Annotated in this window: 98 protein-coding genes and 3 tRNA genes (2 of these 101 only partly in view); 76 read left to right on the forward strand and 25 right to left on the reverse strand. The window is 67.6% G+C overall.

Features of this window, described 5'->3' with window-relative positions; all coding sequences use genetic code 11:
- The 10 genes from ABIC50_RS04980 to ABIC50_RS05025 all read left to right on the forward strand — a co-directional run.
- On the forward strand, positions 1-331 hold the final stretch of the coding sequence (locus ABIC50_RS04980) for a hypothetical protein (protein WP_354161997.1). It extends 437 nt beyond the left edge of the window; only the last 331 of its 768 coding nucleotides appear in the window; its start codon lies beyond the left edge, outside the window; the stop codon is at positions 329-331.
- Positions 328-858, forward strand: a complete 531-nt coding sequence (locus ABIC50_RS04985; RefSeq protein ID WP_011656738.1) for a hypothetical protein — start codon at positions 328-330, stop codon at positions 856-858. The genes ABIC50_RS04980 and ABIC50_RS04985 overlap by 4 nt, the downstream gene beginning before the upstream one ends.
- Positions 855-1,409, forward strand: a complete 555-nt coding sequence (locus ABIC50_RS04990; RefSeq protein ID WP_126227775.1) for a hypothetical protein — start codon at positions 855-857, stop codon at positions 1,407-1,409. The genes ABIC50_RS04985 and ABIC50_RS04990 overlap by 4 nt, the downstream gene beginning before the upstream one ends.
- Positions 1,406-1,885, forward strand: a complete 480-nt coding sequence (locus ABIC50_RS04995) for a hypothetical protein (RefSeq protein ID WP_354162000.1) — start codon at positions 1,406-1,408, stop codon at positions 1,883-1,885. Before ABIC50_RS04990 ends, ABIC50_RS04995 begins: the two co-directional genes overlap by 4 nt.
- Positions 1,886-1,916: 31 nt before the next feature.
- On the forward strand, positions 1,917-4,358 hold the full coding sequence (locus tag ABIC50_RS05000; protein ID WP_354162004.1) for a secretin GspD/PilQ domain-containing protein: 2,442 nt from the start codon (positions 1,917-1,919) through the stop codon (positions 4,356-4,358).
- Positions 4,355-4,837, forward strand: a complete 483-nt coding sequence (locus ABIC50_RS05005; RefSeq protein ID WP_175675312.1) for a type II secretion system protein — start codon at positions 4,355-4,357, stop codon at positions 4,835-4,837. The genes ABIC50_RS05000 and ABIC50_RS05005 overlap by 4 nt, the downstream gene beginning before the upstream one ends.
- Positions 4,812-5,207, forward strand: a complete 396-nt coding sequence (locus tag ABIC50_RS05010) for a type II secretion system protein (RefSeq protein ID WP_011656743.1) — start codon at positions 4,812-4,814, stop codon at positions 5,205-5,207. Before ABIC50_RS05005 ends, ABIC50_RS05010 begins: the two co-directional genes overlap by 26 nt.
- The gene (locus tag ABIC50_RS05015; RefSeq protein WP_354162007.1) at positions 5,194-5,733 is read left to right on the forward strand and encodes a type II secretion system protein; all 540 of its coding nucleotides are present in this window, start codon (positions 5,194-5,196) and stop codon (positions 5,731-5,733) included. Before ABIC50_RS05010 ends, ABIC50_RS05015 begins: the two co-directional genes overlap by 14 nt.
- Positions 5,734-5,746: 13 nt before the next feature.
- Positions 5,747-6,430 (forward strand): response regulator transcription factor, encoded by a 684-nt coding sequence (locus ABIC50_RS05020; protein ID WP_011656745.1) that lies wholly within the window; start codon positions 5,747-5,749, stop codon positions 6,428-6,430.
- A 438-nt stretch (positions 6,431-6,868) separates the two neighbouring features.
- Positions 6,869-7,420 carry a cytochrome b gene (locus tag ABIC50_RS05025; protein ID WP_126227780.1) on the forward strand — a complete coding sequence of 184 codons (552 nt, stop codon included), beginning with the start codon at positions 6,869-6,871 and terminating at the stop codon, positions 7,418-7,420.
- A gap of 205 nt (positions 7,421-7,625) precedes the next feature.
- Here the strand turns inward: ABIC50_RS05025 and ABIC50_RS05030 are convergent.
- Positions 7,626-7,712, reverse strand: a tRNA-Leu gene (locus ABIC50_RS05030).
- A gap of 250 nt (positions 7,713-7,962) precedes the next feature.
- On the opposite strand from ABIC50_RS05030, the gene rnr reads away from it, so the two are divergent.
- The 6 genes from rnr (at position 7,963) to ABIC50_RS05060 (ending at position 15,191) form a co-directional block, all read left to right on the forward strand.
- Positions 7,963-10,416, forward strand: coding sequence for a ribonuclease R (gene rnr / locus ABIC50_RS05035; RefSeq protein WP_105834305.1), 2,454 nt, complete (start codon positions 7,963-7,965; stop codon positions 10,414-10,416).
- 151 nt (positions 10,417-10,567) lie between these two features.
- Positions 10,568-11,311 carry a 23S rRNA (guanosine(2251)-2'-O)-methyltransferase RlmB gene (gene rlmB / locus ABIC50_RS05040; RefSeq protein ID WP_011656749.1) on the forward strand — a complete coding sequence of 248 codons (744 nt, stop codon included), beginning with the start codon at positions 10,568-10,570 and terminating at the stop codon, positions 11,309-11,311.
- Positions 11,312-11,437: 126 nt separating this feature from the next.
- Positions 11,438-12,307 (forward strand): N-acetylmuramoyl-L-alanine amidase, encoded by an 870-nt coding sequence (locus ABIC50_RS05045; RefSeq protein WP_354162010.1) that lies wholly within the window; start codon positions 11,438-11,440, stop codon positions 12,305-12,307.
- Positions 12,308-12,410: 103 nt separating this feature from the next.
- Positions 12,411-13,103, forward strand: a complete 693-nt coding sequence (gene rpiA, locus ABIC50_RS05050) for a ribose-5-phosphate isomerase RpiA (RefSeq protein ID WP_175675318.1) — start codon at positions 12,411-12,413, stop codon at positions 13,101-13,103.
- A 283-nt stretch (positions 13,104-13,386) separates the two neighbouring features.
- Entirely contained in the window at positions 13,387-14,103 is a 717-nt protein-coding gene (locus ABIC50_RS05055; RefSeq protein WP_006751033.1) for a FadR/GntR family transcriptional regulator, read from the forward strand.
- A 101-nt stretch (positions 14,104-14,204) separates the two neighbouring features.
- The gene (locus ABIC50_RS05060; protein ID WP_354162013.1) at positions 14,205-15,191 is read left to right on the forward strand and encodes a Gfo/Idh/MocA family protein; all 987 of its coding nucleotides are present in this window, start codon (positions 14,205-14,207) and stop codon (positions 15,189-15,191) included.
- A gap of 55 nt (positions 15,192-15,246) precedes the next feature.
- On the opposite strand, the gene ABIC50_RS05065 is transcribed toward ABIC50_RS05060, so the two are convergent.
- The 7 genes from ABIC50_RS05065 to ABIC50_RS05095 form a co-directional block, all read right to left on the reverse strand.
- Positions 15,247-15,939, reverse strand: a complete 693-nt coding sequence (locus ABIC50_RS05065) for an amino acid ABC transporter permease (RefSeq protein ID WP_006758016.1) — start codon at positions 15,937-15,939, stop codon at positions 15,247-15,249.
- A 122-nt stretch (positions 15,940-16,061) separates the two neighbouring features.
- Positions 16,062-16,856, reverse strand: coding sequence for a cystine ABC transporter substrate-binding protein (locus ABIC50_RS05070; protein WP_012363787.1), 795 nt, complete (start codon positions 16,854-16,856; stop codon positions 16,062-16,064).
- Positions 16,857-16,959: 103 nt separating this feature from the next.
- Positions 16,960-17,997, reverse strand: coding sequence for a quinone-dependent dihydroorotate dehydrogenase (locus tag ABIC50_RS05075; RefSeq protein WP_006751029.1), 1,038 nt, complete (start codon positions 17,995-17,997; stop codon positions 16,960-16,962).
- Positions 17,998-18,175: 178 nt separating this feature from the next.
- Positions 18,176-19,006, reverse strand: coding sequence for an arginyltransferase (locus ABIC50_RS05080; protein ID WP_175745486.1), 831 nt, complete (start codon positions 19,004-19,006; stop codon positions 18,176-18,178).
- 33 nt (positions 19,007-19,039) lie between these two features.
- Positions 19,040-19,804, reverse strand: a complete 765-nt coding sequence (aat, locus tag ABIC50_RS05085) for a leucyl/phenylalanyl-tRNA--protein transferase (protein WP_006751027.1) — start codon at positions 19,802-19,804, stop codon at positions 19,040-19,042.
- Between the two features lie 11 nt (positions 19,805-19,815).
- Positions 19,816-20,361: an NUDIX hydrolase gene (locus tag ABIC50_RS05090; RefSeq protein WP_006751026.1), complete on the reverse strand. Its 546-nt coding sequence runs from the start codon at positions 20,359-20,361 to the stop codon at positions 19,816-19,818.
- Positions 20,362-20,533: 172 nt separating this feature from the next.
- A tRNA-Met gene (locus ABIC50_RS05095) sits at positions 20,534-20,610 on the reverse strand.
- Between the two features lie 226 nt (positions 20,611-20,836).
- Here ABIC50_RS05095 and ABIC50_RS05100 point away from each other — a divergent pair.
- Genes ABIC50_RS05100 through ABIC50_RS05110 form a run of 3 tightly spaced genes read left to right on the forward strand, consistent with a single transcriptional unit; the run spans position 20,837 to position 22,868 of the window.
- The gene (locus tag ABIC50_RS05100; RefSeq protein ID WP_175731151.1) at positions 20,837-21,334 is read left to right on the forward strand and encodes a heme-degrading domain-containing protein; all 498 of its coding nucleotides are present in this window, start codon (positions 20,837-20,839) and stop codon (positions 21,332-21,334) included.
- A 3-nt stretch (positions 21,335-21,337) separates the two neighbouring features.
- Positions 21,338-21,676: a DMT family transporter gene (locus tag ABIC50_RS05105; protein WP_011656759.1), complete on the forward strand. Its 339-nt coding sequence runs from the start codon at positions 21,338-21,340 to the stop codon at positions 21,674-21,676.
- A gap of 31 nt (positions 21,677-21,707) precedes the next feature.
- A complete protein-coding gene (locus ABIC50_RS05110) occupies positions 21,708-22,868 on the forward strand; it encodes an enoyl-CoA hydratase/isomerase family protein (protein WP_354162016.1) in 1,161 nt (386 codons plus the stop codon).
- A 118-nt stretch (positions 22,869-22,986) separates the two neighbouring features.
- On the opposite strand, the gene ABIC50_RS05115 is transcribed toward ABIC50_RS05110, so the two are convergent.
- Positions 22,987-23,415 (reverse strand): hypothetical protein, encoded by a 429-nt coding sequence (locus tag ABIC50_RS05115; protein ID WP_012363791.1) that lies wholly within the window; start codon positions 23,413-23,415, stop codon positions 22,987-22,989.
- A gap of 341 nt (positions 23,416-23,756) precedes the next feature.
- Here ABIC50_RS05115 and ssuD point away from each other — a divergent pair, with 341 nt between their 5' ends.
- The 8 genes from ssuD (at position 23,757) to ABIC50_RS05155 (ending at position 28,869) form a co-directional block, all read left to right on the forward strand.
- The gene (ssuD, locus tag ABIC50_RS05120; protein ID WP_006751021.1) at positions 23,757-24,914 is read left to right on the forward strand and encodes an FMNH2-dependent alkanesulfonate monooxygenase; all 1,158 of its coding nucleotides are present in this window, start codon (positions 23,757-23,759) and stop codon (positions 24,912-24,914) included.
- A 14-nt stretch (positions 24,915-24,928) separates the two neighbouring features.
- Positions 24,929-25,741: an aliphatic sulfonate ABC transporter permease SsuC gene (ssuC, locus tag ABIC50_RS05125; RefSeq protein WP_006751020.1), complete on the forward strand. Its 813-nt coding sequence runs from the start codon at positions 24,929-24,931 to the stop codon at positions 25,739-25,741.
- The gene (locus tag ABIC50_RS05130; protein WP_354162019.1) at positions 25,738-26,697 is read left to right on the forward strand and encodes an ATP-binding cassette domain-containing protein; all 960 of its coding nucleotides are present in this window, start codon (positions 25,738-25,740) and stop codon (positions 26,695-26,697) included. The genes ssuC and ABIC50_RS05130 overlap by 4 nt, the downstream gene beginning before the upstream one ends.
- Positions 26,698-26,754: 57 nt before the next feature.
- Complete coding sequence (locus ABIC50_RS05135; protein WP_006400187.1) at positions 26,755-26,970, forward strand: TOBE domain-containing protein; 216 nt, start codon at positions 26,755-26,757, stop codon at positions 26,968-26,970.
- 140 nt (positions 26,971-27,110) lie between these two features.
- The gene (locus ABIC50_RS05140) at positions 27,111-27,308 is read left to right on the forward strand and encodes a hypothetical protein (protein ID WP_354162022.1); all 198 of its coding nucleotides are present in this window, start codon (positions 27,111-27,113) and stop codon (positions 27,306-27,308) included.
- 55 nt (positions 27,309-27,363) lie between these two features.
- Positions 27,364-27,618: a hypothetical protein gene (locus ABIC50_RS05145; protein WP_011656765.1), complete on the forward strand. Its 255-nt coding sequence runs from the start codon at positions 27,364-27,366 to the stop codon at positions 27,616-27,618.
- 125 nt (positions 27,619-27,743) lie between these two features.
- On the forward strand, positions 27,744-28,730 hold the full coding sequence (gene dusA / locus ABIC50_RS05150; protein WP_241244861.1) for a tRNA dihydrouridine(20/20a) synthase DusA: 987 nt from the start codon (positions 27,744-27,746) through the stop codon (positions 28,728-28,730).
- A gap of 63 nt (positions 28,731-28,793) precedes the next feature.
- Positions 28,794-28,869, forward strand: a tRNA-His gene (locus ABIC50_RS05155).
- Positions 28,870-29,148: 279 nt separating this feature from the next.
- Here the strand turns inward: ABIC50_RS05155 and ABIC50_RS05160 are convergent.
- Positions 29,149-30,183 (reverse strand): acyltransferase family protein, encoded by a 1,035-nt coding sequence (locus ABIC50_RS05160; RefSeq protein ID WP_354162025.1) that lies wholly within the window; start codon positions 30,181-30,183, stop codon positions 29,149-29,151.
- 283 nt (positions 30,184-30,466) lie between these two features.
- Positions 30,467-31,501 (reverse strand): class I SAM-dependent methyltransferase, encoded by a 1,035-nt coding sequence (locus ABIC50_RS05165; RefSeq protein WP_354162027.1) that lies wholly within the window; start codon positions 31,499-31,501, stop codon positions 30,467-30,469.
- Between the two features lie 467 nt (positions 31,502-31,968).
- Here ABIC50_RS05165 and ABIC50_RS05170 point away from each other — a divergent pair, with 467 nt between their 5' ends.
- Entirely contained in the window at positions 31,969-32,487 is a 519-nt protein-coding gene (locus tag ABIC50_RS05170) for a GNAT family N-acetyltransferase (protein WP_354162030.1), read from the forward strand.
- Positions 32,488-32,559: 72 nt separating this feature from the next.
- Here the strand turns inward: ABIC50_RS05170 and ABIC50_RS05175 are convergent, their stop codons facing one another.
- Positions 32,560-33,024 (reverse strand): plasmid fertility inhibition factor family protein, encoded by a 465-nt coding sequence (locus ABIC50_RS05175; protein ID WP_354162189.1) that lies wholly within the window; start codon positions 33,022-33,024, stop codon positions 32,560-32,562.
- 687 nt (positions 33,025-33,711) lie between these two features.
- Complete coding sequence (locus ABIC50_RS05180) at positions 33,712-34,455, reverse strand: DUF695 domain-containing protein (protein ID WP_354162032.1); 744 nt, start codon at positions 34,453-34,455, stop codon at positions 33,712-33,714.
- A 209-nt stretch (positions 34,456-34,664) separates the two neighbouring features.
- Here ABIC50_RS05180 and ABIC50_RS05185 point away from each other — a divergent pair, with 209 nt between their 5' ends.
- The 5 genes from ABIC50_RS05185 to ABIC50_RS05210 all read left to right on the forward strand — a co-directional run bounded on the left by ABIC50_RS05185 (position 34,665) and on the right by ABIC50_RS05210 (position 37,338).
- A complete protein-coding gene (locus tag ABIC50_RS05185; RefSeq protein ID WP_006751010.1) occupies positions 34,665-34,973 on the forward strand; it encodes a hypothetical protein in 309 nt (102 codons plus the stop codon).
- Positions 34,974-35,010: 37 nt separating this feature from the next.
- Positions 35,011-35,265 carry a hypothetical protein gene (locus tag ABIC50_RS05190; RefSeq protein WP_011656772.1) on the forward strand — a complete coding sequence of 85 codons (255 nt, stop codon included), beginning with the start codon at positions 35,011-35,013 and terminating at the stop codon, positions 35,263-35,265.
- Entirely contained in the window at positions 35,229-35,822 is a 594-nt protein-coding gene (locus ABIC50_RS05195; protein ID WP_354162035.1) for an aspartyl-tRNA synthetase, read from the forward strand. The genes ABIC50_RS05190 and ABIC50_RS05195 overlap by 37 nt, the downstream gene beginning before the upstream one ends.
- A gap of 163 nt (positions 35,823-35,985) precedes the next feature.
- Positions 35,986-36,459, forward strand: coding sequence for a VOC family protein (locus tag ABIC50_RS05200; RefSeq protein ID WP_105834331.1), 474 nt, complete (start codon positions 35,986-35,988; stop codon positions 36,457-36,459).
- 660 nt (positions 36,460-37,119) lie between these two features.
- Positions 37,120-37,338 (forward strand): hypothetical protein, encoded by a 219-nt coding sequence (locus ABIC50_RS05210; RefSeq protein ID WP_354162192.1) that lies wholly within the window; start codon positions 37,120-37,122, stop codon positions 37,336-37,338.
- Positions 37,339-37,509: 171 nt separating this feature from the next.
- On the opposite strand, the gene ABIC50_RS05215 is transcribed toward ABIC50_RS05210, so the two are convergent.
- Positions 37,510-38,133, reverse strand: coding sequence for a phospholipase D family nuclease (locus tag ABIC50_RS05215; RefSeq protein WP_041489924.1), 624 nt, complete (start codon positions 38,131-38,133; stop codon positions 37,510-37,512).
- Between the two features lie 502 nt (positions 38,134-38,635).
- Positions 38,636-39,118, reverse strand: coding sequence for a winged helix-turn-helix transcriptional regulator (locus ABIC50_RS05220; protein ID WP_011656778.1), 483 nt, complete (start codon positions 39,116-39,118; stop codon positions 38,636-38,638).
- A gap of 169 nt (positions 39,119-39,287) precedes the next feature.
- Between ABIC50_RS05220 and ABIC50_RS05225 the strand changes: the two genes are divergently transcribed.
- Together ABIC50_RS05225 and ABIC50_RS05230 are read left to right on the forward strand one after the other, a co-directional pair.
- Positions 39,288-39,725, forward strand: coding sequence for a PaaI family thioesterase (locus ABIC50_RS05225; RefSeq protein WP_354162039.1), 438 nt, complete (start codon positions 39,288-39,290; stop codon positions 39,723-39,725).
- 272 nt (positions 39,726-39,997) lie between these two features.
- Positions 39,998-41,050 carry an NADP(H)-dependent aldo-keto reductase gene (locus ABIC50_RS05230; protein WP_006751002.1) on the forward strand — a complete coding sequence of 351 codons (1,053 nt, stop codon included), beginning with the start codon at positions 39,998-40,000 and terminating at the stop codon, positions 41,048-41,050.
- Between the two features lie 84 nt (positions 41,051-41,134).
- Here the strand turns inward: ABIC50_RS05230 and ABIC50_RS05235 are convergent, their stop codons facing one another.
- Together ABIC50_RS05235 and ABIC50_RS05240 are read right to left on the reverse strand one after the other, a co-directional pair.
- On the reverse strand, positions 41,135-42,421 hold the full coding sequence (locus ABIC50_RS05235) for an MFS transporter (RefSeq protein WP_354162042.1): 1,287 nt from the start codon (positions 42,419-42,421) through the stop codon (positions 41,135-41,137).
- 35 nt (positions 42,422-42,456) lie between these two features.
- A complete protein-coding gene (locus tag ABIC50_RS05240) occupies positions 42,457-43,878 on the reverse strand; it encodes a M20 family metallopeptidase (protein WP_354162045.1) in 1,422 nt (473 codons plus the stop codon).
- 163 nt (positions 43,879-44,041) lie between these two features.
- Between ABIC50_RS05240 and ABIC50_RS05245 the strand changes: the two genes are divergently transcribed.
- From ABIC50_RS05245 to ABIC50_RS05260, 4 genes are all read left to right on the forward strand, one after another.
- Positions 44,042-44,998 carry a LysR substrate-binding domain-containing protein gene (locus ABIC50_RS05245; RefSeq protein ID WP_354162048.1) on the forward strand — a complete coding sequence of 319 codons (957 nt, stop codon included), beginning with the start codon at positions 44,042-44,044 and terminating at the stop codon, positions 44,996-44,998.
- A 64-nt stretch (positions 44,999-45,062) separates the two neighbouring features.
- Positions 45,063-46,190, forward strand: coding sequence for a tRNA 2-selenouridine(34) synthase MnmH (gene mnmH, locus ABIC50_RS05250; protein ID WP_354162050.1), 1,128 nt, complete (start codon positions 45,063-45,065; stop codon positions 46,188-46,190).
- Complete coding sequence (locus ABIC50_RS05255) at positions 46,187-47,245, forward strand: permease (protein ID WP_175735626.1); 1,059 nt, start codon at positions 46,187-46,189, stop codon at positions 47,243-47,245. Before mnmH ends, ABIC50_RS05255 begins: the two co-directional genes overlap by 4 nt.
- A 176-nt stretch (positions 47,246-47,421) precedes the next feature.
- The gene (locus tag ABIC50_RS05260; RefSeq protein ID WP_006754649.1) at positions 47,422-47,844 is read left to right on the forward strand and encodes a hypothetical protein; all 423 of its coding nucleotides are present in this window, start codon (positions 47,422-47,424) and stop codon (positions 47,842-47,844) included.
- Between the two features lie 59 nt (positions 47,845-47,903).
- Here the strand turns inward: ABIC50_RS05260 and ABIC50_RS05265 are convergent, their stop codons facing one another.
- Together ABIC50_RS05265 and nodI are read right to left on the reverse strand one after the other, a co-directional pair.
- The gene (locus tag ABIC50_RS05265; RefSeq protein WP_175665149.1) at positions 47,904-48,737 is read right to left on the reverse strand and encodes an ABC transporter permease; all 834 of its coding nucleotides are present in this window, start codon (positions 48,735-48,737) and stop codon (positions 47,904-47,906) included.
- A gap of 6 nt (positions 48,738-48,743) precedes the next feature.
- Positions 48,744-49,658, reverse strand: a complete 915-nt coding sequence (gene nodI / locus ABIC50_RS05270; RefSeq protein WP_012363817.1) for a nodulation factor ABC transporter ATP-binding protein NodI — start codon at positions 49,656-49,658, stop codon at positions 48,744-48,746.
- Positions 49,659-49,985: 327 nt separating this feature from the next.
- On the opposite strand from nodI, the gene ABIC50_RS05275 reads away from it, so the two are divergent.
- A complete protein-coding gene (locus tag ABIC50_RS05275; protein WP_011656788.1) occupies positions 49,986-50,483 on the forward strand; it encodes a universal stress protein in 498 nt (165 codons plus the stop codon).
- 101 nt (positions 50,484-50,584) lie between these two features.
- On the opposite strand, the gene ABIC50_RS05280 is transcribed toward ABIC50_RS05275, so the two are convergent.
- From ABIC50_RS05280 to lexA, 3 genes are read right to left on the reverse strand one after another with little or no spacing between them, the layout of a single operon-like run.
- Positions 50,585-51,301, reverse strand: coding sequence for a DUF2939 domain-containing protein (locus ABIC50_RS05280; RefSeq protein ID WP_354162053.1), 717 nt, complete (start codon positions 51,299-51,301; stop codon positions 50,585-50,587).
- A gap of 29 nt (positions 51,302-51,330) precedes the next feature.
- On the reverse strand, positions 51,331-51,669 hold the full coding sequence (locus ABIC50_RS05285; protein WP_006754654.1) for a hypothetical protein: 339 nt from the start codon (positions 51,667-51,669) through the stop codon (positions 51,331-51,333).
- 26 nt (positions 51,670-51,695) lie between these two features.
- Positions 51,696-52,343: a transcriptional repressor LexA gene (lexA, locus tag ABIC50_RS05290; RefSeq protein ID WP_006754655.1), complete on the reverse strand. Its 648-nt coding sequence runs from the start codon at positions 52,341-52,343 to the stop codon at positions 51,696-51,698.
- A 264-nt stretch (positions 52,344-52,607) separates the two neighbouring features.
- Here lexA and ABIC50_RS05300 point away from each other — a divergent pair, with 264 nt between their 5' ends.
- The 20 genes from ABIC50_RS05300 (at position 52,608) to ABIC50_RS05395 (ending at position 78,229) form a co-directional block, all read left to right on the forward strand.
- A complete protein-coding gene (locus tag ABIC50_RS05300) occupies positions 52,608-53,645 on the forward strand; it encodes a sulfate ABC transporter substrate-binding protein (protein WP_354162058.1) in 1,038 nt (345 codons plus the stop codon).
- 146 nt (positions 53,646-53,791) lie between these two features.
- Positions 53,792-54,691 carry a sulfate ABC transporter permease subunit CysT gene (cysT, locus tag ABIC50_RS05305; RefSeq protein ID WP_354162061.1) on the forward strand — a complete coding sequence of 300 codons (900 nt, stop codon included), beginning with the start codon at positions 53,792-53,794 and terminating at the stop codon, positions 54,689-54,691.
- Positions 54,688-55,635 (forward strand): sulfate ABC transporter permease subunit CysW, encoded by a 948-nt coding sequence (gene cysW / locus ABIC50_RS05310; protein ID WP_012363820.1) that lies wholly within the window; start codon positions 54,688-54,690, stop codon positions 55,633-55,635. Before cysT ends, cysW begins: the two co-directional genes overlap by 4 nt.
- Positions 55,636-55,648: 13 nt before the next feature.
- Positions 55,649-56,707, forward strand: coding sequence for a sulfate/molybdate ABC transporter ATP-binding protein (locus ABIC50_RS05315; RefSeq protein WP_011656793.1), 1,059 nt, complete (start codon positions 55,649-55,651; stop codon positions 56,705-56,707).
- A 79-nt stretch (positions 56,708-56,786) separates the two neighbouring features.
- Positions 56,787-57,713, forward strand: a complete 927-nt coding sequence (locus tag ABIC50_RS05320) for a CysB family HTH-type transcriptional regulator (RefSeq protein WP_006755334.1) — start codon at positions 56,787-56,789, stop codon at positions 57,711-57,713.
- A 212-nt stretch (positions 57,714-57,925) separates the two neighbouring features.
- On the forward strand, positions 57,926-58,162 hold the full coding sequence (locus ABIC50_RS05325) for a hypothetical protein (RefSeq protein ID WP_354162063.1): 237 nt from the start codon (positions 57,926-57,928) through the stop codon (positions 58,160-58,162).
- Positions 58,163-58,548: 386 nt separating this feature from the next.
- Positions 58,549-59,499 carry a sugar ABC transporter substrate-binding protein gene (locus tag ABIC50_RS05330; protein ID WP_011656795.1) on the forward strand — a complete coding sequence of 317 codons (951 nt, stop codon included), beginning with the start codon at positions 58,549-58,551 and terminating at the stop codon, positions 59,497-59,499.
- Positions 59,500-59,644: 145 nt separating this feature from the next.
- Entirely contained in the window at positions 59,645-61,258 is a 1,614-nt protein-coding gene (locus tag ABIC50_RS05335; RefSeq protein ID WP_354162066.1) for a sugar ABC transporter ATP-binding protein, read from the forward strand.
- The gene (locus ABIC50_RS05340) at positions 61,255-62,274 is read left to right on the forward strand and encodes an ABC transporter permease (protein ID WP_012363824.1); all 1,020 of its coding nucleotides are present in this window, start codon (positions 61,255-61,257) and stop codon (positions 62,272-62,274) included. The genes ABIC50_RS05335 and ABIC50_RS05340 overlap by 4 nt, the downstream gene beginning before the upstream one ends.
- Before the next feature lie 36 nt (positions 62,275-62,310).
- Complete coding sequence (locus tag ABIC50_RS05345) at positions 62,311-63,342, forward strand: LacI family DNA-binding transcriptional regulator (protein WP_006759468.1); 1,032 nt, start codon at positions 62,311-62,313, stop codon at positions 63,340-63,342.
- Positions 63,339-64,265 (forward strand): ribokinase, encoded by a 927-nt coding sequence (rbsK, locus tag ABIC50_RS05350; RefSeq protein WP_354162069.1) that lies wholly within the window; start codon positions 63,339-63,341, stop codon positions 64,263-64,265. The genes ABIC50_RS05345 and rbsK overlap by 4 nt, the downstream gene beginning before the upstream one ends.
- 289 nt (positions 64,266-64,554) lie before the next feature.
- The gene (locus ABIC50_RS05355; RefSeq protein WP_354162072.1) at positions 64,555-66,318 is read left to right on the forward strand and encodes a methyl-accepting chemotaxis protein; all 1,764 of its coding nucleotides are present in this window, start codon (positions 64,555-64,557) and stop codon (positions 66,316-66,318) included.
- Positions 66,319-66,839: 521 nt separating this feature from the next.
- Entirely contained in the window at positions 66,840-68,762 is a 1,923-nt protein-coding gene (locus tag ABIC50_RS05360; RefSeq protein WP_006754311.1) for a PrkA family serine protein kinase, read from the forward strand.
- A 125-nt stretch (positions 68,763-68,887) separates the two neighbouring features.
- Positions 68,888-70,156, forward strand: a complete 1,269-nt coding sequence (locus tag ABIC50_RS05365) for a YeaH/YhbH family protein (RefSeq protein WP_105834351.1) — start codon at positions 68,888-68,890, stop codon at positions 70,154-70,156.
- Positions 70,153-71,832, forward strand: coding sequence for a SpoVR family protein (locus ABIC50_RS05370; RefSeq protein WP_006759305.1), 1,680 nt, complete (start codon positions 70,153-70,155; stop codon positions 71,830-71,832). Before ABIC50_RS05365 ends, ABIC50_RS05370 begins: the two co-directional genes overlap by 4 nt.
- Before the next feature lie 235 nt (positions 71,833-72,067).
- Positions 72,068-73,372: an MFS family transporter gene (locus ABIC50_RS05375; RefSeq protein WP_012363829.1), complete on the forward strand. Its 1,305-nt coding sequence runs from the start codon at positions 72,068-72,070 to the stop codon at positions 73,370-73,372.
- 360 nt (positions 73,373-73,732) lie between these two features.
- Positions 73,733-75,652 (forward strand): rhomboid family intramembrane serine protease, encoded by a 1,920-nt coding sequence (locus ABIC50_RS05380; RefSeq protein WP_354162075.1) that lies wholly within the window; start codon positions 73,733-73,735, stop codon positions 75,650-75,652.
- A gap of 180 nt (positions 75,653-75,832) precedes the next feature.
- Entirely contained in the window at positions 75,833-76,648 is an 816-nt protein-coding gene (locus ABIC50_RS05385; protein WP_354162077.1) for an ABC transporter substrate-binding protein, read from the forward strand.
- A gap of 130 nt (positions 76,649-76,778) precedes the next feature.
- On the forward strand, positions 76,779-77,501 hold the full coding sequence (locus ABIC50_RS05390) for an amino acid ABC transporter permease (RefSeq protein WP_354162082.1): 723 nt from the start codon (positions 76,779-76,781) through the stop codon (positions 77,499-77,501).
- A gap of 2 nt (positions 77,502-77,503) precedes the next feature.
- Positions 77,504-78,229, forward strand: a complete 726-nt coding sequence (locus tag ABIC50_RS05395) for an amino acid ABC transporter permease (RefSeq protein ID WP_354162086.1) — start codon at positions 77,504-77,506, stop codon at positions 78,227-78,229.
- Between the two features lie 63 nt (positions 78,230-78,292).
- Here ABIC50_RS05395 and ABIC50_RS05400 read toward each other — a convergent pair whose 3' ends face one another.
- Positions 78,293-79,558: a M23 family metallopeptidase gene (locus ABIC50_RS05400; RefSeq protein ID WP_354162090.1), complete on the reverse strand. Its 1,266-nt coding sequence runs from the start codon at positions 79,556-79,558 to the stop codon at positions 78,293-78,295.
- 341 nt (positions 79,559-79,899) lie between these two features.
- Positions 79,900-80,547: a TetR family transcriptional regulator gene (locus ABIC50_RS05405; RefSeq protein ID WP_105834358.1), complete on the reverse strand. Its 648-nt coding sequence runs from the start codon at positions 80,545-80,547 to the stop codon at positions 79,900-79,902.
- A gap of 150 nt (positions 80,548-80,697) precedes the next feature.
- On the opposite strand from ABIC50_RS05405, the gene ABIC50_RS05410 reads away from it, so the two are divergent.
- The 14 genes from ABIC50_RS05410 (at position 80,698) to ABIC50_RS05475 (ending at position 99,451) form a co-directional block, all read left to right on the forward strand.
- Entirely contained in the window at positions 80,698-81,885 is a 1,188-nt protein-coding gene (locus ABIC50_RS05410) for a MexX/AxyX family multidrug efflux RND transporter periplasmic adaptor subunit (protein ID WP_354162093.1), read from the forward strand.
- A gap of 18 nt (positions 81,886-81,903) precedes the next feature.
- The gene (locus ABIC50_RS05415; protein WP_354162096.1) at positions 81,904-85,041 is read left to right on the forward strand and encodes a multidrug efflux RND transporter permease subunit; all 3,138 of its coding nucleotides are present in this window, start codon (positions 81,904-81,906) and stop codon (positions 85,039-85,041) included.
- On the forward strand, positions 85,041-86,498 hold the full coding sequence (locus ABIC50_RS05420) for an efflux transporter outer membrane subunit (protein ID WP_354162098.1): 1,458 nt from the start codon (positions 85,041-85,043) through the stop codon (positions 86,496-86,498). The genes ABIC50_RS05415 and ABIC50_RS05420 overlap by 1 nt, the downstream gene beginning before the upstream one ends.
- A gap of 822 nt (positions 86,499-87,320) precedes the next feature.
- Positions 87,321-87,833, forward strand: a complete 513-nt coding sequence (locus ABIC50_RS05425) for a fimbrial protein (protein WP_011656811.1) — start codon at positions 87,321-87,323, stop codon at positions 87,831-87,833.
- Between the two features lie 88 nt (positions 87,834-87,921).
- Positions 87,922-90,408: a fimbria/pilus outer membrane usher protein gene (locus ABIC50_RS05430; RefSeq protein ID WP_471685964.1), complete on the forward strand. Its 2,487-nt coding sequence runs from the start codon at positions 87,922-87,924 to the stop codon at positions 90,406-90,408.
- A gap of 16 nt (positions 90,409-90,424) precedes the next feature.
- On the forward strand, positions 90,425-91,171 hold the full coding sequence (locus ABIC50_RS05435) for a fimbrial biogenesis chaperone (protein ID WP_354162101.1): 747 nt from the start codon (positions 90,425-90,427) through the stop codon (positions 91,169-91,171).
- The gene (locus ABIC50_RS05440; RefSeq protein WP_354162104.1) at positions 91,168-92,190 is read left to right on the forward strand and encodes a fimbrial protein; all 1,023 of its coding nucleotides are present in this window, start codon (positions 91,168-91,170) and stop codon (positions 92,188-92,190) included. Before ABIC50_RS05435 ends, ABIC50_RS05440 begins: the two co-directional genes overlap by 4 nt.
- A gap of 426 nt (positions 92,191-92,616) precedes the next feature.
- Entirely contained in the window at positions 92,617-93,285 is a 669-nt protein-coding gene (locus tag ABIC50_RS05445; protein ID WP_354162107.1) for an RNA polymerase factor sigma-70, read from the forward strand.
- Between the two features lie 95 nt (positions 93,286-93,380).
- Positions 93,381-93,623 carry an MbtH family protein gene (locus ABIC50_RS05450; protein ID WP_006753776.1) on the forward strand — a complete coding sequence of 81 codons (243 nt, stop codon included), beginning with the start codon at positions 93,381-93,383 and terminating at the stop codon, positions 93,621-93,623.
- 46 nt (positions 93,624-93,669) lie between these two features.
- Positions 93,670-94,689: a TauD/TfdA family dioxygenase gene (locus ABIC50_RS05455; protein ID WP_126227824.1), complete on the forward strand. Its 1,020-nt coding sequence runs from the start codon at positions 93,670-93,672 to the stop codon at positions 94,687-94,689.
- Complete coding sequence (locus ABIC50_RS05460; protein ID WP_354162114.1) at positions 94,679-95,530, forward strand: ABC transporter ATP-binding protein; 852 nt, start codon at positions 94,679-94,681, stop codon at positions 95,528-95,530. Before ABIC50_RS05455 ends, ABIC50_RS05460 begins: the two co-directional genes overlap by 11 nt.
- Positions 95,527-97,620, forward strand: a complete 2,094-nt coding sequence (gene fhuB / locus ABIC50_RS05465; protein ID WP_354162117.1) for a Fe(3+)-hydroxamate ABC transporter permease FhuB — start codon at positions 95,527-95,529, stop codon at positions 97,618-97,620. The genes ABIC50_RS05460 and fhuB overlap by 4 nt, the downstream gene beginning before the upstream one ends.
- Entirely contained in the window at positions 97,617-98,417 is an 801-nt protein-coding gene (gene fhuF / locus ABIC50_RS05470; RefSeq protein WP_354162120.1) for a siderophore-iron reductase FhuF, read from the forward strand. The genes fhuB and fhuF overlap by 4 nt, the downstream gene beginning before the upstream one ends.
- Positions 98,414-99,451 carry an ABC transporter substrate-binding protein gene (locus ABIC50_RS05475; protein ID WP_354162123.1) on the forward strand — a complete coding sequence of 346 codons (1,038 nt, stop codon included), beginning with the start codon at positions 98,414-98,416 and terminating at the stop codon, positions 99,449-99,451. The genes fhuF and ABIC50_RS05475 overlap by 4 nt, the downstream gene beginning before the upstream one ends.
- Before the next feature lie 214 nt (positions 99,452-99,665).
- Here ABIC50_RS05475 and ABIC50_RS05480 read toward each other — a convergent pair whose 3' ends face one another.
- Positions 99,666-101,411, reverse strand: a complete 1,746-nt coding sequence (locus ABIC50_RS05480) for a cyclic peptide export ABC transporter (protein ID WP_354162126.1) — start codon at positions 101,409-101,411, stop codon at positions 99,666-99,668.
- A 272-nt stretch (positions 101,412-101,683) separates the two neighbouring features.
- Between ABIC50_RS05480 and ABIC50_RS05485 the strand changes: the two genes are divergently transcribed.
- Positions 101,684-111,349 (forward strand): non-ribosomal peptide synthetase, encoded by a 9,666-nt coding sequence (locus tag ABIC50_RS05485; RefSeq protein WP_354162129.1) that lies wholly within the window; start codon positions 101,684-101,686, stop codon positions 111,347-111,349.
- A 9-nt stretch (positions 111,350-111,358) separates the two neighbouring features.
- Positions 111,359-115,343, forward strand: partial view of a non-ribosomal peptide synthetase gene (locus ABIC50_RS05490; protein ID WP_354162132.1) — the 5' portion only. Its footprint extends 1,028 nt past the window's final position; only the first 3,985 of its 5,013 coding nucleotides appear in the window; its start codon is at positions 111,359-111,361; the stop codon falls past the right edge of the window.

A 115,343-nucleotide genomic window follows, 5' to 3' on the forward strand; every position in this document is an offset into this window, starting at 1 on the left:
CAGCGTGCGCGACGCGTTGTCGGCGTCGCTCGACGCGCATGCCGGCCGCCTGAGCGGCGGCGACTGCCGCTACGCGCTGCTGCAGCCGCGCGTCGTGACGTGCGTGTTTCGCCGCGCGGGCGAGTGGGCCGACGTGGTCACGCTGCCGCGCGCGGGCGGCCGGCGGCTCGACGACTGGTTCGCTGCCGCGGCGTTGATGGCCGGGCAGCCGCTGGCCGGCGCGGCCTTCGCGAGTGCGCTCGACGGGGCGCTGCCGGTGGAGGACGGCGTGACGCTGCTCGACGGCGGCCCGGATCACGTGCCCGTGCGCCAGCCCGGAGCGCCGGCATGAAGCGTCTTGACGAACTGGATTTCGCGGCGCCGCGCGTGCGCGCCACGCCGTGGGCGGCCGTCGCGCTGTGTTGCGCATTGCTGACCGGCGCGTTCGCCGCGAGCGAGTGGTCGCGCGTCGATCAGTTGCGCGACGAGGTCGACGGCATCGAAAGCCGGATCGACGAGCGCCAACGCGCGATCGAGCGCGAGCGGCGCCGGCAGAAGACGATGACGCCGGAGCAGCGCCGCATCGAGCGCGTGCTCGCCGAGCAGCGGATGAGCGAGAAAGGCTCGGGGCTGTCGGTGGTCGACTGGATCGAGCAGGCGTGGACGCCGCAGATCGCGCTGAAGTCGCTGACGGTCGACAAGGCCGGCCGTGAGGCGCGCATCGAAGGCGGCGCGGCGGAGCTGTCGCACATCTACATCTTCGTCGACCGACTGAACGATCGTCACCCGGACCGCAAGATCGGCCTGCTGCAGCACCGCACGAAAGCGGAGGACGGCAAGGACATCTTTCATTTCAGCCTGAGCATCGAACACCCATGACGAACCTGAAAGCAATCGACATGACGGCGCTTGCCGCGCGGCTGCGCTGGGGCGCCTATGCGGCGGCCCGCAAGCTCGGCGCAGCGGGGCTGCTGGCGGCCGGGCTGGTCGTGGCGCTGGTCGGCGCGCACGCGCTCTACCTGCAACCGGACAGCGAGCGTCTCGAGGCCGAGCACGACGCGCGCGCGAAGGAACTGGCCGCGTTGCCGCAGGTGGCCCGCAAGGCTGGCGCCGACGGCTTGACGCTGCAGCAGGTCCAGCAATTACGCAGCAGCGAGCAGGCTTACTCGATTTTCCAGATCCTGTCGCAGCACGGCATGGATCGCAAGCACGCGACCTATCGCCGCGAAGTCGAAGTGAAGGGCAAGCTGCGCCGGCTCACGATCAGCATCGCGATGAGCGGCAGCTATGTCGGGCTGCGCGAAGCCATGCGCGAGATCGCGAGCCAGCCGATGGTGCGCATCGAAGGCGTGTCGATCGAACGCGACCGGATCGACAGCGCCAGCGTGAGCGCCGACCTGCGGGTCAGCCTGCTGGGGCCGGACACATGATGCGCGCCCGCCTGATCCCGTTCGCGGCCGCGCTCGCACTGGCCGCCGCTTGCGTCGCGGCCGGCAGCGTCGCGCGGGAAGGCGCCGGCCACGCGCCGATCGTCGACGTCTTTCCGGCGCAGAACTGGGCGTCGCTCGGTGCGGAGCCGGCGAGCGACAGCCCGCCGCCGCCTGTCGCGGAGCCCGAACCCGAACCGCCGGCGCTCGACGAGCCGATCGACGCGCAGCCGGTCGCGGAGCCCCCATTCGCCATTGCCGGCGAATGGCGCGAGAACGACCAGCGCATCGTCGTGCTGGAAGGCGCGGGCAGGACGTTCCTGCTGTGCGCATCGCGCTGCGGCGTGCGAGATGCCGTGCTGCCGGGCGGCGAGATCGCCGAAGGATACCGGCTGAAGAAACTGGGCGAACAGGGCGCGGTGACCGTGACCCGGGACAGCACCGATATCGAGCTGTCGCCGCTCGTCCCGACCCGATGAACCCCGAATTCAATTTAGGCCGAACACCATCATGAAACGTAAAGTCAGTCTGTTGCTCCTGATCTCGGCGCTCGCGCTGACAGGATGCGCGAGTTCCCCGTTCAACGCCGCGCCCGACGCCGCCGCGACGCCCGCCGAACGACTCGGCACGCTGCAGCAGCAGCGTGAGGCCGCGCCGGATGACATCGCGCTCACGACCGCCGTCGAATTCAGCCGGCACGATTACGTGCGCGCGGAGCTGAAGGAAGCCGACCGCCAGGTCGCGCAGGGCAACCATGCGGCCGCGATCGATCACCTGGACAACGTGCTGGACGAGGACCCGGGCAACCTCAAGGCCAGCCAGGCGCTCGAGCAGGTCAAGCGCCGCCAGCAGATGGCGGTCGACCTCGCGCGCGCGCAGCGCATCGGCGGCGAACAGCCGCAGGAGGCGCTCGAGATCGCGCGGCGCATTCTCGCCGAGCAGCCCAACCACGCGGACGCGAAGCGCCTGCGCGACAGGCTGCTGCGTCAGTCGCAGGCCAGCCGCGCGGTGCGGCCGCAGTTGTCCGACGCGCTGCGCAAGCCGGTGTCGCTCAACTTCAAGCAGCAGCCGCTCGCGAACATCTTCGACGTGATCTCGCGCGTGTCCGGCGTGAACTTCGTGTTCGACCGCGACGTCGACACCAGCCAGGCCGCGACGCTGTTCGCGGAACGCACGACCGCCGAGGATGCGATCAACCTGTTGCTGCGCACCAACCAGCTCGAGAAGAAGGTGCTCGACCGGCACACGCTGCTCGTCTATCCGTCGCAGCCCGAAAAGGCCCGCAACTACACGGAGTTCGCGATCCGTACGTTCTTCCTGTCGCATGCGGACGCGAAGTCGGTGATGGCCGCGCTGCGCCAGATGATCAAGCCGAAGGACGTCTACGTGGACGAGCGGGTGAACGCGGTCGTCATGCGCGACACGCCGGAGACGATCCAGGTCGCGGAGCGCGTCGTGATGGGCCTCGACATTCCTCAATCCGAGGTGACGCTCGACGTGCAGGTGCTCGAGGTCAACATGAACGACAGCCTCGATCTCGGCGTCCAGTATCCGGGCAAGATCCAGTTCAACGCGCTCGGCGGCGTGGAGGGCGGCGCGCTGACGCTCGGCGACCTGCTGCGCCTGAATCGCGACCGCGTCGGCGTATCGAGCGAATCGGGCGGGCTCGCGCTCGCGATCGACCTGCTGCAGAAACAAGGCAAGACCAAGACGCTCGCGAATCCGAAGATCCGCGTGCGCAACATGGAGAAGGCCAACATCAAGATCGGCGAGCGCGTGCCGATCGTCACCACGACCAACGCGAACGGCGTCGTGACCGAATCGGTCAGCTACCAGGACGTCGGGCTGATGCTGAAGGTCGAGCCGCGCATCAGCCTGAACGAGGAGGTGAGCGTCAAGGTGAACATGGAGGTCAGCAGCATCCTGACGAAGGAAACCACGAAGACCGGGCTTGTCGCCTATTCGCTCGGCACGCGCAATGCGGAGACGCTGATGACCGCGAAGAACGGCGAAACGCAGATCCTTGCCGGCCTCGTCAAGCGTAACGAAAGCGACAGCGTGGCGGGGCTGCCGGGCGTATCGGGCTTGCCGGTGCTCGGCAGGCTGTTCGGTTCGAACGGCCGCAGCAACGAGCGCTCGGAGATCGTGCTGCTCATCACGCCGCATATCGAGCGCAATCTCGACCTGCCGATGTCGGCGGTGACGACCTTCCTGTCGGGCACCGAGTCGCGCGTGACCACCGAAGCGCTGACGCTCGAGTCCGCGCAGGCCGTGCCGGCGCGCCGGCCGTCGTGGGACGGCCCGGATCTGGACGCGCCGATCGAGCCGGCGACGCCGGTGGGCCAGCGCGAGGCCGCGGAGCCTGAAACGGCCGAGGCGGCCAAGGCGGAGCCGCAAGCGGGCGTGGCGGCCGGGCAGGATGAGGCGGCGGCCCCGATGGTCGAGCGCGACAAGCGCGGCGCGGGGATGATGCGTACGCGTTCGGATGCCGGGCCGCAGCCGGCCCGGGCAGTCAAGACCGCAGAGGCCGCGGCAGCGGGCACCGTCGCGTCGGCGAACCGCCGTGCGGCGCCGCCGCGAGGGGCGGTGACGCGGGCAGTCGCTTCCGCGGCGAAGGCGACCGAGTTGCGTGCGGCCATCGCCGCCGCGCGAATCGAGCTGGATCGCGCGGGCGACGTCGACGCGGCGCCGCGCCTGGCTCGACCGGGCGCGATCGTGCGCGCGGCGGCGCCGCTGACGGCGGCCGAGGCGACGGCGGCACGCGCGCCGGCCACCGCTTCGCAGGCCGTCGCTCCGCAGGCACGCGGTGAACGCGGCATCGTCGCCGCCGTCCGCTCGCTGATCGGCACGCTGCAGGCGTTCGTCGATCACGTCGTGGGCGAACGCGAACCGGCGCTGCCGCTGTATGCCGACGCGCCGATGCTGCTGTCGCGCGCGCGGGGCTTCGCGTGAACGGGCGTCGACGCGCACGCGGCTTCACGCTGATCGAGCTGATGGTGGCGATGTCGCTGCTCGCGTTGCTCGCGACCGTCGCGCTGCCGTTGACCGATCTCGTCAAACGGCGCTCGGACGAGGCCGAGTTGCGCCGCGTGCTGGTGGTGATCCGCTCGGCGCTCGACGCGTACAAGGCGGCGGCGGATGACGGGCGGATCGAGCGCAGCGTCGACGCGAGCGGCTATCCGCCCGACCTGCGCGCGCTCGTCGACGGCGTCGAGGACAAGAAGTCGCCCGACGGCGCGCGGCTGTATTTCCTGCGCAAGCTTCCGGCCGATCCGATGTGCGAATGCGACGGCAAGGTGCCGGAAGACACCTGGGAAACGCGCAGCTACGCGAGCGACCCCGATTCGTTCTCGTCCGGCGAGGACGTGTTCGACATCCGCTCGACCAACCGCAAGGAGGGCCTCAATGGCGTCCCGTACAACCAGTGGTAGACGCGCGCGCCGCGCGGCCGGCTTCACGCTGATCGAGCTGCTCGTGGTGATGGCGATCATCGCGGCGCTCACCGCGTTCGTCGCCCCCGGCTACCTGAAGCAGAGCGATCGCGCGAAGGAAACGGTGCTGCGTCACAACCTGAACACGCTACGCCAGTCGATCGACGATTACCGGGCGGATCACGGCCGCGATCCCGACACGCTCGATGCGCTGGTCGAGAAGCGCTATCTGCGCGAGCTGCCGCTCGACCCGCTCACGGGCAAGCGCGGGTCGTGGCAACCGCAGGCCGGCGAGACGGGCGGCATCGCCGACGTGAAGAGCGGCGCGAAAGGGCGCGCACTCGACGGGAGCACCTATGCGACGTGGTAATCGGCGGCGCGCCGGGCTGCGGCGGCGGCGGCGCGGACAGCGCGGCATTGCGTATCTCGGCGTGCTGCTGCTCGTCGCGGCGGTGGGGCTCGGCATGACGCAGGCGGCGCGGATCTGGACGACGGTGCAGCAGCGCGACCGGGAGGCACAGTTGCTGTTCGTCGGCGACCAGTTTCGTGCGGCGATCGCCAGCTACTACAATGCGGCGGGAGGCAGCCGCTATCCGGCATCGCTCGACGCACTGCTCGAGGATCGCCGCGGGCTGCCGACGCTGCGTCACCTGCGGCGGCTGTACGCCGATCCGCTGACCGGTTCGACGCAGTGGGGGCTCGTGAAGGCGCCTGACGGCGGCATCATGGGCGTATTCAGCGAGGCGCCGGGGCAGCCGCTCAAGCGTCATGGTTTCCCCGCGCGGTACGACGCGTTCGGCGACAGTGACGCGTACGGCGAATGGGCGTTTGTTTACCTGCCACCCCCTCCGGTCGACGGAGCGGCGAACGAGCCCGGGAACGGGGCGGCATACTGAGATCAGGGCGAACATGATCGTTGCAATACTTGAAGACATCGTGACCCAGGCCGGCGTCGTGGCCGGCTGGCTCGACAAGGCCGGCTACGACACGCAGGTGCGGCACGACGGCGACAGCTTCATCGAACTGGTGCGCACGCAGCGCGTCGACGTGCTGCTGCTCGACTGGGACGTACCCGGCAAGTCGGGGATCGAGGTGATGCGCTGGGCGCGCGAATCGTTCGCCGATGCGCTGCCGATCATCATGATGACGCAGCACGACGGCGAGAACGACATCGTGTTCGGTCTCAACAGCGGTGCCGACGACTATCTGATCAAACCGCTGCGCGAGCGCGAGCTGGTCGCGCGCGTGAATGCGCAGGCGCGCAAGTACTACCCGGAGACGCAGCGCGCGAAGGTCGTCGAGGTCGGCAAGTTCGCGCTCGACGTGAGCGCGCATGCCGCGACCGTGGACGGCGCGCCGGTCGAATTGTCGCAGCGCGAGTTCGATCTCGCGCTGATGCTGTTCGAGAGCGTCGGGCGGATCGTGTCGAAGGACATGATGATCAAGCGCATTTGGGGGGCGGTCGACCGGAAGTACGACGCGACGCTCGCGACTTATGTGAGCAAGTTGCGTTCGAGCCTCGGGTTGCGGCCGAAGAACGGGCTCGTGATCACCACGGTCTACAACTACGGGTACCGACTGGAGCGGACCTGATCAGTCGACCGGATGGCGGCGCGCCGGCGCGATCGCCATCCGGATTGCAACCGGCGCTGCGGCGTCGGTGCGCGCGTCGAGTCCGCTCCGACTTCGCCCCCACACGGTCACGTGCGCGTCCCGCGCGTCCGTCATTCCCTGCTGAACTTCGCCGCCCGGCGAACCCGCCCCGCGCATCGCGCGAATTCTCGATCAACTTGATGCGCAGCCCGTACGGCGAAGCGCAGCCGGCGCCGCTGTCGATCCTGCAGCTCGGCGAGACTGAGCTGTGCGCGACGCACGTACTGACGCCGCATGACGACGATGCGGCGCACGTCCGGGCGCCCGGCCGGATATTTGGAAATCCTTGATATTGATTATCAACACGGGAAGCCACTTCGATAATTGCATCCATCTGGCCATGGCAACACGCAATTGGCAATCAATAAAGGATCAATCATGCATGTGGTTTCTCAAACAAGTTCGCCGGGAACATCGGCGAGCGACGGTCGCTACGACCGATTTTCCCGCGCACTGCACTGGATCTTCGCGGTCGTGATTCTGTACACCATGGCGGCCGGATTCTCGCTGCACTTCATCACCCAACCGGAGATCTGGCGTTTCGTGTCGACGCTCAACATGTCGCTCGCGAGCTGCCTGATCGTGCTGTTTCCGCTGCGCTACGTGTGGTCGTTCTTCCGCCGGACGCCGCCTGACGTCGACTCGATTCCCCGGCAACAGCGATCGATTGCGCATCTGGTGCACTCGCTGATTTACGGCCTCGTCGCCTTCGTGCTGTTCAGCGGTTTCGTGATGGTGCCGGATGGCTACTGGCTGTTCGGGGTGTTTTACGTGAAGACGCCGTTCAGCGCGGGGCCGGTCACCGAGCACTGGTTCGTACTCCATCGGATCGGCTGCTATGCGCTGGCTATCATGGTGGCGGCACACGCGGGCGCGGCGCTCAAGCACCAGTTCGTGTCGAAGAACGGCGTGCTGAAGCGCATGCTTTGACGAAGCTGGTCTCGCGGGAGAGGGCGTCGAGCGTGAGCGGCTTGCCCGGGTCCGTGAGCAGCCAGTGGGCTCCCGACTGCGCCAACATCGCGCCCCGCTTGAAGACGCTCTGCTGATAGTGGGGCCGGATCGCCCCACATCCTCGTGCTTCCCGGCGCCGAAAATGAAAAAAGGCCGGCTAGAAGCCGACCTTTTCAAAAACAGATGGTGCCCAGGAGAGGACTCGAACCTCCACGATGTTGCCACCGCTAGGACCTGAACCTAGTGCGTCTACCAATTCCGCCACCTGGGCACGTTTTGCAGTAGTTGCCTGCTGCAAAGAAGCGAAATTATAGCGCCCCAATTATCCGTGTCAACACATTTTTGCGATGCGCCGCGAACCGGCCGCCGTGGCGCCCGCACGCGGCATTCGCGGTTATTTGGCGCCACTGTCGGATGATAGAATGACCCGCCGCCGTCACTATAGAACTGTCTGACGGACACTTCTATGTTGATGCCGTGCACCATCAGTCAACGCAACGAGAACAATCATCGACAAACCCTTGAGCAAATATCCGTACCCCATTCCGAGCCGTGAAGAAATTCTCGGCGTGCTGCGTACGAGCGACGCGCCGCTGGCCGCCAACGACATCGCCGAAGCGCTGTCGATCAAGCGCCAGGAACGCGAGGGGTTCTTCCGGCGTGTCGCCGCAATGGAACGCGACGGCCAGATCCGCCTCGACAAGCGCGGCCACTACCAGCTCACTCATCCGTCGAACTTCGTTGCCGGTCGCGTGCAAGGGCATCGCGACGGCTACGGCTTCGTGATCCGCGACGACGGCCAGGACGACCTGTTCCTGCCGAACGGCGAGATGCAGAAGGTGATGCACAACGACCGCGTGCTCGCGCGGATCGTCGGCTACGATCGCCGCGGCCGGCCGGAAGGCCATGTCGTCGAGGTCACCGAGCGCGCGAACAAGCGCGTGATCGGCCGCCTGCTCAACGAGAACGGCGCGCTGATCGTCGCCCCCGAAGACAAGCGCATCGGCCACGACATCCTGATCACGCAGAACGTGAAGAAGGCGAAGGTCGGGCAGGTCGTCGTCGTCGAACTGACCGACTTCCCGAGCCGCCATTCGCAACCGCTCGGCCGCGTCGTCGAAGTGCTCGGCGACATCGACGATCCGGGCATGGAAATCGAGATCGCCGTGCGCAAGTACGGCGTGCCGCACGAATTCGGCCAGCGGGCGCTCGACGATGCGGCCGCGCTGCCGGACGCGGTACGTCCGGCCGACCTGCGCTTCCGCGTCGATTTGCGCGACGTGCCGCTCGTGACGATCGACGGCGAGGACGCCCGCGACTTCGACGATGCCGTCTACTGCGAGCCGACCAAGGTCGGTCGCGGCGACGGCTACCGCCTGATCGTCGCGATCGCCGACGTGTCGCACTACGTGCAGCCGGGCAGCGGCCTCGACGCCGACGCGCTGGAGCGCAGCACGTCGGTCTACTTCCCGCGCCGCGTGATCCCGATGCTGCCGGAGAAGCTGTCGAACGGGCTGTGCTCGCTGAATCCGCAGGTCGACCGCTGCGTGCTCGTGTGCGACATGGTGATTACCGCGCGCGGCGAGATCAAGGCGTACCAGTTCTATCCGGCGGTCATCCATTCGGCCGCGCGCCTGACGTACACCGAAGTCGCGGCCGTGCTGTCGAACACGAAGGGGCCGGAGGCCGCGCGCCGCGCGGACCTGCTGCCGCACCTGCAGGACCTGTACGGCGTCTACAAGTCGCTGTTCGCCGCACGCCAGAAGCGCGGCGCGATCGATTTCGACACGACCGAGACGTACATCGTCTGCAACTCGCAGGGCAAGATCGAACAGATCGTGCCGCGTCAGCGCAACGATGCGCACAAGCTGATCGAGGAATGCATGCTGGCCGCGAACGTCTGCGCGGCCGACTTCCTGAAGCGCAACAAGCATGCGGGCCTGTACCGCGTGCACGCGGGGCCCACGCCGGAAAAGCTCGAGAACCTGCGCGCGTTCCTGCGCGGCATGGGCCTGTCGCTCGGCGGCGGCGAGAAGCCGCATGCGAGCGACTATGCGGCGCTGATGGCGCAGATTCGCGACCGGCCCGACGCGCAGATGCTGCAGCCGATGCTGCTGCGCTCGATGCAGCAGGCCGTCTACAGCCCGGACAACATCGGCCACTTCGGTCTCGCGTATGAGGCGTACGCGCACTTCACGAGCCCGATCCGCCGCTATCCCGACCTGCTCACGCACCGCGCGATCTACGCGATCCTGTCGGGCAAGAAGTACACGCCGAAGGCGCCGGACGGCTTCGAGCTGAACACCGCGCTGTCGCCGCGCGCCCGCGCGATGCAGCAGGCCGACGACGAAGCGCGCGGCCGGTCGCGCGTGAACACCGCGATCTGGGAAGAGCTCGGCCTGCATTGCTCGGCGAACGAGCGGCGTGCCGACGAAGCGTCGCGCGACGTCGAGGCCTGGCTCAAGTGCTACTTCATGCGCGACAAGCTCGGCGAGGAATACGGCGGGATGGTGAACGGCGTCACGTCGTTCGGCATCTTCGTGCAGCTCGACACGCTGTTCATCGAAGGGCTCGTGCACGTTACGGAACTCGGCTCGGACTACTTCCAGTACGACGAGATCAAGAACGAGCTGCGCGGCGAGCGCACGGGCATCCGTTATCGCCTGTCGGATCGCGTGCGCGTGCAGGTGAGCCGTGTCGATCTCGATGCGCGCAAGATCGACTTCCGCCTGGTGCGCGACACGCCGGTGAAGGCGCCGCGTCCCGCGCCGGCGCCGGTTGCTGTCGGCAACGGCAACGATCGCGGCGGCCCGCGTGTGCGCTCGTTGCCGCCGGCGGAGGATGCCGCGCCGCGTCGCAAGCGCACGGCCAACGCACCGACCGCCGCGGTGAACGACACGCGTGCGGCGAAGAAGAAGGGCGGCGCGCCGGCGAAGACGGCCGCGAAGAAGACACACGCCCGCAAGAAGTATTGAGCGTTCGGGGCGGCGCACGCGCACGCCCTTGCAGTATCGAGAGACGCCGCGTTCTACCGGTCACCGGCCGGCAACGCGGCGCTTTCCTTTTCCATGGATCGCGGCCGCGCACGTCGCGCGGCCGCACGTTTGATCGAAGGTTGTTCCAGTCATGTCACGTCTGAAGGTTCTTTACGGTTTTCATGCGGTGACCGCACGTTTGCGGCACGATGCATCGACGGTGGCGGAGGTGCTGTACGACCAGACGCGCCGCGACCGCCGCATGCAGGACTTCCTGCACACCGCGAAGGAAGCGGGCGTGCGGCTGATCGCGGCCGACGAAACCCGCCTGTGGGGCCTCGCGCATACCGAGCGCCATCAGGGCGTCGTCGCGCGCGTCGAGGACGTCCCGCTCGCGCAGAATCTGTCCGAGCTGCTCGACGGCATCCAGGGCCCGGCGCTTCTGCTGGTGCTCGACGGTGTCACCGATCCGCACAACCTCGGCGCATGCCTGCGGGTCGCCGATTCGGCAGGCGCGCATGCGGTGATCGCGCCGCGTGACCGCGCGGTCGGCCTGAACGCGACCGCGGCGAAGGTCGCGAGCGGCGCGGCCGACACGGTGCCGTACATCACGGTCACGAACCTCGCCCGCGCGCTGCGCGAGCTGAAGGAAGCGGGCGTATGGATCATCGGCACGTCGGACGATGCGTCGGCGACGCTGTACGACACGAAGCTCGACGGCCCCGTCGCGATCGTGATGGGCGCGGAAGGCGAAGGCATGCGCCGGCTCACGCGCGACACCTGCGACGACGTGATGAGCATCCCGATGGCCGGCAGCGTGGAGAGCCTGAACGTGTCGGTTGCAAGCGGCGTGTGCCTGTACGAAGCGGTGCGGCAGCGGCGCGTGAAGGGCTGACACCGGCTGATTCTCCGGCCGACTCACGGGCAGACGCACGCGGTCTCGCGCGATGCGCGGGCCGCCACGACCCGAACGACGCGTGCCGCGATTGTGCGCGGCACGCGGCCCCGGAACTCGCGAACCATGACCCTGATTCGCCTCGGCGCATCGTGCGCCATCCTTGGCCTGCTGGCCGCCTGCACGTCGCCGTCGCTGGTCGAACGCGGCAGCTACTACGCCGACACGGGCCTCCACGCGCGCGGCGCCGATGCGCGGATCCGCTTTCTCGTGATGCATTACACTGAAAGCGACGAAGCGAAATCGCTGCGCACGCTGACCGGCGATTCGGTCAGCGTCCACTACGTTGTGCCGCCGCGACCGCGCATCGAACACGGGATGCCGGTCGTCTATCAGCTCGTTCCTGAATCGAAGCGCGCATGGCATGCGGGCATCAGCGAATGGCAGCGCACGACCGAGCTCAATGCGGCGTCGATCGGCATCGAGAACGTGAATCGCGGCCCGCTCGATCCGCAAAACCTTACCTGGCAGCCGTATTCGCCCGAGCAGGTCGATGCGCTGATTCGCCTGTCGAAGGATATCGTCGCACGCTACGGGATTGCGCCGACGCGCGTGGTCGGACACAGCGATATCGCACCGCAACGCAAGATCGATCCCGGTCCGCTGTTCCCGTGGCATGCGCTCGCGCAAGCCGGCGTCGGCGCATGGCCGGACGAGGCGACCGTGGCCGCGCGGCTCGGCGATCGCGATCCGCATGCGCTCGTCGACGTGCGCGAATTGCAGCTGAAGCTCGCGCGCTACGGCTACGACGTGCCGACCGACGGCGTGCTCGACGCGCGCACGCGCCGCGTATTCGCCGCATTCCAGATGCACTTCCGACCATCCGACTACGCGGGCAATCCGGACGCCGAGACCGACGCGATCGCGCAGGCGCTGCTCGACAAGTATTTCCCCGCTGCGCCTGCCGACAACGTGTCCGCCGACGGCACGCCGTGACCGTCGGCTTGTCCTGGGCCGACATCCGCGCGGAAAAAGCCCGGGGCGTGTTGCGAGTCCGGTAAACTGGCGGTTTTCCGCAATCCCGCTGTATTCCCACCTCATGACTCAAGACGAACTCAAACGCCTGGTCGGCCAGGCGGCCGCCGATTATGTGATCCAGAACGTGCCGGAAGGCGCCGTGATCGGCGTCGGCACCGGCTCGACCGCCAACTGCTTCATCGACGCGCTCGCGGCCGTCAAATCGCGCTATCGCGGCGCCGTGTCGAGCTCGGTCGCGACGACCGAGCGCCTGAAATCGCACGGCATCAAGGTGTTCGACCTGAACGAGATCGAGTCGCTGCAGGTGTACGTCGATGGCGCCGACGAGATCGACGCAAGCGGTGCAATGATCAAGGGCGGCGGCGGTGCATTGACGCGCGAGAAGATCGTTGCGTCGGTGGCCGATACGTTCGTCTGCATTGCGGACGCCAGCAAGCGCGTGCCGGTGCTCGGCGCATTCCCGCTGCCGATCGAGGTCGTGCCGATGGCGCGCACGGCGATCGGCCGGCGCGTGACTGCGCTCGGCGGCGTGCCGGTGCTGCGCGTGACGAAGGACGGCGCGCCGTACATCACCGACAACGGCAACGAGATCATCGACGTGAAGGGGCTGCAGATCGCCGATCCGCGCGGTTTCGAAGCGCAGGTCAACGCGTGGCCGGGCGTCGTGACGGTCGGCCTGTTCGCCGAGCGCGGCGCGAATCTGTGCCTGCTCGGCACGCCGAACGGCGTCGAGACGATCGTTTATCCCGCTTAATCAAAACTGAATGAGAAGCAGTCCGTAATGGCGTCAACAAGCCGTAATGGATTGCATGGTTAAATCTTGTGGAAGTCCCGGCCCGGCAAGCGCAGCGCGCTTTCCGGGCTTTTTTTGAAGCCTTATAAATCACCTCTTCCAAAAGAGGGATAACCCTGTCAGGTGTTTACCAGATAGCGGAATATCCCCGAAATCATCAACTTATAGATCATAAGAACAGTCGTAACCAGGGCCGGCGGAACTGCGGAGCAGGTGTTCGCAAATCGACGCACGGGGAGGTGTCATGGAGCAGGGCAAAGACCGGTCACTGGTCGCCAAAGTGATGGATGGGCTTGTCGCGGGTATCGTCGAGGACAAGTACGGCGGCATTCTGCCGCCGCAGGACGTGCTGTCGAAAGAGTTCGACGTGAGCCGCACGGTGATGCGCGAAGCATTGTCGATGTTGCTTGCGCGCGACATGCTCGACGTGCGTCCGAAAGTCGGTACGCGCGTTCGACCGATGCGCGACTGGCGCATGATCGATGAAGACGTGGTGAGCTGGCGGTTTCGTGCGAAACCGGATCCGCAATTCATGCGCGACGTCATCGAATTCCGGATGCTGATCGAACCGCGCGCGACCGCGCAGGCGGCGGTGCGTGCAACGGCCGTCGACATCGCCGGCATTCGCGAGGCATTCGACGCGTTCAAGGTGCTGCAACCGGGCGACCCCGGCTACGACACGGCGGACGAACTGCTGCACACGCGCATCGTTCAAGCGAGCGGCAATCAGTTCTTCCAGCAGATGGCGGCGATCGTGCGCGGCGCAGTGCGGCTCGTGAATCCGCGCGTCGTGCAGAAGGATGGCGCGCACGACATCGCGGTCAAGGCGCATGCACGCGTCGTCGATGCGATCGAACGCCGCGATCCGCGCGAAGCCGAAGCGGCATCGCTCGCCCTGATCGATTTCAGCGCCGACGAGATTTCGCGCGATTTCTCCGTCGACGTGCCCGCCCGCGCCTGAATCCCACCGCGTCGCTTAGCCGTGAGCCGGTGAGCCGTTTATCATGACGGCCGGCCGGCAGCGTGTCGGCCACCGTTATACGAACGACACGGAAGATCCGGATGAACGACCTCGACAACCGCCCGGTGCGCTTCGGCATCGTCGGCGCAGGCAGCATCGCACGCCGTTTCGCGCAAAGCCTCGCTCACGTGCCGGGTGCCGCGCTCGCCGGCGTGTGGGCACGCCGCGCCGACGCGGCAGCCGCCTTCTGCGACAGCTGCGGCGGCACGCCCGCGGCCAGCCTCGATGCGCTCCTCGCGAGCGACATCGACGCGATCTACATCGCGACCCTCCACGACAGTCATGCGCAGTACGCGCAGGCGGCGCTCGCCGCCGGCAAGGCCGTGCTGTGCGAAAAGCCGGCGACGCTGAACGTGGCGCAACTCGACGCGGTGCTGGACGCGGCGCGCGCTGCCGGCCGGCTCTTCATGGAAGCGATGAAGCCGCCGTTCTTTCCGCTGTACCGGCAGTTACGTGCGCACCTGCGTGACGATCCGATCGGCGAAATCCGGCTCGTGCGCGCGGGCTGCGCGTCGTCGTCGGTGCCGGGCGATCATTCCGTCTATCGTCTCGATCGAGCCGGCGGCGCGCTGCTCGACATCGGGATCTACGAAGCATTTCTCGCGGTCGACTGGCTCGGCGCCGCACTTGATGTGCAGACGCTCGGCCGTGTCGGCGCGACGGGCGTCGACGTCTTCGCGAGCCTGAACAGCCGCCACGCGAATGGCGGCATCGCGCAGCTCTTTTGCGGGCTCGACGTGATGGGACGCGGCGACGCGCTGATCGCCGCGGCGGGCGGACACGTGACGATTCACGAGAAGTGGTGGAACCCCACGCGGGCGACGATTCGCTATGCCGACGGACGTACCGTCGAACTCGATGCTCCGTTCGACGGCGGCGGCCTGAACTACGAGACCGCGCATTTCTGCGACCTGCTGCGTGCGGGTGAACTGGAGAGCCAGATCATGACGCACGACCATTCACGACAGATGATCGCGATGACCGACGCGGCACGCGCGGCGCTCGGCGTGCGTTATTCGGGCGAGTAGACGGGAAGGAAGGGGCCGGGCGCGCATCCGCGGCCCGGCGGGTGATGCAGCGTGCTCAGTGCCGCGCGGGCAGCGACAGGCGCTTTTCGTACCAGCGCTGGACCCATTCGAGGATCTGGCACAGCACCCAGTAGACGGCAGCGGCGGCGAGGTACAGCGGCAACGGCTGATAGGTCGCCGCGATCACTTCCTGCGCGCTGCGCAGCAGCTCGGTCACGGTGATCACGGACACGAGCGATGTGTCCTTGATCAGGCTGATCAGGCTGTTCGACAGGCTCGGCACCGCGATGCGCAGCGCCTGCGGGCCGATCACGTAGCGCAGCGTCTGCCCCCACGACAGCCCGAGGCTGTAGGCGGCCAGCCATTGGCCCCGCGCGATCCCGTTGATCGCGCCGCGCATGCTTTCGGACATGTAAGCGGCGACGTTCGCGGACAGCGCGATGACGCCGGCCGGCGTCGGATCGAGCGAGATGCCGAGGCTCGGCAATCCGTAATAAATCACGAAGATCTGCACGAGCAGCGGCGTGCCGCGCATCAGGCTCACATACGCGCGCGCGAGCCACGCGAGCGCGTTGACCCAGATGCGTTCGAAGCCCTCGAGCGGTTCGCTTTGCCGGATGCCCATCATCGCGAGCATGACGGCGCCGAGCAGGCCGAACACCATCGACAGCACGGCGAACTTCACGGTCAGTACGGCACCCTGGGCGAGCACCGGCAGCGATTGGACGAGCAGGGACGTTGTCGACATGGAATACGAAGCGAGTGCGTGCGCGAAAGCGCAATCATAAACCGGACCGATAAAACAAAGGGCGGCATCGTTTCGGATGCCGCCCATTCCGGCCCGCCGTCAGGCGGGAAACAGAGGGGTGCTTACTTGATCGGCTTCGTCACGTCGATGCCGAACCACTTGTCCGAGATCTTCGTGAACGTGCCGTCGGCCTCGAGTTGCGCCATCGCGTCGTCGATCGCCTTCTGGAACTTCGGGTTGCCCTTCCTGAACGGGATGCCCGACGGATTCGCCGAGCCGACGTTCGCGCCCGGACGCAGCGGCAGTTGCGAGTTCTTCGTCAGGTACGCGAGCATCAGGCGGTCGTTCAGCGCCGCGTCGAGACGGCCCGCCGCGAGGTCGCGCAGGTACTCGGGCGCGCCCGGATACGTCTTCACGTCGATGCCGGGCACCGACTTCGCCATGTCCATGTAGTTCGTGCCGAGCGCGACGCCGAGCTTCTTGCCCTTCAGGTCTTCGAGCGACTTGAACTGGCGCGTATCGTCCTTGCGCTGGATCAGCTGCGCGGACGAGTACGTGTACGCCGGCGAGAAGTCGAGCGTTTCCTTGCGCTTGTCGGTGATGCCGACCTGGTTGGCGATCACGTCGAACTTGCCGGCCTGCAGGCCCGCGATGATGCCGCTCCATTCGGTCGTGACGAACTCGGCCTTCACGCCGAGCTTCGCGGCGACGGCCTTCGCGATGTCGACGTCGAAGCCGACCAGCTCGCCTTGGGGGTTCTTCGAGTTGAACGGCGGGAACGTGCCTTCCAGGCCGACGCGCAGCGTGCCGCGTTGCTTGACCTGGTCGAGGAGGTCGGCCGCATGCGCGGTGGCCGCGGCGAACGACGTGCCGATCAGGCCGGCGACGAGCAGCTTCTTCAGCAGCGAAATTTTCATCGTGTGAGCTTCCTTGCCCCGGCGGGGGCGCTTGAGTCTGACAATGAGGTCGATCATAGCAAAAATACAATCGATCACTAAATATCGTTTGTTTATGACTATATTACGCGGTGCGTTCGCGCGCGATGGCCTTCACGCACTCGGCCACGAGCGCCGGGCCGCGATAGATGAAGCCCGTATACAGCTGGACGAGCGATGCGCCGGCCGCGAGCTTCACGCGTGCGTCCTCGCCCGAGAAAATGCCGCCGACGCCGATGATCGGCACCGCGCTGCCGACTTCCGCATGCAGCTTGCGAATCACTTCGTTCGACGCGTCGAACACCGGGCGGCCCGACAGGCCGCCGGCTTCGTCCGCATGCGGCAGGCCCTGCACGGCCGCGCGCGACAGCGTCGTGTTCGTGGCGATCACTGCCTCGATCTTGTGGCGCAGCAGCGTGTCGCCGATTTCCTTCACCTGTTCGTCGTCGAGATCGGGGGCGATCTTCAGCGCGAGCGGCACGAGCTTGCCGTGCAGGTCGGCGAGGCGCTGCTGCTTGTCCTTCAGCGCGGCGAGCAGCGCGTCGAGTTCGCCCGCGCCCTGCAGTTGGCGCAGGTTCTTCGTGTTCGGCGACGAAATGTTGATCGTCACGTAGCTCGCGAACGGGTACACGCGCTCGAGGCAGTAGAGATAGTCTTCCGCCGCGCGCTCGATCGGCGTGTCGGCGTTCTTGCCGATGTTCAGGCCGAGGATGCCGCGATAGCGGGCCGCCTGGACGTTCTTCACGAACTGGTCGACGCCGTGGTTGTTGAAGCCCATCCGGTTGATCAGCGCGTCGGCCTGCGGCAGGCGGAACATCCGCGGGCGCGGATTGCCCGGCTGCGGGCGCGGCGTGACGGTGCCGACCTCGATGAAGCCGAAGCCGAGCGACGCGAGGCCGTCGATGGCCGCGCCGTCCTTGTCGAGGCCGGCGGCGAGGCCGACCGGGTTGCGGAACGTGAGCCCCATCACGGTGCGCGGCGCATCGGGCACGCGCGCGGATAGCGCGCAGGCGAGGCCCGTGCGGCCGGCCGCGCCGAGCGCGCGCAGCGTGAGGTGGTGAGCGTCTTCCGCATCCATCTTGAACAGGGATGCGCGGGCCAGCGGATAGAGGGAACTGAACACGGGAATTGGGCGGACGGCCGGAATGAATGACAACCCGCTATTTTACCGGGAGTTGCGCGGCGCGGGCGGGCTTCGCTTCGCGCGCCGGCGGGGGCGCGTCTCTTGCGGTGCGGCGGCGCATGCAAGGGCGGAAATGGTGCCGGCTGCAGGCGCGAATCCGCGCCGCGGAAGCGGATGGTCAACCCGACCCGGAATGTCCGCCCGGCAGCGGCGCGCGCGCCAGTGCCGCGTCGACCGGCGGCAGCTCGACACGCTCGGGATCGAGCACTTTCCAGCGGCCGTCGAGCAATCCTTCGAGCGGATGGAAGTTCGCCTTGTAGGCCATCTTCGGGCTCTCGCGGATCCAGTAGCCGAGATACACGTACGGCAGGCCGAGGCTTTTCGCCTGTTCGATCTGCCACAGAATGTTGTACGTGCCGTAGCTCGTGTGCTGGTCGTCGGGTTCGAAGAACGTGTAGACCGACGATAGCCCGTCGCCGAGGATGTCGATCATGCTGACCATGCGCAGCTTGCCCGGCTCGCCGCCCGGCGCGTCAAGGTCGCGGAATTCGACGAGGCGCGAATTGATCCGGCTCTGCAGCAGGAATTGCTCGTACTGGTCGCGGCTGTCGCGGTCCATGCCGCCGCCCGCGTGGCGCGCGGACTGGTAGCGCATGTAGAGCGCGTAGTGCTCCTCGTCGTAGTGCAGCGGCGAGACGGTCGCGACGAGCGCGCGGTGCCGCTTCCACATCCGGCGCTGCGTGCGCGACGGCGTGAACGCGCCGACCGGCACGCGCACCGGTACGCACGCGCGGCAGCCGTCGCAGTACGGGCGATAGGTGAACACGCCCGAGCGCCGGAAGCCGGCCTTCACGAGCTCGGTATAGATGTCGGAGTTGATCAGGTGGCTCGGCGTCGCGACTTGCGAGCGCGCGATGCGGCCGTCCAGATAGCTGCACGGATAGGGCGCCGTTGCATAGAATTGCAGCGCCGAAAGCGGTGAAAGCGGCAGCTCAGTCGGGTGAGTCATGGGCAGCTCTCGATGCAGGGAAGGAGTGCCGCGCTAGCGCTCGATCCCGGAGGGCGCCGCCGGTTCGGCGGGGCCCGTCAGCGCGGCGAGCACGCGCTTGTCGAACTGCCACGGAATCGGCGGTTCGGCCACCGCGCGGCGCACGTGAGCAACAAAGGCCTTGCGTGCGATCTCGCGGCCACCGAGCGACGCTAGATGCGACGTATTCTGCTGGCAGTCTATCATCTCCAGCCCCTGCTCGCGAAGGTGGGCGACCAGCGTCGCCAGCGCGATTTTCGACGCATCGGTCGCATCCGCGTACATCGACTCGCCGAAGAACATCCGTCCGAACGCTACCCCGTAGAGGCCGCCGATGCGGCGCCCGTCGTGCCAGGTCTCGATGCTGTGCGCGTTGCCGGAGCGGTAGAGCGACGTATAGGCATCGATGATCTCGGCCGTGATCCACGTGCCGCGCTGCCCGCGGCGCGGCGCCTGCGCGCACGCGCGCATCACGCCCGCAAAGTCATGGTCGACGCGCACTTCCCACGCGGGTTCGCGCAGCACGCGCCGGAGCGTCTTGCGCAGCGACGGTGACACCTTGAATTCGGCCGGGGCGAGGATCATCCGCGGGTCGGGGCTCCACCACAGCACCGGCTGGCCGTCCGAATACCACGGGAAGATGCCGCGCAGGTAGGCCTCGATCAGGCGCGACGGCAGCAGGTCGGCACTCGCGGCGAGCAGCCCCGGCGCGCCCGTCGCGGGGCCGAGCGCGCGTTCGACGGGCGGAAACGGATCGTCCGGGCCGAGCCAGGGGACCATGGGGCGCGTGCTCAGCCGTTGCGCAGCGAGCGGAAGATATCGCCGGTATGCACGCCGTAGTCGCCGGCGGCGCGATCGGCGAAGAAGAAGCGCAGGGTCTGGCTGACGGTCGGGAACGCGATTTCGTCCCACGGAATGTCGGCTTCGTCGAACAGCTTGACCTCGAGGCTTTCCTCGCCGGCCTCGTAGGCCGGATCGACGAGCCGCGCCAGGTAGAACAGGTGGACCTGATGCACGTGCGGCACGTTGAGCAGCGTGAACAGGTTCTGCACCTCGACACGCGCGCCGGCTTCCTCGAGCGTCTCGCGCGCGGCGGCCTCGGCCGTCGTCTCGCCCATTTCCATGAAGCCCGCCGGCAGCGTCCAGAACCCGTAGCGCGGTTCGATCGCGCGGCGGCACAGCAGCACCTGATCGCCCCAGACCGGCACCGTGCCGACCACGTTGCGCGGATTCTGGTAATGGATCGTGCCGCAGTGATCGCAAATGAAGCGCTCGCGGTTATCGCCCGGAGGAATGCGTGCGATGACGTCGTGACCGCAGACGGAGCAGAATTTCATGTCGAGTGGAAGGGACGAGGTGAATGCGAGTGTATCACCGGGGCGCGGCATTCTCGAACGCGAGCGCTTGCGCGCGGCGTGCCGTGCGAAGCGCAACCGCGATGCGCGGGAACGGGCGCGGAAAAACAAAAAGCCCGGCGCGGAGCCGGGCTTTTTGCATGAATCGGGACGTTGGTTGCGGGGGTAGGATTTGAACCTACGACCTTCGGGTTATGAGCCCGACGAGCTGCCAGACTGCTCCACCCCGCGTCCGTCGAAGAAATGAATTATATGGGCTATCCGGAACGCATGCAAGCCCTTTTTGACAATCGCGCTGCCGGCGCGCGTTGGCAGCTTGTGGGGCCGGTACGGCGGGGGCGTGCGCTAGAATCGAGCGGTTTGCTCGTGTCGTTCATTCCTGCAGCGAAGCCGTGCGCGATCGCATCGGTGCCGTTGCAACGCTCACTACTGTTGTTACTACTGCCTCGACGGATTCATGGACATCGCTCACGATCTGCAATCGATCGGCGCGCAGGAACAGGCGCTCGTGTTTCCCCATTTCGACCCGGCCCGCGCGTGGGCGCTCGGCAGCCGCATGCATGCGCTCGCGACGGCGCGCGGTCACGCGATCGCGATCGACATCGTCACGTTCGGCCAGCCGCTGTTCTACGCGGCGCTCGCCGGCGCGACGCCCGACAACGCCGACTGGGTGCGCCGCAAGCGCAACGTCGTCGCGCATTTTCGCCGCAGTTCGTATGCGATCGGCCTGCGCATGCAGCAGGCCGGCGCGTCGCTCGCGGACAAGCACGGGCTGCCCATCTCCGACTATTCGCCGCACGGCGGTTCGTTTCCGCTGACCGTCGCAGGGGCCGGCGTGATCGGCTCGATCACCGCGTCGGGGCTGCCGCAGCGCGCGGATCACGAGTTCGTCGTCGAAGCGCTGTGCGCCGAGCTCGGGCAGGACTACGCCGCGCTCGCGCTTGCGAGGAGCTGAGCGATGCAGCTTCCGGGTTACGCATGGCTCGCGATCGCGATCGTCGCGGAAGTGGTCGGCACGTCCGCGCTGCGCGCGGCGGACGGCTTCACGCGCTTCTGGCCGTCGGCGCTCGTCGTGGCCGGTTACGGCATCGCGTTCTATTGTCTGTCGCTCACGCTGCGCACGATGCCGGTCGGCATCATCTATGCAGTGTGGTCGGGCGCCGGCATCGTGCTGATCACGCTCGTCGCGATGCTGCTCTATCGTCAGGTGCCGGACGTGCCGGCGGTGATCGGCCTCGGCCTGATCGTCGCGGGCGTCGTGGTGCTGAACCTGTTCTCGAAGATGCAGGCGCACTGAGCGTGCGCCCGCGATACGCCGGATGGCTCACATGACCGATTCCGCTTCCATTTCCGATTCCGCTTCCGCCGAAGCCGTCCAGCCCGACGTGCGCACGTATGTCGCGAACCGCATCGGCTATCTCGAACTGAACCGGCCGAAGGCGCTGAACGCGCTGTCGGTCGGAATGATCCGCGTGATGCAGCAGGCGCTCGATGCGTGGCGCGATGACGCCGACGTGCTGGCCGTCGTCGTGCACAGCCCGCATCCGCGCGCGTTCTGCGCGGGCGGCGACGTGCGCTTCTTCCACGACGCGTGGCAACGCGGCGACCGCGATGCGATCGACGGGTTCTTCATCGACGAATACACGCTCAACCACACGATCTTCACCTATCCGAAACCGTACATCGCACTGATGCACGGCGTCGTGATGGGCGGCGGCATGGGCATTTCGCAGGCCGCGCGGCATACGGGCGGCCTGCGCGTCGTCACCGATTCGACGAAGATGGCGATGCCCGAAACGCGCATCGGCCTGTTCCCGGACGTCGGGATGAGCTGGTTCCTCGCGCGCACGCCGGGCGCGATCGGCCGCTATCTCGCGGTGACCGGCGCGTCGCTCGACGCGGCCGGCGCCCTGTATGCGCAGCTCGCCGACGTCTATCTGCCCGATGCCGCGCTGCCGGCGCTGCTCGATACGCTGCGCAGCGCGCGCATCGACAGCGGCGCACAGGCGGTCGCGTGCGTGGCCGACGCGGCTGCCGCGCACAAGGTCGTGCCGACGCCCGACACGTCGGCGCTGGCCGACGCGCGCGCCGGGATCGATCGGCATTTCGCGCAACCCGATATCGTGGCGATCCTTGCGTCGCTCGACGCCGAGCAGGATTGCGCGGCCGTCGACGGATGGGTCGAGAAGGCGACCCACGCGATGCGCAGCCAGTTGTCGCCGCTGTCGATGGCCGTGTCGCTCGAAGTCGTCGAACGGGCGCGTGGCGCGACGATGGCCGATTGCCTGCGGCGCGATCTCGATCTCACGCGCTCGACGTTCGCGCACGGTGACGTGATCGAAGGCGTGCGGGCGCTGATCGTCGACAAGGACCACCAGCCGGTCTGGCGCTTCAAGTCGGCCGCCGATATCGACCGCGCCGACGTGCTCGCGATGTTCGACAGCCCGTGGACGCCCGACACGCATCCGCTGCGCAAGCTTAAGGACTGACGCGCGCGCTATCGGCGTGAAAAGCAAAAAGGCCGCCTGCAGGTGCAGGCGGCCTTGTCATTGGCGGATGCGGTCGGGCTTGGCGGCGGCGGGCCGGGGCCTCGCCGCGAGACGTGCGTCAGTCGTCGCCGGCATCGTCCGACATGAACGCGCGCATGAACACGAGCGCGCCGAAGCCCCAGACCGCGTTCGCGGCGAAGCCCGACGCGAGCACCGGCATCATGTTGCCCGACGGCCAGATTCCACGCAGCGGATCGATCGCGAACACGCGGGCGGCCGTCAGCACGATGCCGCCGAACACCAGCGCGCCGATCCACGGCGCCTCGCGCTCCGGCGACACGCGCAGCAGCCATGCCATCGGGATCGCACAGCACGCGCTGATCAGCGCGTTCGCGACAAATTCAGGAATGCCGAGTGGTGCGAACGGTTGCGTGGAGAACCCCGCTGCGGCGATCAGGTCGGCCGTGTGCAGCAGCGCGAGCGTCGCTTCGCGAAAGAAGAGGGCGGCCAGGAAGCCGGACAGGAACGGCAGGATGACTTTCTGCATCGGTGAGTGCATTGCAGGCGCGGCTGGCCGGGGCCGTCCGCGCGAAGTTGTTCGGATTGGTGCGCCATTATAGGGCCCGGCCGCCGCGATATTCGCTGGAGCGTCGTGCTAATCACGAAAGCGGAAAACCTAAGCTCAAAAAAATCGTTCCAAAGCCCCGCACCGATCCATAGACTGATTTCCCAGAAACAGCCGTGCAATCGCGTACTCGCCCGCTGCACGGCCTGAGCGGCGAGCCATCCCGATTCGAACGCACATCATGCATGCGTCGCTCATCCGCGACGCGAGCAGGGCCTCGTTTTATCCAGATTCCGGCAAGGACAGTCAAGCAGGAGCAGCAGATGAATGTTTTCTGGTTTATCCCCACGCACGGCGACAGCCGTTACCTCGGTACTGCCGAAGGCGCGCGCGCCGCGGATTACGATTACTTCAAGCAGATCGCCGTCGCGGCCGACACGCTCGGCTATGAAGGCGTGCTGCTGCCGACCGGCCGCTCCTGCGAGGATGCGTGGGTCGTCGCATCGAGCCTGATTCCCGCGACGCAGCGCCTGAAGTTCCTGGTCGCCGTGCGCCCGGGCATCGCATCGCCCGGCCTCGCGGCGCGGATGGCCGCGACGTTCGACCGCCTGTCGGGCGGCCGCCTGCTGATCAACGTCGTGACCGGGGGCGACGCCGCCGAGCTCGAAGGCGACGGACTGTTCGCCGATCACGACACGCGCTACGAAATCACCGACGATTTCCTGCACATCTGGCGCGGGCTGCTCGCCGCATCGCACGACAATGGCGGCTTCGACTACATCGGCAAGCACCTTCAGTCGAAGGGCGGCAAGGCGCTTTATCCGCCCGTGCAGCGCCCGCATCCGCCGTTGTGGTTCGGCGGGTCGTCGCCGGCCGCGCACACGATCGCCGCGGATCACATCGACACCTATCTGACCTGGGGCGAGCCGCCCGAGGCCGTCGCGAAGAAGATTGCCGACATCCGCGCGCGCGCCGAATCGCGCGGCCGCAAGATCCGCTTCGGCATCCGCATGCACGTGATCGTGCGCGAGACCGAGGACGAAGCATGGCGCGATGCCGAGCGCCTCATCAGCCGTCTCGACGACGAGACGATCGCCCGCGCGCAGAAGGCCTTCGCGAACATGGATTCGGAAGGCCAGCGCCGGATGGCCGCGCTGCACGGCGGCAAGCGCGGCGGCCGCGACGCGCTCGAGGTGTATCCGAACCTGTGGGCCGGTGTCGGGCTCGTCCGCGGCGGCGCCGGTACCGCGCTCGTCGGCAATCCCGAGCAGGTCGCCGAACGCATGCGCGAATACGCGGATCTCGGCATCGAAACGTTCATCCTGTCCGGCTATCCGCACCTCGAGGAGTCGTACCGGTTTGCCGAGCTCGTGTTCCCGCTGATCAAGGGCGAGGGCGCAAAGCGGCCGTCCGGCCCGCTGTCGGGGCCGTTCGGCGAGATCGTCGGCAACAACTACCTGCCCAAGGCGAGCCAGAGCTGAGAAGGAGGCCTGCGATGACAACGAAAACATCGACGACGGGCGCCGCCGTGGCCGCCCGCGCGTGGCGCGCGATCGCGCCGTGGCTCGTGCCGCTCGCGCTGCTGGTCGTGTGGGAGGTCGGCGCGCGCGTCGGCTGGCTGTCGACCCGCGTGCTGCCCGAGCCGGTGGCGGTCGTGCGCGCCGCATGGTCGCTCGTGACGTCGGGCGAAATGTGGGCGAATGTGAAGGTCAGTACTTGGCGCGCGCTGTTCGGGTTCGCGATCGGCGGTGGTGTCGGCCTGGCGCTGGGGCTTGCGACCGGCTTGTCGAAAGCGGCGGAGGTCGCGCTCGATTCGACGATCCAGATGATCCGCAACATCCCCGCGCTCGCGATGATTCCGCTCGTGATCCTGTGGTTCGGCATCGACGAGAAGGCGAAACTGTTCCTCGTCGCGCTCGGCGTGTTCTTCCCCGTCTACATCAACACGTATCACGGGATCCGCTCGGTCGACGCCAATCTGATCGAGATGGCGAAGAGCTACGGCGTGCGCGGCTTCGCGCTGTATCGCGACGTGATCCTGCCCGGCGCGTTGCCGTCGATTCTCGTCGGCGTGCGCTTCGCGCTCGGGCTGATGTGGGTGATGCTGATTGTCGCGGAAACGATTTCCGCGCAGTCGGGCATCGGCTACATGACGATGAACGCGCGCGAATTCCTGCAAACCGATGTGGTGGTGGTCGGCATCCTGCTGTATGCGGTGCTCGGCAAGCTGGCCGACGTGCTGGCGAAATGGATCGAGCGCACGACGCTGCGCTGGCACCCCGCTTACCAATCAGGAGCAAAGGCATGAATGCGACCACTTCGGCGGCCGCCTACGGCCCCCTCGCCGGCGCGGACCTCGAGGCCGAACTGGCACAGGCGCGCGTGACGGACGACGACGCACGGGATGCGGCGATCGTCGATCGGGACGGCGGTGCGTCCGTCGTTCCGCTCGCGCGGCGGCGCACCGGCAGCCCTGCGCCCGATGACGCGGTGACGCTGTCGGGCGTCAGCAAGCGCTTCGGCACGCGTACCGTGCTCGACAACGTCGAACTCGGCATCGCGCGCGGCAGCTTCGTCGCCATCGTCGGTCGCAGCGGCTGCGGGAAATCCACGCTGCTGCGCCTCGTCGCCGGGCTCGAGACGCCGAGCAGCGGTGCGCTCGTGACGCGCGGCGAGGGCGGCGGCACGCTCGACACGCGGATCATGTACCAGGATGCACGGTTGCTGCCGTGGAAGACCGTGCTGCAGAACGTGATGCTGGGCCTCGGGCGCGGCGCGCGCGATCGGGCCCGCGCGGTGCTCGACGAAGTCGGGCTGCTCGAGCGCGCGAACGACTGGCCCGCGCAGCTGTCGGGTGGCCAGCGGCAGCGCGTCGCGCTTGCCCGCGCGCTGGTGCACCGGCCGCAACTGCTGCTGCTCGACGAGCCGCTCGGCGCGCTCGACGCGCTGACCCGAATCGAGATGCATGCGCTGATCGAGCGGTTGTGGCGCGAGCATCGGTTCACCGCGCTGCTCGTCACGCACGACGTGCAGGAAGCCGTCGCGCTGGGCGACCGCATCCTGCTGATCGAGCAGGGACGCGTCGCCCTCGATCAGCAGGTGCCGCTCGATCGGCCGCGTGCGCGTGCGTCGGCCGCGTTCGCCGCGCTGGAAGACCGTGTGCTGCAGCGCGTGCTCGCGGGCGGGCCGGGTGGCGCCGATCAGGAGGCGGCGCTTGAAGTCGATCACGTACGACCGGTCGGGCAGATTCGCTGGGCCGTTTAAATCCGGGCGGCGCAGGCCGCCCGTTCTCAGACTTTTTTGTTCGGAGCGATCAACCCGATGAGCATCACTGCAATCAACGTGCGTAACCAGTTCAAGGGCAAGGTGAAGGAGATCATTCGCGGGCCGGTGGTGTCCGAGGTCGACGTCGAGACGCCGTTCGGCATCGTCACGTCGGTGATCACGACGCGTTCGGTCGACGAGCTCGAGCTGAAGGTCGGCGCCGAAGTCGTCGCGCTCGTGAAGTCCACCGAAGTGTCGATCGCGCGCCTCTGAGCGCGGGTTGGCGCGCCGGCGCGGCGCGGGCGGTCTGGGCCGTGCGCGATGCACCGGCTTTCGCGGCGCGCGTTTGCCTCCGTATTCGGCGTCCGGACGAAGTGCTAGGATGGAACGACACCGACGCCGGAGGCCAACGCATGACGCCCATCCTTTCTCCCGAAGCCATCGAGGCGCTGAAGTGGGTCGACCAGTTCGGCGTTACCCGGGCGGTCCCCGCCGCGTTCGACGATGTCGTCTATGCGTTGTTGAACGAAGGGCTGATCTACCAGGCGGCTGCCAACCGCGTCGATCTGACCGCCGACGGCAAAGCCGTTTTGTCTAACGAATACGATTGAGCGCGCGGCGCCGGCCGCCGAGGCGGACTGGCGCCGCGTCGCCACGGAGCGAGCGATGGAACCGACGGGCAGCGATCTCGGCGATTTCAGCGAGCCGTACCGCGGCTACGAGATCGAGGTGAAGACCGAGCAGGTGTGGGACGGCGAGCATGCGCACTACCGCGTGCTGCAAGGCGAGGCCGTGCGGATCGACTGGCGGCTCGTCAAGGTCGACGGGATGCTGCTCACCGAACGGCGCGTGATCGAGCGCGTACTCGACGAGGCGCGGCGGGCCGTCGACGCCGAACTGGGTGAGGGCGGGCCGGTCTAGTCGACCAGCCGGGCTGGGCTCGTCGCGTTGCGGTAAAATGCCGGGTTGTTCCCGCGCCGCTTGCTGCCCCGAATTCCATGTCCGCACCGTCCTCGCTTCCTCCCCGCCGCGTCTCCGTGGCGCCCATGCTCGACTGGACCGACCGTCATTGCCGGTCGTTCCATCGCACGCTGACGCGCGACACGTGGCTGTATACGGAAATGATCACCACGGGCGCGCTGCTGTTCGGCGACGCGCAGCGGCATCTCGCGTTCACGCCGAACGAATCGCCGGTCGCGCTGCAGTTGGGTGGCAGCGAGCGGGACGATCTCGCGCGCGCCGCGAAACTCGGCGAGCAATGGGGCTATGACGAGATCAACCTGAATTGCGGCTGTCCGTCCGAGCGCGTGCAGCGTGGCGCATTCGGCGCGTGCCTGATGAACGAGCCGCAGCTCGTCTCCGACTGCGTGAAGGCGATGCGCGATGCGGTGTCGGTGCCGGTCACGGTCAAGCACCGGATCGGCGTCGACGCGGTCGAGGATTATGCGTTCGTGCGGGACTTCGTCGGCAAGGTGGCGGAAGCGGGCTGCGAGACGTTCGTCGTGCACGCGCGCAATGCGATCCTGAAGGGGCTGTCTCCGAAGGAGAACCGCGAGATCCCGCCGCTCAAGTACGACTACGCGTATCAACTGAAGCGCGATTTTCCGTCGCTGGAGATCGTGATCAACGGCGGGATCAAGACGCTCGACGAAGTCGCGCAGCATCTCGAGCATGTCGACGGCGTGATGCTCGGCCGCGAGGCTTATCACAACCCGTATGTGCTCGCGGGCGTCGATGCGCGCTTCTATGGCTCGACCGCGGCGGTGCCGACGCGCGAAGAGGCCGAGGCGAAACTGATCGAATACTGCGCGGCGGAACTGAAGCGCGGCACGTATCTCGGCGCGATCGTCCGGCACGCACTCGGGCTGTATCGCGGTGTCGGCGGTGCACGCGGCTGGCGTCGCGTGCTGTCGGACAACAAGAAGCTCGCGCGCGGCGATCTGGCCGTGTTCGACGAGGCGCGCACGCATCTGAACGACGCGATCGAAAATTTTGAAAAAAATGCTTTGCAAGACGGAAAAGTGTTCGTATAATCTTGTTCTTCGCTGCTGAACACGAACGAAACGAAACGGCGAAGAAACAAAGCAGTATCAGTGGTGGCTGTAGCTCAGTTGGTAGAGTCCAGGATTGTGATTCCTGTCGTCGTGGGTTCGAGTCCCATCAGCCACCCCAAAGAATTCCTAGCGGTATCAAGTTGTTAGAAACGGCACTGTCCCACAAGACAGTGCCGTTTTTGTTTTTAATTCCCAAATTGGGAATTACATTCCTCTCCGCTTCACGATCTGGGTGCGATAGTAGACCTGCGCCGCGGCCGCCGGATTAGCGTGAAGGTCGGGAAGGGGCCGCGCGCCTGCTTGAAATCTGGCATCGACGACGGTTTATCTCGTAGCAAGCTCCAGCGTTGCCAAAAGCACCGTGACATGCAATGGCCGAATCCGCGGCGCCCCCTCGTCAAGCCGTCTGCGTAGCCTTCCTTCGCGAGCCGGCGAATCCGTTCTTCAGAGCGAGCGCCGGCTTCTCGATGAGGAACCACGAGACTGCGGCGATCGGCGTCACGATGACGATGGTAAGCATCGTCAGGCTGGTCGGATGCAGGCTTGTGCCGAAGTGCCACACGAGCATCTGCTGCACGAGGAACGCGTAGATATAGACGCCATACGAAATATCGAAGCGATTCAGGAAAGCCAGCTTCGGCAACCGCTCGGCCGCGAAGATGACGATGAACGGCAGCAAGAGATTGAACGCATAAGCCTTGATCTTCCAGTCATGATCGGCTGCGAACAGAGTGAAGGGTGCCAGCGCCACGACAACTGCGGCAACCCACAACCCCCAGCTACGAGGCAGCGTGATTGTCGCGATGAATGCACCGCCCCAGAAGTAGATGCCGAGCCGTGCAAGCTGGAAGGTACTCACGCCAGCCAGCATATTTCCCTGCGACAACAGATCACCCATCAGGGCGACATAGAAGCCTGCCAGCATCAGCAGCATCCCCTTCCAGTTCAGGGCGCCGGCCCATGACACACCGAGCAGAATCAGGTAGCACGTCACCTCAAGCGGCAACGTCCAGAGCGAACCGTTGATGACGGGGATCGGGTTCGTCGCGAAGAAGTGCGGAAGCGTCGGGACACTGTTGTACAGCGTCAGGTTAGTCAGATACGCCAGCCATTCCGGTAGCCACATGTGCGTCATGATCGGACCGGCGACGAAGATCGTCAGCAGGATCAGAACGGCGAGCCCGGGGAAGATCCGCAACGCACGGTTGCGCAGATAGGCCAGCGGGTTCGGGTTGCGTTGCAACGACTTGCAGACCAGGTATCCGCTGATCGCGAAGAAGGCGTCGACGCCGAGTTCGCTGAACTGCGGGAAGCCGTGTTGCTCCAACCAGTCGCTACCGAGCCCGAGTACGACGTAGCTATGCGTGATGATGACCGCGTATGCGGCCAGCAAGCGAAGCGCAGTGAACGCGTTCTGGTTATTTGGGGACATGATCTGATCCTGGGCGGCAGGGTAGCAGAACCCGAGCGAGTGATTGAGGCGCTGATGGGGCCGGGAAACCGTGGAACGTGATCCTGTAAGCCCCATAACCCAAGCTCGGCTTAGTCATGAATTCCCCGCAACAAGTCTCCGATTCTTTATCTTCCATCGATCGTAATGCCGATATGTCGTTTCCGGATTCGCATGTGCCGCGAATTCGTGGACGTCGGCGCGTCGATTCCTGATCTTCGTCGTGATCGCGGTCAGCCATTTCCCGTCGCTGCGATACGACGTTCTATTGAATACTTCCTGGCGGGACAAAACGCGGATTGCGCCAAGCCTGCACGCCATCCACGATCAACTCCGGTATCCAGTTCTTGACCTGATAGAAAGCCGGCCTCTCCATTTCGATCAGCCAGCCGGCGGGCGTCAGAATGTCGTAGAGTCGCCCTTCGATGTGCTTCGAGTGAGTGCCGATCAGAACGTAGGCGACCTTCTCATTGAGGAGCGACAGACACGATTCGATCAACGCAGCCTCGCCGCCCTGGATGTCGATATGCAGGAGATCGATGCGATCTCGATCGCCGATTGCCGACTCCAAAGAGATCATCGGCAAGATGTCGTGACTGCCGTTTGCCACTGCCTCGTCTTGCTGCTCTTTGGTCGCGCCGAAAACCGGTTCAAGTCCCCAGCTGTGGCCGGCATGCTCCTGACGCGGGAAGAGGGCGCTTCCCGCGCTCGCGGCTGCTACGCCGCGATGCAGCGTATATTCGCCCTGCGCGAACCCGTTGCGCGCGAGTGCTTCTCGGGCGAATTCAAGGTGGCCTTCGTCGCCCTCGATGCCTATGACATGCACCTTTCGGCCGGTACGTTTGGCGGCCATGCCAGTGTTATTCATCCAGCAACCCCAGCCGCAACCCAGCTCGATCATGGTGAATGTATCGGGGCGCGCCAATTCCACGGCGTGCAATGCGGAGGCCCATTCCGCAATATCGGCATGCCAGTTGGCCGGCAGCGGAAAATGATCCAGTTTGCCGCCCTGATCTGCAAGAAAAGGCAGAATTTTCGGGTCCACCAGCACGCCAAGCCAGTTCGTCTGGAATCCAGGCGTCGGCTTTCTGTCGTGTACTTCATGACGACGCATACATTCCAGCGCGTCAAAATTGGCGTAATAGGCAAAGAAGGGCGTGCCGCGAGTCGCCTCCACTTGATTTTCCAGATCGCGAATCCTCTGTTCGGCGACCAGAAGCGCTTCGGCCAGTGCGTTACGGTTATCGTGGAGCTTGCGAATGGGACCGATCGAGCGGCCAAGACTTTTCATCAAGGTCATTCCTTCCACTCCTGCGTCTCGTGCTACGGCGATTGCTATCGTGGGATGCCGGCACGAACACTTCTCGCCCGGCGGGAGTACGCAACAAGCTTTCAGTGGGATCAAGATGGTGCGCCATAGCATAGCGATTGAAAGCTTTGGGCGCTAGTCGAGCCGCCACGGATATTGGATGGCCGCCCTGCTGAAGTTGCCTCTGGACTGTCGAGCGTGATGTTGGCGGAATAAGCCAGTGACTTGGCGCAAGCCGCCAATGCTTAACATACTTACACTCGTGTAATGTATCGATTCCTCGTGCCCTCGATTTTCCAGGGCCGTTCTGTCCTGGCGCCCGGAAGGCGCCGGGGCTTTTTTTCGCCCGCTGCGGCGCCGTGCAGCGTCTGATGCGTTTCGCGATGCAATCGACCGTTTAAAACATCGCGACTGCTACACTTTCCCGGCCTCGATTACGCAACGGAAGCGACCCCAGCATGCCGGAACCCCAAACCATCACGTTGCGCAGCGCAACGTTACACGACGCAGAGCACGTTGCGCGCTTGCACACGCTAAGCTGGCAGAACGCATATAGCCATATCCTGCCCGCGGCCTATCTGTCCGACGAGGCGCCGACGGAACACGCGGCGCGGTGGCGGCGCTATTTCGACCGCGACGAAGCGGAATGGGGCCTCGTGCTGATCGCGGAATCGGACGGTGCGCCCGTCGGTTTCGTGAGCGCCGAAAGACCGGTCGATCCGGCGCTCGGCGTCCTGCTCGATTGTCTTCACGTCCTTCCCGAACATCACGGAAGCGGTATCGGCAAGCGCATGATCGAAGCCGTTCGCGCATGGACGCGAAATATCGGCGTGGACAAGGTTCATCTGTTGGTGCTCGAGGGCAACGTCCGCGCGATTGGTTTCTACGAGCACAACGGCTGGCGATTGGCGGGCGTCGAAACCAGCGTCATCGGCGGGGCGGAAGTCGCCGACCGGATCTATATGATCGAGGCCTGACGGCCTGTCGGCATCGCATCGAACGGCCGCCTGCTGCACGATCCATTTCGCTATCGACCATGCGCCCGTGCGTCACTCGCCGCAATACCGCACGAGCAAATCCGCCTCCGTCTCATGCACTTCGACAGGCAGGCGCGTCGCGCCCGCATACGCCAGATAGCGGGCGCGATGCTGACCGTTCCGGAACGACGCGACGCCGACTTTCGACAGCCCCGGGATGCCGAGCAGCGTCCGTATTCTCGTCTCGCGGAACGTGATGAAGGGCATATCGGGAATCCGGCGCTCGGCCGGGTCGAGAAATTCGCGGATGCCGGCGGCCTTGCCGGGCGCCCAGTACTGAACTGCCGGCAGCACGTAGTCGGTCGTGTCGCGATCGGCGCAGGCGAGCAACCTCGTCAGGTCGACCGTCACGACGCGATGCCGCGAGTCATCGGACGCGAATACCCGCTTGAGATGCGTATAGGCATAGGCGGTGTGTCCCGGAAGCTGGACGATCCAGACATCGAAGCCGTCATGTTGTGCCCGAGCGAGTGTCATTGTTTCCTTGGATGGCGAAGCGATTTTTGTGGCCGGAGGGTAGCAGCGCGATCGCGGCCGAGAAGCCGGCAGATACCGATCGCGAAACATGATTTCACGAAAATCCGAAAAGACAAATCGCTGATTCAAGCAAAAACGGAATCATGCGGTTTTGGCTATGTAGGCGACATGCCAGAGGCGCGCAGCGCGATATAAGAAATCGCCCGCATAAATCAAAAATCCGCATGCGAATCATGAACACAGGAACGCTGCTGACTGCCGGCGCGATCGTCGCTGCCCGGCACGCCAGTGTGCGTGGCAGGAGGGCTTTCCGGTTGAAAGGGTGAGTTGCCGCACAGACGGTCGCATGGCCCACGATCACAATTTGACCGGTTGACCGTTCTACCCCGGCCCGGTCAACCGTTTCCCCGCTCGCTCGCGCAGGAGCGGGGCTTTTTGCCCGCCCGGCGCATGCAAGCCGCGTCGGCGAAACCGGACAGGCGTTCGGCACGCGGCGTTTCGCGCCCCCGGCATCCGCTCGCCTGATCCGCATGAATCGCTTTCCTCGTGCCTGAGCGGCCGCTCGGGCCCATCGCCGGCTGCGGCCGGCGATGCCTTGGTCCCGGCGGCGCGCGTTCGCGCTGCCGGGATGCTTTTTGTCCCGAAACCGTCAAGGCCCGATCGCGCGCAACGCGCGTGTCGGCCGGATCAGCCGGCTTGCTCGACGCTGGTTTCCCAGCCGTCGTATTCGCCGCCGAGCGCGCGTACTTCGCGATTGATCTCGAGCGTATGGTGTGTGATGTCGGCCAGCACCATCGTGCCTTCGTGCGCAAACCGCACGGCCGATTTGCCGTCCTCGGTCGGTGCGACCGATTCGACCAGATAGCCTTTCGACTCGGCCCAGTCGGCGAACTGGTGCGCGTCGCTCGGCTCCGGGAAGTAGGCCCAGTGCATCACGCGCCGGCTCAAGTCGCTCACGTCGCCTTTCTGCCGCAGCGCGTCGAGCACGCGCATGTCGCGCATCAGTTGCCAGTCGTCGTCGGTCGGGTAGAGCGTGCGCCAGTACGTTTCCTTGTCCGGATCGTCCTGATACGCGTACTGAAGTGCGTAGGTCGTCTGTTCGGCCAGCGAGTCGACGATCCCGCTCGCGGTTTCTTCGTCGAACGGCACGTAGAACAGGAAATCCTGGTTGCCGTCGACCGTGACGCGGCCGACCTGCACGCCGTTTTTAGCGGTCACGGCGGCGTCCAGCAGGTCCTCGATCTTCGTCAGCTCGGCGAACTCGTCGCCGCTCGGCAGGCCTTCGGGCGTCGGATGCGCCAGCGTGACGCGTACGCTGAGCAGCGACGTGCGCGGATCGCTTTCGGCGAGTTCCGCAAAGCTCTGATTGAAGCTGATGAAAGCCTGATGGTCGCCCATTCTGGCAGGGAAGGTTCCCCAGGCGTCGGTCATGTGTTTCTCCCGTACACGATTGTCTGTTGACGGTTGCAAAGCGTCCCAATGTATCATCGAAAATCAGCGCTGGCCGATGCTGCGCCAATGATTGCCCGTCCGGCTGACCCGGCGGGTCCGGTGGCAGTCGCATTCGCCTGCTATCGTGTAATCGTCGGCTTCCGTCGTCAGGCGTGCGCCCGGCCGCAACCGTTTCGAAGGAGATTCCGATGTCGATGTTCGCTGTGAATGGTGTCCGAATCGACGTGCTCAGTGCGCGCGTGACGCACGTGCGCTGGGCGGCCGTCAATCCGACGGATCGGTCGTGGGCGGCGACGCCGAGCGAGGCGTCGGTGGAGGAAGTGGCACGCGCGCTCGCGGCGGGCAACGACGTTCATGCTGTGTTTGACGAAGTGGACGGAACGGCGGTGGGGCCGAAACTGAAGCGCGTGCTGTATCGCGACGCGTCGGCAGGGATCGAGCTCGACATCGATGCGACGAACGAGTCGCGTACGTTGCGTGATCTTCCGCAGATCTGAAAGGCGATCGGCCCGTGTTTCCGCGAGCCGCCCACACATGAATCACGCTACCGCGCACGAAGCCATGTCCACATACGCCATTGCCCCGTTGGGAGCCGCATTCTGTCTGATGCTCGCGGCCTGTCAGACCGAATCCATGCAGCCGTCGCCCGAGACCGCATCGGCCCCGGTTCCGGCGTCGTCGCCGGCGGCGCCGATTCGCGGAATCGGTGTTGCGCCGCACCTCGCCGCGCAGAGTCACTGGGCGGTCGGTCAATGCACGTCGAACGGCACGGTCAACGTGTGCAATTGACGGGAGCGGCCGAAACGGTGAGCGACGCAAGCGAAACGGACGATTCCGGCTGGCATGTCGATCCGGTTGCCGGAACGGTGATCGGCGCGTTGCCGGTGGTCCTGCCGGTCGACGGCCGCAGTTTCAGGCGCAAGGCGATCGTCAGCGCGGTGCTGGCCGGGTTGGCCGTATGCGGGTACGCGGCCGACCGGACGCTCTGGCCGGTGGCGGCACTGGCCGTGGTGCTGGCCCTCGCGAGCGGCGCCTTCTTCTTCGTGTCGCGCCGCAAGATGGCGCTGCATATCGACGAAACCGGCTTCAGGCTGGTCGGTTCCGTGCGTGAAAAGCCGGTGACGCGGTGGCGCGACGTGACCGAGTTCGGGATGATCAGCGTCGCAGGCAACCGGTACATCGGCTACCAGTTCTCGGCGCACTCGCCGCGCACCAGGGTGCCCGGCGGCGTGATGCTGCCGATCAACCGGTTCGCCGACCTTCCGCTCGACGCCGTTGCCGCGTTGCTCGAAGCGTGCCGCCGGCAGTTCGGCATGCCGGATGATCCTGTCGGCCGAACGGACTGATTCCGTGCGTCGTGCGTGATCTGGCCGGCCAGTCGCCAGCGATAAAAAAATCCCGGCATGCGTGTCGATTTCCGTCGAGCCCGTCCGTCGTAGCGTTGGAGGCGTGCGCATCGTGCGTGCGTCCCGATTTCCGATACGACAACCGACTGAAGGAGCGACACCCATGGCCACGTCCGTCAACCCGATCCCGGAAGGAATGCGCACGCTGACGCCGCATCTGATCTGCGCCGGCGCAGCCGCAGCCATCGATTTCTACAAGCGTGCGTTCAACGCGACCGAACGGTTTCGCCTGCCGACCCCGGACGGCCGGCTCGCGCACGCGTGCCTCGCAATCGGCGATTCGACGCTGATGCTCGTGGATGAAATGCCGGAGCATGGCGCACTCGGTCCGAAGGCGCTGAAAGGCACATCGGTCTGCTTGCACCTGTACGTGCCGGACACTGACGCTGCGATCGCGCAGGCCGTCGAGGCTGGCGCAACGGTCAAGATGCCGGCCGCCGACATGTTCTGGGGCGATCGCTATGGGCAAGTTGAGGATCCGTTCGGCCATCGCTGGTCGATCGCGACCCATCAGCGCGATCTGACGCCCGAGCAGATCGCGGAAGCGATGGCGAGCGCGCCGCCGTGTGGGAGCTGAGCGAGGGGGGGCTGAGCGGACTGAGCGCGGCTGGCGGCGGAGGTTGCGGTTACGCCTGCGGTTGCGGTGGCGCGGGTCGTCGCGTATCGGCGCGCGGTGCGTTTGCAGTCACGCACGGCGGCCTTGCCGCGCTGGTTGTCCTCGGACCTGTGACGATCGGCTGAGTCGAGCAGGGCGGCGATCGGATGATGCCGCGCAGGTTCGTAGGCGGCGTGACCGACACTGAACCGGATTGCAGTGCCGCGTGCGTCGGCCGCGTTGTGCTGCGCGAGCGCCGACGTGACGCGCGCGAGATCGGCTCGCCGACGTCGGCCGGCTCGTCGGCGCTCAACAGCACGATGAATGGTCGCTGGCGAGCCGGGCGAGTGCGCCGGCGCAGAGTTCGCGCGGTCGCGAGTGCTGGCGGTTAGGCCGTTGGGCGCAGCGAGCGGCCTGCCTGCGTGGAAGCGGATGCCCGGCGGGCCCGTGACGCGCGGGTTGTCGTGGAAGCGATCGTCGCTGCGCGCGTCCTGGATCACCGTCGTGTCGTTCGTGAGCAGCGCATGCGCACAGAGCGATGCAGACGCTTCACGCATGCACGAGATGAATTTGTGTCCGGTGCCTCAAGCTGCCCGGTGCGATGCCGTAAATAGGACGAGTCAATCGTTCATCTATCGCACCATGGTCCGAATTCTGTACGCGGGTTATCTCGCGCTGGCGCTGTACCTGATTTATCCGATGGTGCAGAACACGCTGACCTTCAGCTCGGACTGCGTACTTCGCGCACTGCCGAGCGGCAATCGCGATCTGCCGAAGTTTTCGTCAAGTGATGCGCATGCGCGGGCGAGCCGGTGTGTCGCGACCGCGCAAGTCGCGGAGCGATCGCCCAACATTCACTGATTTCATCGATGCCGCTGCTAGCGGTGCGGTCACGCTGCGTGTGCTGGCCATTCGGCCAGGTTGATCGGTGCGTCGTGCGCAGCGATCATTGACGACATCACGAAGCGAATGCATGCAACGACGCGCGTCGGCCGCGCCGCATGCGAATGGCGATTGCGTTTGTGCGATGCGTCAGTACGACGAGTGGTACGGCGCGCCTTGGTCGAAGCGGCTTTGCCAATGCGCGAGGTAGCGCGACGCGAGTTGCGGATTGTTCCAGACCACGACGACGTTTTCAGAATTGCGGCTGGCTGCCGACGCGCTGTAGTTGAACGAGCCGGTCTCGACATGTTCGGCATCGATCACGAGGTACTTGTCGTGATGGATGGCATAGGCGTCGATGGTGCGCGTCGGAATGCCCGCGTTGACGAGCAGATTCAGCGCCTGCTTGCTGCTCTTGGCGCGATTGCCCTTGTCGTCCACGACGACCGCGACATTCACGCCGCGCCGCTTCGCGGCGAGCAGCGCGCGCGTGACGGGTGGCGACGTGAACGAGTAGGCGGCCACGCGAATGGAGGTGCGGGCGGCGCCGATCGCCTTCAGCACGAGCGCCTCGGCGCCGCCGTCGGGCGAGAACGCCGATTCGACGGCCTGCGTGGCGGGCGCTTCATGGGTCGGCGTCGGCAGCAGCTGCGCGATGAAGTCGATTGCCTGCTGCAGCAGCGATTCATTGTGCGTCTTGCCGAAGGCGGCGAAGGGCGTGGCAAGCAGGGAAGCGGCGAGGCAGGTGGCGGCGAGGCGTTTGCGCGACAACATCTTGGACAGCGAATGATTTTGAGACAGCGGGCCGTGAGTGTAACGCAGACACGGCGGCGCGGCCACGCCCGAATGCGAATGGAGCGATGGCGTGATCGACTGCAACGGTTGATGGGGCGATGCTCATCATGCCGCGGGGTTTCCGCAGCGGCCGGATGGTCGCGCCGGTTGATGGAGGTCGATTGATCAGCGCGTGCGTGCACAGGTGGAACGACAAGGCCGCGCAAGAAGAAATGCGCGTACTCGCTGGTGCAGGTTTCAATGCGCTGTGTGATTGAAGAGATGGGGGGAGCCCATCGATGGCGGCAACGCGAATGCTCGGCAGGCTGAAACGCATGCAACTCGCGTCCGCATGAGGCCGCGCGGCGATGCGCGTGGCACGCGCGGTGCGTCAGGCGTCACGGCATCACGGCATTACGGCGTCATGGCATCACGGCATCACGGCATCACGGCATCACGGAATCACGGAATCACGGAATCACGGAATCACGGCATCACGGCATCACGACTCGACCGGCCCCGCCGCCTCAGGCGCGACCCACCCCGGCCCGGGTTCCGGCTGCACGTCGTGCGCGTCGAGCGGCTCGCCACATGCCGAGCACACCGCGACTGCATGCATCAGCTGACCACAGTTGCGATGCCGCAACTGCAGGGGCGGCCCCTGGCCGTCGTCCTTCCAGCGGTCGCCCCATGTCATCAACGCGAGCAGGGCGGGATAGAGATCGAGGCCTTTTTCGGTCAACCGGTATTCGAAGCGCGGCGGCCGCTCCTGATACGCGCGCTTGACCAGCACGCCTTCGTCGACGAGGCGCGCGAGCCGCTCGGCCAGCACGTGGCGCGTGAGGCCCAGTTGTGTCTGGAATGCATCGAAGCGGCGGCAGCCGAGAAAGGCGTTGCGCAGGATCAGCATGGTCCAGCGATCGCCGAGCACGGCGAGCGTGCGCGCGACCGAACAGTTCAGCGTACCGATGTCATCCCATTTCATCGTCGAGTCTCGCGCGGCGGTTCATCAAAGAAGCGGGTTCGATTATAGAACTTACGTTCGACTGCAACGGCCATCGGCTGCGTTGACAAGCCCGGAGCAGTTGTCAATAATGAGTTCCAATTTAGAACTTACTCGCGCGGCGACGCGCCATCAACCCGGAGACAACCCGATGAATCCGCTTTCCCTGTCCGGTCTCGATCTGCTGCGTGCGGCCGCGGCCGGAGACGTGCCGCTCGCGTCGATTTCCGAAACGATCCCGATGCGTCCGCTGGGCGTCGAGCTCGGCTACGTGAAGTTTTCGGCGCGGGCGGACTGCCGGCACCTGAATCCGCTCGGCGGCGTGCACGGCGGGTTCGCCGCGACGGTGCTCGACTCGGTCACGGGCTGCGCGGTGCATTCGATGCTCGACGCGGGCGTCGGCTACGGCACGGTCGACCTGCATGTGAAGATGCTGCGTCCCGTCCCGCGCGACGTCGACCTGATCGCCGAAGGGCGCGTGATTCACCTGTCGCGTTCGCTCGGCGTCGCGGAAGGCACGCTGAAGACGCCGGACGACAAGATCGTCGCGCACGCATCGGCGACCTGCTTCATTCAGCGGCCGCAGTGACACAGCGGGCGGCGTCGTCGCGGTGGCCCGGCGGCCGCCCGACGTCATCCTAACGACGCAGACGCAGACGCAGACGCAGACGCAGACGCAGACGCACACGCACACGCACACGCACACGCGGAGGCGGAGGCGGAGGCGGAGGCGGCCGTCATCCGCATGACCAAGTCCCGCGCACACGCCGAAGGCGGCCTGTAAGCATGCGGCTCGGCCATCTGAAGCGTTCGGTTCAATGTGATAGCGTTTCTGCTTTCCACTGACGTGACAGGAACAGCATGGAATACCGCACACTCGGCGATTCGGGCATCGAGGTTAGCCTGATCGGTCTTGGCACGATGACGTGGGGCGAGCAGAATTCGGAGCGCGACGCCCACGAGCAGATCGATTACGCGCTCGGGCAGGGCGTCACGTTGATCGACGCCGCGGAGATGTACCCGGTGCCGCCGAAGCCTGACACCCAGGGCCGCACGGAGCAGTACATCGGCACCTGGCTCGCGCAGCATCGTGCGCAACGCGACCGGATCGTGCTCGCGACGAAGATCGCGGGCCCGGCGCGGCAACCGCACAATCCGCGCCACATTCGCGGCGAAGGCAACCAGTTCGACCGCAAGAACCTGACCGAGGCGCTCGACGGCAGCCTCAAGCGCCTGCAGACCGACTATGTCGACCTGTACCAGCTGCACTGGCCCGATCGCAGCACGACGACGTTCGGCCGCCCCGCGTATCCGTGGGTCGACGATGCGTATACGGTGCCGATCGAGGAAACGCTGGGCGTGCTCGCGGAATTCGTTAAGGCCGGCAAGGTCCGCGCGATCGGCGTGTCGAATGAAACGCCGTGGGGCGTCGCGCAATTCCTGCGCGCGGCCGAGAAGCTCGGGCTGCCGCGCATCGCGAGCATCCAGAACCCGTACAGCCTGCTGAACCGCACGTTCGAGAACGGCCTGTCCGAGTTCACGCATCGCGATGGCGTCGGCCTGCTCGCCTATTCGCCGCTCGCATTCGGCTGGCTGTCCGGCAAGTACGAGAACGGCGCGCGTCCGGCCGGCGCGCGCATCACGCTGTTCGAGCGCTTCCAGCGCTACAGCAAGCCTCACGCGGTCGAAGCGACGTCGCGCTATGTCGCGCTCGCGAAGCGCCACGGGCTGTCGCCCGCGCAGCTCGCGCTCGCGTTCGTCAACAGCCGGCCGTTCGTCCGCAGCAACCTGGTCGGCGCGACGTCGCTCGACCAGTTGAAGGAGAACATCGGCAGCATCGATGTGAAGCTGTCCGACGAGATCCTGGCCGAGATCGACGCGCTGCACGAACTGCAGCCGAACCCGGCGCCGTAAACGGCGAGCGGCCCGCGCGGCAGGTTGCCGCGACGGGCCGCGTCCGACGCGCATCGTTGCGCGGTCGTTTTCCTTTGAGCGCGGTCAGCGCATCCCGAGCCGCATGCGCGCAACCAACAGTGCGACGAGACTCAACACCGCGCAGCCCATCAGATACAGCGCGGGCGACAGCCGGTTGCCGGTCGCGCTGATCAGCCAGGTGATCATGAACGGCGCGAAGCCGCCGAACAGCGTGACGCCCGTGTTGTAGCTGACCGCGAGACCGGTCGCGCGGGTCTGCGCCGGAAACAGTTCGGCCATCAGCGCCGGCAGCGCGCCGCAGTACGTCGCCTTCAGCAGGCCGATCCAGATCAGCGCGGCGAGCATTGTCGAGAACGACGCGTGATGCGTGAGCCACACGAACGTCGGCCAGACGGTCGCGAGCATCAGCACGGCGGCCGCGGCCATCACGCGGATCCGTCCGGTGCGATCGGACAGATGGCCGACGAGCGGCGTGACGAGCGTCAGCACGAAGCCGGTCGCGAGCGTCGCCGCGAAGCCCGTCGAGGCCGGCAGCCCAAGCTGCTTGATCGCATACGTCGGCATGTACAGCACCATGTAGTTGATCGCGGTCGAGATCACGAGCACGCCGATCGACAGCAGCACGCGCATCTTCTGGTCCGCGAACAGCTCGCGCACGGGCGCTTCGGAGCGCGCCTGCGTCTTGAACTCGATCCCTTCGTCGACGTAGCGGCGGATATAGAGGCCGATCGGACCGATCGCGAGCCCGAACAGAAACGGTACGCGCCAGCCCCAGCTTTCCAGTTGCGCGGTGCTCAGCGTCGACGTCAGCAGCGCGCCGAAGCCCGACGCGAGCAGCGTCGCGAGCCCCTGGCTCGCGAACTGCCAGCTTGACATGAAGCCGCGCCGCTGCGGCGCATGTTCGACGAGGAACGCGGTCGAGCTCGCGAATTCGCCGCCGGCCGAAAAGCCCTGCATCAGCCGCGACAGCATGATCCCGAGCGGTGCGAGGACGCCGATCGATGCGTAGGTCGGCATCAACGCGATCAGCAGCGTGCCGACCATCATCATCGCGATCGACAGCAGCAGCGACGCCTTGCGGCCCGCGCGGTCGGCGTAGGCGCCGAGCACGAAGCCGCCGATCGGCCGGATCAGGTAGGACAGCCCGAACGTGCCGAGCGTGAGCAGCAGCGACGTCGCCTCGCTGGTCGCAGGGAAGAACAGCTTGGCGATCGTCACCGCGAAAAAGCCGTAGACGATCAGGTCGAACCATTCGAGCGCATTGCCGATCGACGCGGCGAAGATGATGCGCCGGATCTTCGCAGCGCTGGGGAGCGCGGCGTCCTGTGAGGTCAGGGTGGTCGTATTCATCGTGTGAGCAGGTCCCGGGAAAGGGGCGAAGCGCGTTACAGGGCGGCGCCGGCCGCGGCGAGGGCCGCGCGGCGAACGGGCGGCGCGGCGTCGCCGAGATCCCAGAAGAGGCCGGCCATCATCTGCAGTCCCTCGCGCACGACGCTCGCGAGCAGGTGCTCATCGGAAGCGTGCTGCGAGCAGGCCGGATACGAGTGCGGCACCCACAACGTCGGCAGCCCGAGCGTATCGGCGAACACTTCGTTCGGCAGCGTGCCGCCGAGGTTCGGCAGGATCGCGGGCTTCTTGCCGGTCGTGCGCGCGAGCGACGCGACGGCCCACCGGACCCACGGATCGTCCGGCGGCAGGCGCGTCGCCGGCGCGCCGCGTTCGACGTCGATCTCGACGTCGGCGAAGCCATGCGCATCGAGATGCGCGCGCAGGTGCGCATGCAGCGCTTGCCAGTCGGTGCCGACCACGAAACGCAGTTGGCAGTGCGCATACGCGACGGGCGGAATCGCATTCACCGGATGGTCGGGATTGCCGGCCTTGAACGCGAGAATCTCGAACGCGTTCCAGCCGAACACGCGCTCGGCGGCGGAGAGTCCAGGCTCGCCCCAGTCGGCGTCGAGCGCCGGATCGCCGGGGCCGCCGCCGACGGACAGGTCGGCGAGGGCGGCGCGCACGGCGGCCGGGATCGGCGGGGGACGCAGGCCCGTCACGCGGATCGCGCCGCGCGCGTCGACGAGGCTGGCGAGCGCGTTCGCGAGCACGGTCGCCGGGTTGCGCAGCAGGCCGCCCCAGTTGCCGGAGTGATGGCCGCCGTCGCGGGCGCGCAGGCTCAGCTTGAAGTTGACCGCGCCACGCGAGCCGAGGAACACGGTCGGGCGTTCGGCGGTCACGCGCGGCCCGTCGGACGCGATCAGCACGTCCGCCGCGAGCGCGTCGCGCTCCTGGCGGCACAGCGCGTCGAGGCCCGGCGAACCCGCTTCCTCGCCCATCTCGATCAGCAGTTTCGCGTTGAAGCCGAGCCGGCCGCCGCGCGCGTCGAGCACGCTCGCCAGCGCGGCCAGGTTGATCGTGTGCTGGCCCTTGTTGTCGGCGCTGCCGCGGCCGTACCAGCGATCGCCGTCGACGGTCAGCGTCCACGGTGACAGCGGCGCGCGCCATTGCGCGTCGTAGCCGCGCACGACGTCGCCGTGGCCGTAGATCAGGACGGTCGGCAGCGCGTCGTCCTCGTGGCGCGACGCGAGCAGAAACGGCCCGCCGCCGACGACCGGGTTCTCGACGATCCGCGACGTGAAGCCGAGGCGCGCGGCCTCCGGCGCGATCTCGTCGGTCAGGTACGCGCGCAACGCGGCGCCCGCGCCACTGTCCTGGCTTTCGGTGCGCAGCCCGACGCGGCGGCTCAGGGTGGCGAAGAATGCGCCCGATTCGAACTGGTTCAGCGCGTGCTGGATGGCGGCGGTACGGCTCAAGAGGTGACTCCTTTCTCGGTTTTTCCGGCGGGCGCGGCGCGCACGGCGGGAAGTGCGATCGATTCTAGGAAGCCGTTTTTTTTGTCACAATGATCGAATTTCGAACATTTCGTTGCCGAAAAGGCAAAGCAAAACAGCCCGGCCGACGGGCCCGGAGAGAACGATGGCGGCTTTCCTACATGGTCTTGCGCTGCGGTACTTCGTCGAAGTGGCGCGCACCGGGTCGATCAGCGACGCATCGGCGCGGCTGCACGTGGCCGTCTCGGCGATCAGCCGGCAGATCGCGAAGCTCGAGAGCGAGCTGGGCGCGCCGCTGTTCGAGCGGCGGCCGCGCGGGATGACGCTGTCGGAGGCCGGCGAACGGCTGCTGGGCTTCGCGCAGCGCAGCCTGCTGGAGGCCGAGCACGTGATGAAGGAAATCGGCGGGCTGGAGGCGCTGCACGGCAGCCTGCTGAAGATCGTCTGCTCGGAAGGGTTCGCGATCGATTTCCTGCCGGGCGCGCTCGCGGGCTTCAAGGCGCGCCACCCGGGCGTCGACTTCTCGGTGTGGGTCGTGTCGCCGGCGGAGGCGACGCGGCGCGTGCGCGACGGCGACGCCGACATCGGGCTGACGTTCAGCCTGGCGCCGGAGCAGGGCGTGCGCGTGGAACACACGGAGCGTGCGCCCGTCTTCGCGCTCGTGCGGCGCGACCATCCGCTCGCGGCGCGCGACTCGGTGTCGCTCGCCGACGTCGCGCGGCACCCGCATGTGCTGCCGGAGGCCGGCACGACGGTGCGCCAGCTGATCGACATCGCGTGCGTGCTCGACGGGCTCATGCTCGAGCCGGAACTGACCAGCAACAACACCGCCGTGATGTACCGCTACGCGCAGCGTACCGGCGCGGTGATGTTCACGGGGCTGCTGTCGGTCCGCGACCGCTTCGACTCGGACGGCTTCGTCGTCGTGCCCGTCACGAACCCGCAGCTGCGCGAGCGCAGCATCCAGGTGCAGACCATGGCGGGGCGCGACCTGCCCGCGTCGGTACGCGCGTTCCGCGACCATCTGGTCGACGTGATGAGCGCCGCGTCGCCTCCGCCCGTTGCCGTGGTGCGCGGCCCGAGACGCCCGGGCATGAGATAATCGCGAATCCGCCTTCCGTGCCCGTGCGGCTCACCGAGCCGCATCGCCCCTGTTCGACGCCAAATTGAAGAACCTGATTGTCACCCTCGATCGCGCTGGCGAGTTCGACGAGATCATCGACGTGCGTACGCCGCTCGAGTTCGCCGAGGATCATATTCCCGGCGCGCTGAACGCACCCGTGCTCAGCAACGAGGAACGCGTGATCGTCGGCACGATGTACCGTCAGGTGTCGCCGTACGAAGCGACGCGCGTCGGCGCGGCGATGGTCGCACGCAACATCGCGCGCCATCTCGACACCACGTTCGCCGACCGTCCGCGCAACTGGCGGCCGCTGATCTACTGCTGGCGCGGCGGCAAGCGCTCGGGCTCGATGACGACCTGGTTCAACCTGATCGGCTGGCAGGCGCGGCAGCTCGACGGCGGCTACAAGTCATACCGCCGCTCGGTGTGCGCGACGCTCGACACGCTGCCCACGCGGTTCCGCTACATCGCGCTCGTCGGCCATACGGGCTGCGGCAAGACGCGGCTCCTGAACGCGCTGCGCGACGAAGGGGCGCAGACGCTCGACCTCGAGGCGCTCGCCTGCCACCGCGGCTCGCTGCTCGGCGCATTGCCGGGTGTGCCGCAGCCCGCGCAGAAGTCGTTCGATTCGGGCCTCGTCGGCACGCTGGAGCGTTTCGACCCCGCATGGCCCGTCTTCGTCGAATCGGAAAGCCGCAAGATCGGGCTCGTGCAGTTGCCGCTCGCGTTGATGGACGCGTTTCGCGCGGGGCCGTGGGTGCAGGTCGAGGCCGCGCATGACGAACGCATCGCGTTCCTGCTCGAGGACTACGCCCACCTGTTCGACGACCCGGCCGCGTTCAAGGCGCAGCTGCATCGCCTGATTGGCCTGCACAGCCGGGAGGAGGTCGCGCGCTGGAACGCACTGATGGACGCGAACGCGCGCGCCGAACTGTTCGGCACGCTGATCGACAAGCATTACGATCCTGCGTATGCACGCACCTATCGATCGTCGTACGCCAAATCGAACCGCGTGCTGACGTTCACGTTCCGGCCGAATGCGGCCGACGTGCGCCAGCAGGCGCGTGCGCTGCTCGACGCGCTCGCGCGCGCCGGGCTTCCGGCGTCGCCCGTCGCCGGCAACGCAGCAGGATCCGACACCCACACAAACCAATCGACCACCACACGATGACGACCACACGCACCCAACCCAATCCGGCGCTCGGCTGGATGACCTTCCTGCTGATCGCAGTCGCGGGACTGTTCTACGTGAAATGGTTCCCGTACTACAACAAGGCATTCGTCGCCGCCGAGCATCATTCGATCGGCCAGTCGATCCTGATGGGCACGTCGGCGAGCGCGCCCGAGCCGTCGCTGAAGGCGGCGCTCGACTACGCATGGGCATACGGCAAGGCGATCTGGCAGGCGATGGTGCTCGGCCTGTTGCTCGGTTCGGCCGTGCAGGCGCTGCTGCCCGCGCACTGGGTCGCACGCGTGCTCGGTCGTACCGGCTTCGGCAGTGTCGCCGCGGGCGGCCTGCTGTCGCTGCCCGGCATGATGTGCACGTGCTGCGCGGCGCCGGTCGTCGCCGGCCTGCGCGCGCGGCACGCGTCGCCGGGCGGCGCGGTCGCGTTCTGGCTCGGCAACACGGTGCTGAATCCGGCCGCGCTGGTGTTCATGGGCTTCGTGCTCGGCTGGCACTGGAGCGCGCTGCGGCTCGTGCTCGGCATCGCGATGGTGTTCGGGATCGGCTATCTGCTGAACCGCATCGCGCGTCCCGAGGACCGCAGCATCGACGACGCGCAACTCGCCGCGCTGGTGGCCGGGCAGGCCGCGGCCGGCAATCCGTTCGTCCGCTGGATCAAGCTGCTCGTGCGGATGGCCGTGCGGCTCGTGCCCGAATACATCGTGCTCGTGCTGCTGCTCGGCGCGGCGCGCGCGTGGCTGTTCCCGCATATCGGCCCGGACATCGGCAACCATCTCGGCTGGATCATCGCGTTCGCGGTCGCGGGCACGTTGTTCGTGATCCCGACGGCCGGCGAGGTGCCGATCATCCAGGCGATGCTGTCGCTCGGCATGGGCGTCGGCCCGGCCGCCGCGCTGCTGATGACGCTGCCGCCGATCAGCGTGCCGTCGCTCGCGATGCTCGCGCGTTCGTTCAAGCCGTACATGCTGGCGATCGTCACGGCCCTCGTGGTCGTGTTCGGGATCGCGAGCGGGCTGCTCGCGATCGCGTTCGGGTTCTGACGAACGCGCACGGGACGGCCAGCCGGCGCGAACAAGCGCCGGGCAGCCGGCGACCGGCCCTGCGGGATGGCCGCCGCGCCGCGCGCTGACCGATCCCGCCGCGTGATCGTCGTATTCATCCGGCGCCGCCGCTTCGCACGTGCGGCGCCCTTTACAAGAAGCAAACAGGAAAACGCATGACCCAACCGAAGATTCATCCTCGACTCGAAAAGGCGCTGACGCGCGGCGATCTCGCGATCCGCCAGGCCAATTCCGCGCGGGCGACTGCCGTGCTGAACGCGCTCGGCACGATGATCATCGAGGCCTCCGCCACGATCGGCGTCGAGGCCAGCATCGAGATTCCGCAGGGCGACCGCATTTACGATCCGGTGAACGGCCTGTGGCCGCAGAAGATGCTGGTGTCGTTCGACGGCCCGGTCGCCGAAGCCGACGCGGAAGAGCTGCGTGCGGTCTATCTGATCGCCGACGATCCGGGTACCCAATTCCGCGTCGAATGGCATCGGGCGGACGGCAAGCTCGGTCGCCAGGAAGGCGGCCCGCTGGCGACCGTCGCATTCCTGACCGACGTCGAAATTCCGTGGAGCGATGACGACGAATAACGTCGTCCGAATGGCGTCTCAAAGTCTTCGCATCGGGCCGGCGCCGGATGCGCCGGCCGTCAGCGCATCATCCGCCGCCGGAACAGCCACGCGCAGACGAGGAACCCGCCGATCGCATAGCCGGCGAGCACCGCGAGATGCAGGCCGACGTCCGTCGCCGGCCGGCCGAGCATCGCGGGCCGGATCAGTTCGACCGCGTTCGCGAGCGGCAGCACGTGCGCCGCGCGCTGCGCGATCGGCGGCAACTGCGTGAGCGGGAAGAACACGCCCGACAGCAGCAGCATCGGCGTCAGCACGAGCGTCTGATAGAACATGAAGAAGTCGTAAGACGGCGCGAGCGCCGTGACGATCATCGCGGTGCTCGCGAACGCGAGGCCGGCGAGCGCGATCACGGGCAGCGCCGCGAGCATCGACGGAAAGTGCGCATAGCCGAGCAGGCCCGCGACGAGCATGATCGCGACGCCCGACAACAGCGCCTTGCTCGCACCCCAGACAATCTCGCCGAGCACGATGTCGCCCAGCGAGAGCGGCGTGTGCATGATCGCTTCCCAGGTGCGCTGCACGTGCATCCGCGAGAAGCCCGAATACATCGACTCGAAGCTCGCGGACATCATCACGCTCGAACCGACCGTGCCGGCGGCGAGGAACGCGATATACGACACGCCGTCGACGTGGCCGAGCATCAGGCCGAGCCCGAATCCCAGCCCGAACAGGTAGATCATCGGATCGGCGAGATTGCCGAACATGGATGCGAGCGCGAGCTTGCGCCACACGAGGTAGTTGCGTCGCCACACGGCGATCCAGTTGGTCGCGTTCGCGGGCAGTGCCATCGCGAAGCGTGACTCGCGGGGCGGCGCGGACGGTGCCGCGGCGGAATAGTTGCGTGCGTCCATGATCGATCAGTCCTGCATTTCGCGGCCCGTGAGCCGCAGGAACACGTCTTCCAGATTGGCCGGGCGATGCAGATAGCGCAACCCCGTGCGTCCCTTGAGTCGCGCACTGAGCGGCTCGGGATCGGTCACGTAGCAGAACAGCGTTTCGCCGCTGATCTCGGTGTGCTTCGCGAACGGCGCCAGCTCGTCGCGCAACGCGACCGGCTCGGGCCCGTAGATCTCGATCACGTCGCAGCCGATCTCGGACTCGATCAGCGCATGCGGCGCGCCTTCGGCGATCTTGCGGCCTTCCTCGATCACGCACAGCCGGTCGCACAGGCGTTCGGCTTCTTCCATGAAATGCGTGGTGATCAGGATCGTCTTGCCGCGCGCCAGCAGCGAGCGCAACCGCTCCCACATCAGGTGGCGCGCCTGCGGATCGAGGCCTGTGGTCGGTTCGTCGAGCACCAGCACGTCGGGATCGTTGACGAGCGCGCGGGCGAGTGTCAGACGCCGCTTCATCCCACCCGACAGCTCGCCCACCTTGGCATCGGCCTTGTTTTCCAGTTTCGCGAATTCGAGCAGCGGCTGCACGAGCGCGCGTGCAGCCTGCGCCGACATCCCGAAATAGCGGCTGAACACCAGCAGGTTTTCGCGGACCGTGAAGTCCGGATCGAGGTTGTCGAACTGCGGGACGACACCGACGCGCCGGCGCGCATGCCGGGCGCGCGTCGGAACGGGTTCGCCGCACAGTGAAATGGCGCCGGCATCGGGATACACGAGGCCGAGCAGCATCTTCAGCGTCGTGGTCTTGCCGGCGCCGTTCGGCCCGAGCAGGCCGTAGCATTCGCCGGCCTGCACGTGGAAGGAGAGGTCGTTGACGACGAGCTTGTCGCCATAGCGCTTTTCAACGTTCCGGAAATCGATCGGTGCAACGGACATGGGCAGGTTGTCGTTGTAAGCGGGCGCGGACGCGTTTCGCGGCCGGCCGGCTGGGCATGCGGGCCGGCGAACGGATCGGGCGAATGCGTGTCACATGGGCATGACCGGGGCGAACGCACGTCGAGGGTACGAACGGGCCATTCTAGTGCATCGGCTGCGTCTCTTCAGCGCATGCCGGTGCGGCATGGTGCGTCGGCGCACGGATCGTGCACCGCATCATCGCCGGCGCGGCCCGCGTGGCGAATCAGCGTTTTCCATCCCTTGCGTCCTCAATTGCGGCGCACCATGATGAGTGCATAGTGCACGTAGTCGCGATAGGGAGGTTTCATGGCTAGCTACAACAAGATTCTGCTGTGCTACGACGGCACGCTCGAGGGGCGCAAGGCATTGCGGTGCGGTGCCAACCTCGCGCTGGACCTGAAGGCGGAAACGCATTTGCTGTCGGTCGTCGACATGCGCTCGAGCATCGCGCAAAGCGCCGGGTTGCTGACCGACGTCGCGTGCGGCCGCTTCGAGGAAACCGCGCGCGAGATCCTGCAGGAAGGCGTGAACTGGCTGCGCGAGCGCGGCGTTCAGGCGGAAGGCCATTTCGCGTTCGGCTATCCGATCGACGAAATCGCGAATCTCGCGACGGAGTTGAAGGCCGACCTCGTCGTCGTCGGCCATCGGTGCCGCAGCGGGTTGTCGAGATGGTGGATGGGGTCGGGCAACACGCAATTGCTCGATCGCGTGAACTGCAGCATTCTGGTCGCGTGTTCGTCGGCCGAAGAGCAAAAGGCCGAGATCGCGCGCGAACGCGAAGCGGCCATCTCGAACGGCAAGTAACGCAGCAATCGCGTGAACGGCCGGATGGCCTGCGATTCAGGCGCGGTCGCGCGCAGTGCCGCATCGGCGGCATCGAGCACGACCGTGACGACTGCGATTGCTCAGGCGTGCAGGTCGATCGCGGACAGCTTCCACGAGAACAGGCCGAAGCGGCGGAAGACCGCCGCATAGCGCGTGCCGTCGGCGCTGCGCTGGTAGGTCACGACGAATTCATCGATATTCCGGTAGCCGGCACTCGTTTGCTGCGGATGACCCGCGTCGGTCGGGCTCGCCGGGGCGGGTGCGGGTGCGGGCGTGGGTGCGGGCGCCGGCCCGGATGCAGCCGACGCGGTGGCATTGCTGCCCGGCACGGGTGCGCTAGCCGGATTGGCCGGCGGCGCGGCCGGTGCGTTGCCGGGCGCACTGCCTGACGGCGGGCCCGACCAGTCGGGTGGCCGCTCGCCCGGATTACCGCGCGGCGGGATGCCGCTCATCAGCGCCGCCACCCCTTCCGGTGTCGCATACGCATCGACCAGCGGGCCGATCAACGCCGATCCGATCAGCGCGCCAATCACCGCGAACGGATTGTCCTTCTTCACCGCGTCGATCCGGCGCATCAACTCTTCCGTGACCTGCTGCTTCAGGCTGATGCGCAACGACGGAAAGTCGACATATTCGCTGACCGCCTGCGAATCGCGCGCGTCGATCGCCGATTTCAGGCGACCTAGCGCGACGTACGGCGACGCGTATGCATAGCCGAGCGCCGCCAGGACGGCGACGGCCAGCACGACGATCAGCAGGGGCTTGAGCCGCCACGCGCGGCCCGAAGATCCAGTCACGATGCCTCCGGTGCGAACAGGTTCCGCAATCAGAGACCGCCGTGCGTGGACGATCGTTCCTCGGCGATGCAGCGATCGATCATCCGGCACACGGCATCGATCGTCCCCACCATGATCAGCCGCGACCGACCGTGATAGACGCGCACGGGCGCACGGCGCGCCGGTTCCGCGTGATTCAGGCCGGCATTCAGCGAGACCCGCGCGAATGCGGGAAGCGCCGACGGCAGCAGCGACGCCTGCCGTTCAACTGCGACTTCTTGGCTCACCACGGGCGCCGCGGCGGACAGCGGCGCGCAGGGCGTGCGGCCGCGCAGATGACGCAGGCGACCGAATTGACGGAAAGGCAGCAAACGGGAAAGGCGTTCCATGGTGTTCTCCTCAGCGAGACCGATTGTCAGAGTTCGCCCGAGCGGATCAGCCCGACGGCGATGCCTTCCAGCGCGAATTCCGCGCTGCCGGCCTTGACGAAGATGTTTTCGTAATCCGGGTTCTCCGCGATCAGCTCGAGGCCGCCGGGCCGGCGCATCAGGCGCTTGACCGTGACGTCGTCGCCCAGACGCGCGACGATGATCTGGCCGTCCTTCGCTTCCGTGCGCTTCTGCACGGCGAGGAGGTCGCCGTCGAGAATGCCGGCGTCGCGCATCGACAGGCCGCGCACCTTCAGCAGGTAGTCGGGCTTGCTCGTGAACAGCGCGGGATCGCATGCGTAATGCTGCGAGATGTGCTCCTGCGCGAGGATCGGGCTACCGGCCGCCACCCGGCCGACGAGCGGCAGCGACAGCTGCATCAGCCCGGCGTGCGGCAGCGTGAACTGGTGCGGCGCATCGTCGATGCCGAGCAGGCGAATGCCGCGCGACGCGCCGGCGGCCAGCTCGATCACGCCCTTGCGCGCGAGCGCCCGGAGGTGTTCCTCGGCCGCGTTCGGCGAGCTGAAACCCAGCTCGGCCGCGATCTCGGCGCGCGTGGGCGGGAAACCGGAGCGCTCGATCGCCCGGCGGATCAAGTCGAACACTTGCTGCTGACGTGCGGTGAGTTTGGTCATGGCTTAACTGTATGGATAGACAGTGAGCTGTATTTTTATACAGTACTTCGCGAATTTCAAGTGTTACTTGAGGTTCGACGCGATCGCGCCGATTCCGCCGCGATTTCGCGACGTCCGGACGCCGGTTTGTCTGCCGCAACCGTCCGCCCAGTCTGCGTTAGCACTTTTGAGTATTAAAAAATGAAGAACGATTATTTTTAATCATGTAACCCGTTCGCTAGACTGGCCCGACATCGCAACATCGACAACACTGGAGAACCAAGGATGGCGAAGCGCAATACGGGGCTGGTGGGCGGAGCGGGCCGCCTGATCGCGACACTCGCGCTGGGCGCGGCGGCGGCGCTGGGCGTCGTCACGCATGCGCAGGCCGATACGACCTTCCTGAACGTGTCGTACGACCCGACGCGCGAGCTGTATCAGGACTTCAACCAGGCGTTCGGCAAGGCGTGGAAGGCGAAGACGGGCGAGACGGTCAACTTCAAGCAGTCGCACGGCGGCTCGGGCGCGCAGGCGCGCTCGGTGCTCGACGGCCTGCAGGCCGACGTCGTCACGCTGGCGCTCGCCTACGACATCGACGCGCTCGCCAACAAGGGGCTGGTGAACAAGGACTGGCAAAAGCGCCTGCCGGACAACGCATCGCCGTACACGTCGACGATCGTGTTCCTCGTGCGCAAGGGCAACCCAAAAGGGATCAAGGACTGGGACGACCTGACCAAGCCGGGCATCTCGATCGTCACGCCGAACCCGAAGACCTCAGGCGGTGCGCGCTGGAACTACCTGGCCGCATGGTCGTATGCCGTGCACAAGCCGGGCGGTAACGAGCAGGGCGCGAAGGAATTCGTGACGAAGCTCTACAAGAATGCAGGCGTGCTCGATTCGGGCGCGCGTGGCGCGACGACGAGCTTCGTGCAGCGCGGGATCGGCGACGTGCTGATCGCGTGGGAGAACGAGGCGTTCCTGTCGATCAAGGAATTCGGCACCGACAAGTTCGAGATCGTCGTGCCGTCGGTGAGCATCCTGGCCGAGCCGCCCGTCGCGGTGGTCGACAAGGTGGTCGACAAGAAGGGCACGCGCAAGCTGGCGGAGGCCTACCTGAATTTCCTGTACAGCCCGCAGGGCCAGGAGATCGCCGCGCGCAACTACTACCGTCCGCGCTCGAAGAACGTGCCGGGGGAGCTGACGAAGCAGTTCCCGAAGCTGAAGCTGTACACGGTCGACGACACGTTCGGCGGCTGGACGAATGCGCAGAAGACGCATTTCGCGGACGGCGGCGTGTTCGACTCGATCTACAAGCCGCAGTAACGCGAACAGTAACACCACGCAGCAAACCCATAACGACAGCGGCGCGCCACGATAGCGCGCCGCATCCCCGACGGCCGCCGGCGCGATTCCCCGCGCCGGCGTTTGCGTCGGACCCATGAGCAGCATCGACCCAGCAAGAGCATCCGATGACGACGTACACCTTTCGCAAGCCGAGCGCGCTGCCCGGCTTCGGCGTGACGCTCGGCATCACGGTGGCCTATTTGAGCCTCGTGGTGCTGATCCCGCTCGCCGCCACGTTCCTGAAGACCGCGACTTTGTCGTGGGACCAGTTCGTCACCGCCGTCACGTCGCCGCGCGTACTCGCGTCGTACCGGCTGACGTTTTCCGCCGCCCTCGGCGGCGCATTGATCAACGCCGTGTTCGGCTTTCTCGTCGCGTGGGTGCTGGTGCGCTACCGGTTCCCGCTCAAGCGCCTCGTCGACGCGATCGTCGACCTGCCGTTCGCGTTGCCGACCTCGGTCGCGGGCATTTCGCTTGCAGCCGTCTATGCGACCAACGGCTGGGTCGGCCAGTATCTCGCGCCGTTCGGCATCAAGATCGCGTTCACGCCCATCGGCGTGCTGGTGGCGCTGACCTTCATCGGGCTGCCGTTCGTCGTGCGCACCGTGCAGCCCGTGCTCGAGGATTTCGAGCGCGAGCAGGAGGAGGCCGCCGCGTGCCTCGGCGCATCGCGCTGGCTGACGTTCCGCCGCGTCGTGTTGCCGGCCGTGCTGCCGGCGCTGCTCACCGGCTTCGCGCTGGCGTTCGCGCGCGCGCTCGGCGAATACGGGTCGGTGATCTTCATCGCCGGCAACGTGCCGATGAAATCCGAGATCACGTCGCTCCTGATCATCACGAAGCTCGAGCAGTACGACTATGCGGGCGCGACCGCGCTGGCGGTCGTGATGCTGGTCGTGTCGTTCCTGATGCTGCTCCTGATCAACACGCTGCAGTGGTATCTGCAGCGTCGTACGAGCAAGGGGGCGAGCGGCCCCGCGCCGGCGAGCGCAACCATTGCCGCGACCGTCCAGGGAGGCCAGCAATGAGCCAGGAGTCCAGTGCCGTGCTGAACAATCCGTCCGCCGCGCGCGCGCGCGCCGCGAAACGGCCCGACCCCGTCAGCGAGTCGCGCGTCGTGCGCTGGCTGCTCACGGGCATCGCGCTGGCGTTCCTCGCGTTCTTCCTCGTCGTGCCGCTCGCCGCGGTGTTCTTCGAGGCGCTGCGCAAGGGCGTCGGCTTCTATCTCGAATCGCTCGCCGATCCGGACGCATGGTCGGCGATCAAGCTGACGCTGACGGTCGCCGTGATCGCGGTGCCGCTGAACCTCGTGTTCGGCGTGTGCGCGTCGTGGGCGATCGCGAAGTTCGAATTCCGCGGCAAGGCGTTGCTGACCACGCTGATCGACCTGCCGTTCTCCGTGTCGCCGGTGATCTCGGGCCTCGTCTACGTGCTGCTGTTCGGCGCGCAGGGCTGGCTCGGGCCGTGGCTGCAGAACCACGACGTGCAGATCATCTTCGCGGTGCCGGGCATCGTGCTCGCGACGATCTTCGTCACGTTCCCGTTCGTCGCGCGCGAGCTGATCCCGCTGATGCAGGCGCAGGGCACCGACGAGGAAGAGGCCGCGCGCGTGCTCGGCGCGTCGGGCTGGCAGATCTTCCGGCGCGTGACGCTGCCGAACGTGAAGTGGGGCCTGCTGTACGGCGTGATCCTGTGCAATGCGCGCGCGATGGGCGAGTTCGGTGCGGTGTCGGTCGTGTCCGGCCACATTCGCGGCGTCACCGACACGATGCCGCTGCACGTCGAGATCCTGTACAACGAATACAACTTCGCGGCGGCGTTCGCGGTGGCGTCGGTGCTGGCGCTGCTCGCGCTCGTCACGCTCGCGCTGAAGCTGCTCGCCGAGCGTCATCTCGCCGCCGAACTGGCCGGCGCACGCGATGACGTTCCCGCTCATGCCGGCCCCGTCGCCGCCATTTCGTCGAAATCGTAAAGAGGCAACCAGAATGGGTATCACCGTCCGTCACCTTCAGAAGCGCTTCGGCGATTTCACCGCGCTCGACAACGTGTCGCTCGACTTCCCCGCGGGCGAGCTCGTCGCGCTGCTCGGGCCGTCCGGCTGCGGCAAGACCACGCTGCTGCGCGTGATCGCGGGCCTCGAGCACGCGGACGCCGGCCAGGTCGTGCTGCAGGGGCTCGACGTCGCGTCGGTCGGCGCGCGCGATCGCCAGGTCGGCTTCGTGTTCCAGCATTACGCGCTGTTTCGCCACATGACCGTATTCGAGAACGTCGCGTTCGGGCTGCGCGTGAAGCCGCGCCGCGAGCGGCCGTCGGAAGCCGTGATCCGCGACAAGGTGCACGAGCTGCTGAAGCTCGTGCAGCTCGACTGGCTCGCGCAGCGCTATCCGTCCGAGCTGTCGGGCGGCCAGCGCCAGCGGATCGCGCTCGCCCGCGCGCTCGCGGTCGAGCCGAAGGTGCTGCTGCTCGACGAGCCGTTCGGCGCGCTCGACGCAAAGGTGCGCAAGGAACTGCGTAGCTGGCTGCGGCGCCTGCACGACGACCTGCACATCTCGACGATCTTCGTCACGCACGACCAGGAAGAGGCGCTGGAAGTGGCCGACCGGATCGTCGTGCTGAACCGCGGGCACGTGGAGCAGGTCGGCAGCCCGCAGGACGTCTACGATCATCCGCAAAGCGCGTTCGTCTACGAGTTCCTCGGCGCGGCGAACCGCCTGCCGGGCACGGTCGCCGGCCGTGGCTTCGTCGCCGAGGGCGCGGCGGCGCCGATCGCGGTCGATGCCGATTTCGCGGGCCCCGCGAACGCGTACGTGCGGCCGCACGATCTGCAGCTGTGGCCGGCCGGCGACGGTCATCGCGACGGCATCGCGGTGGACGTGCGCCGCGTGATCCCGCTCGGCGGCTCGGTGCGGGTCGAACTCGAGGCGCGCACGGGCGGCGCACTCGAAGCGGAACTTGATCGCGACGCGTGGCGTGCGCTCGCGCTGCAGGTCGGCGACGGTGCGACGGCCGTGCCGCGCGCGGTCCGGGTATTTCCCGCACACTGACGCCGAGCCCGGTAAAGAGAAGAGGGCGGATACCGCTCCGGAGCGACATTCGAACAACGACAGCCTAAGAGGCATACCCATGAATTTTCAGCAATTGCGTTTCGTGCGCGAAGCCGTGCGGCAGAACATGAACCTGACGGAAGTCGCGAACGTGCTGTACACGTCGCAGTCGGGCGTGTCGAAGCAGATCAAGGATCTCGAGGACGAACTGGGCGTCGACATCTTCATCCGGCGCGGCAAGCGGCTCACGGGGCTCACGGAGCCCGGCAAGGCCGTGCACCAGCTGATCGAGCGGATGCTGCTCGACGCCGAGAACCTGCGCCGCGTCGCGCGCCAGTTCGCGGACCAGGACAGCGGCCACCTCGTCGTCGCGACCACGCACACGCAGGCGCGCTACGCACTGCCGAAGGTGATCCGGCAGTTCACCGACGTGTTCCCGAAGGTGCATCTCGCGCTGCGCCAGGGCAGCCCGCAGCAGATCGCGCAGATGATCCTGAACGGCGAAGCCGATCTCGGCATCTCGACCGAGGCGCTCGACCGCTATCCGGACATCGTGACGTTCCCGTGCTATTCGTGGCACCACACGGTCGTCGTGCCGAAGGGGCATCCGCTCGTCGGCCGCGAGAACCTGACGCTCGACGAAATCGCCGAGTATCCGATCATCACGTACGACCAGGACTTCACGGGCCGCTCGCACATCGACCAGGCGTTCACGCAGGCCGGCGCGGTGCCCGACGTCGTGCTGACCGCGATCGACGCGGACGTGATCAAGACCTACGTCGAGCTCGGGATGGGGATCGGCGTCGTCGCGGCGATGGCCTTCGATCCGCAGCGCGACACGGGCCTCGTCGCGCTCGACACGCAGCACCTGTTCGAGGCGAGCACGACGCGCGTCGGGCTGCGCAAGGGCGCGTTCCTGCGCGCGTATGCGTACCGGCTGATCGAGATGTTCGCGCCGCAGCTGAACGAAGCGGAAATCGCCGCGCAGCTGCGCGAAACGGTCTGACGGCGGGGCGATGTTCCGGGGGGCGCGGCAAGCACCCGCCGGATGTGCTGCGCGATGGCTGACATGGCGACGGTTTCGCGTCGTCATGTCATGGCGAGCTGAGCTGACGCGTCGAACCGGCGATCGACGTCGTCGGTGACGATCCGCCCTGCCACGCGCGGCCACCGTCACGTATGTGCCGATCAAACAGAACAACAAGACGGCACATTCGCATGCCTCGCGTCGACTTCTCCAGCGACGCGCATTTTTTCACAAAGATACGATTTAATGCACCGGAACGCGGATCGACAACCCGCGTCGCCAGCGCGCTGCGCTGCGCGGCCGGCGCCGCGCCCGACTCGAGCCTGCCGCGGCGAGCGCAACGCAACGCCTCGCATCGCATCGCGCCGAATGAAACCGGAACAGCGCACACGTGGAAAACGCAAACCAAAGCCGACGCACAAGCCTGATCCGACGAAGGCCGATCATTGAATCCGAAAACGGTTTCTCTATTTCGTCCACGATCGCAACGAAGCGCCACCATCGAATTCGATGTAACGCGCCGCAATCTGCAAGCGTCGCAGCGTGCTCCGAATAAACCCTTAAATATTGGTCAGACGGGTTGCGCGTCGAACCGAAACGGTACAGCATAGCTTTCACTCCGCCGGCTTCCCGCCGGCGGTGGCGTGTCGACGACAGCGCGCCAGGCAGTCGGCCGTCTGCCTGCTTCCATTCCTTGGTACCGACAAGCAGCATCGATGGCCACTGCCCGGGTAATTGGGCGCAAACGTTTGCTCGCATTAAAACAACAACCAGACAACAATCGGCCCCACGGGCCAGTCGCCAGGAGATGTGTATGAATGTCCTCTTTCGCCGTCGTTTCCTGACTGCCGCGCTTGCCGCCGTCGCGGTCGCCGCCGCACCGGCCGTCCACGCGCAAGCGGGGGCCAAGCCGAAGGTCGCGCTCGTGATGAAGTCGCTCGCCAACGAGTTCTTCCTGACGATGGAAACCGGCGCGAAGGAATACCAGAAGCACAACGCCGGCCAGTTCGACCTGATCACGAACGGCATCAAGGACGAGACCGACACCGCGAACCAGATCCGCATCGTCGAGCAGATGATCGTGTCGAAGGTCGACGCGATCGTGCTCGCGCCGGCCGATTCGAAGGCGCTCGTGCCGGTCGTGAAGAAGGCGGTCGACGCGGGCATCATCGTCGTGAACATCGACAACCGGCTCGACCCCGACGTGCTGAAGTCGAAGAACCTGAACGTGCCGTTCGTCGGCCCCGACAACCGCAAGGGCGCGCGCAAGATCGGCGACTACCTCGCGAAGCGGCTGAAGGCGGGCGACCAGGTCGGCATCCTCGAAGGCGTGTCGACGACGACCAACGCGCAGCAGCGCACGGCCGGCTTCCAGGATGCGATGAAGGCGGGCGGGATGAAGGTCGTGTCGGTGCAGTCGGGCGAATGGGAGATCGACAAGGGCAACGCGGTCGCGTCCGCGATGCTCAACGAATATCCGAACCTGCGCGCGCTGCTGTGCGGCAACGACAACATGGCGATCGGCGCGGTGTCGGCGGTGCGGGCCGCGGGCAAGCAGGGCAAGGTGTTCGTGGTCGGCTACGACAACATCAACGCGATCAAGCCGATGCTGAAGGACGGCCGCGTGCTCGCGACCGCCGACCAGTACGCGGCGAAGCAGGCCGTATTCGGCATCGACACGGCGCTCAAGGCGATTGCCGAGCATCGCAAGCAGGCCGACATGACCGGTGTGGTCGAGACGCCGGTGGATCTCGTGACGAAGTAACGCCGCCCCGTCGCGGCCGCCGCCCTCAAGAATCCGGGCCGGCGGCCGTTATACGGAGTGAGCGCGATCACGGCCACTGCATGCACATGCACTTGTGAGCGTCATACCCGCGCGTCGCGTGCGCGCGGCCGCAATCAGGATCGCGATGGAACCGACCTTCCAACCCTCCCGTTCAGCCGTTCCCGTGCTGTCCGTCTCCGGCGTGGGCAAGACCTACGCCGAACCGGTGCTCGCCGACGTCACGCTGACGCTCGCACCGGGCGAGGCGCTCGCGCTGACGGGCGAGAACGGTGCAGGAAAGAGCACGCTGTCGAAGATCATCGGCGGGCTCGTCGACCCGACGACCGGCACGATGCAGCTCGGCGGGGAGGCCTATGCGCCGGCGAGCCGCACGCAGGCCGAAGCGCTCGGCGTGCGCATGGTGATGCAGGAGTTGAACCTGCTGCCGACGCTGACGGTCGCCGAAAACCTGTTTCTGAACCGTCTGCCGCGACGCTTCGGCATCATCGATCGCGCGCGGCTGCATGACGACGCGCAGGTGGCGATGGCGCGCGTCGGGCTCGACGCGATCGACCCCGACACGCCGGTCGGAGCGCTCGGCATCGGCCACCAGCAGATGGTCGAAATCGCGCGCAACCTGATCGGCGACTGCCGCGTGCTGATCCTCGACGAGCCGACCGCGATGCTGACCGCGCGCGAGGTCGAATTGCTGTTCGAGCAGATCGATCGGTTGAAGGCGCACGGCGTGGCGATCGTCTACATCTCGCACCGGCTCGACGAGCTCGCGCGCGTCGCCGAGCGCGTCGCGGTGCTGCGCGACGGCCGGCTCGTGCACGTCGGCGACATGGCCGCGACGACGTCCGACGGGCTCGTCACGCTGATGGTCGGGCGCGAGATCGGCGAGCACATCGATCTCGGCCCGCGCCGGATCGGCGCGCCGCGACTCGCGGTGTCGGGCATGACGCGCGGCACGGCCGTGCAGGACGTGTCGCTCGAAGTGCGCTCGGGCGAAATCTTCGGCATCTCGGGGCTGATCGGTGCGGGGCGCACCGAATTGCTGCGGCTGATCTACGGCGCGGATACGCCGGACGCCGGGATGATCTCGGTCGGCGATCCGCTGAAGCCGGCGCGCATCGCTTCGCCCGTCGACGCGGTGCGGCACGGCATCGCGCTGATCACCGAGGACCGCAAGGGCGAAGGGCTGCTGCTGTCGCAGTCGGTCACGTCGAACGTGTCGCTCGGCCAGCTCGAGCGGCTCGCGCGCGGCGGCATCGTCGATACGGCGCGCGAAACGGCGCTCGCCGAGCAGCAGATCGACGCGTTGCGGATCCGCACGCACGGCGCAGCACAGCCGGTCGGCGAATTGTCGGGCGGCAACCAGCAGAAGGTCGTGATCGGCCGCTGGCTCGCGCGCGACATGGGCGTGCTGCTGTTCGACGAGCCGACCCGCGGAATCGACGTCGGCGCCAAATTCGAGATCTACACGCTGATGGGCGCGCTCGCGCGCGACGGCCGCGCGCTGGTGGTCGTCTCGAGCGACCTGCGCGAGCTGATGCTGATCTGCGACCGGATCGGCGTGATGTCGGCCGGCCGCATGACCGCCGTGTTCGAACGCGGCAACTGGACCCAGGATGCGCTGCTGGCCGCGGCGTTCGCCGGCTTCGGCCGCGACGCGCTGCCGGAAGGCGCGCGTCACCCGGATGCGCAAGCGGCGCCGCGCGCGGCTTCCGGCACTTCGACCACAGGACGACAGCAATGACCCAGCCTCCCGTATCCCCGAGCGACGCAGGCGCGCAGCAGGACGTGACGGGGCGCCGCGCGCGCACGCTGTCCGGCACGCGGCTCGGCCTGTCGAACTATCTCGGGCTCGCCGGTGCGCTCGCCGCGATGATCGCGCTGTTTTCGGCGCTGAGCTCGCATTTCCTGACCTACGATACGTTCAGTACGATCGCGAACCAGATCCCCGATCTCGTCGTGATGTCCGTCGGGATGACCTTCGTGCTGATCATCGCCGGCATCGACCTGTCGGTCGGCTCGGTACTCGCGCTGGCCGCGTCGATGGTCAGCGTGGCCGCGCTGAAATGGCAGTGGGGGCCGCTGCCGGCCGCGCTGATCGGGATCGCGGTCGCGACCGCGACCGGCTCGCTGACCGGCGCGATCACGGTAGGCTGGCGGATTCCGTCGTTCATCGTGTCGCTCGGCGTGCTCGAGGCCGCGCGCGGCGTCGCCTACCAACTGACGAATTCGCGCACGGCCTACATCGGCGACGCGTTCGATTTCCTGTCGAATCCGATCGCGCTGGGCATTTCGCCGGCGTTCCTGATCGCGGTCGCGGTGATGATCGCGGCACAGTTCGTGCTCACGCGTACCGTGTTCGGGCGCTATCTCGTCGGGATCGGTACGAACGAGGAGGCCGTGCGGCTCGCCGGGGTTAACCCGCGGCCGTATAAAATCCTCGTATTCGCATTGATGGGCGCGCTCGCCGGGCTCGCGTCACTGTTCCAGATCTCGCGGCTCGAGGCCGCCGATCCGAACGCGGGCGCGGGCCTCGAACTGCAGGTGATCGCGGCCGTCGTGATCGGCGGCACGAGCCTGATGGGCGGGCGCGGCTCGGTGATCAGCACGTTCTTCGGCGTGTTGATCATCTCCGTGCTGGCCGCGGGCCTGGCGCAGATCGGCGCGAACGAGCCGACCAAACGGATCATCACCGGGGCGGTGATCGTGGTGGCGGTCGTGCTCGATACGTATCGCAGCCGGCGCGCGCGCGCCCGGTAAGAACTACACAGAAAGCAGACCAGAGAGAAACGGGAAATGGCGACGATCAAGGATGTGGCGGCCATGGCGGGCGTGTCGTTTACGACCGTGTCGCACGTGGTGAACAATTCGCGGCCGGTGTCCGCGGACGTGCGTGCGAAGGTCGAGGGCGCGATCCGTGAGCTGAATTACGTGCCGTCGGCCGTGGCGCGCTCGCTCAAGGCGCGTTCTACGGCGACCATCGGACTCGTCGTGCCGAACAGTACGAATCCGTACTTCGCGGAGCTTGCGCGCGGCATCGAGGATCAGTGCGCGGCCAACGGCTATTGCGTGTTCTTCTGCAACTCGGACGACGATCCCGTGAAGCAGCGCAACTACCTGCGGGTGCTGCAGGAAAAGCGCATCGACGGGCTGATCGTCGCATCGGCCGGCGAGGATGCGGTGCTCGCGCAGACGCTCGCGCATGCGCATGCGCCGCTCGTCGTCGTCGACCGCAACATCGAGGGGCTCGCGGCCGACCTCGTGCAGATCGATCACGAACGCGGCGCGTATCTGGCGACGCGCCACCTGCTCGAACTCGGGCACGCGAAGATCGGCTGCATCACCGGGCCGACCGACACGGCCGTCAGCGCGATGCGCGTGCACGGCTTCATCCGCGCGATGGCCGAGCGCGGGATCGACATCGTGCCGGGCGCGATCGCGGAAAGCGATTTCTCGTGCCTCGGCGGCTATCACGCGGCGTCGCGGCTGTTCGAGTCGGTGCATCCGAGCGCGATTTTCGCGGGCAACGACCTGATGGGCGTCGGTGCGCTGCGCGCGGCGGCCGAGCGCGGATTGCGCGTGCCGGACGACTGCTCGATCATCGGCTTCGACGACATCGAATTCTCCCGCTACACGTATCCGGCGCTGTCGACGGTCGGTCAGTCGGTGCGCGCGCTCGGCGAAATGGCCGCGCAGACGCTGATCGAGCGGATCGGCGGCGGCTCGACGGCTGCGCCGAGCCGTCGTCGCGTTGTGTCGCCGCGCCTCGTGCTGCGCGAATCGACGGCGATCTACCGCGAGCCGGCCGCGCCCGGCGCTCGCGCATGACGGCGCGCACCGCGGGCGCCGGCCGCGTGACGGTGGTCGGCAGCCTCAACATGGATCTCGTCGTGCGGGCGCCGCGGCTGCCGCTGCCGGGCGAAACGCTCGCCGGCCATGCGTACGCGCAGGCGGCGGGCGGCAAGGGCGGCAACCAGGCCGTCGCGGCCGCGCGGCTCGGCGCGCAGGTCACGATGATCGGCTGTGTCGGCGCGGACGCGCACGGCGCCACGCTGCGGGCCGGCCTCGAAGCCGAAGGCATCGATTGCGCGCGGCTCGCGACGAGCGCGGCGGCGTTGACCGGTGTCGCGCTGATCGTCGTCGACGACGCGAGCCAGAACACGATCGTGATCGTCGCGGGCGGCAACGGCGAAGTCACGCCGGAGACGGTGGCGCGGCACGAGGCCGCGCTGGCCGCGACCGACGTGCTGATCTGCCAGCTCGAGACGCCGCCGGACGCCGTGTTCGCGGCGCTGTCGGCCGGCCGGCGGCTCGGCCGCACGGTGGTGCTCAATCCTGCGCCCGCGGTCGCGCCGCTGCCGGACGGCTGGCTGCCGCTGGTCGATTACCTGATTCCGAACGAAGTGGAGGCGGCAGCGCTCACCGGGCTGCCAGTGCGCGACCCGGCCGACGCGGAAGCCGCGGCGCGGATGCTGCAGGCGGGCGGCGCGCGCAACGTGCTGATCACGCTCGGCGCGCGCGGCGTGCTCGCGCTACTGGCCGACGGCGCGGCGCGCCACTATCCGGCGCCCGTCGTGCAGGCGATCGACACGACCGCGGCCGGCGATACCTTCATCGGCGGTTTCGCCGCGCGGCTCGCCGCGGGGGAAGACGTCGATACCGCGATCCGCTTCGCGCAACGCGCGGCGGCGCTGTCGGTCACGCGCGCGGGCGCGCAGCCGTCGATTCCCACCCTCGCCGAACTGGCCTGACAGGCCGCGGCGCGCACCGTGGCCGGCGCCTGCGAAAGCAGGCGGCCGGCTGTCTGGCTATCTCTTCCTGATCGGCCCGAACCCGACATTCGCTTTGCCATCTCCGGGCACGGGCCGGCGTGTTACGCACCCTATTATTCAGCAGAATGCAATAAACAGATCAATTACGGAGAAAATTGACGTCAATACCATCAAGTTGTGCGGCGAACGGTCGTAAATGCATCGGGGCGAAACACTGTTTCGAAAAACGGGCGTGGCCCGTTCATGACGACGCAACACAGGAAGAATGATGGTGATCGGAAACCTGACGATACGTGCGCGCATCGGTCTGACGATGGCGTTTCTCGCGGTGCTGCTGGGGTTGGTCGGCGTGCTGGGCGTGTACGGGATGACGCGCTCGAACGACGCGACACGCGAAATCTTCACGAACCAGATGCCGAGCGCGGTCAACGTGGCGGTGGCGGAAATGTACGCGGCGCGCGAGCGCCTGGCGCTCGATCGCGCCGCGCTGCTGGCCGGCTCGCCTGACTCCGCTGCCGCGGTGGAGCGCAGCCGCGCGATGCGCACGCAGTCCGACGCGTGGTGGCAGAAGTACCTCGCGCTGCCGCGCGGCCCGGAGGAAGACCGCCTCGCACAGGACGTCGCCGCGAAGCGGCTGGCGTTGCAGCGCAGCTGCGACGCGTTCGGCGGCGCGATCGCGACGGGCGACCACGACCGGATCGGCGAGGGCGCCAAGCAGCTCCAGATGCTGTACAACGAGCTTTCGATCTCGGGCGAAGCGCTGCGCAATTTCCAGTTCAGCTACGCGCAGGCGGACTTCGAGCGCGCGGAATCGGTCTACGACACGCTGCGCGTGCTGTCGATCGTCGTGCTGGTGGCCGGCCTGATCGCCGCGGCGCTGTCGTGGCTGACGCTCAGCCGCGCGATTGGCCGTCCGCTCGCCGACGCGCTCGCGCATTTCGACGCGATGGCCGCGGGTGACCTGCGCCGCTCGATCGTCGTGCATCGGCGCGACGAAATGGGCCAGCTGCTCGACGGCCTCGCGCGGATGCAGCGCGGCTTCGTCGATACGGTGCGCACGGTGCGCGGCGGCAGCGAGTCGATCGCGACCGCGGCGCGGCAGATTGCCGCCGGCAACATCGACCTGTCGTCGCGCACGGAAGAACAGGCGTCGGCGCTGCAGGAAACCGCGTCGAGCATGGAGCAGCTGACCGGCACGGTGAAACAGAACGCGGACAATGCGCGGCAGGCAAGCTCGCTGGCCGCGAACGCGTCGGAGATTGCAAACAAGGGCAATACGGTGGTCGGTCAGGTGGTCGGCACGATGGGCGAGATCAACGACAGTTCCGCGAAGATCGCGGACATCATCGCGATCATCGAGGGAATCGCGTTCCAGACCAACATCCTGGCGCTGAACGCGGCCGTCGAAGCCGCGCGTGCGGGCGAGGAAGGGCGCGGCTTCGCGGTCGTCGCGGGCGAGGTGCGCAGCCTCGCGCAGCGCTCGTCGAGCGCGGCCAAGGAGATCAAGGCGCTGATCGACGCGTCGGTGGACCGCATCCGCACGGGCTCGACGCTGGTCGACGAGGCCGGCCGCACGATGAGCGACGTGATCGCGGCCGTGCAGCGCGTGACGGACATCATGGGTGAAATCGCGGCCGCATCGGAGGAGCAGAGCGGCGGCATCGACCAGGTCGCGCGCGCGGTCGCGCAGATGGATGAAGTCACGCAGCAGAACGCCGCGCTCGTCGAGGAAGCGGCGGCCGCCGCGCAGTCGCTCGACGAACAGGCCGCGCGCCTGCGCGACACGGCGGCGGTCTTCCGGATCGACGACGATGCGGCGCAGCCGGCAGCCGCTCCCGCTGCACGTCAGGCGCCGCGCGCGGTGTCCGCGCCGGCTGCCGTGCCGGTGAGCTCGCCCGCACCGGCTGCGGCGCGCGACGATCGCGACGCAGCGCCCAAGCGTGCGGCGCCGGTACGCAAGCCGGCGGGCGCGTCCGCAGCGACTGCACCGGCCGCCGCGACTGCCGGCGGGGACGACTGGGAAACGTTCTGATTCGCGGCGCGCCGCGCCTCTATTCCTTGCGCATCTATCCCTATTTGGCAGCACACGACGCCCGCTACTGCGGGCGTCGTCGTTTCGGCCACCGATCGAATGTGACAGCGCGTATGAACGTTCGCACAACGTCGCGTGTCGCATGCGCGCACCAGCGCTACGGGTATCTCCGGACGATGCGAAAAAAATTTGTAACGGTGCTCGCCGCATGTCGTCGTAAACGTGCGCTCGAACGTCTAGTGATGAAGGGGAGTGAAGGGCGCGCTGACGACGGAGGTGGCCAACGCGTGAGACGTTCCGATGCTGGACGAGACGCCGCGGATGCAGTTTCTGCGGCACGGGAGATCAATTGTAAAGCGTCAAAATGCGTTGTCCAAGCGGTGTTGTGGAGAATGACCCACTTCATACGAAGAGTTCGTGAAAAAAAATAAGAAAGGGTTTAGGATGAATTCGAACGCGCTTGCTTCTGCGCAGTCATACGAAGGCAAGCAGCGTCTTCAGACTCAGGCGAGGGAGGTAGCATGGATATTTACAGCAGCTTCGCGAACCGCTTCGAAAAAACGCGAGAGGAAGAGCTCTCGCTGGAGGAGTACCTCGCGCTCTGCAAGAACGATCCGTCAGCGTATGCCACGGCAGGCGAACGCATGCTGGCTGCAATCGGGGAACCCGAACAAGTCGACACCCGCAACGAACCGCGCCTGTCGCGGATCTTCGCGAACAAGGTGATCAAGGTCTATCCCGCATTCCGTGAGTTCTACGGAATGGAGGAAGTGATCGAGCAGGTGGTCGCGTATTTCCGCCACGCTGCGCAAGGGCTCGAAGAGAAGAAGCAGATTCTCTACCTGCTTGGCCCGGTGGGCGGCGGCAAGTCGTCGATCGCCGAGCGTCTGAAGCAACTGATGGAGCGCGTGCCGTTCTATGCGCTGAAGGGTTCGCCCGTCAACGAATCGCCGCTCGGGCTGTTCGATTACGACGAAGACGGCCCGATCCTCGAGGAGCAATACGGCATTCCTCGCCGCTACCTGAAGAGCATCCTGAGTCCGTGGGCCGTCAAGCGCCTGCACGAATACAACGGCGACATCCGCCAGTTCCGCGTCGTGCGCCGTTACCCGTCGATCCTGCGTCAGGTCGGCATTGCAAAAACGGAGCCGGGCGACGAGAACAACCAGGATATTTCGTCACTCGTCGGCAAGGTCGACATCCGCAAGCTCGAGCAGTACGCGCAGGACGATGCCGATGCGTACAGCTATTCGGGCGGCCTGTGCCTCGCGAACCAGGGGCTGCTCGAGTTCGTCGAAATGTTCAAGGCGCCGATCAAGGTGCTGCACCCGTTGCTCACCGCGACGCAGGAAGGCAACTTCAAGGGCACCGAAGGATTCGGCGCGATTCCGTTCGACGGGGTGATCCTCGCGCACTCGAACGAGTCGGAGTGGAAGGCGTTCCGCAACAACCGCAACAACGAGGCACTGCTCGACCGGATCTTCGTCGTGAAGGTGCCGTACTGCCTGCGTGTGTCGGAAGAGACGAAGATCTACGAGAAGCTGATCCGCAATTCGTCGCTGGCCGAAGCCGTGTGCGCGCCGGGCACGCTGAAGATGATGTCGCAATTCTCGGTGCTGTCGCGCCTGCACGAGCCGGAGAACTCGAGCCTGTTCTCGAAGATGCAGGTCTATGACGGCGAAAACCTGAAAGACACCGATCCGAAGGCGAAGTCGTATCAGGAGTATCGCGACTACGCGGGTGTGGACGAAGGGATGACGGGCGTGTCGACACGCTTCGCGTTCAAGATCCTGTCGCGCGTGTTCAACTTCGATTCGAGCGAGGTCGCGGCGAACCCCGTGCACCTGATGTACGTGCTCGAACAGCAGATCGAACGCGAGCAGTTCCCGCCGGAAACCGAGCAGAAGTACCTGTCCTTCGTGAAGGACGTGCTCGCGTCGCGCTACGCGGACTTCATCGGCAAGGAGATCCAGACGGCCTACCTCGAATCGTATTCGGAGTACGGGCAGAACATCTTCGACCGCTACGTCACCTATGCCGACTTCTGGATCCAGGACCAGGAATTCCGCGATCACGACACGGGCGAGAGCTTCGACCGCGCCGCGCTGAACGCGGAACTGGAGAAGATCGAGAAGCCGGCCGGGATCAGCAATCCGAAGGATTACCGCAACGAGATCGTGAACTTCGTGCTGCGCGCGCGGGCGGCGAACGCCGGGAAGAACCCCGTGTGGACGAGCTACGAGAAGTTGCGCGTCGTGATCGAGAAGAAGATGTTCTCGAATACCGAGGAACTGTTGCCGGTCATTTCGTTCAACGCGAAGGGTTCGGCGGAGGAGCAACGCAAGCATGAGGACTTTGTGAACCGGATGGTCGCGAAGGGCTATACGCCGAAGCAGGTGAGGCTGCTTTGCGACTGGTACCTGCGCGTGCGCAAGTCGTCATGACGCGCGCGGTACCGCGCCCGTGTGGTTCGTCCGCGCGGGCGCCCTCAGAGACGCCGCCCGCATGACGGCAGACGGCATGTGCGGCGAGCGTCCCGGCATATCGACTTTCGAGCGGGAGACCGGGAGTGCTTCATCAAATCATCGACCGCAGGCTGGCCGGCAAGAACAAGAGTATCGCCAACCGCGAACGCTTTCTGCGTCGCGTCAAGAACTACATTCGTCGTGCCGTCTCCGACGCGGTGCGCGACCGTAGCATCAAGGATATCCAGAGCACGCAAAGCATCACGATCCCGCGCAAGGACATCGCGGAGCCGAATTTCCGGCACGCGCCGGGCGGGCGTCGTGAATACGTGCACCCGGGCAACGAGGACTACGTCCGCGGCGACAAGATTCCGCGTCCGCAGGGCGGCTCGGGCGGCGGCGGCAGTCAGGCGAGCAACGAGGGCGAAGGGCAGGACGACTTCGTGTTCGAGCTGTCGCGCGACGAATTCATGCAGTACTTCTTCGACGATCTCGAACTGCCGCGCCTCGTGAAGACGCACCTGCTGACGGTGCCGAGCTGGAAGAACGTGCGCGCGGGCTGGTCGGCGGAAGGCACGCCGAACAACATCGACGTCGTGCGCTCGCTGAGAAGCGCGCTCGGCCGGCGCATCGCGCTCGGCTCGCCGCTCGTCAACGAATTGCGCGAGCTCGAAGCCCAGCTCGAGGTGATGAAGCTCGACCCCGAAGACCGTCGCGCGGAAATCGCGACGCTCGAGGCCGAGATCCATCACCTGAAGGGGCGCATCTGGCGGATCCCGTTCATCGATCCGTTCGATCTGCGCTACATCAATCGCGTGAAGCAGCCGCAGCCGTCGAGCCAGGCCGTGATGTTCTGCCTGATGGACGTGTCGGGTTCGATGGACGAGCAACGCAAGGATCTCGCGAAGCGCTTCTTCATCCTGTTGTACCTGTTCCTGAAGCGCAACTACGAGCGCATCGAGGTCGTGTTCATCCGTCACCACACGCGGGCCGAGGAGGTGGACGAAGACACCTTCTTCCATTCGACCGAAAGCGGCGGCACCGTCGTGTCGAGCGCGCTCGAGCTGATGCGCAAGGTGATGAACGAGCGCTACTCGCCGAGCGAGTGGAACATCTACGGCGCGCAGGCGTCCGACGGCGACAACTGGACCGACGATTCGCCGAAGTGTCGCAAAATCCTGGAAGAGGATATCCTCACGAAGACGCGCTATTTCGCGTATATCCAGGTTGCCCCGGAAGAGCAGAACCTGTGGCTGGAGTACGCGCAGCTGGCGCTGTCGCAACCGCACCTCGCGATGAAGAAAGCCGAATCGGCTGCCGACATTTACCCGGTGTTTCGCGAATTGTTCGAAAAGCAGGTGGAAATGTCATGACGACCCGCCATCTGCACAACGAGTCGCGCGGCTATGCGCCGCGCCCTTCCGGCGACGCCACGGCCGGTCCTGCCGCATCGCAGCAAAGCGGCCGGGTCGAACCGGCGCCGCCGGCCGCCGACTTGCCCGGCTCCGGGCAGAAGGAAGCGCGTATGAACGTTGCCGAACGCAAGCCGCTGCCGTGCCCGTCCGACTGGACGTTCGAACTGCTCGAGGAATACGACACGCACATCTCGCAGGTCGCCGAGCAATACGAGCTCGATATCTATCCGATCCAGCTCGAACTGATCAGCGCCGAGCAGATGATGGACGCGTACGCGTCGGTCGGGATGCCGGTCAACTATCGCCACTGGTCGTTCGGCAAGCACTTCCTCGCGACCGAAAAGAGCTATCGCCGCGGCCAGATGGGCCTCGCGTACGAAATCGTCATCAACTCGAACCCGTGCATCGCGTATCTGATGGAAGAGAACACGATGACGATGCAGGCGCTCGTCATCGCGCACGCGGCGTACGGGCACAACTCCTTCTTCAAGGGCAACTACCTGTTCCGGCTGTGGACCGACGCGCACGCGATCATCGACTATCTCGTGTACGCGAAGAACTACGTCGCCGAATGCGAGGAGCGCTACGGCCTCGATCGCGTCGAGGAACTGCTCGATTCGTGCCATGCGCTGATGAACTACGGCGTCGACCGCTACAAGCGGCCGCAGAAACCGTCGCTGTCGAAGGAGGCCGCGCTGCGGCGCGAGCGTGAGGCGTATCTGCAGTCGCAGGTCAACGAGCTGTGGCGCACGCTGCCGGGCAAGAAGCCCGAGCAGATGGAAGAGCAGGAGGAACGCTATCCGCCGGAACCGCAGGAGAACCTGCTGTATTTCGCGGAGAAGAACGCGCCGCTGCTCGAGCCGTGGGAGCGGGAAGTGATCCGCATCGTGCGCAAGATCGGCCAGTACTTCTATCCGCAGCGGCAGACGCAGGTGATGAACGAGGGTTGGGCGACGTTCTGGCACTACACGCTGCTGAACACGCTGTACAACCAAGGTAAGCTGGAAGACGGCTTCATGATGGAGTTCCTGCATTCGCACAGCAACGTGGTCTACCAGCCGCCCGTGACGAAGCCGTACTACAACGGGATCAACCCGTACGCGCTCGGCTTCTCGATGATGAGCGACATCCGGCGGATCTGCGAAGCGCCGACGGAAGAGGACTACAAGTGGTTTCCGGAGATCGCGGGCACCCCGTGGCTGCCGGCGATGCACTACGCGATGCGCAACTTCAAGGACGAGAGCTTCATCGCGCAATACCTGTCGCCGAACCTGATCCGCGAGATGCGGCTGTTTTCGGTGCTCGACGACGACATGCGCGATTCGCTCGAGGTGTCGGCGATCCACGACGAGGCCGGTTATCAATACGTGCGGCAGGCGTTGTCGCGGCAGTACGACATCCATCATCGCGAGCCAAATATCCAGGTCTGGGCCGTGAACACGCGCGGCGACCGCAGCCTCACGCTGCGCCACTTCATGACCGACAACCGCCATCTGTCGAACGACAGCGAAGAAGTGCTCAAGCACATGGCGCGACTCTGGCAGTTCGACGTGTTCCTGGAAAGCGTCGACGAGGCCGGTACCGTGCGCAAGCGTTACGAGTGCCGCTACGTGCCGCCCGAGGTGCGTATCTGAATCGCTCGCCTCCGCAGAGCTTGCATCGGACGCCAGCCTCACGGCTGGCGTTTTCATATGACGAACGGGGAGCGCGAGAAAATTTTTCTACATCCGGACGAACCCGGAAAGCCTGTTACTTTACATTTCGCTAAAATCCCGTAGCGCCGTGGCACCGGAACCGGTGCCACGGCGACCGCACGCGGCGGCCCCTGGTCGTCTCGCCCAGAAAGCACTAAAAGGAACAGACCAACCCATGGACGTCCAGACCGACCAAGCTGCGCTGTCCGCGCATGACACCCGGCGGCGCGTGTTCGCCATCGTCGGCGCCTCATCGGGCAACCTCGTCGAGTGGTTCGACTTCTACATCTACTCGTTCTGCGCGCTGTACTTCGCGCCGGCGTTCTTCCCGAGCGGCAACTCGACGACGCAGCTGCTGAACACGGCCGGCGTGTTCGCGGCCGGCTTCCTGATGCGTCCGATCGGCGGCTGGCTGTTCGGCCGCATCGCCGATCGTCACGGCCGCCGCGCGGCGATGATGATTTCGGTGCTGATGATGTGCGGCGGCTCGCTCGTGATCGCGGTGCTGCCGACCTATGCGCAGATCGGTGCGCTCGCGCCGGCGCTGCTGCTGGTCGCGCGCCTGTTCCAGGGGCTGTCGGTGGGCGGCGAATACGGCACGAGCGCGACCTACATGAGCGAGGTCGCGCTGAAGGGGCGGCGCGGCTTCTTCGCGTCGTTCCAGTACGTGACGCTGATCGGCGGCCAGCTGTGCGCGCTGCTCGTGCTCGTGATCCTGCAGCAGACGCTGTCGACTGACGAACTGAAGGCGTGGGGCTGGCGCATTCCGTTCGTCTGCGGCGCGGCGGCCGCACTGATCTCGCTGTACCTGCGCAAATCGCTCGACGAGACGTCGACGAGCGCATCGCGCGACAAGAAGGACGCTGGCACGATCCGCGGCGTGTGGCAGCACAAGGGTGCATTCTTCACGGTGGTCGGCTTCACGGCCGGCGGCTCGCTGATCTTCTACACGTTCACGACGTACATGCAGAAGTACCTGGTGAACACGGCCGGCATGCATGCGAAGACGGCCAGCAACGTGATGACCGTCGCGCTGCTCGTGTACATGCTGATACAGCCGGTGTTCGGCGCGCTGTCCGACAAGATCGGCCGCCGCACGTCGATGATCCTGTTCGGCACGTTCGCGGTGATCGGCACGGTGCCGCTGATGCACACGCTGAAGACCGTGACGAGCCCGACGGCCGCGTTCGTGCTGATCACGATCGCGCTGGCGATCGTCAGCTTCTACACGTCGATCAGCGGCCTCATCAAGGCCGAGATGTTCCCGCCCGAAGTGCGCGCGATGGGCGTCGGCCTGTCGTATGCGGTCGCGAACGCGCTCTTCGGCGGCTCGGCCGAATACGTCGCGCTGTGGTTCAAGTCGGTCGGCAGCGAGGAAACCTTCTACTGGTACGTGACGGCGCTGTGCGCGGTGTCGCTGATCGTGTCGTGGCGGATGCGCGACCCCAGCAAGGAAGGGTATCTGCGTCACGAGCCGTGATCGACGGGGCAACCCGGCTGCCGCTTCGAGCGGCTTGAAACAATGGAACGGCGCTCCGCCACGCAGGCGGCGCGCCGTTTTTTCATGGGCGGCACGTTCGCGTCGCCGCGTGCATGCTCATCCCGCGCCGCGCGATATCGATATCGCAATCGCTTCGTTGTCCACCGCCGGCGATGCTTTTATTCTGAACCCGTAGTTCGTGTGACACCTCCTTGACTGGGATTCGCGCCCGCTGTGTGCAGCGGGCGTTTTTTTATTCCCGGCTCGCCGACCGGCCTCGTCACACGCTCGTTGCTTGCGGGACGCGAAATATAATGGCGCTCGCGCGGCTCACGCGCGATAACCCATACCAAGATCCCGATGAGAGAACAACATTCTTCCAGGCCGTGGTTGACCATTCTGCTGGCCGTCGTCAATACCGTGATATTCGTGCTGATGTGGCGACAGGCGTCGTACGGTTCGCTGTCGAACCCGCTGCTGCTCGACTGGGGCGCGAACTTCGCGCCGTACACGCTCACCGGGCAGCCGTGGCGGCTGCTGACCAGCGCGTTCCTGCATGGCAGCTGGGTCCATCTCGCGCTGAACATGTACATGCTGGTCGTGCTCGGCACCGTGCTCGAACGCGCGGGCGGCACGCTCCGGTTCGGCGTCGCGTATCTTCTGTCCGCGCTCGGCGGCTCGCTGCTGAGCGCGCTCTGGCATGGCTATCACGAAGTCGGCAGCACCACCTTTGCGTTCGGCGTCGCGCTGGCGTCCAGCGGGATCCGGCCGGTCGTGAGTGTCGGTGCGTCGGGCGCGCTGATGGGACTGGCGGGCGCGGCCGCGGCATTCGCGCTGCAACGCCGACGCGACAGCGCGGGCGATGCGCCGGTTGCCATCAACCTCGGCGCGCTCGGGCAGGTAATCGCGATCAACCTGGGCTCGGGCTTCCTCATCTCCGGCATCGATCAGGCCGCGCATCTCGGCGGCGTGGTCGTCGGATTCGTCGTCGGCTGGCTGATGTACGGGGCCGGCCGCTCGATGCGCGTCGCCGTGCCGGTCGTGCTCGCGGTGCTCGGCAGCGCTGCGATGTTGTTCGCCGCGCAGCGGGCGGGCAGCGAGGAACTGCAAGGCTGGCGTGACGCGACCCGCCGCGACGTCGAGCGCGACGCCGCGAAGCGCCACGCGCAACAGCAGGCGGCCGCGATTGCCGAGCAGATCCGCGACGACGAGCAGCACCGTCCGACGCCCGTGTCGGCCGAGCAGGCGGCAGGCACCGTCGTACCCGTCGGCAAGTGGCCATACGCGATGGTGCTGGGCGCGTCGGGCAAACGCCTGTACGTGACCGACAACGACCGGAACACGCTCGTCGTCGTCGACGTCGAGCGGCAGGCGGTCGTGCGCACGATCACAGGCGAGCCGTTCGCGACGGGCCTTGACGGCTGCCCGGGCAACATGTGCCGCGGTCGCGGCGCGAGCGGCGTGTACGTGAGCCCCGACGAGCGGTACGCGTATGTTGCGTCGATGCGCGAGGGCGGCCTCGCGCGCATTGATCTGAACAGCGGTGCGATCGTCGATGGCGTGACGCTCGGACGGTTCCCGCGCGGGATCGTCGCGTCTGCATCCAACGACAGGCTGTACGTGCTGAACAGCGTCGACGACACGATTTCCGTCGTCAGTCTCGCGCACTGGCCGCAGGTCATCGCGACGCTGCGGCTCGGCGATCACGATGCATCGGGCGTCGAGTTCGGCCGTGCGCTGTCGATGTGGCTGTCGCCCGACGGCCGGCGGCTGTATGCATACGCGATGCAGAAGGGTGCGATCGTCGCGTTCGATACGGCGACGAATGCGCAGGTAGAAGCCTATCCGGTCGATGCGGATTTCATCCAGGCTCAGCCTGGCGAGAAGGGCGCGGGCATCTGGGTCTACAACAAGTCGTCGGTTCAGTGGCGGGATGCGTCGAGCCTTGCCGTACGCGACAGTTATCCGGTCTGCCAGGAGTCGATGCACAGCTTCGACGGCAGCGGCGACGGTTCGCTGATCGCCGTGACCGGCTATGACGACAAGCCGATGCGCGTGATCAAGACCGCCACGCGCCGCACGGTCGGCGAGTTTCCGGTCGCGGGCGGCGTGTCGCAGGTGATCTTCGCGCCGGATCACAACACGCTGTTCGCGCTCGGCGCAGCGGGCACGCTCTCGTTCCTGCGCATGGACCTTTCGCTCGATTACCTGCAGGACGGCGGTGACGGCGAGTTCCTGTGCGCGGCATCCGCGGCCGCCACCGACGACGATAGCGAATGACCGCGAGCGCGGGTGCGCGTCATCACGAAACCCGCAGAGCAAAGCACCATTTGTTGGTTCGAAATCGCCGCACGCGCTGATACGTTAGCGGCTTCGCGGCGACACACCACGTCGCGATGTTCCTCGAACCGGGCCGCCGCGCGATCCGCGGCGGCCTTCATAACAAATCAGGTCGTGCTCATGAAAATCCACACTCTCGCCACGTGGCTCGTCGGGGCCGCACTCGTCACGGCAGGCACGGTCGCGCACGCGGACCGGCTCGACGACATCAGGAAGGCCGGCGTGCTGCGCGTCGCGACCTTCGACAGCAATCCGCCGTTCGGCTATGTCGACGCCAAGAGCAACCACATCGTCGGCCTCGACGTCGACTATGCAAAGGCGCTGGCCGACAAGCTCGGCGTGAAGCTGCAGCTGCAGCCGACCAACCCCGCGAACCGCATTCCGTTCCTGACCTCCGGCAAGGTCGACCTGGTGCTCGCGAACTTCACGATTACCGACGAGCGCGCGAAGCAGGTCGACTTCAGCATCCCGTACTTCTCCTCGGGCCAGCAGTTTCTCGCGAAGAAGGGCGTGCTGAAATCGGCCGACCAGTTGAACAGCCTGCGCGTCGGCGCGGACAAGGGCACGACGAACGAGATCACGTTGCGCGAGAAGTATCCGAAGGCGACGATCGTCGCGTACGACGACACGCCGTTCGCGTTCGCCGCGCTGCGTGCCGGCAACGTGCAGGCGATCACGCAGGACGGACCGAAACTGATCGGCCTGCTCGCGAACGTGCCCGACAAGCAGAACTACGAGATTCCGGCGTTCACGATCTCGAACGACTACATGGGCGTCGGCGTGCCGAAGGGCGAGACGCGCTTGCTCGGCTTCGTGAACGACACGCTGAAGGGGCTCGAGGCGAGCGGCCGCGCGGGACAGATCTACGACGCGTGGTTCGGGCCGGCGACGAAGACGCCGCTCACGCGCATCTTCCGGATCGGCGACCGGACCTGAGTCGCACGCCGCGCCGCATGCGCCGCAATCCGCCGCCGGCTGTGCCGGGATGCGCGGGTCGCGGCGCTTTGCGCTTGCTTCCATCTTCTTTCGCATCTTTCGATCGCGCTTCGCAAGCGCACACATCAGCATGCTCGGCTTGGCTCCCAAATATCTGTCCTGGCTCTGGCAGGGCTTTCTGCTGACGCTTGGCCTCGCGGCCGCGTCGGCGCTCGCCGCGACCGTCGGCGGGCTGCTGCTCGCCGTCATGCGGCATGCACGCGGCAGGGCATTGCGCACGGTAGCGGCCGGCTACGTCGTCGCGTTTCGCAACACGCCGCTGCTCGTGCAATTGCTGTTCTGGTACTTCGGCGTCGCGTCGTTGCTGCCCGATACGTGGATCACGTGGCTGAACGCGCGCCATGAACTGAGCGCGGGCCCGCTCACGCTCGCGTGGCCGTCGTTCGAGTTCGTCGCCGGTTGGGTCGGGTTGAGCGCCTACACGGCCGCGTTCGTCGCCGAGGAGTGCGAAGCCGGATTGCGCGGCGTGCGCCGTGCGCAACACGATGCGGCCGCGGCGCTCGGCCTCACGCCGATGCAGTCGCTGCGCTACGTGGTGCTGCCGCAGGCCGTACGCATCGCGATGCCGCCGCTGTTCGGCCAATACATGAATCTGGTGAAAAACTCGTCGCTCGCGATGGCGATCGGTGTCGCCGAGCTGTCGTATGCGTCCCGGCAGGTCGAGACGGAGACGTTCAAGACCTTTGCCGCGTTCGGTGTCGCGACCGTGCTGTACGTCGCCGCGGTGGCCGCGATCGAAGCCGGCGCCTACGCGGCCACGCAATGGCGCGACCGGCTCGGGGCGGGGCGTTGACGATGGATGTGTCGCTGCTGCTCGACAATCTGCCGTACCTGCTCGTCGGCGCGTTCCCGGACGGTCCGCTCGGCGGCGCCGCGCTGTCGCTCGTGCTGGCGATCGCGTCGGCCGTCGCGTCGGCGGTGCTGGGGGTGGCGCTCGGCGTCGCGATGGCGCTCGCGCGCGGCCCGCTGCGCGTGCTGCTGCTCGCGTTCATCGGCTTCTTTCGCGCGATTCCGGTGCTGATGCTGATCTTCTGGACGTACTTCCTGCTGCCGATGCTGCTGCACGTGGACGTGCCGGGGCTCGCGACCGTCGTGTGTGCGCTGGCGCTGATCGGGGGCGCGTATCTCGCGCATGCGGTGCATGCGGGCATCGGCGCGGCCGGCGACGGGCAGTGGCAGGCCGGGCTGTCGCTCGGGCTCACGCGCTGGCAGACGGTGCGCTACGTGCTGCTGCCGCAGGCGATCCGGATCATGACGCCGTCGTTCGTCAACCAGTGGGTCGCGCTCGTGAAGGACACGTCGCTCGCGTATATCGTCGGTGTGCCGGAACTGTCGTTCGTCGCGACGCAGGTGAACAACCGGCTGATGGTGTATCCGGCGCCGATCTTCCTGTTCGTCGCGGCGCTTTACCTGGTGCTGTGCACGTCGCTCGACGGCGCGGCACGCTGGCTGCTGTCACGTCGGCCGCGTGCGGCGCGCATCGCGCAGGCCGCGGCCGAACGTACGGAACCCGTGCGGTGACTGCGGGCCGCGTCGCCGCTGAGCGAGCAGCGACGGGCGTGACGGTGCGTTAGCGCGTCGGCGTCAGGACGCGCTGTAGTGCGTGTTGAAGACCGCGCGCAGCGTCGACGAGTCGGTCGCAAAGTCGCCCCACAGCGGGCCGTCGTTTTGCGCGAACGCGAACGGTGACGTTTTGATCGACGCGAGGCGGAAGCGCCATTGCGCCGCTTCCTGGCGGAACGCGGTGCGCTGCATGTCGGACAGCCCCGTCTGCGCGTTCGCGAGCGCGACGAGCGGATCGACCGGATCGTTCGCGACGCGCACCTCGAAGTGCAGATGCGGGCCGGTGGCCGCGCCGGTCATGCCGACCGAGCCGATGCGCTGGCCTTGTTTCACGGTTTCGCCCGTCTTCAGCCCGCGCGCATACGCGGACAAATGGGCGTAGTAGGTCGAATAGCCGTCCGCGTGATCGACGATCACGTAGCGGCCGTAGCCGTCCGGATCGGTGCCGACGAACGACACGACGCCATCGGCCGCCGCGTTGACGGGCGTGCCGGACGGCGCGGCGAGATCGACGCCCGTATGGAACGCCATCGCCTGCGACAGCGGGTGCACGCGTTCGCCGAAGAACGAGCTGATGCGCGTCCACTTGACGGGCATCGTGAACGCGGCCGCCTCGAGCGGCGCGCCGTCGAGCGTGTAGTACGCGCCGTGGTCGGCGCCCGGCGCGCGGAACCAGATCGCACCGAACGTGCGGCCCGCGACGCGCAGCTCGAGCGCGGTGAGGTGCGGCGTGCCGTTGTTCGTGTCGTACGCGATGCGGTAGTAGTCGCCGCGCTGCGCACTGGCGCGCATCGCGACCTTGCCGGTGACGAGATCGCCGAGCTGGATGCGCACCTCGGGCGGCACGTCGAGACGGTTCAGCGTATCGGACAGCGTGAGCTCGATGTCGCCGGCGCGCGTCCCGTGTTGGGTTTCGGGCGCCGCGAACTGGAACAGGCTCGCATAGCCGAGCATGTCGTTGCGGTGCGCGCTGAGCGGCGCGAACAGGCCCGGCTGCGGGCTGCGGTCGCTATGTTCGTCGAGTTCGTTGCGCTCGCCGAGCGTGCGCGCGAGCTCGCTCGTCACGAAATGCTGCGCGGTGGGAAACGGCGTGTCGGACAGCACGCGCTGCGGCAGCGCAGCCGTGCCCGAATCGACGGCGCCCGGCAGCTGCGAGACGGCGGGCAGCGCGGCGGCGAGACCGAAGGCGGCGAGGGCGCCGAGCACGGCGGCCGGCACGAGCGCGCGCACGAGGCGCTGCGCGCGCCCGGGCGCGAAAGCATCAGGAATTGCGGCAGGCTTGACCAAAGGTGTCCACATCCAGGAAAACGGTTCAAAGAGGTGTGGGCAGGAGCCATCGGCGGCAGATCCGTCGGGTGACGACGGCGGCGCGCGATGGGCGTGCAACAAAACAGGCCCCGCCAGGGGCCTGTGTCGTTTCCGTTCGACCCAACTTGCGGGATGCCCGCTTCGAACGGCGGCGTGAACTTTCCGGGTCGAACCCGGATTATCACGAAGACGCTAAAGAAAGATGACAGCGTCAGTCTACCGATGTTCCGCGAAATGTTAAAAATTTTAAAGAGGGTCAGCGTATTCGTTTCGCACTGCGGTAAATCGGGTTAAATCAGCATTTATTGCGCGGCTTCTCGTCAGGTAGGCAATTTTTGCGCACGCACGCGCAGTGCGCTGGAGGTCCTGACTGCGTCGAAACCGGCGTCGAGCATCGCTTCCGCGTCGTTCCACAGATTGCCGCGCAGGCGGTTGGTCCAGATCATCGACGCGAACACGCCTTCGAGCAGCGACACGAGATGGACGGCCGCCAGGTGCACGTCGAGATCGGCGGCGATTTCGCCGGCCGCGATCGCCCGGCGCAGCAGCGCCTTCGTGATGCGCAGCATCTGCAGCTCCAGCAGCATGCGGCGCCGCTGCAGCGCGCCGTTCTCCTCGCTCTGCTCGCACTTCGTATAGAGGATCACCAGCACGCGCTGCATCGAGCCCGGCTCCCCGCATTGCTGCAGGTAGTGCGACGCCGCGCGGCGCAGCGTCGCGAACGCGGGCAGGCTGTCGACCGCGTCGAAGCCTTCCGAGGTCCGCGCGAACGCGCGGTCGCACAGCGCGAGACACACTTCCATCTTGTTGCGGTAGTGGCCATAGACGGCGCCCCGCGACATCCCGGCGGCCTCGGCGAGGTCCGCCATCGCGGTTTGCGCGACGCCTTTTTCGAGCAGGACGAGCTCGGCGGCGTCGAGGATCCGGTGCTTGATGGCGAGCGATTCTTCCCGGGTCTTGCGGGCCATGGCGTGAATTTCCTTACAGTTCGCTGTCGTTTTATTGAGACAGTGTGGCGGTTGCGGGGCAACCGGATGTATTTAATCAGTCGTGACTGATTATAATCGACCACCCTGAGCCGCCGCATTGTATCGGCGGCGAATGATCCGAGGTCACACATGAATAACAAACGCTCCCTCGCGCGCCGCCTCCGGCTGGCGCCCGTCGCGCTCGCGGCCGTGCTGGCCGTGGCGGGATGCGGAAAGGGCGACAAGAACAAGGCGCCAGAGGCCATTCAGAACGCGACGGTCGTGACGGTGCGTCCGACGGCCGTGCCGATGACCGTCGAATTGCCGGGCCGGCTCGACGCGTATCGGCAAGCGCAAGTGCGCGCCCGGGTCGCGGGCATCGTCACCGCGCGGACTTACGAGGAAGGCCAGGAAGTGAAGCAGGGCGCGGTGCTGTTCCGCATCGATCCCGCGCCGCTGAAGGCCGCGCGCGATGCCGCGCAGGGTGCGCTCGCGAAGGCGCAGGCCGCCGCGCTCGCGGCGAGCGACAAGCGTCGCCGTTACGACGACCTGGTGCGCGACCACGCGGTCAGCGAGCGCGATCACACCGAGGCCGTCGCCGACGACACGCGCGCGAAGGCCGACGTCGCTTCCGCGAAGGCCGAGCTCGCCCGCGCGCAGTTGCAGCTCGACTATGCGACCGTCACCGCGCCGATTTCGGGCCGCGCACGACGCGCGCTCGTCACGGAAGGCGCGCTCGTCGGCCAGGACCAGGCGACGCCGCTCACGACCGTCGAGCAGCTCGATCCGATCTACGTGAATTTCTCGCAGCCGGCGGCCGACGTCGACGCGTTGCGTCGCGCGGTGAAGAGCGGGCACGCGACGGGGATCGCGCAGCACGACGTCACGGTGACGCTGCGGCGCGCCGACGGCACCGCGTATCCGCTGAAGGGCAAGCTGCTGTTCAGCGATCTCGCGGTCGATCCGACCACCGATACCGTCGCGATGCGCGCGCTGTTCCCCAACCCCGAACGCGAGCTGCTGCCGGGCGCGTATGTGCGGATCGCGCTCGATGCGGCGGTCGACCAGCGGGCGATCCTCGTGCCGCGCGATGCGTTGCTGCGCACGGCCGAGCGCACGTCGGTGCGCGTGGTCGGCACGAACGGCAAGGTGAAGGACGTCGAGGTCGTCGCCGACCAGATGAGCGGACGCGACTGGCGCATCACGCGAGGGCTGTCGGGCGGCGAGCGCGTGATCGTCGACAACGCCGCGCAGTTCGCGCCCGATACCGACGTCAAGCCCGTCGAGCAGGCATCGCCGACGAAGGCCGCGCAACCGGCGGCCGCCCGTCAAACCTGACCGATTCAATAGACCAACATGGCACGTTTCTTCATCGATCGCCCCGTCTTCGCGTGGGTGATTGCACTCTTCATCATGCTCGGCGGCGCGTTCGCGATTCGCGCGCTGCCCGTCGCGCAATACCCGGACATCGCGCCGCCCGTCGTCAGCATCTATGCGACGTATCCGGGCGCGTCCGCGCAGGTCGTCGAGGAATCGGTGACCGCGCTGATCGAGCGCGAAATGAACGGCGCGCCGGGGCTGCTGTATACGTCCGCGACGAGCAGCGCCGGGGCCGCGTCGCTGTACCTGACGTTCAAGCAGGGCGTCAACGCCGATCTCGCGGCCGTCGAAGTGCAGAACCGGCTGAAGACGGTCGAGGCGCGGCTGCCCGAACCGGTGCGGCGCGACGGCATCCAGGTCGAGAAGGCGGCGGACAACATCCAGCTCGTCGTGTCGCTGACGTCGGACGACGGCCGGATGAGCGCGGTGCAGCTCGGCGAATACGCGTCGGCGAACGTCGTGCAGGCGCTACGCCGCGTCGACGGCGTCGGCAAGGTGCAGTTCTGGGGCGCCGAATACGCGATGCGGATCTGGCCCGATCCGGTGAAGCTGGCCGGTCACGGCCTCACCGCGTCGGACATCGCGTCGGCCGTGCGCGCGCACAACGCGCGCGTGACGGTCGGCGACATCGGCCGCAGCGCGGTGCCGGACAGTGCGCCGATCGCGGCGACCGTGTTCGCCGATGCGCCGCTGAAGACGCCGGCCGATTTCGGCGCGATCGCGCTGCGCACGCAGCCGGACGGCTCCGCGCTCCACCTGCGCGACGTCGCGCGTATCGAGTTCGGCGGCAACGACTACAACTATCCGTCGTACGTGAACGGCAAGGTCGCGACCGGCATGGGCATCAAGCTCGCGCCGGGCTCGAACGCGGTGGCGACCGAGAAGCGCGTGCGCGCGACGATGGACGAGCTGTCCGCGTATTTCCCGCCGGGCGTGAAATACCAGATCCCGTACGAGACGTCGTCGTTCGTGCGCGTGTCGATGAACAAGGTCGTCACGACGCTGATCGAGGCCGGCGTGCTGGTGTTCCTCGTGATGTTCCTGTTCATGCAGAACCTGCGCGCGACGCTGATTCCGACGCTCGTCGTGCCGGTCGCGCTCGCGGGCACGTTCGGCGTGATGTACGCGGCCGGCTTCTCGATCAACGTGCTGACGATGTTCGGGATGGTGCTCGCGATCGGCATCCTCGTCGACGATGCAATCGTCGTCGTCGAGAACGTCGAGCGGCTGATGGTCGAGGAGGGCCTCGGGCCCTACGACGCGACCGTCAAGGCGATGCGGCAGATCAGCGGCGCGATCGTCGGGATCACCGTGGTGCTGACGTCGGTGTTCGTGCCGATGGCGTTCTTCGGCGGCGCGGTGGGCAACATCTACCGGCAGTTCGCGCTGTCGCTCGCGGTGTCGATCGGCTTCTCGGCGTTTCTCGCGCTGTCGCTCACGCCCGCGCTGTGCGCGACGCTGCTCAAGCCGGTGTCCGGCGACCATCACGAGAAGCGCGGCTTCTTCGGCTGGTTCAACGGCTTCGTCGCGCGCTCGACGCAGCGTTATGCGACGCGCGTCGGCGCGATGCTGAAGAAGCCGCTGCGCTGGCTGGTCGTGTACGGCGCGCTGACCGCGGCCGCGGCATTGATGCTCACGCAACTGCCGAGCGCGTTCCTGCCCGACGAGGACCAGGGCAACTTCATGGTGATGGTGATCCGGCCGCAGGGCACGCCGCTCGCGGAAACGATGCAGAGCGTGCGCGAGGTCGAGTCGTATATTCGCCGCGACGAGCCGGCCGCGTACACGTTCGCGCTCGGCGGCTTCAACCTGTACGGCGAAGGGCCGAACGGCGGGATGATCTTCGTCACGCTGAAGAACTGGAAGGAACGCAAGGCCGAGCGCGATCACGTGCAGGCGATCGTCGCGCGCATCAACGAGCGCTTCGCGGGCACGGCGAACACCACGGTGTTCGCGATGAACTCGCCGGCGCTGCCCGATCTCGGCTCGACGAGCGGCTTCGACTTCCGGCTGCAGAACCGCGGCGGGCTCGACTACGCCGCGTTCAGCGCCGCGCGCGAGCAATTGCTCGCGGCGGGCGGCAAGGACCCGGCGCTCACCGACGTGATGTTCGCCGGCACGCAGGACGCGCCGCAGCTGAAGCTCGACATCGATCGCGCGAAGGCGTCGGCGCTCGGCGTGTCGATGGACGAGATCAACACGACGCTCGCGGTGATGTTCGGCTCCGACTATATCGGCGACTTCATGCACGGCACGCAGGTGCGTCGCGTGATCGTGCAGGCCGACGGGCTGCACCGGCTCGATCCGGCCGACGTGCAGAAGCTGCGCGTACGCAACGCGGGCGGCGAGATGGTGCCGCTCGCGGCATTCGCGACGCTGCACTGGACGCTCGGGCCGCCGCAGCTCACGCGCTACAACGGTTATCCGTCGTTCACGATCAACGGTTCGGCCGCGCCCGGCCACAGCAGCGGCGAAGCGATGGCCGCGATCGAACGGATCGCCGCGAAGCTGCCGGCCGGCATCGGCCACGCGTGGTCGGGGCAGTCGTTCGAGGAGCGGCTGTCGGGCGCGCAGGCGCCGATGCTGTTCGCGCTGTCGGTGCTCGTCGTGTTCCTCGCGCTCGCGGCGCTGTACGAGAGCTGGTCGATCCCGTTCGCGGTGATGCTGGTCGTCCCGCTCGGCGTGATCGGCGCGGTGCTCGGCGTCACGCTGCGCGCGATGCCGAACGACATCTATTTCAAGGTGGGGCTGATCGCGACGATCGGGTTGTCCGCGAAGAACGCGATCCTGATCGTCGAGGTCGCGAAGGACCTGGTCGCGCAGCGCATGTCGCTCGTCGACGCCGCGCTCGAGGCCGCACGCCTGCGGCTGCGACCGATCGTGATGACGTCGCTCGCGTTCGGCGTCGGCGTGCTGCCGCTCGCGTTCGCGTCGGGCGCCGCATCCGGCGCGCAGATGGCGATCGGCACCGGCGTGCTCGGCGGCATGATTACGGCGACGGTGCTCGCGGTGTTCCTCGTCCCGCTGTTTTTCGTGATCGTCGGCCGCCTGTTCGACGTCGGCCCGCGCCGGCGCGGCGGCTCGCAGCCGGCGGTGATGGAGGGTTCGCAGTGATGTTTGCATTGAATGCATGGGCCGCACCGAGGCTTCCGCTCGCGCTGGCCGCCGTGCTCGCGTTCGCGGGCTGCTCGCTCGCGCCGCATTACGAGCGGCCGGCGGCGCCGGTGCCGGCCAGCTATGCGACGGTCGATGGCGACACGCAGCAGGGCGTCGGCCCGGCTTCGACGGCCGACGCCGCGCTGCTCGACGACTGGCGTGCGTATTTCACCGATCCGGCGCTGCAGGCATGGATCGATGCGGCGCTCGCGAACAATCGCGACCTGCGGATCGCGGCCGGCCGGCTCGACGAAGCGCGTGCGCTGTACGGCGTGCAGCGCGCGGACCTGATGCCGTCGGTCGACGCGAACCTCGGCTACGAACGCACGCGCCAGTACGACCCGGTCGTGCGCGAGAGCGCGGTGAGCGGGCTGTATCGCGCGGGCGTCGGCGTCAGCGCGTACGAGCTCGACCTGTTCGGCCGCGTGCGTAGCCTGTCGGATGCGGCGCTCGCCGAGTATTTCGCGACGGCCGACGCGCAGCGCACGGTGCGCATCGGCGTGATTGCCGAAGTCGCGGGGGCGTACGTGTCGGAGCGATCGTTGCACGAGCAACTGGCGCTGGCCCAGCGCACGCTCGACGCGCGCGAGCGCATCGCCGCGCTCACGCAGCGCCGCTACGCGGCCGGCACGAGCGACGCGATCGAACTGCGTTCGGCCGAGATGCTGGTCGCGTCCGCGCGGGCATCGCAGGCCGCGCTGCAGCGCGAGCATGCGCAATCGGTGCGCGCGCTGCAGTTGCTCGCCGGCGATTTCGCGCGCAACGTGCCCGCCGACGGCACCGCGCTCGACACGCTCGCGATCGCACCGGTGGCGCCCGGCGCGCCGAGCGCGCTGCTCGAGCGGCGGCCGGACATCCGGCAGGCCGAGTCGCGGCTCAAGGCCGCGAACGCGCAGATCGGCGCCGCGCGCGCGGCATTCTTCCCGCGCATCGCGCTGACCACCGACTACGGCTCGGTCAGCGATGCGTTCTCGACCCTGTTCGCGGCCGGCACGAGCGTGTGGACGTTCGCGCCGCGCATCACGCTGCCGATTTTCGCGGGCGGTCGCAATCGCGCGAATCTCGACGTCGCGAGTGCGCGCAAGCACATCGCGGTCGCCGAGTACGAGAAGACCGTGCAGACCGCGTTCCGCGAAGTGGCCGATGCGTTCGCCGCGCGCGACTGGATCGATCGCCAGCTCGCCGCGCAGCAGGACGTCTACGCGGCCGACGGCGCGCGGTTGAAACTCGCCGAGCGCCGCTATGCGGGCGGCGTCGCGACGTATCTCGAACTGCTCGACGCGCAGCGCAGCACGTACGAATCCGGGCATGAGCTGATCCGGCTCAAGGCGCTGCGGCTCGCGAATGCGATCGCGCTATATCGCGCGCTCGGCGGCGGCTGGGCGCCGGCCACCGCTGGCGAAGCTGCCGCGTGATGGCTTGACTGGCATCGGCCAGGTGGCGGCGGCGCATTGCGATGCGTCGCCGCTGCCGCGGTCTGTCGGGTTTCCGGCCACGATCGACGACACGTGCATGCGCGCTTCGTCGACTCCGTTTTTCCTCCACGCAGTCGGGTTGAAGGGCCGCCTTCCACTCGACTCGCATCCCGGCGACCGATCGCGTCGCCGCCGGCCTCCGATCGTGCCGGATTTCCTCTTATTCCGACTCCACCCAGTGCCGCGGATGTCGTTTTGGCGCGCACGGCTTTACACGCCGCTTTAATCCAGGGTTGACGATTCGATTAATTTGCGCATTGCGAACAATAAGAGGCGACAAAGTGTCGCGGTAAAACGTTTGTGAAAATTCCGCAATCGTTTGCGCGAAAGTTTCGCGGCGTTGAATATCGCTCGTTAATTTCCTGTCAGTTGAAAGTCATCGAATGCTTTCGTTGCGATAGGACAACGATGGCGGAATCGGACAGAGTTTTGGCATTTCACGTCGGGTATCTCGAAAGGCTATGTCCAGCAAGGAGAAGCGGGGGGTTCTCAAGTCCGAAAAGGAAATGTCTTTAATTTTCAGTTGGTTCCGGAAAATAAAAAAGGACTGCGGACGAAAATATCGGAATTGACGGCCGGCAGGAAGGATTGGGTTTTGAAACCCATAAAACGAAGATTGTCATTGAGATTTGACAATGATTTACAAAATCCCTTCACGCTTATCTCGATAATGCCGCCTCGTGTCGGACGGGAGCCAACCACACGCTGCCTTTTGTATCCGCCACGTCGTCTGTTCCCTTTGCAATTCTCACGGAAAACGTCATGAAAAAATCCCTCCTGAGCGCGGTCGCACTCGCAGCCCTGTCCACCTCGGCCTTCGCAGCGGGCACCGGCACGATCAACTTCACGGGCGAGATCGTCGCGGGCGCATGCGGCATCGATTCGAACTCCGTCAACCAGACCGTGCAGCTCGGCAAGGTGCCGACCAACAAGTTCAAGCAAGCCGGCGACAAGTCGGACGCGGTGTCGTTCGACATCAAGCTGACCGACTGCGACACCAGCATCGCGCAGAACGCGTACTTCACGTTCACGGGCACGTCGAGCGCGGGCCAGCCGAAGCTGCTCGCAACGATCGGTTCGGCAACCAACGTGGGCATCCGCCTGCAGTCCGCATCGGGTGAATACCTCGACAACGGCGCCGAACAGAAGGCGCCGACGCTGCTGCAAAACGGCACCAACATCGCACGCTTCGCGGCGATGTACGAAGCCACGGCCGCCGGCGTGACGCCGGGTACGGCCGACGGCGTCGCGAACTTCACGGTCCGCTACCAGTAAGCGCCGTATCGGAGAAGGGGTGTGCACACCCTTTCTCCGTCTTCCTTGCCTTCACGTCTCTACTTCCCCGGATTTCCGGTAGCGCCGCGTGCGAATCAGACATTCCTTCCTTTGCGTCTGCGTGCTGGTCGTCGTCAGCCCGAGCCATGCGACGGAATTCAATTCGTCGTTTCTCGACATCGACGGCACCAGCAATGTCGACCTGTCGCAGTTCTCGCAGCCCGACTTCACGCTGCCGGGCGAGTACATGCTCGACGTGCAGGTCAACGACCTGTTCTACGGGCTCCAGGCGATCCAGTTCATCGCGCTCGACGCATCCGGCGCGGGCAAGCCGTGCCTGCCGCCGGAACTCGTCGCGCGGTTCGGGCTGAAACCGTCGCTCGCGAAGGACCTGCCGCGCTTGCAGGGCGGACGTTGCGTCGATCTCGGCGCGATCGAGGGCGCGACCGTGCGTTACCTGAAGAGCGACGGACGGCTGAAGATCACGATTCCGCAGGCCGCGCTCGAATTCACCGATTCGACCTACCTGCCGCCGTCGAGCTGGTCCGACGGGATTGCGGGCGCGATGCTCGACTATCGCGTGATCGCGAACACGAACCGCAATTTCGGTTCGGGCGGCGGACAGACGAATTCGATCCAGGCCTACGGAACGATCGGCGCGAACTGGGATGCATGGCGCTTTCGCGGCGACTACCAGGCGCAGTCGAACGTGGGCAACACGGCGTATGCGGACCGCACGTTCCGCTTCAGCCGGCTTTACGCGTTTCGCGCGCTGCCGTCGATCCAGTCGACGGTGACGTTCGGCGACGACTACCTGAGCTCGGACATTTTCGACACGTTCGCGCTGACGGGCGCGTCGATCCGCAGCGACGATCGCATGCTGCCGCCTTCGCTGCGCGGCTATGCGCCGCTGATCTCGGGCGTCGCGCGCACCAACGCGACCGTGACCGTGTCGCAGGCGGGCCGCGTGCTGTACGTGACGCGCGTGTCGCCGGGCGCGTTCGCGCTGCAGAACATCAACACGAGCGTGCAGGGCACGCTCGACGTCACGGTCGACGAAGAGGACGGCAGCGTGCAGCGCTTCCAGGTGACGACGGCCGCGGTGCCGTTCCTCGCCCGTACCGGACAGCTGCGCTACAAGGCCGCCGTCGGCAAGCCGCGGCAGTTCGGCGGCGCCGGCATCACGCCGTTCTTCGGGTTCGGCGAGGCCGCGTACGGGTTGCCGTTCGATATCACGTTGTATGGCGGCTTCATCGCCGCGTCGGGCTATACGTCGATCGCACTGGGCGTCGGCCGCGATTTCGGCACGTTCGGCGCGGTATCGGCCGATGTCACGCATGCGCGTGCGCACCTGTGGTGGAACGGCGCGACGCGCAACGGCAACTCGTATCGCATCAATTATTCGAAGCACTTCGACGGGCTCGACGCGGACGTGCGCTTCTTCGGTTATCGCTTCTCCGAACGCGAGTACACCAACTTCGCGCAGTTCTCGGGCGACCCGACCGCGTACGGCCTCGCGAACAGCAAGCAACGCTACTCGGCGACGATGTCCAAGCGCTTCGGCGACACGTCGACCTATTTCTCGTACGACCAGACGACCTACTGGGCCCGCGCGTCGGAGCGGCGGGTCGGCCTCACGCTCACGCGCGCGTTCTCGATCGGCGTATTGCGCAACCTGAACGTCAGCGTGTCGGCGTTCCGCACGCAAAGCGCGGGCGCGAGCGGCAACCAGTTCTCGGTGACCGCGACGCTGCCGATCGGCGGCCGCCACACGGTCACATCGAACCTGACGACGGGCAGCGGCAGCACGAGCGCGAACGCGGGCTACATCTACGACGATCCGGCCGGCCGCACGTACCAGATCAACGCGGGCGCGACCGACGGCCGCGCGTCGGCGAACGCGAGCTTCCGCCAGCGCACGTCGACCTACCAGCTGAGCGCGCAGGCGTCGACGCTCGCCAACGCGTATGCGGCCGCGTCGCTCGAAGTCGATGGCTCGCTCGTCGCGACGCAGTACGGCGTGTCCGCGCATGCGAACGGCAACGCGGGCGATACGCGCCTGCTGGTATCGACCGACGGTGTGCCCGACGTGCCGCTGTCCGGCACGCTCACGCATACCGACTCGCGCGGCTATGCGGTGCTCGACGGGATTTCGCCGTACAACGTGTACGACGCGACCGTCAACGTCGAGAAGCTGCCGCTCGAGGTGCAGGTGTCGAACCCGATCCAGCGCATGGTGCTGACCGACGGCGCGATCGGCTTCGTGAAGTTCTCCGCCGCGCGCGGCAGCAACCTGTACCTGACGCTGACCGATGCGGCCGGCAAGCCGCTGCCGTTCGGCGCATCCGTGCAGGACGCGGCGAACGGCAAGGAGCTCGGCATCGTCGGCGAAGCCGGCGCCGCGTTCCTGACCCAGGTGCAGCCGAAATCCGCGCTGGTGGTGCGGGCAGGCGAACGCACGCTGTGCGCGGTGAACACACTGCCGAGCCAGCTTCAACTCGAAGGCACGCCGATTCCGGTGACGTGCCAGCCGCCCGGCGAGCCGCATGCAGCGGCCGCTCGGGTCGACCGATGATTTCACGGATCCCCGCATGAACCCTGTTTTCTCTCTTTCCTTCCCGCGCCGCGCGGCGTGCATCCTGACCGCGGCCAGCGCGCTGCTCGCCGGTGTCGCGCACGCGGCGATCGTGCCGGACCGCACGCGCGTGATCTTCAACGAAGGCGAACCGGCCGCGATCGTCACGATCACCAACAAGAGCACGACGTATCCGTATCTCGTGCAGTCGTGGCTCGAGGACATGCGCGGCAACAAGATCACGTCGCCGCTGATGGTCGTGCCGCCGCTGCAGCGCGTCGAGGCGAACGAGCGCAACGTGCTGCGCATCGCGAAGCTGCCCGGTGCCGCGCTGCCGGCCGATCGCGAATCGGTGTTCTATCTGAACATCCGCGAAGTGCCGCCGAAGACCGATACGCCGAACACGCTGCAGATCGCGCTGCATACGCAGATGAAGCTGTTCTACCGGCCGAAGGGCGTGCAGCCGGCGCGCGACGAGGACTGGACGCTGCCGATGACGCTGCGCGTCGACGCGGCCGCGCACCGGCTCGTGTTCGACAATCCGACGCCGTACCACGTGACGGTGGTCGACGTGACGGCGGGCGCGCAGAAGACACCGGTGCCGATCGAGCCCGTGATGGTGGACCCGATGAGCACGGCCGACGTGCCGTTCAAGGGCGCGACGCCGTCGACGCTGTTCATCACGCATATCGACGATTACGGCGGCCAGGTGGCGGTCGAATATGCGTGCGACGCGGGTGCTTGCAAGAGCGTGAAGCGATGAGCGGCGCAGCGCGTGAACGGCACATGCCGGCGGCATGGTTGCGCTGGATCGTGCTCGCATTGTTCGTTGTGGCGGCGCAGCCCGCGTGGGCGTTGCGGTGCCTGACCAACAGCGGCGCGACCTCGCTGACCGAGCCGATCGGCGGCGTGGCGTCGTATCCGACCGACGCGCCGGACGGCTACGTGATCTGGGTTTCTCCGGTGCGCACGACGACGGGGTATTGCTACAAGGATCTCGGTGACGCGGGCAGCCTGAGAGTCGTCGACAACATCTATTTCTACGCGAACCCGAATCGCACGGACCCGGCCGCGTGGGGGCTCGAGATCGGCATCCGCTACCGCGGCATCGACTATTTCGACAAGACGAGCAATCGCGGCGGCGGCGTGTTTACCGGCTATTCGGTGCCGCCGTGCAGCCGGTACGATTTCGACCGCGGGCGGTGCCAGCAGACCCGCATCAGCATCGACTATCAGGTCGTCGTGCGCAAGAAGGGCAACTGGGTCCAGCCGCCGAGCGACATCTACACGGTATTCCAGTTCGACGGCGAGTTCGGGCTGAATGCTTACAGCCCGAGCTTCCAGTACCGGCTGAGCGGCCTGCGCAACCTCAAGCCGACGCCATGTTTCGTCGACGTGCTCGTCACGCCCGAACCGGGCGTCGTCAACTTCGGGCAGGTGCAGGCGGCCGGTAACGGCTTCATGCCGGCGGTGCCGCGCAAGCGGTTCTCGTTGTCCTTGACCAAGAAATGCAACGTCGCGGTGCGGGTCGACGGGTATTTCGAAACGAGCTTTCCGGTTCAGAACGGTTTGCTGGTGCCGGCGAAGGACAGCAATTTCGGTATCGGCATCGAGGACAGCCAGGGCAAGGCCATTCCGTTCAATCAGCAGTTCACGCTGGCGCAGTTCGCGTCCAACGTGATGAATCAAGGCGTGTTGATGGACGCGGTGCTGAAATCGTTCGGCCCGCCGAAGATCGGGCGATTCGATGCGACCGCAACGATCCGGTTGTTCATCTACTGACGTGCGGATGCGCGTCCGCGATGGCCGGCACGCGCTTTGAATCGGCAAGTCGGTCGTACGACCCCAAAATTTCGCGGCTACTAACTCCGCGACGACAAATGACGGCCGTATGCTCGTCGTTAGAATGATGAAAGCTTGCGCCGGCACCACGCGGGCGCCGCGCGTCGGGTGAGCGCACCGTGAACCGGACGCAACGACGCTCGCAGCAAGGATTCGGGCCGTTTTTAGCATTGGGCGTCTTTCCTTTCATGCCGAAAGCTATCTGAATGCCGCAGCCTCCATGGCTCCGGCTCATCCTCCAAAACACAGATTCCCACGATTGATCAGACAAATCCCGACAAGCGGAAGGGGCATTCGGTAATCGCATTGAGAATGATTTGCGTTTACGCTAAATTGCCTTATCTCGGAATTCGACGGAGCAGATCGATGGCAATGGCGGAAGTGCTCGAACGCCCGGCAGCGGCAATGGCGAACCCGTTCCTCGGCAGTTATCCGGACCTGCCGCCGCGCCCCGCGCCGCGAGCGCGCCGTGCCAAGGAACCGCGTGCGCAGGGCGCGCTGCTCGACGTGCTGATTGCCCATCGCGCGATGCTCGTCAACGTAGCGCGCGGCTTCGTCGGCTGCGCGAGCCGCGCCGAGGACGTCGTCCACGACGTATTCGTGAAGCTCGTCGAATTCCCGAACCAGGACGCGGTGCGCCAGCCGGTCGCGTACGTGACGCGGATGGTGCGCAACGCATCGATCGACGCGTGCCGCCGGCAAAGCCTCGAGAACGTCTATCACACGGAAGAGGACAACGGCTTCGACGTGCCGTCGCCGGAACCGACGCCCGAGGCCGCGCTGATGACGCGCGACACGCTGCGCCGCGTGTGGGCCGCGCTCGACGATCTGCCGGCGCGCAGCCGCGCGGCGTTCGAGATGGTGCGGCTGCGCGAGGAGACGCTGCAGACGGCTGCGCGCGCACTGAACGTGTCGCAGACGCTGGTGCATTTCATGGTGCGCGACGCGGAGCGCCACTGCGCGGAGTGTCTCGACGCGTGCCATCGCGGCGTCGCGTGTCCGGTGTTTCTCGGCGGTCGCGCGCGGCGGCGGTAAAAAATCGCGCCGGCCAATCGTCTTCAAGACAGGAGCGGCCGATTCGACAGTTCGCCGCTTCGCTTCCTTCAACCGTCTCCCGCTTTTTTCCGATCATGACGCAAGCCACGACGCCTTCCGCCGACACCGACGACCTGGTCTACACGGTCGTCATCAACGACGAAGAACAGTATTCGATCTGGCCGACGTTCCGGCCCGTGCCGGCCGGCTGGCGCGAGGTCGGCGTGCGCGGCCCGAAGGCCGACTGCCTCGCGCACATCGAGACGGTCTGGACCGACATGCGCCCCGCGAGCCTGCGCCGCGCGATGGACGGCGAGCGCGCGACGCGCGCGTCGTGACCCGTTGCGCCGCGCTTGGCGGCGCGCCACCTGAAGAGGACGTTGCATGACCCTGCTTTCGTTGCCGACGCTCGACGACCTGCGTATCGAGCCGGGGCTGCCCACCGTCGTGTCGCCGCGCGGCGCCGACGGCATGTCGATCGACGAAGTCGCGCCGCTCGCGCGTGCCATCGCGGCCGACACGCTCGAACGGGCGGGCGGTGTGCTGTTCACGGGCTTTCACGTGCCGTCGATCGATGCGTTCCAGCAGTTCGCGGCATCGTTCGGCGATCCGCTGATCGGCTATGAATACGCGTCGACGCCGCGCAGCCAGGTCGAAGGCGCCGTCTACACGTCGACCGAATACCCGCCGCACCGCGCGATTCCGCTGCACAACGAGCAGTCGTACACGCGCGAGTGGCCGCTGCGGATCTGGTTCCATTGCGCGCTCGCGGCGCCGAAGGGCGGGGCGACGCCGATCGCGGACAGCCGCGCGGTCTATCGCGCGCTCGATCCGGCGCTCGTCGCGCGCTTCGAGCAGCGCGAGCTGCTGTACGTGCGCAATTTCGGCCAGGGGCTCGACCTGCCGTGGCAGCAGTCGTTCGGCACCGACGAGCCGGCCGAGGTCGAGCGGATGTGCGCGGCGCGCGGGATCGAATGCACATGGCGCACCGACGACGACGGCGAACTGCTGCTGCGCACGCGCGAACGCTGCCAGGCCGTCGCGCGCCATCCGCGCACCGGCGACCGCGTGTGGTTCAACCAGGCGAACCTGTTTCACCTGTCCGCGCTCGACGACGACATGCAGGAAGCGCTCGTCGATGCGGTCGGGCTCGAGAACGTGCCGCGCAACGTGTACTACGGCGATGGCGCACCGCTCGAGGCCGACGCGCTCGCGGAGATCCGCGGGGTGCTCGAGCGCCAGCGCATCGTGTTCCCGTGGCGCACGGGCGACGTGCTGATGCTCGACAACATGCTGACCGCGCATGCGCGCGACCCGTTCGAAGGGCCGCGCAAGGTGGTCGTGGCGATGGCGCAGAGCTACACGGTCCCGCGCGCGACCGAACGGAGGACCGATGACGCGTAGTACCGCCGCGCTTGCCGCGCGCGGATTGACGGTGGGTTATCGCGACCATGTCGTGATCGACGGGCTGGACCTGTCGATCGCGGCCGGCCGCGTAACGGCGCTGTGCGGCCCGAACGGCTGCGGCAAGAGCACGCTGCTGCGTACGCTCGCGGGCCTGCAGCCCGCGCGTGCGGGCCACGTCGACGTGAACGGCAGGCCGCTCGCGTCGTTTCGCCGTCGCGCGCTCGCGCGCGAGCTCACGATGCTCGCGCAGTTCAACCAGATTCCTTCGGGGCTGACCGTGCGCGAGCTCGTCGCGTACGGCCGCTACGCGTATGGCGGCTTCCTGCGCGGGCTGTCGCGTGCCGACCATGCGGCGATCGACGAGGCGCTCGACACGAGCGGCCTCGCGGGCGATGCCGAGCGTGACGTCGGCGCGCTGTCGGGCGGCGAGCGCCAGCGTGCGTGGATCGCGATGGCGCTCGCGCAGCAGGCGCCGATCGTGCTGCTCGACGAGCCGACGACCTATCTCGACATCCATCACCAGCTCGACATCCTCGACGCGCTGCGCGCACTGAACCGCGCGCGCGGGCTGACGATCGTGTGGGTCCTGCACGACCTGAACCAGGCGGCCGCGTACAGCGACGAGATCGTGCTGATGCGGGCCGGCCGCCTCGTCGCGCAGGGTTCGCCCGACGCGATGCTGGAGCCGGCGCAGCTGCGCGCCGCGTTCGGCGTCGACATGCTGAAGCTCGCGCATCCGCAGACGGGCGCGCCGATGTGCGTGCCGGCCTATGGGCCGCCGCCATCCGGCACCCCACACGCGTTCGAGCACGCGGTCGACCGGGATATCGCCGTATGACGACGGTCGCGGGACGCCAGCGGCTCGCGGCGAGCGGGCAGGGCACGGTATCCGGCCGCCGCGCCGGTGCGATCGCGCTCGGCTTCGTCGTGCTGATCGCCGTGCTGGCGGTGCTGCGCGTTGCGCCGGACCTGCGCGTGTGGTGGAGCGCCGTGCCGGGCAGCGACGCCGCCGCGCTCGCGGGCGTGTTCCTGTTCGACCTCAACCTGCCGCGCGTCGCGGCCGCGCTCGTCGCGGGCGGCTGTCTCGGCATCGCGGGCGCGCTGTTCCAGTCGCTCACGCGCAACCCGCTCGCGTCGCCCGACCTGCTCGGCGTGACGGGCGGCGCGCAGCTCGGCCTGCTCGCGGCGATGCTGGTGCCGGCGCTCGCCGGGGTCGCATCGGTGCCGCTGCTGTTCGTCTGCGGGCTAATCGCCGCCGCATGCGCGATCGTCGCGGCCGGCGGCTGGCGCGCGACGCCGTTGCGGCTCGTGCTCGCGGGCAGCGTCTGCATGCTGCTGTTCGCGGCGCTGTCGACGCTCGTGCTCGCGTTCTTCGAGCAGAACATCGCAGGCGCCGCGCTGTGGACCAACGGCAGTCTCTATCAACCGGGCGCGACCGGGCTCGCGCTCGCCGCGCGCTGGCTCGTCGTGCCGCTGCTTGCGCTGCCGTTCGTGATCCGGCCGCTGAATCCGCTCGCGCTCGGCGACGAGGCGGCGGCCGCGGCCGGCGTGCGTGTCGATGCGACGCGGCTCGCCGCGACGATCGTCGCGGTCGCGTTCACGAGCGTCGCGGTCAGCATCGCGGGCCCGCTGTCGTATGTCGGGCTCGTCGCGCCGAACCTGCTGCGCCAGGTGCGCGGGGCCCGCGCGGCGCGGCTCGGCGTGCTGGTGCCGTTGTCGGCGCTCGCGGGCGGTGCGCTCGTGCTGGTCACCGACAGCGCGGTGCTCGCGTCGGGCCTCGACGCGACGCTGTCGACGGGTGTCGCGATCGCGCTCGTCGGCACGCCGCTGATGCTCGCGATGATCCGGCGCGGCGCCGCGTGGTCGGGCGTGCTGCATGCGCAAGCCGAACGCGCGGCCGGCAGCGGCTCGACGCGCGTGGTCGGCTGGCTCGAAGGGCTCGGCTGGCCGCTGCGCACCGTGCTGTTCGTCGCGGCCGGCGTGCTCGCGGTGTTCGTCGGCGTGTCGGCCGGCCCCGAATGGCTGTCGCCCGCGCGCTGGTTGGCCGCGCTGTCGGGCCACGATGCGCTCGCGCGGATGCTGATCGACCTGCGCATGCCGCGGCTGCTGTGCGCGCTCCTCGCGGGCGCGCTGCTGGCCGTGAGCGGCGTCGCGATGCAGAGCGTCGTGCGCAATCCGCTCGCCGGCCCCGAAGTGCTCGGCGTCACGCAGGGCGCGGGGCTCGTCACGCTGTTCGCGTTGTCGACGTGGCCGCTGATGGGCCACGTGACGCTCGCAGTAGCCGCGTTGACCGGCGGTGCGCTGTCGCTCGCGATCACGCTCGCGCTGAATCATCGGCATCGTTACGCACCGCTCGCGGTCGCGCTGACCGGTATCGCGATCGGCGCGCTGTGGACCACCCTCGCGCAATGGCTGATCACGCAGGAAAGCGTGCAGCCCGCGCGCTTCGTCGTCTGGCTCGTCGGCGGCACGTACGGCCGCAGCTGGGGCGAGGTGTCGATGCTGCTGCCGTGGTGCGTGCTCGCGGTCCCCGTATTCGCGTGGCTCGCGCGGCCGCTCGACATGCTCGCGCTCGGCGACGACCAGGCCGCCGCGCTCGGGCTGCCGGTCGCCGCGTTGCGACCGCTTGCGCTGACGATCGCGACGCTCGCGGCTTGCGCGGCCGTCGCGGCCGTCGGGCCGGTCGGCTTCATCGGGCTGATGGCGCCGCACGTCGCGTCGATGCTCGGCGCACGCCGGCATCGCACGCGGCTGTGGCTCGCGGCCGCGTGCGGCGCGCTGATCCTCGGCCTCGCCGATCTGGCGGCCCGCACGGTCGTCGCGCCGCGCGAAGTGCCGGCCGGCGTGCTGACCGCGCTGATCGGCGCGCCTTATCTGCTCGGGCTGCTGATCGTCGAGGGGCGCCGCGCCCGGCGCACGGGGCGATGACACCGGCGCTCGACGGCGCATGCGCCACGCGCTTTTCCGCGTTCGCGCCGGAACCATTCGCCGAGCATCTCGACGTCGTATGGCTCGGGATGCCCGACGACACGCACGCGCCGGGCCGGATCGTCGTGCCCGTGAGCGCGCTACCCGAGCATCGCGACGCGGTGCTCGACGCGATGGTTCGCCATTACGGCGGCGATCCGGCGCAGCATGCGCGCGCGCTGATGTCGCAATGGAGCAAGTACTACTTCGGCCGCGCGGCGCCCGCCGGCGTGGTGGCCGCGCTGACGCTCGGCCGGCCGCTCGACATGGCGCCGGAACGCACGTTCGTCGCGCTCGACGACGGGATGCCGGCCGCGCTGTATTTCGCGCCGGACGCGCTCGGCGCGCCGTGCAGCGAGCCCGCGCCGCGCTATGCGGGGCTCGTCGCGCATCTCGGCGCGGTGATCGACCTGCTCGCGGCAATGGGCCGCGTCACGCCGCGCGTGCTGTGGAGCAACGCGGGCAACCTGCTCGACTATCTGCTCGACACGTACCGGTCGCTGCCGTGCGCGGCCGATCCCGTTCGTGATGCGGACTGGCTGTTCGGCGCGTCCTGCGTGCGCGGCGAGCCGAATCCGCTGCGCCTGCCGGTGCGCGATGCCGTGCCGCGCTCGCCGCTGCTGCCGACACCGTTTCGCGCACGCCGCGTGTGCTGCCTGCGCTATGAAATTCCTGGAGAAACGCAACTGTGTGGAAGCTGCCCCCTGCTATTGACGATGGACGACGCGGCGCTGGCCGGGCAGGACGCGATCCGGTGACGCGTGCCGGCCGCCGCCATGCGCTCGCCGCGTTGGCCGCGCTCGGCGCCGCGTGCTGCGGCGCGCTGGTTGCACCGGCCGTCGTATTCGCTAACGACGCACATGGCGGGCCGGGCAGCACGGCGTCGCCACAGGGCCGCTCGCTCGCCGGCAACCCCGTCGTATCGCAGGCGAGCGCGACGATGCCCGTGCGGCCGCAACGCGTGGTAGCGCTCGACTTCATGTTCGCAGAAAGCGTGATCGCGCTCGACCTCGTGCCGGTCGGCATGGCCGATACGGCGTTCTATCCGGGCTGGCTCGGCTACGGGAGCGACCGGCTCGCGCACGTGACCGACATCGGTTCACGCCAGGAGCCGGGGCTCGAGGCGATCGCCGCGGTGAAGCCCGATCTCATCATCGGCGTCGGCTTCCGGCATGCGCCGATCTTCGCCGCGCTCGACCGGATCGCGCCGACGATCCTGTTCCAGTTCAGCCCGAACGTGTCGGAAGACGGCGTGCCCGTCACGCAGCTCGACTGGATGCGGGAGATCTTCCGGACGATCGGCGCCGTCACCGGGCGCGACGCACGTGCGAAAGCGGTGGAAGCGCAACTCGACGCGGGAATCGCCCGCAATGCGGCGCGGCTCAAGGCGGCGGGGCGCAGCGGTGAACGCATCGCATTGCTGCAGGATCTCGGTCTGCCCGACCGCTACTGGGCCTATACGGGCAACAGCACGTCGGCGGGGCTGGCACGCGCGCTCGGGCTCGAGCCGTGGCCGCGGAAGCCGACGCGGGAAGGCACGCTCTACGTGACGTCCGCCGATCTGCTCCGGCAACGCGATCTCGCCGTGCTGTTCGTCACCGCAACGGGGATGGACGTGCCGCTGTCGTCGAAACTCGATTCGCCGGTGTGGCGGTTCGTGCCCGCGCTGCGCGACCACCGGATCGCGCTCATCGAGCGCAATATCTGGGGCTTCGGCGGGCCGATGTCGGCGCTCAAGCTGGCCGACGTGATGACCGATACGATGCTGAAGCTGCCGGCCGTCGGGCGTTGAACGGCGGCAGCGCGTCGTGAGCGGGCGGGGCGGTATGGTCGGGAACTGCGTTGCCGTTCGCATGCCGTCCTAACGAGCTGCAACATCTCCGTGGCGTCACGCGTATGCAGGCACGCCGCACCACATTTCCTTCCGGCTCTTCACGATCCTTCGAACCTGACACCGCCTGCGCGCCGCAATCGCTGCGCGCAGGCGGCCGGTGTTCACGACCTGCTTACGCGCTCAGCGCATCGACACCCGCTTGTGCGCGTGAACGCGCGGGCGTCGTGTCGCTGACGATCTGACCGTTGTCGAGCTTCAGCAGCCGATCGGCGAGATCGAAATAGCGGTCGTCGTGCGTGATCACGATCACGGCCTTGCCGCGCGCGCGCAGCTCGGGCAACAGCTGCTCGTAGAACACGGCCTTGAACGACGGATCCTGGTCGGCCGCCCATTCGTCGAACAGGTAGAACGGACGGTCTTCCAGATACGCGACGACGAGCGCGAGCCGCTTGCGCTGCCCGGTCGACAGCGCACGGTTCGAGAACGCGCCGTCGACAACCTTCACCTTGTGATCGAGCGCGAGCTTCGCGACCAGCGCGTTCGCGCGCGCATCGGCCTGCGTGCGCGCCGGATCGTCCGGATCGACGATGCCGAGCAGCGCATCGAACAGGTGGAAGTCGTTGAACACCGCGCTGAAGCGCTGCCGGTACGCGGCGCGCTCGCGCCAGCCGATCGTGCGGCCGTCGACCTCGATCGTGCCTTCCTCCGGCTCGTAGAGCCCGGTCAGCACCTTCGCGAGCGTCGTCTTGCCGCTGCCGTTGCCGCCGACGATGAACACGAGCTCGCCCGGCCGGATCGTCAGGTCGATCGGCCCGATCCGGAACATCCGCTCGTCGCGCTCGTGGAAGTACGCATGCGTGACGCCGCGCAGCGTGACGGCGCCGGCCGGCGGCACGTCGGGCGCGTCGCTCGCGGGCGGCACCGTGCGCAGCGCGCCGAACTCGGCCATCACGCCTTCGATGCGCCCGAGCGACACGCGCGCCGCGTTGACGGTCGGCAGGTTGTTCAGCAGCCCGTCGAGCGGCACCAGCATGAACAGGAACACGACGACGTAGCCGGCCGCCGTCCCGGGATCGGCATGCACGCCCAGCTGCGGCCAGAACGCGGCCGCGCCGAGGAACACGTAGAACAGGAAGATGATCCAGCCCACGCCGACCGCATACGCGCTGAACGCGCGGCGACGGTGGTCGCGCACCTCGCCGATCGCGGCGCCGAGCTGGCCGTCGACGAACTGGCGTGCGCGCGCGTCGTGCAGCTTCAGCTCCTTCGCGCCGGAGAACAGCGAGCCGAGATAGCCGAACAGACGGTCCTGCGCCTGGCCGGCCGCCTCGAGCGATGCGATCGCGCGGCGATCGCCGGTGTGATAGCCGAGCGAGCCCGCGATGATGGCGGTCAGCGCGAGCACGCACACGGGCCACGACAGCCACGCGAGATAGCCGAGGCAGCCGAACACGATCGAGCCGTGCATCACCAGGTTCGGCAGCGCGAAGAACAGCATCGACACGTTGGTCGCGTCGTCGGTCAGCACCGACTGCACGGGCGCCGCGCCGATCCGCTCGATGTCGCGCAGCTCGGCCGCACCGACGCGCCGCGCGAGATGCACGCGCAGCCGCGCCATCGTGTCCTGCGACAGCCGGGCGAACAGCGTGCCCGACACGATCCGCGTGACGAGCGCGATCACCGCGCACAGCGCGAAGCGCCACGCGAGCGACGCATCGGCCGCGCCGGGCTGCGCGAGCGCGCGGTTCAGCGTCGCGACGAGCAGCACGCTCGCGACGCCGTTGAGCACGCAGGCGATGAGCGCCAGCGCGAGCGACGCGCGGCTTTCGCGCAGCAGCGCGAGGATCAGGCGGGCCGCGGGGCGGCCGGGGGAGGCGTCGAGGGACGGCGGGGAAGAAGGCTCGTGGGCGGCTGTCATCGGCAACGTCGGTAAATGAAGGGCAAGCAAACCGTGCGGAAACGGCAAGACTGACGTGAAAGCAGCGCGCGGGCCGGGCCCGGTTGCGGCTTTCCTTCCTGATAGACGAACGGGCCGCGCAAATATTTAGTCGCATCGCAAAAAAGTGCATTCGTTCGGACTTTGCACGCAAAACGGTAAAAAACCGGCCGCGCCGTTCGTCACACCAGTGAAGCCGCCCCTTGCGGCCCCGAGACTTGGCCGAAGCGGCCGGACCGAAGGACTTCACGCACATGACGAGTTTCCCGACTGCGTTGCACCATCGAATTCGCGAACTGGCGCGCCGTGCGCCGGACGCACCCGCGCTCGCCGCGCCTTTCCAGAATGATCTGCGCCTGTCGCGCGGCGCGCTCGACGCGCGTGCGTCGCACCTGGCCCGTCAACTGCGCGCGGCCGGGGTCGGCGCGGAAGTGCGGGTCGGCGTGTGCGTCGAACGCTCGTGCGAGCTGTTCGTCGCGCTGCTGGCCGTACTGAAGGCGGGCGGCGTGTTCGTGCCGCTCGATCCGCGTCATCCGGCCGCGCGCCTCGACTGGATCGTGCGTGATGCGCAGCTGCGTCACGGGATCGTGGATGCGGCGGCCCGCGCGGCGCTCGGCGCGCCGTTCGAACACGCGTTCGACGCGATGTCGGCCACCGATGACGACGCGGATGCCGCTGCGTTCCCCGACGACGAAGACGCGCCGGTGCATCCGCGCGCAGCCGCCTACATGATCTATACGTCGGGCTCGACCGGCACGCCGAAGGCGGTGGTCGTCGAGCACGGGCCGCTCGCCGCGCATTGCGACGCGCTCGCGGCCGCGCTGCCGATCGAAGGCGGCGACCGCCTGCTGCATTTCGCGTCGGTCAATTTCGACGCCGCGCACGAATGCTGGCTCGCGCCGCTCGCGGTCGGCGCGAGCGTGACGATTGCGCCGCCGCAGCCGTTCGCGCCGGACGCCGCCCATGCGCTAATGGTGCGCGAATCGGTCAGCGTCGCCGCGTTTCCGCCGGCCTACCTGCGCGAATTCGCGGCGCTCGCCGCGCGCGACGGCGTGCCGCCGGCGCTGCGCGTGCTCGCATTCGGCGGCGAAGCGCTGCCGCAGCAGGCATTCGAATTCGTGCGCCGCACCTTCCCGTCGGTGCGCCTGATCAACGGTTACGGGCCGACCGAGGCCGTGATCTCGCCGATGCTGTGGCCGGTCGAGCCGGGCGACACGCCGGAGCTGGCTGCCGACGATGCGTATGCGTCGCTGCCGATCGGCCGCGTGATCGGTCCGCGTGTCGCGCGTATCGATGGCGACGCAGCCGGTGAGTCGGGTGAGGGCGGCGAGTTGCTTCTTGGCGGCGCGTGCATCGCGCGCGGCTATCACGGCCGCCCGGCGCTGACGGCCGAACGCTTCATTCCCGATGCGCACGGCGAGCCCGGTGCGCGCGTGTACCGCACCGGCGACCTCGCGCGGCTGCGCGCCGACGGGGCATTCGATTATCTCGGCCGTCTCGACGATCAGGTTCAGGTGCGCGGCGTGCGCGTGGAGCCCGCGGAAATCGCCGCGTGCCTGCGCACGCATCCGGCGGTGGCCGACGCGGCCGTGATCGCCGAAACCGGCAACGGGCCGACGCGGCTGATCGCGTGCGTCGCGCTGCGCGCGGCCGCCGACGATGCGGCGCTGAAGGCGCACGTGGGCGCGCAGTTGCCCGCCGCGTGGCAGCCGCACCGGTTCGTGCGCTGCGATGCGCTGCCATATACGTTGAACGGCAAGATCGACCGTGCCGCGCTGCGCGAGCGCATTGCCGCCGCGCGCGACACCGAACAACCGGCGGGCGACGCCCCGCGCACGCCGACCGAAGCGCAGATCGCCGGCTTCTGGCAGACGCTGCTCGGCCTCGACGCGACGCCGTCGCGCGAGGACCGCTTCTTCGCACTGGGCGCCGATTCGCTCGCCGCGATGCAACTGCAGGCCGCGATTCGCGCCGCGTTGCGCGTGAACCTGCGGCTCGACGCGCTGTTCGCCGATCCGTCGCTGGCCGAGCTCGCCGCGCACGTCGATCGCGCGGAACGCGAGACGGGCGAGCCGCTGGCCGCGATCGCCGCGCGCCACGCGCCGGCCGATAGCGATGTGCCGCATGTCGATCGCGCGGCATCGCTCGCGCAGCAACGCTTCTGGGTACTCGCGCAGACGCGCGACGCAAGCGCTGCCTATCACATCGCCGCGCACTGGACGATCGACGGCGCGCTCGACCGCGCTGCGCTGCAGCGCGCGCTCGACCACGTGATCGGTCGGCACGACGCGTGGCGCACGACGCTCGTCGACAACGACGACGGCATCGTGATGCAGCGCATCCATGCACATCTGCCGGTGACGATCACGACGCTCGACCTGCGCGAGCAACCGCCGGCGGCACGCGACGCGGAAGCCGCCCGCATTGCCGAACGCGACGCGGGCGCGCCGTTCGATCTGTCGCGCGGGCCGCTGCTGCGCGCGACGCTCGTCGTGCTCGCCGACGATCGCCACCGGCTGCTGCTGACCGCACACCACGCGATCACCGACGGCTGGAGCTCGCGCTGCGCCTTCGACGAGCTGTCAGCCGCGTACCGCGCATACGCGCAAGGCCGCGAGCCGTCATTGCCCGCGCTGCCGATCCAGTACGCCGACTACGCGGACTGGCAGCGCGACATGCTCGCCGGCGGCGAAGGCGAACGTCAGCTCGACTACTGGCGCCGCGCATTGCGCGACGTGCCGGGCCCGCTTGCGCTGCCGGTCGACCGCCAGCCGGGCGCGACGCGCACGCTGCAGGGCGCACGCGTGTCGGTCCGCCTGCCCGACGCGGTGGCGGCCGACGTGCGGAGTCTCGCGCGCGACGCGCAGGCCACCGTCTTCACGGTGCTGCTGGCCGCGCTCGACGCATGGCTGTCGCGCCTGACCGGCGAGACGGACGTGGTCGTCGCGGTGCCGGTCGCGCATCGTCAGCGCCCGGAAACGCGCGCGCTGCTCGGCCTGTTCCTGAATACGGTCGCGCTGCGCGTGCGCGTGGCGCCGACGCTGCCGTTCCGCGCGCTGGTCGACGCGGCACGCACGGCGGCGCTCGACGCGGTCGCGCACCAGGACGTGCCGTTCGAGCGCGTCGTCGATGCGGTGAAGCCGCCCGTCAAGCGCGGCGACGAATGGCTGCGCGTGAAATTCGCGCAGCAGTTCGATGCGCGGCACGACAGCGTGCTGCCGGGCGCGACCGCGGTTGCGACGCCAGGCCCCGATCTCGCCGCGCGCTTCGACTTCGCGCTCGACTTCACCGACGACGCGAACGGGATCGAACTCGTCGCCGCCTACGCGACCGACTGCATCGACGCCGATACCGCGCGCGCATGGCTCGACAGCTATGCGGCGCTGCTCGCGTGCGCCGCGCAAGAACCGCAATGCGCGACGGCCGCGCTGCCGTGCGATGCATCGCCGGCGACGCGCCAGCCGCGCGACGGCCGTGCGCTGAGCATCGAACACGCCGACATCGTCGCTGCATTCGCGCGGCAGGCGGCCGCCTATCCGCATCGCGTCGCGCTGGCCGATGCGTCGGCGTCGCTGACGTTCGCCGAACTCGACGACGCGTCGAACCGCATCGCGCATGCACTGAAACTGCACGGCGTGACGGCCGAAGCGCCCGTCATCGTCTGCATCGAGCGTTCGGCCCGCTTCGTCGTCGGCCTGCTCGGCGCGCTGAAGGCCGGCGCGCTGGCCGTGCTGCTCGACCCCGCGCAGCCGGCCGCGCGCCTGGCTGCCGCGGCCGCCGATTGCGGCGCACGCCGCGCGCTCGTCGCGGATCTGGCCGCGTGGCCGGCCGGCATCGACGCCCAGCCGCTCGACGTCGACACGCTCGCGCAGGACGCGACGCTCGCCCATGCGGCCGGCGTGCGCGTCGCACCGCATCCGGAACAGGGCGCCTATCTGATCTATACGTCGGGCTCGACCGGCACGCCGAAGGGCGTCGTCGTGTCGCACGGCGCACTGGCCGATTACGTGCAGGGGATGCTCGACGAACTCGCGTTCGCGCCGGACGCGTCGTTCGCGATGGTGTCGACCGTCGCCGCGGACCTCGGCCACACGACGCTGTTCGGCGCACTGTGCGCGGGCCGCACGCTGCACCTGCTGCCGGCCGCGTGCGCGTTCGATCCGGACCTCTTCGCGCAGGAAATGCGCCGCCGCGACGTCGGCGTGCTGAAGATCGTGCCGAGCCATCTGCAGGCGCTGCTCGACGCGCGCGTGCCGGCCGACGTGCTGCCGCGCCACGCGCTCGTGACCGGCGGCGAAACGCTGACGTGGGCGCTCGTTGCGCGCCTGGCCGCGCTCGCGCCGGCCTGCCGCGTGATCAACCACTACGGGCCGACCGAAGCGACTGTCGGCGCGATTGCATGCGATACCGCATCGATCTCGGCCGATGCGCGCGATCCGGCGAGCGGCGTGCCGCTCGGCATGCCGCTGCCGAATGCGCGCGCGCTGGTGCTGGACGCGTTCGGCGCATGCGTGCCGGCCGGGGCGACGGGCGAGCTGTATCTGGGCGGGCCGGGCGTGGCGCGCGGCTACCTGAACCGGCCGGCGCAGACCGCGGAGCGCTTCGTGCCCGATCCGTTCACGCCTGGTGCGCGCCTGTATCGCACCGGCGACCGCGTGCGTCTGCGCACGGACGGCCGTCTCGCGTTCCTCGGCCGCATCGACGATCAAGTGAAGATTCGCGGCTATCGCGTCGAGCCGGGCGAGGTGAGCGCGGCGGTGCGCGCGGCCGGCCCGATCACGCAGGCCGAGACGCTCGCGATCGAGCACGACGGCCGCCTGCGGCTCGCGACGTTCGTCGTGATGCGCGACGGCGCGGCATTCGACGAGGCCGCCGTGCGCGCGGCGCTCGGTGCGACGCTGCCCGACTACATGGTGCCCGCGCAGTTCGTCGTGCTCGCCGGCCTGCCGGTGACCGCGAACGGCAAGATCGATCGTGCGGCGCTGCGCGAACGGGCGGCCGCGCCGGTGGCGACGGCTTCCGGCGATGCGCCGCGGGGCCCGGTCGAGACGGCGCTCGCCGAAGTCTGGCAAGCGGTGCTGAAGGCGCCGCACGTCGGTCGCGACGACAACTTCTTCGAACTCGGCGGCGACTCGATCCTCGTGCTGCAGGTGATCGCGCGCGCTCGCAAGCGCGGTGTGCGCTTCACGCCGAAGCAGCTGTTCGACGGCCCGACGGTCGCCGAACTCGCGCGTGTCGCGAAGACCGGGGACGCCGGCGCTGCAACGACAACGCCTGCGCCGGCGCAGTCCGCACCGGCTGCCGCGGCGATCCTGACGCCCGCGCAGCAGCGCTTCTTCGCGCTCGACGTGCCGCATCCGGGCCACTGGAACCAGTCGGTCGCGTTCGACGTGCGCGGCCCGTTCGACGCCGATGCCTTCGCGCGTGCGTTCGATGCATTGCTGACCCATCACGACGCATTCCGTCAGCGCTTCGCGCGCGGCGCGGACGGCAAGTGGCACGCGAGCGATGCGGCGAAGCCGTACGACGCGCTGCCGTTCGTCGAAGTCGCCGCCCGCGACGAAGCCGACGCACTGGCGCGCTTCGACGCATTGCAGTGCCGCCTCGACCTCGGCCGCGGGCCGCTCGCCTGCGCGTGCGCGGCGCGGCTGCCTGACGGTTCGACGCAACTGTATCTGGCGATCCACCATGCGATCGTCGACGGCGTGTCGTGGCGCATCCTGCTCGACGACCTGGACGCAGCGTATCGCGCCGCGTGCGAGGGCGCGCCCGCGCGCCTGTCGCAGCCGGGCCTGCGCGCCGATGCATGGGCCGCCCGCCTGGCGCGTGCCGCGACGCAGCCCGCCTCGCCGTTCGTCGCTGAAACCGCATACTGGGCCGGCATGGCCCAGGGCGACGATCTCGTGCCCGATCATCCCGACGCACCGGCGACGAACGCCGATGCGGCCGTGGTCGTGCAGACGATCGACGCGGCATTGACCCGCGCCGCGCTGACCGACGCCCACGCCGCGTATCGCACGCAGACGATCGAACTGCTGGGCGCGGCGCTCGCGCTGGCGCTGGCCGGTGCCCGCGGCGCCGCGTCCTGCCGCGTCGAACTCGAAGGCCATGGCCGCGAGGCGCTGTTCGACGATGCGGACGCGAGCCGCACGATCGGCTGGCTGACGAGCCACTATCCGGTGACGCTGCCGGTCGAAGCCACCGCGCGCGACACGCTGTGCGCGGTCAAGGATGCGTTGCGCGCGGTGCCGCACAAGGGGCTCGGCTTCGGCGTGCTCGCGCACTACGGCGATGCGGCGACGCGTGCGGCGCTGGCCGCCGTGCCGCGTCCGCGCGTCACGTTCAACTATCTCGGCCAGTTCGACGCGCCGCGCGACGCGACGCTCGTGCCGCGCTTCGGCGGCACCGGCATCGAGCGCGATCGCCAGGGCCCGCTCGGCAACACGCTCGCGATCCATGCGTTCCTCGATACCGATCGCGACGGCGCACGCACGCTGAAGGTTCACTGGGTCTACGGCGCGCCGCAGTTCGAGCGCGCGACGATCGACGCATTCGCGGCGCGCTTTGCCGCCGCACTGCGCGAACTCGCCGATGCCTGCGCGTCGCGGGTCGCGCATCGCGGCGGCGGCGCGACGCCGGGCGATTTCCCGCTCGCGCAGGCTGCCGGCCTCACGCAGGCCGCGATCGAACGCGCGCCGCTCGACTGGCGCACGATCGATGACGTGTATCCGCTGTCGCCGATGCAGCAGGGGATCCTGTTCCATGCGCTGTTCGCGCCCGGTCATGCCAGCTACGTGAACCAGCTCGTCGCGACCGCGACGGCGCTCGACGCCGACCGGCTCGCGGCCGCGTTCGGCGCGTCCGTCGCGCGCCACGACATCCTGCGCACCAGCGTGATGCCCGACGAGGCCGCGCCGCTGCAATGCGTGCATCGCCATGCGCAAATGCCGGTCGAGCAGCTCGACTGGCGCACGCGCGGCGACACGCTCGACGCCGATTTCGACGCATGGCTCGCGGCCGACCGCGCCCGCGGCTTCGACTGGCGCGAGCCGCCGCTGATGCGGCTCACGCTGATCCGCGTGACGGATGACGCGTGGCGCGTCGTCTGGACGCGTCACCACGTGCTGCTCGACGGCTGGAGCACCGCGCGGCTGCTCGCGGACGTGCTGCGCGACTATCGCGACCCCGATGCGGTGTCGCCGTTCGCGAGCCGCCCGGCGCTGCGCTATCGCGACTTCATCGCGTGGCTCGGCACCCGCGATCGTGCCGCGGATGAACGCTTCTGGACCGACCGGCTCGCGCGGCTCGACGCACCGACGCTGATCGCCGAACGCGTGGCCGATCGCGCCGACGCCGAGATGGTCACGTGGCGCGCGACGATCGACGCGGATGCGACGGCGCGCATCGCACAGACGGCGCGTGCGCTGAAGCTGACCGTCAACACGCTGGTGCAGGGCGCGTGGGCGCTCGCGCTGCAGCGCATGACGCACCAGCCGGCCGTCGCATTCGGCGCGACCGTCGCGGGCCGTCCCGATGCGCTCGCGGACGTCGACACGGTGCTCGGCCTCTTCATCAACACGCTGCCGGTGATCACGGCGCCGGCGCCGCAGCAGCGCGCGGCCGACTGGCTGCAGGCGCTGCAACGCGAGAACGCGGCCGCCGCCGAGCATGCGTACACGCCGCTCGCCGATATCCAGCGCTGGGCGCGCGGCGCCGGCGGCGCACTGTTCGACACGCTGGTCGTATTCGAGAACTATCCGGTCGACGAGACCGTGCGTGACGCCGATCCGCGCGCGCTCGCGCTGAGCGACGTGCGCAGCATCGAAGCGACCGATTTCGCGCTGACGCTCGTGATCGAGAGCGGTGCCGAACTGACGATCGACTACGGCTACGACACCGCACGCGTCGATGCGCACCAGGTCGAGACCTGGCACCGCGCGTTCGCATGCGCGCTCGACGCGCTGGCCCGCACGCCGGATGCGCTGCTCGGCACGCTGTCGATTGCCGACGACGCGGCGCGCGCCGCACTGGCGCGTGCGCAGGACACCGCGCGGACGTGGCCGCCCGCGCAGCGGCAGCCGCTGCATCTGCAATTCGCGGCCGCCGCACAGGCGACGCCCGATGCGATCGCGCTCGAATACGCGGATGCCGACGGCGCCGTGCAACGCGCGACCTATCGCGAACTCGACCTGAACACGACGCGCGTCGCCGCCGCATTGCGCCGGCGCGGCGTGCGGCCCGATACGCCCGTGGCGTTGTGCGTCGAGCGCTCGTTCGACATGGTGACGGCGCTGATCGGCGTGCTGAAGGCCGGCGCGGCGTACCTGCCGGTCGATCCCGACTATCCGGCCGAGCGCATCGCATACCTGCTGCGCGACGCGCGGCCGGCGGTCGCGATCACGCAGGCCCATCTGCGCGAGCAGGTGGAGGCCGCGCTCGGCGACGACGCGACGACGCAGCTGCTGACGGTGGCCGATCTGCTCGCCGACGAAGCAGGCGAAGCGAACGAAGCCGCAGCCGACACCGACATCGACGACGCCCGGCTCGCGTACCTGATCTATACGTCCGGCTCGACCGGCAAGCCGAAGGGCGCCGGCAACTCGCACGGCGCGCTCGCGAACCGGATCGCGTGGATGCAGCACGCGTACCGGCTGACACGCGACGACGTCGTGCTGCACAAGACGCCGTTCGGCTTCGACGTGTCGGTATGGGAATTCGTGTGGCCGCTCGCGATCGGCGCGAAGCTCGCGATCGCCGCGCCCGGCGACCACCGCGATCCGGCCCGCCTCGCGGCCGCGATCCACGCGCACGGCGTGACGGTGCTGCACTTCGTGCCGTCGATGCTGGCCGCGTTCGCCGCGTATCTCGACGACTTCTCGGCCGCCGCGCAATGCGACAGCGTGCGCCTGATCGTCGCGAGCGGCGAAGCGCTCGCGCCCGAACTCGTCGCGAAGGTCGCACGGCTCATGCCGAACGCGATGCTCGTGAACCTGTACGGGCCGACGGAAGCCGCGATCGACGTGTCGCACTGGACCTGCGGCCCCGACGACGCGAACGCCGTCGCGGTGCCGATCGGCCATCCGATCGCGAACCTGCAGCTGCACGTGCTCGACGCGGCATGGCAGCCGGTGCCGGCCGGCGCGACGGGCGAACTGTATCTGGGGGGCGCGGGCCTCGCGCGCGGCTATCTCGGCCGCCCGGCGCTGACCGCCGAGCGCTTCGTGCCCGATCCGTTCGTGCCGGGCGCGCGCATGTATCGCACCGGCGACCTCGCACGGCGCCGCGCCGATGGCGCACTCGACTACCTCGGCCGCGTCGACACGCAGGTGAAGCTGCGCGGCCAGCGGATCGAGCCCGGTGAAATCGAGGCGCTGCTGCGCATGGCGCCGGGCGTGCACGACGCGGTCGTGATCGTGCGCGACGAGCAGCTGATCGGCTATGTCGCGCGCGGCGACGCGGCGTCGCTCGACCGCGCGGCACTGCTGGATTCGCTGCGCGCGCAGTTGCCGGCGTACATGGTGCCGTCGCAGCTGATCGAGCTCGACGCGCTTCCCGTTACGCCGAACGGCAAGTGCGACCGCCATGCGTTGCCTGCGCCGGTGCGCGAGGCGGCTGCGGCCGTCGAACTCGCGACCGACACCGAGCGCGCGCTCGCGGCGATCTGGCAACGCGTGCTGCATGTGGACGCGATCGGCCGCGACGACGATTTCTTCCTGCTCGGCGGCCACTCGCTGCTCGCGACGCAGGCCCATGCGCAGGCGAACCTGCACTGGGGTCTCGCGCTGCCGCTGCGCACGCTGTTCGACACCCGCACGCTCGCACGCTGCGCGGACGCGATCGACGCGGCCTGCGCGGCACAGGGCGAGACCGACGCGGCGAGCGCGATCGACGCGCTGCTCGGCGAACTGGAAACCCAATAAGGACGACGGATGACGAAGGTTCAACCCGACTGGCTCGCGCTCGCGACGCGTTTCGCGCAACTGCCCGACGCGCAGCGCGCGGTGTTCATCGACAAGCTCGGCGCGGCCGGCATCGATTTTCGCGTGCTGCCGATCCCGCCGCGCACGCCGCGCAGCGATCGCGTGCCGGCGTCGTTCGCGCAGACGCGGCTGTGGCTGCACGCCCGGCTGATCGACGCGCCGGACGCATATCACATCACCGAGCGGCTCGCGCTGACGGGCCCGCTCGACGCGCACGCGCTGCGGCTTGCGTGCGACGCGCTGATCGCGCGCCATGAAGCGCTGCGTACGACCTTCGACGAAGCGGAGGACGGCGTCGCACAGACGATTCATCCGCCGCTGCGCTGCCCGTGGCGCGAGACCGATCTCGAAGCGCTGCCCGATGCGCAGCGCGTCGCGCGCGCCGAAAGCGTCGCCGCGGCCGACGAAGCCGATGCTTTCGATCTCGGCGCGGCGCCGCTCGTGCGCGCACATCTGATCCGCTTCGACGCGACGCATCACTGGCTCGCGCTGACCGTGCACCACATCGTGTCGGACGGCTGGTCGTCGGGCGTGATGCTGGACGAGCTCGCGGCGTTCTATCGCGCGTATGCGTCGGGCAAGCCGGTGCCGCTCGCGCCGCTGCCGATCCAGTACGCGGACTATGCGTTGTGGCAGCGCCGCTGGCTCGATGCCGGCGAGCGCGATCGCCAGCTCGCGTTCTGGCGCGAACGGCTCGATCCGCAGCGCGGCGTGCTCACGCTGCCCGGTGCGGCCGCGCGGCCCGCACGCCGCAGCGCGCGCGGTGCACGCCATGTGTTCTCGCTCGACACCCGTATCGGCGCACGGCTGCGCGCGTTCGCGGCCGCATCGGGCGCGACGCCGTTCGCGGTGCTGCTCGCGGCGCTCGACGCGCTGCTCGCACGTGCAACGGGCGACACGCGGATCTGCGTCGGCGTGCCGGCCGCGAACCGCGAGCGCGCGGAAACGGCCGGCCTGATCGGCTTCTTCGTCAACACGCTCGCGATCGACGTCGACGTGCCGGCACATGATGATTTCTCGTCGCTGGTCGCGCGCACGCAGCGCGCGCTCGTCGATGCGCAGATGCACCAGGACGTGCCGTTCGAGCAGGTCGTCGACGCGCTCGGCGTGCCGCGCAGCGCCAGCCACCATCCGCTGTTCCAGGTGATGGCCGCGTATGGCGAGCGCCGCGCGCTGCCGGCGCTCGGCGCGGCGTCGGCCGCATTGCTGCCGTCCGGCACGCCGTCCGCGAAATTCGACCTGACGCTGGCCGTCGAAGCGACGCCCGATGGCACGTTCGACGCTGCGTTCATCTACGCGCTCGACCTGTTCGATGCTGACTCGATCGAGCGGCTCGCCGCACGCTTCGTCACGCTGCTCGACGACGCGCTCGCTCGCCCCGAGTTGCCGATCGGCGACCTCGACTGGCTGCCGGCCGACGAACTCGCGCAACTCTTCGCGTGGAACGCACCGGCAGGCGCGGCCGAAGCCGAGCCGTTCGTGCCGGTGCACGCGCGCATCGCCGCGCATGCGCAGGCGCGGCCCGACGCACGCGGCGTCGCCGACATCGATCGCGCGCTGACGCGCGGCGAGGTCGACGCGCGCGCGGCCCGCATCGCGCGCAATCTCGTCGCGGCCGGCGTGCGGCCCGAGATGCGCGTCGGCGTCGCGCTGCAGCGTTCGGTCGACCTGCTGGTCGCGCTGATCGCGGTGCTGAAGTCGGGCGCCGCGTTCGTGCCGCTCGATCCGGCTCATCCGCGCGAACGGCTCGCGCAGATCGTCGGCGATGCGGGCATCGCGCACGTGCTGACCGACGGCGCGAGCGTCGCCTCGCTGCCCGAGCTGCCGGCACTGCGCATCTGGCGCGCGGACGAAGTCGACGCGCTCGACGCGGCGGCCGACGTCGCGCTGCCGGACGTGCTGCCCGGCCATGCGGCGTATGCGATCTACACGTCGGGCTCGACCGGCAAACCGAAGGGCGTGATCGTCGATCACGCGGCGTTCGCACGGCATTGCGTGGCGATTGCCGAGCGCTATGGCGCGGGCGAGAACGATGTGTTCCTGCTGTTCCAGTCGGTCAACTTCGACGGCGCGCACGAAGGCTGGTTTTCTCAATACCTGTCGGGTGCCGCCGTGTCGGTGACGGCCGACGTGCTGTGGCCGCCCGCGCAGACCTGCGCGATGATGATCCGCGACGGCGTGACGATGACCTACGTGCCGCCCGGCTGCGCGGCTCAGCTCGCCGAATGGGCGCTCGCGCACGGGGCGCCGCCGACGCTGCGCTCGCTGACCGTCGGCGGCGAAGCGACGTCGCGCGAAGCGTTCGCGATGCTGCGCCGCGCGATGCCGAACGTGCGCGTGGTCAACGGCTACGGCCCGACCGAAACCGTGATCACGCCGACGCTGTGGATGTTCCGTCCCGGCGACGATCTCGCGAAGCTGGGTGACGCCGCCTATCTGCCGATCGGCACGCTGGTCGGCGCGCGCACCGCGCACGTGCTCGACGAGCGGCTGCATCCGCTGCCGGTCGGCGTGATCGGCGAACTGTACCTCGGCGGCGAGGGGATCGGCGTCGCGCGCGGCTACCTCGATCGTCCCGCGCTGACGGCCGAGCGCTTCGTGCCGGATCCGTACGGCGCGCCGGGTGCGCGCCTGTACCGCACGGGCGACCTCGTGCGACGCCGCGCGGACGGCGTGTTCGACTTCATCGGCCGCGTCGATCATCAGGTGAAGCTGCGCGGGCTGCGCATCGAACTCGGCGAGATCGAGGCGCAACTGGCGGCGCACGACGCAGTGCGCGAAGCATGCGCGGTCGTGCACGGGCAGGGCGCGCACGCGCAGCTCGTCGCGTACGTCGAACTGAGCGCCGATGCGCAGGCCGCCGCTCGGCCGGTCGAGGCCGCGACGCTCGACGCGCACTTGCGCCGCACGCTGCCCGACTACATGGTGCCCGCGCAACTGATCGTGCTCGACGCGCTGCCGCGCAACGCGAACAGCAAGGTCGACCGTGCACGGCTGCCGGCCCCGGTGCGCGTCGAACGCGCATACGAAGCGCCGCACGACGGCGACGAAACCGCGCTCGCGGCGATCTGGCGCGACGTGCTGAACGTCGAACGCGTCGGCCGCGGCGATCACTTCTTCGAACTCGGCGGGCATTCGCTGGCGGCGGTGCGCGTCGCGACGCGCGTCGCCGAGCGGCTCGGCCGCGACGTGCCGGTGCGGGCGCTGTTCGAAGCGCCGGTGCTCGCGCAATACGCGCGCCAGGTGGCCGACGCGCCGCGTGCCGCGCACGCCGGTGCCGCGGCGCCGGGCGTCGCGGTGGTCAAACCCGATGCGCATGGCGTGTGGCCGCTGTCGCCCGCGCAGCTCGGCCTGTGGTTCCTGTGGCGCGCGCAGCCGGACAGCGCCGCTTACAACATCCCGGTCGCGCTGCGCGTGCGCGGTCCGCTCGACGTCGATGCGCTGCGCGCGGCGTTTTCGGCGGCGGCCGCCGCGCATCCGGCGCTGCGCGCCCGGCTCGTCGCGCGCGACGGCATGCTGCCGGGCCAGCGCATCGACGCCGCGGCGCCCGTCGCGCTGCCGCTCGTCGATCTGTCGGCGCAGCCCGACGCGCTCGCCCGCGCCACGGCGCTGACCGACGCCGATGCGCTCGCGCCGTTCGATCTCGCGGCTGCTGCGCCATTGTGGCGCGCACGCGTGCTGCGGCTCGGCGCGGACGATCACGTGCTGTCGGTGACGATCCATCACATCGTGTCGGACGGCGAATCGATCGAGCTGTGGCTCGACGCGGTGCGTGCACGCTATGTCGCGCTCGTGCGGGGCGACGCGGCTTCGGCATCGTCGGCAGCGTCGGCACCGGCGGCGTCAACGACGGAAAACACGTCGCTCGTGCTGCCCGCGCCGTGCCATCCCGCCCGCGTCGCGTACTGGCGCGACGCACTGGCCGACCTGCCGT

The sequence above is a fragment of the Burkholderia sp. 567 genome, assembly GCF_040545115.1.
Taxonomy (GTDB): domain Bacteria; phylum Pseudomonadota; class Gammaproteobacteria; order Burkholderiales; family Burkholderiaceae; genus Burkholderia; species Burkholderia ambifaria.

Coding starts and splice junctions, on each gene's coding strand:
- ABIC50_RS05135 (WP_006400187.1), top strand. CDS start 26,755: ATGAGCATCACTGCAATCAACGTGCGTAACCAGTTCAAGGGCAAGGTG.
- ABIC50_RS05220 (WP_011656778.1), bottom strand. CDS start 39,118: ATGAAATGGGATGACATCGGTACGCTGAACTGTTCGGTCGCGCGCACG.
- ABIC50_RS05015 (WP_354162007.1), top strand. CDS start 5,194: ATGCGACGTGGTAATCGGCGGCGCGCCGGGCTGCGGCGGCGGCGGCGC.
- ABIC50_RS05410 (WP_354162093.1), top strand. CDS start 80,698: ATGAATAACAAACGCTCCCTCGCGCGCCGCCTCCGGCTGGCGCCCGTC.
- ABIC50_RS05170 (WP_354162030.1), top strand. CDS start 31,969: ATGCCGGAACCCCAAACCATCACGTTGCGCAGCGCAACGTTACACGAC.
- cysW (WP_012363820.1), top strand. CDS start 54,688: ATGAGCCAGGAGTCCAGTGCCGTGCTGAACAATCCGTCCGCCGCGCGC.
- ABIC50_RS05415 (WP_354162096.1), top strand. CDS start 81,904: ATGGCACGTTTCTTCATCGATCGCCCCGTCTTCGCGTGGGTGATTGCA.
- ABIC50_RS05450 (WP_006753776.1), top strand. CDS start 93,381: ATGACGCAAGCCACGACGCCTTCCGCCGACACCGACGACCTGGTCTAC.
- ABIC50_RS05425 (WP_011656811.1), top strand. CDS start 87,321: ATGAAAAAATCCCTCCTGAGCGCGGTCGCACTCGCAGCCCTGTCCACC.
- ABIC50_RS05060 (WP_354162013.1), top strand. CDS start 14,205: ATGAACGACCTCGACAACCGCCCGGTGCGCTTCGGCATCGTCGGCGCA.
- ABIC50_RS05460 (WP_354162114.1), top strand. CDS start 94,679: ATGACGCGTAGTACCGCCGCGCTTGCCGCGCGCGGATTGACGGTGGGT.
- ABIC50_RS05245 (WP_354162048.1), top strand. CDS start 44,042: ATGGCGGCTTTCCTACATGGTCTTGCGCTGCGGTACTTCGTCGAAGTG.
- ABIC50_RS04990 (WP_126227775.1), top strand. CDS start 855: ATGACGAACCTGAAAGCAATCGACATGACGGCGCTTGCCGCGCGGCTG.
- ABIC50_RS05380 (WP_354162075.1), top strand. CDS start 73,733: ATGAGAGAACAACATTCTTCCAGGCCGTGGTTGACCATTCTGCTGGCC.
- ABIC50_RS05340 (WP_012363824.1), top strand. CDS start 61,255: ATGACCCAGCCTCCCGTATCCCCGAGCGACGCAGGCGCGCAGCAGGAC.
- ABIC50_RS05355 (WP_354162072.1), top strand. CDS start 64,555: ATGGTGATCGGAAACCTGACGATACGTGCGCGCATCGGTCTGACGATG.
- ABIC50_RS05320 (WP_006755334.1), top strand. CDS start 56,787: ATGAATTTTCAGCAATTGCGTTTCGTGCGCGAAGCCGTGCGGCAGAAC.
- ABIC50_RS05000 (WP_354162004.1), top strand. CDS start 1,917: ATGAAACGTAAAGTCAGTCTGTTGCTCCTGATCTCGGCGCTCGCGCTG.
- ABIC50_RS05370 (WP_006759305.1), top strand. CDS start 70,153: ATGACGACCCGCCATCTGCACAACGAGTCGCGCGGCTATGCGCCGCGC.
- ABIC50_RS05090 (WP_006751026.1), bottom strand. CDS start 20,361: ATGAAATTCTGCTCCGTCTGCGGTCACGACGTCATCGCACGCATTCCT.
- ABIC50_RS05045 (WP_354162010.1), top strand. CDS start 11,438: ATGACCCTGATTCGCCTCGGCGCATCGTGCGCCATCCTTGGCCTGCTG.
- ssuD (WP_006751021.1), top strand. CDS start 23,757: ATGAATGTTTTCTGGTTTATCCCCACGCACGGCGACAGCCGTTACCTC.
- ABIC50_RS05185 (WP_006751010.1), top strand. CDS start 34,665: ATGTCGATGTTCGCTGTGAATGGTGTCCGAATCGACGTGCTCAGTGCG.
- ABIC50_RS04985 (WP_011656738.1), top strand. CDS start 328: ATGAAGCGTCTTGACGAACTGGATTTCGCGGCGCCGCGCGTGCGCGCC.
- ABIC50_RS05260 (WP_006754649.1), top strand. CDS start 47,422: ATGACCCAACCGAAGATTCATCCTCGACTCGAAAAGGCGCTGACGCGC.
- ABIC50_RS05440 (WP_354162104.1), top strand. CDS start 91,168: ATGAGCGGCGCAGCGCGTGAACGGCACATGCCGGCGGCATGGTTGCGC.
- ABIC50_RS05145 (WP_011656765.1), top strand. CDS start 27,364: ATGGAACCGACGGGCAGCGATCTCGGCGATTTCAGCGAGCCGTACCGC.
- ABIC50_RS05445 (WP_354162107.1), top strand. CDS start 92,617: ATGGCAATGGCGGAAGTGCTCGAACGCCCGGCAGCGGCAATGGCGAAC.
- ABIC50_RS05080 (WP_175745486.1), bottom strand. CDS start 19,006: ATGACTCACCCGACTGAGCTGCCGCTTTCACCGCTTTCGGCGCTGCAA.
- ABIC50_RS05330 (WP_011656795.1), top strand. CDS start 58,549: ATGAATGTCCTCTTTCGCCGTCGTTTCCTGACTGCCGCGCTTGCCGCC.
- ABIC50_RS05420 (WP_354162098.1), top strand. CDS start 85,041: ATGTTTGCATTGAATGCATGGGCCGCACCGAGGCTTCCGCTCGCGCTG.
- ABIC50_RS05210 (WP_354162192.1), top strand. CDS start 37,120: ATGGTCCGAATTCTGTACGCGGGTTATCTCGCGCTGGCGCTGTACCTG.
- fhuF (WP_354162120.1), top strand. CDS start 97,617: ATGACACCGGCGCTCGACGGCGCATGCGCCACGCGCTTTTCCGCGTTC.
- ABIC50_RS05485 (WP_354162129.1), top strand. CDS start 101,684: ATGACGAGTTTCCCGACTGCGTTGCACCATCGAATTCGCGAACTGGCG.
- aat (WP_006751027.1), bottom strand. CDS start 19,804: ATGGTCCCCTGGCTCGGCCCGGACGATCCGTTTCCGCCCGTCGAACGC.
- ABIC50_RS05160 (WP_354162025.1), bottom strand. CDS start 30,183: ATGTCCCCAAATAACCAGAACGCGTTCACTGCGCTTCGCTTGCTGGCC.
- cysT (WP_354162061.1), top strand. CDS start 53,792: ATGACGACGTACACCTTTCGCAAGCCGAGCGCGCTGCCCGGCTTCGGC.
- ABIC50_RS05195 (WP_354162035.1), top strand. CDS start 35,229: ATGCACGTCGAACGGCACGGTCAACGTGTGCAATTGACGGGAGCGGCC.
- ABIC50_RS05255 (WP_175735626.1), top strand. CDS start 46,187: ATGACGACCACACGCACCCAACCCAATCCGGCGCTCGGCTGGATGACC.
- ABIC50_RS05115 (WP_012363791.1), bottom strand. CDS start 23,415: ATGCAGAAAGTCATCCTGCCGTTCCTGTCCGGCTTCCTGGCCGCCCTC.
- ABIC50_RS05395 (WP_354162086.1), top strand. CDS start 77,504: ATGGATGTGTCGCTGCTGCTCGACAATCTGCCGTACCTGCTCGTCGGC.
- ABIC50_RS05200 (WP_105834331.1), top strand. CDS start 35,986: ATGGCCACGTCCGTCAACCCGATCCCGGAAGGAATGCGCACGCTGACG.
- rpiA (WP_175675318.1), top strand. CDS start 12,411: ATGACTCAAGACGAACTCAAACGCCTGGTCGGCCAGGCGGCCGCCGAT.
- ABIC50_RS05230 (WP_006751002.1), top strand. CDS start 39,998: ATGGAATACCGCACACTCGGCGATTCGGGCATCGAGGTTAGCCTGATC.
- ABIC50_RS05140 (WP_354162022.1), top strand. CDS start 27,111: ATGACGCCCATCCTTTCTCCCGAAGCCATCGAGGCGCTGAAGTGGGTC.
- ABIC50_RS05385 (WP_354162077.1), top strand. CDS start 75,833: ATGAAAATCCACACTCTCGCCACGTGGCTCGTCGGGGCCGCACTCGTC.
- ABIC50_RS05180 (WP_354162032.1), bottom strand. CDS start 34,455: ATGACCGACGCCTGGGGAACCTTCCCTGCCAGAATGGGCGACCATCAG.
- ABIC50_RS05335 (WP_354162066.1), top strand. CDS start 59,645: ATGGAACCGACCTTCCAACCCTCCCGTTCAGCCGTTCCCGTGCTGTCC.
- ABIC50_RS05130 (WP_354162019.1), top strand. CDS start 25,738: ATGAATGCGACCACTTCGGCGGCCGCCTACGGCCCCCTCGCCGGCGCG.
- ABIC50_RS05020 (WP_011656745.1), top strand. CDS start 5,747: ATGATCGTTGCAATACTTGAAGACATCGTGACCCAGGCCGGCGTCGTG.
- dusA (WP_241244861.1), top strand. CDS start 27,744: ATGCTCGACTGGACCGACCGTCATTGCCGGTCGTTCCATCGCACGCTG.
- ABIC50_RS05190 (WP_011656772.1), top strand. CDS start 35,011: ATGAATCACGCTACCGCGCACGAAGCCATGTCCACATACGCCATTGCC.
- ABIC50_RS05265 (WP_175665149.1), bottom strand. CDS start 48,737: ATGGACGCACGCAACTATTCCGCCGCGGCACCGTCCGCGCCGCCCCGC.
- ABIC50_RS05025 (WP_126227780.1), top strand. CDS start 6,869: ATGCATGTGGTTTCTCAAACAAGTTCGCCGGGAACATCGGCGAGCGAC.
- ABIC50_RS05055 (WP_006751033.1), top strand. CDS start 13,387: ATGGAGCAGGGCAAAGACCGGTCACTGGTCGCCAAAGTGATGGATGGG.
- nodI (WP_012363817.1), bottom strand. CDS start 49,658: ATGTCCGTTGCACCGATCGATTTCCGGAACGTTGAAAAGCGCTATGGC.
- ABIC50_RS05070 (WP_012363787.1), bottom strand. CDS start 16,856: ATGAAAATTTCGCTGCTGAAGAAGCTGCTCGTCGCCGGCCTGATCGGC.
- ABIC50_RS05390 (WP_354162082.1), top strand. CDS start 76,779: ATGCTCGGCTTGGCTCCCAAATATCTGTCCTGGCTCTGGCAGGGCTTT.
- ABIC50_RS05315 (WP_011656793.1), top strand. CDS start 55,649: ATGGGTATCACCGTCCGTCACCTTCAGAAGCGCTTCGGCGATTTCACC.
- ABIC50_RS05235 (WP_354162042.1), bottom strand. CDS start 42,421: ATGAATACGACCACCCTGACCTCACAGGACGCCGCGCTCCCCAGCGCT.
- rlmB (WP_011656749.1), top strand. CDS start 10,568: ATGTCACGTCTGAAGGTTCTTTACGGTTTTCATGCGGTGACCGCACGT.
- ABIC50_RS05455 (WP_126227824.1), top strand. CDS start 93,670: ATGACCCTGCTTTCGTTGCCGACGCTCGACGACCTGCGTATCGAGCCG.
- ABIC50_RS05285 (WP_006754654.1), bottom strand. CDS start 51,669: ATGGAACGCCTTTCCCGTTTGCTGCCTTTCCGTCAATTCGGTCGCCTG.
- ABIC50_RS04995 (WP_354162000.1), top strand. CDS start 1,406: ATGATGCGCGCCCGCCTGATCCCGTTCGCGGCCGCGCTCGCACTGGCC.
- ABIC50_RS05010 (WP_011656743.1), top strand. CDS start 4,812: ATGGCGTCCCGTACAACCAGTGGTAGACGCGCGCGCCGCGCGGCCGGC.
- ABIC50_RS05275 (WP_011656788.1), top strand. CDS start 49,986: ATGGCTAGCTACAACAAGATTCTGCTGTGCTACGACGGCACGCTCGAG.
- ABIC50_RS05435 (WP_354162101.1), top strand. CDS start 90,425: ATGAACCCTGTTTTCTCTCTTTCCTTCCCGCGCCGCGCGGCGTGCATC.
- ABIC50_RS05325 (WP_354162063.1), top strand. CDS start 57,926: ATGCCTCGCGTCGACTTCTCCAGCGACGCGCATTTTTTCACAAAGATA.
- ABIC50_RS05405 (WP_105834358.1), bottom strand. CDS start 80,547: ATGGCCCGCAAGACCCGGGAAGAATCGCTCGCCATCAAGCACCGGATC.
- ABIC50_RS05375 (WP_012363829.1), top strand. CDS start 72,068: ATGGACGTCCAGACCGACCAAGCTGCGCTGTCCGCGCATGACACCCGG.
- ABIC50_RS05105 (WP_011656759.1), top strand. CDS start 21,338: ATGCAGCTTCCGGGTTACGCATGGCTCGCGATCGCGATCGTCGCGGAA.
- ABIC50_RS05165 (WP_354162027.1), bottom strand. CDS start 31,501: ATGACCTTGATGAAAAGTCTTGGCCGCTCGATCGGTCCCATTCGCAAG.
- ABIC50_RS05300 (WP_354162058.1), top strand. CDS start 52,608: ATGGCGAAGCGCAATACGGGGCTGGTGGGCGGAGCGGGCCGCCTGATC.
- ABIC50_RS05480 (WP_354162126.1), bottom strand. CDS start 101,411: ATGACAGCCGCCCACGAGCCTTCTTCCCCGCCGTCCCTCGACGCCTCC.
- lexA (WP_006754655.1), bottom strand. CDS start 52,343: ATGACCAAACTCACCGCACGTCAGCAGCAAGTGTTCGACTTGATCCGC.
- ABIC50_RS05065 (WP_006758016.1), bottom strand. CDS start 15,939: ATGTCGACAACGTCCCTGCTCGTCCAATCGCTGCCGGTGCTCGCCCAG.
- rbsK (WP_354162069.1), top strand. CDS start 63,339: ATGACGGCGCGCACCGCGGGCGCCGGCCGCGTGACGGTGGTCGGCAGC.
- ABIC50_RS05100 (WP_175731151.1), top strand. CDS start 20,837: ATGGACATCGCTCACGATCTGCAATCGATCGGCGCGCAGGAACAGGCG.
- ABIC50_RS05215 (WP_041489924.1), bottom strand. CDS start 38,133: ATGTTGTCGCGCAAACGCCTCGCCGCCACCTGCCTCGCCGCTTCCCTG.
- fhuB (WP_354162117.1), top strand. CDS start 95,527: ATGACGACGGTCGCGGGACGCCAGCGGCTCGCGGCGAGCGGGCAGGGC.
- ssuC (WP_006751020.1), top strand. CDS start 24,929: ATGACAACGAAAACATCGACGACGGGCGCCGCCGTGGCCGCCCGCGCG.
- ABIC50_RS05225 (WP_354162039.1), top strand. CDS start 39,288: ATGAATCCGCTTTCCCTGTCCGGTCTCGATCTGCTGCGTGCGGCCGCG.
- ABIC50_RS05110 (WP_354162016.1), top strand. CDS start 21,708: ATGACCGATTCCGCTTCCATTTCCGATTCCGCTTCCGCCGAAGCCGTC.
- ABIC50_RS05360 (WP_006754311.1), top strand. CDS start 66,840: ATGGATATTTACAGCAGCTTCGCGAACCGCTTCGAAAAAACGCGAGAG.
- ABIC50_RS05345 (WP_006759468.1), top strand. CDS start 62,311: ATGGCGACGATCAAGGATGTGGCGGCCATGGCGGGCGTGTCGTTTACG.
- ABIC50_RS05175 (WP_354162189.1), bottom strand. CDS start 33,024: ATGACACTCGCTCGGGCACAACATGACGGCTTCGATGTCTGGATCGTC.